Annotated in this window: 110 protein-coding genes and 2 tRNA genes (2 of these 112 only partly in view); 56 read left to right on the plus strand and 56 right to left on the minus strand. The window is 52.9% G+C overall.

Translation table 11 applies throughout. The features are described from left to right. Positions 1–167, plus strand: partial view of a hypothetical protein gene (locus IPM28_03920; GenBank protein ID MBK9172140.1) — the 3' end only. 451 nt of this gene lie to the left of the window's left edge; 167 of the gene's 618 nt are visible here — the last part of the coding sequence; the start codon falls outside the window, past its left edge; it ends in the stop codon at positions 165–167. Positions 168–831: 664 nt separating this feature from the next. Here the strand turns inward: IPM28_03920 and IPM28_03925 are convergent. Beyond that, the gene (locus IPM28_03925; GenBank protein MBK9172141.1) at positions 832–1848 is read right to left on the minus strand and encodes a tetratricopeptide repeat protein; all 1017 of its coding nucleotides are present in this window, start codon (positions 1846–1848) and stop codon (positions 832–834) included. Positions 1849–1926: 78 nt separating this feature from the next. On the opposite strand from IPM28_03925, the gene IPM28_03930 reads away from it, so the two are divergent. Continuing rightward, positions 1927–2121 carry a hypothetical protein gene (locus IPM28_03930; GenBank protein MBK9172142.1) on the plus strand — a complete coding sequence of 65 codons (195 nt, stop codon included), beginning with the start codon at positions 1927–1929 and terminating at the stop codon, positions 2119–2121. Positions 2122–2123: 2 nt separating this feature from the next. Here the strand turns inward: IPM28_03930 and IPM28_03935 are convergent, their stop codons facing one another. Beyond that, positions 2124–3608: a B12-binding domain-containing radical SAM protein gene (locus tag IPM28_03935; protein ID MBK9172143.1), complete on the minus strand. Its 1485-nt coding sequence runs from the start codon at positions 3606–3608 to the stop codon at positions 2124–2126. Positions 3609–3804: 196 nt separating this feature from the next. Between IPM28_03935 and IPM28_03940 the strand changes: the two genes are divergently transcribed. Then, positions 3805–4758 (plus strand): formimidoylglutamase, encoded by a 954-nt coding sequence (locus tag IPM28_03940; GenBank protein MBK9172144.1) that lies wholly within the window; start codon positions 3805–3807, stop codon positions 4756–4758. Between the two features lie 57 nt (positions 4759–4815). Here IPM28_03940 and IPM28_03945 read toward each other — a convergent pair whose 3' ends face one another. Then, on the minus strand, positions 4816–5094 hold the full coding sequence (locus IPM28_03945) for a GlsB/YeaQ/YmgE family stress response membrane protein (GenBank protein ID MBK9172145.1): 279 nt from the start codon (positions 5092–5094) through the stop codon (positions 4816–4818). Between the two features lie 260 nt (positions 5095–5354). On the opposite strand from IPM28_03945, the gene IPM28_03950 reads away from it, so the two are divergent. The 6 genes from IPM28_03950 to rplT all read left to right on the plus strand — a co-directional run bounded on the left by IPM28_03950 (position 5355) and on the right by rplT (position 9978). Next, positions 5355–5429, plus strand: a tRNA-Val gene (locus IPM28_03950). 276 nt (positions 5430–5705) lie between these two features. Further along, positions 5706–7661, plus strand: a complete 1956-nt coding sequence (thrS, locus tag IPM28_03955) for a threonine--tRNA ligase (protein MBK9172146.1) — start codon at positions 5706–5708, stop codon at positions 7659–7661. Positions 7662–7687: 26 nt separating this feature from the next. Beyond that, positions 7688–8380, plus strand: coding sequence for a translation initiation factor IF-3 (locus tag IPM28_03960; GenBank protein MBK9172147.1), 693 nt, complete (start codon positions 7688–7690; stop codon positions 8378–8380). Between the two features lie 69 nt (positions 8381–8449). Then, on the plus strand, positions 8450–9292 hold the full coding sequence (locus tag IPM28_03965) for a M28 family peptidase (GenBank protein ID MBK9172148.1): 843 nt from the start codon (positions 8450–8452) through the stop codon (positions 9290–9292). Between the two features lie 15 nt (positions 9293–9307). Then, positions 9308–9511, plus strand: coding sequence for a 50S ribosomal protein L35 (gene rpmI, locus IPM28_03970; protein ID MBK9172149.1), 204 nt, complete (start codon positions 9308–9310; stop codon positions 9509–9511). Between the two features lie 89 nt (positions 9512–9600). Then, a complete protein-coding gene (gene rplT, locus IPM28_03975; GenBank protein ID MBK9172150.1) occupies positions 9601–9978 on the plus strand; it encodes a 50S ribosomal protein L20 in 378 nt (125 codons plus the stop codon). A gap of 116 nt (positions 9979–10094) precedes the next feature. Here rplT and IPM28_03980 read toward each other — a convergent pair whose 3' ends face one another. The 4 genes from IPM28_03980 to tdh are packed head-to-tail and all read right to left on the minus strand — an operon-like array spanning position 10095 to position 13122. Further along, positions 10095–11300, minus strand: coding sequence for a glycine C-acetyltransferase (locus tag IPM28_03980; GenBank protein ID MBK9172151.1), 1206 nt, complete (start codon positions 11298–11300; stop codon positions 10095–10097). 12 nt (positions 11301–11312) lie between these two features. Beyond that, complete coding sequence (locus tag IPM28_03985; protein MBK9172152.1) at positions 11313–11711, minus strand: hypothetical protein; 399 nt, start codon at positions 11709–11711, stop codon at positions 11313–11315. Between the two features lie 19 nt (positions 11712–11730). Further along, complete coding sequence (locus tag IPM28_03990; protein ID MBK9172153.1) at positions 11731–12069, minus strand: hypothetical protein; 339 nt, start codon at positions 12067–12069, stop codon at positions 11731–11733. Between the two features lie 18 nt (positions 12070–12087). Further along, the gene (gene tdh / locus IPM28_03995; GenBank protein ID MBK9172154.1) at positions 12088–13122 is read right to left on the minus strand and encodes an L-threonine 3-dehydrogenase; all 1035 of its coding nucleotides are present in this window, start codon (positions 13120–13122) and stop codon (positions 12088–12090) included. A gap of 215 nt (positions 13123–13337) precedes the next feature. Between tdh and pheS the strand changes: the two genes are divergently transcribed. The 4 genes from pheS (at position 13338) to IPM28_04015 (ending at position 17248) form a co-directional block, all read left to right on the plus strand. Beyond that, entirely contained in the window at positions 13338–14342 is a 1005-nt protein-coding gene (gene pheS, locus IPM28_04000; GenBank protein MBK9172155.1) for a phenylalanine--tRNA ligase subunit alpha, read from the plus strand. A gap of 66 nt (positions 14343–14408) precedes the next feature. Next, positions 14409–16511, plus strand: a complete 2103-nt coding sequence (locus IPM28_04005; protein MBK9172156.1) for a phenylalanine--tRNA ligase subunit beta — start codon at positions 14409–14411, stop codon at positions 16509–16511. A gap of 92 nt (positions 16512–16603) precedes the next feature. Beyond that, positions 16604–16891: a hypothetical protein gene (locus tag IPM28_04010; GenBank protein MBK9172157.1), complete on the plus strand. Its 288-nt coding sequence runs from the start codon at positions 16604–16606 to the stop codon at positions 16889–16891. Beyond that, on the plus strand, positions 16892–17248 hold the full coding sequence (locus IPM28_04015) for a cell division protein ZapA (protein MBK9172158.1): 357 nt from the start codon (positions 16892–16894) through the stop codon (positions 17246–17248). A gap of 354 nt (positions 17249–17602) precedes the next feature. On the opposite strand, the gene IPM28_04020 is transcribed toward IPM28_04015, so the two are convergent. Continuing rightward, positions 17603–18379, minus strand: coding sequence for a hypothetical protein (locus tag IPM28_04020; GenBank protein MBK9172159.1), 777 nt, complete (start codon positions 18377–18379; stop codon positions 17603–17605). 118 nt (positions 18380–18497) lie between these two features. Here IPM28_04020 and IPM28_04025 point away from each other — a divergent pair, with 118 nt between their 5' ends. After that, positions 18498–19451 (plus strand): hypothetical protein, encoded by a 954-nt coding sequence (locus tag IPM28_04025; GenBank protein ID MBK9172160.1) that lies wholly within the window; start codon positions 18498–18500, stop codon positions 19449–19451. A gap of 6 nt (positions 19452–19457) precedes the next feature. Here the strand turns inward: IPM28_04025 and IPM28_04030 are convergent, their stop codons facing one another. The 3 genes from IPM28_04030 to IPM28_04040 all read right to left on the minus strand — a co-directional run bounded on the left by IPM28_04030 (position 19458) and on the right by IPM28_04040 (position 21834). Next, complete coding sequence (locus tag IPM28_04030; GenBank protein MBK9172161.1) at positions 19458–19907, minus strand: LITAF-like zinc ribbon domain-containing protein; 450 nt, start codon at positions 19905–19907, stop codon at positions 19458–19460. Between the two features lie 84 nt (positions 19908–19991). After that, positions 19992–20960 (minus strand): Gfo/Idh/MocA family oxidoreductase, encoded by a 969-nt coding sequence (locus tag IPM28_04035; protein ID MBK9172162.1) that lies wholly within the window; start codon positions 20958–20960, stop codon positions 19992–19994. Between the two features lie 25 nt (positions 20961–20985). Further along, positions 20986–21834, minus strand: coding sequence for a sugar phosphate isomerase/epimerase (locus IPM28_04040; protein MBK9172163.1), 849 nt, complete (start codon positions 21832–21834; stop codon positions 20986–20988). 151 nt (positions 21835–21985) lie between these two features. Here IPM28_04040 and IPM28_04045 point away from each other — a divergent pair, with 151 nt between their 5' ends. After that, positions 21986–23035, plus strand: coding sequence for a tetratricopeptide repeat protein (locus IPM28_04045; GenBank protein MBK9172164.1), 1050 nt, complete (start codon positions 21986–21988; stop codon positions 23033–23035). Further along, positions 22998–23360, plus strand: a complete 363-nt coding sequence (locus IPM28_04050; protein ID MBK9172165.1) for a transglycosylase SLT domain-containing protein — start codon at positions 22998–23000, stop codon at positions 23358–23360. Before IPM28_04045 ends, IPM28_04050 begins: the two co-directional genes overlap by 38 nt. A 3-nt stretch (positions 23361–23363) precedes the next feature. Here the strand turns inward: IPM28_04050 and IPM28_04055 are convergent, their stop codons facing one another. Further along, positions 23364–24590, minus strand: a complete 1227-nt coding sequence (locus tag IPM28_04055; GenBank protein ID MBK9172166.1) for a threonine ammonia-lyase — start codon at positions 24588–24590, stop codon at positions 23364–23366. A gap of 511 nt (positions 24591–25101) precedes the next feature. Between IPM28_04055 and IPM28_04060 the strand changes: the two genes are divergently transcribed. The 8 genes from IPM28_04060 (at position 25102) to IPM28_04095 (ending at position 30588) form a co-directional block, all read left to right on the plus strand. After that, positions 25102–26118: an SPFH/Band 7/PHB domain protein gene (locus IPM28_04060; protein ID MBK9172167.1), complete on the plus strand. Its 1017-nt coding sequence runs from the start codon at positions 25102–25104 to the stop codon at positions 26116–26118. Positions 26119–26207: 89 nt separating this feature from the next. Beyond that, a complete protein-coding gene (locus IPM28_04065; protein ID MBK9172168.1) occupies positions 26208–26771 on the plus strand; it encodes a glutathione peroxidase in 564 nt (187 codons plus the stop codon). Between the two features lie 131 nt (positions 26772–26902). Next, the gene (mltG, locus tag IPM28_04070; GenBank protein MBK9172169.1) at positions 26903–27973 is read left to right on the plus strand and encodes an endolytic transglycosylase MltG; all 1071 of its coding nucleotides are present in this window, start codon (positions 26903–26905) and stop codon (positions 27971–27973) included. Then, positions 27970–28836 carry an HAD family phosphatase gene (locus tag IPM28_04075; protein MBK9172170.1) on the plus strand — a complete coding sequence of 289 codons (867 nt, stop codon included), beginning with the start codon at positions 27970–27972 and terminating at the stop codon, positions 28834–28836. Before mltG ends, IPM28_04075 begins: the two co-directional genes overlap by 4 nt. An 80-nt stretch (positions 28837–28916) precedes the next feature. Next, positions 28917–29411, plus strand: coding sequence for a peptidylprolyl isomerase (locus tag IPM28_04080; GenBank protein MBK9172171.1), 495 nt, complete (start codon positions 28917–28919; stop codon positions 29409–29411). Next, the gene (locus tag IPM28_04085; protein ID MBK9172172.1) at positions 29411–29860 is read left to right on the plus strand and encodes a D-tyrosyl-tRNA(Tyr) deacylase; all 450 of its coding nucleotides are present in this window, start codon (positions 29411–29413) and stop codon (positions 29858–29860) included. The genes IPM28_04080 and IPM28_04085 overlap by 1 nt, the downstream gene beginning before the upstream one ends. A gap of 8 nt (positions 29861–29868) precedes the next feature. Then, the gene (locus IPM28_04090; protein ID MBK9172173.1) at positions 29869–30492 is read left to right on the plus strand and encodes a peptidylprolyl isomerase; all 624 of its coding nucleotides are present in this window, start codon (positions 29869–29871) and stop codon (positions 30490–30492) included. Positions 30493–30512: 20 nt separating this feature from the next. Then, positions 30513–30588: transfer RNA gene (locus tag IPM28_04095), tRNA-Arg, on the plus strand. A 58-nt stretch (positions 30589–30646) separates the two neighbouring features. Here the strand turns inward: IPM28_04095 and IPM28_04100 are convergent. From IPM28_04100 to IPM28_04110, 3 genes are all read right to left on the minus strand, one after another. Beyond that, positions 30647–33256, minus strand: coding sequence for a hypothetical protein (locus tag IPM28_04100; GenBank protein MBK9172174.1), 2610 nt, complete (start codon positions 33254–33256; stop codon positions 30647–30649). A 244-nt stretch (positions 33257–33500) separates the two neighbouring features. After that, positions 33501–36392, minus strand: a complete 2892-nt coding sequence (locus tag IPM28_04105; GenBank protein MBK9172175.1) for an aconitate hydratase — start codon at positions 36390–36392, stop codon at positions 33501–33503. A 152-nt stretch (positions 36393–36544) separates the two neighbouring features. Then, positions 36545–37627 carry a hypothetical protein gene (locus tag IPM28_04110; GenBank protein MBK9172176.1) on the minus strand — a complete coding sequence of 361 codons (1083 nt, stop codon included), beginning with the start codon at positions 37625–37627 and terminating at the stop codon, positions 36545–36547. Positions 37628–37766: 139 nt separating this feature from the next. Between IPM28_04110 and IPM28_04115 the strand changes: the two genes are divergently transcribed. The 4 genes from IPM28_04115 to IPM28_04130 all read left to right on the plus strand — a co-directional run bounded on the left by IPM28_04115 (position 37767) and on the right by IPM28_04130 (position 39881). Continuing rightward, complete coding sequence (locus tag IPM28_04115) at positions 37767–38138, plus strand: hypothetical protein (GenBank protein ID MBK9172177.1); 372 nt, start codon at positions 37767–37769, stop codon at positions 38136–38138. Between the two features lie 62 nt (positions 38139–38200). Continuing rightward, positions 38201–38671: a hypothetical protein gene (locus tag IPM28_04120; protein ID MBK9172178.1), complete on the plus strand. Its 471-nt coding sequence runs from the start codon at positions 38201–38203 to the stop codon at positions 38669–38671. Between the two features lie 97 nt (positions 38672–38768). Beyond that, positions 38769–39329: a zinc ribbon domain-containing protein gene (locus IPM28_04125; GenBank protein MBK9172179.1), complete on the plus strand. Its 561-nt coding sequence runs from the start codon at positions 38769–38771 to the stop codon at positions 39327–39329. Further along, positions 39330–39881: a zinc ribbon domain-containing protein gene (locus IPM28_04130; GenBank protein ID MBK9172180.1), complete on the plus strand. Its 552-nt coding sequence runs from the start codon at positions 39330–39332 to the stop codon at positions 39879–39881. On the opposite strand, the gene ggt is transcribed toward IPM28_04130, so the two are convergent. Continuing rightward, positions 39875–41611, minus strand: a complete 1737-nt coding sequence (ggt, locus tag IPM28_04135) for a gamma-glutamyltransferase (GenBank protein MBK9172181.1) — start codon at positions 41609–41611, stop codon at positions 39875–39877. The genes IPM28_04130 and ggt overlap by 7 nt on opposite strands. Before the next feature lie 243 nt (positions 41612–41854). Here ggt and IPM28_04140 point away from each other — a divergent pair, with 243 nt between their 5' ends. Further along, a complete protein-coding gene (locus IPM28_04140; GenBank protein ID MBK9172182.1) occupies positions 41855–43132 on the plus strand; it encodes a divalent metal cation transporter in 1278 nt (425 codons plus the stop codon). A gap of 13 nt (positions 43133–43145) precedes the next feature. Further along, positions 43146–44660 carry a mechanosensitive ion channel family protein gene (locus tag IPM28_04145; GenBank protein ID MBK9172183.1) on the plus strand — a complete coding sequence of 505 codons (1515 nt, stop codon included), beginning with the start codon at positions 43146–43148 and terminating at the stop codon, positions 44658–44660. A gap of 21 nt (positions 44661–44681) precedes the next feature. On the opposite strand, the gene IPM28_04150 is transcribed toward IPM28_04145, so the two are convergent. From IPM28_04150 to IPM28_04170, 5 genes are all read right to left on the minus strand, one after another. Continuing rightward, positions 44682–45539, minus strand: coding sequence for a hypothetical protein (locus IPM28_04150; GenBank protein ID MBK9172184.1), 858 nt, complete (start codon positions 45537–45539; stop codon positions 44682–44684). A 24-nt stretch (positions 45540–45563) separates the two neighbouring features. Continuing rightward, complete coding sequence (locus IPM28_04155; GenBank protein ID MBK9172185.1) at positions 45564–46226, minus strand: hypothetical protein; 663 nt, start codon at positions 46224–46226, stop codon at positions 45564–45566. A gap of 9 nt (positions 46227–46235) precedes the next feature. After that, the gene (locus IPM28_04160) at positions 46236–46757 is read right to left on the minus strand and encodes a transcriptional repressor (protein ID MBK9172186.1); all 522 of its coding nucleotides are present in this window, start codon (positions 46755–46757) and stop codon (positions 46236–46238) included. Between the two features lie 19 nt (positions 46758–46776). Next, complete coding sequence (locus tag IPM28_04165; GenBank protein MBK9172187.1) at positions 46777–47655, minus strand: DUF2520 domain-containing protein; 879 nt, start codon at positions 47653–47655, stop codon at positions 46777–46779. Between the two features lie 78 nt (positions 47656–47733). Further along, on the minus strand, positions 47734–51288 hold the full coding sequence (locus tag IPM28_04170) for a hypothetical protein (protein MBK9172188.1): 3555 nt from the start codon (positions 51286–51288) through the stop codon (positions 47734–47736). Between the two features lie 289 nt (positions 51289–51577). Between IPM28_04170 and IPM28_04175 the strand changes: the two genes are divergently transcribed. Then, entirely contained in the window at positions 51578–52750 is a 1173-nt protein-coding gene (locus IPM28_04175; protein MBK9172189.1) for a M48 family metalloprotease, read from the plus strand. Positions 52751–52820: 70 nt separating this feature from the next. Here IPM28_04175 and IPM28_04180 read toward each other — a convergent pair whose 3' ends face one another. The 11 genes from IPM28_04180 to def all read right to left on the minus strand — a co-directional run bounded on the left by IPM28_04180 (position 52821) and on the right by def (position 64511). Continuing rightward, a complete protein-coding gene (locus tag IPM28_04180; GenBank protein ID MBK9172190.1) occupies positions 52821–54962 on the minus strand; it encodes a tetratricopeptide repeat protein in 2142 nt (713 codons plus the stop codon). A gap of 148 nt (positions 54963–55110) precedes the next feature. Continuing rightward, entirely contained in the window at positions 55111–56613 is a 1503-nt protein-coding gene (gene bamD / locus IPM28_04185; GenBank protein MBK9172191.1) for an outer membrane protein assembly factor BamD, read from the minus strand. Positions 56614–56666: 53 nt separating this feature from the next. Further along, entirely contained in the window at positions 56667–57329 is a 663-nt protein-coding gene (gene rpe, locus IPM28_04190; GenBank protein MBK9172192.1) for a ribulose-phosphate 3-epimerase, read from the minus strand. 54 nt (positions 57330–57383) lie between these two features. Continuing rightward, a complete protein-coding gene (locus IPM28_04195) occupies positions 57384–58070 on the minus strand; it encodes a PASTA domain-containing protein (GenBank protein ID MBK9172193.1) in 687 nt (228 codons plus the stop codon). 70 nt (positions 58071–58140) lie between these two features. After that, positions 58141–59478, minus strand: a complete 1338-nt coding sequence (rsmB, locus tag IPM28_04200; protein MBK9172194.1) for a 16S rRNA (cytosine(967)-C(5))-methyltransferase RsmB — start codon at positions 59476–59478, stop codon at positions 58141–58143. Further along, the gene (locus IPM28_04205) at positions 59475–60242 is read right to left on the minus strand and encodes a hypothetical protein (protein ID MBK9172195.1); all 768 of its coding nucleotides are present in this window, start codon (positions 60240–60242) and stop codon (positions 59475–59477) included. The genes rsmB and IPM28_04205 overlap by 4 nt, the downstream gene beginning before the upstream one ends. 15 nt (positions 60243–60257) lie before the next feature. Beyond that, positions 60258–61199 (minus strand): methionyl-tRNA formyltransferase, encoded by a 942-nt coding sequence (locus IPM28_04210; protein MBK9172196.1) that lies wholly within the window; start codon positions 61197–61199, stop codon positions 60258–60260. A gap of 76 nt (positions 61200–61275) precedes the next feature. After that, positions 61276–62205, minus strand: a complete 930-nt coding sequence (locus tag IPM28_04215) for a hypothetical protein (protein ID MBK9172197.1) — start codon at positions 62203–62205, stop codon at positions 61276–61278. Next, a complete protein-coding gene (gene pruA / locus IPM28_04220; protein MBK9172198.1) occupies positions 62202–63770 on the minus strand; it encodes an L-glutamate gamma-semialdehyde dehydrogenase in 1569 nt (522 codons plus the stop codon). Before pruA ends, IPM28_04215 begins: the two co-directional genes overlap by 4 nt. Positions 63771–63774: 4 nt before the next feature. Continuing rightward, on the minus strand, positions 63775–63999 hold the full coding sequence (locus tag IPM28_04225; protein MBK9172199.1) for a hypothetical protein: 225 nt from the start codon (positions 63997–63999) through the stop codon (positions 63775–63777). Next, a complete protein-coding gene (gene def, locus IPM28_04230) occupies positions 63996–64511 on the minus strand; it encodes a peptide deformylase (protein MBK9172200.1) in 516 nt (171 codons plus the stop codon). The genes IPM28_04225 and def overlap by 4 nt, the downstream gene beginning before the upstream one ends. Positions 64512–64646: 135 nt before the next feature. Here def and IPM28_04235 point away from each other — a divergent pair, with 135 nt between their 5' ends. From IPM28_04235 to IPM28_04265, 7 genes are all read left to right on the plus strand, one after another. After that, the gene (locus IPM28_04235) at positions 64647–65489 is read left to right on the plus strand and encodes a sterol desaturase family protein (protein MBK9172201.1); all 843 of its coding nucleotides are present in this window, start codon (positions 64647–64649) and stop codon (positions 65487–65489) included. A 51-nt stretch (positions 65490–65540) separates the two neighbouring features. After that, on the plus strand, positions 65541–65945 hold the full coding sequence (locus IPM28_04240) for a cobalamin B12-binding domain-containing protein (GenBank protein ID MBK9172202.1): 405 nt from the start codon (positions 65541–65543) through the stop codon (positions 65943–65945). 60 nt (positions 65946–66005) lie between these two features. Next, positions 66006–66317, plus strand: a complete 312-nt coding sequence (locus IPM28_04245) for a hypothetical protein (protein MBK9172203.1) — start codon at positions 66006–66008, stop codon at positions 66315–66317. Positions 66318–66430: 113 nt separating this feature from the next. After that, positions 66431–67798, plus strand: a complete 1368-nt coding sequence (locus IPM28_04250; GenBank protein ID MBK9172204.1) for a DUF1446 domain-containing protein — start codon at positions 66431–66433, stop codon at positions 67796–67798. 10 nt (positions 67799–67808) lie between these two features. Beyond that, positions 67809–68639, plus strand: coding sequence for a hypothetical protein (locus tag IPM28_04255; protein MBK9172205.1), 831 nt, complete (start codon positions 67809–67811; stop codon positions 68637–68639). Between the two features lie 351 nt (positions 68640–68990). Then, positions 68991–69203, plus strand: a complete 213-nt coding sequence (locus IPM28_04260; GenBank protein ID MBK9172206.1) for a type II toxin-antitoxin system HicB family antitoxin — start codon at positions 68991–68993, stop codon at positions 69201–69203. Beyond that, positions 69200–69385, plus strand: a complete 186-nt coding sequence (locus IPM28_04265) for a type II toxin-antitoxin system HicA family toxin (protein ID MBK9172207.1) — start codon at positions 69200–69202, stop codon at positions 69383–69385. Before IPM28_04260 ends, IPM28_04265 begins: the two co-directional genes overlap by 4 nt. Positions 69386–69477: 92 nt before the next feature. On the opposite strand, the gene IPM28_04270 is transcribed toward IPM28_04265, so the two are convergent. The 3 genes from IPM28_04270 to IPM28_04280 form a co-directional block, all read right to left on the minus strand. Further along, complete coding sequence (locus IPM28_04270) at positions 69478–70284, minus strand: hypothetical protein (GenBank protein ID MBK9172208.1); 807 nt, start codon at positions 70282–70284, stop codon at positions 69478–69480. Positions 70285–70290: 6 nt separating this feature from the next. After that, a complete protein-coding gene (locus IPM28_04275; GenBank protein ID MBK9172209.1) occupies positions 70291–71046 on the minus strand; it encodes an enoyl-CoA hydratase/isomerase family protein in 756 nt (251 codons plus the stop codon). A gap of 81 nt (positions 71047–71127) precedes the next feature. Further along, positions 71128–71454: a hypothetical protein gene (locus IPM28_04280; protein MBK9172210.1), complete on the minus strand. Its 327-nt coding sequence runs from the start codon at positions 71452–71454 to the stop codon at positions 71128–71130. A 97-nt stretch (positions 71455–71551) separates the two neighbouring features. Here IPM28_04280 and IPM28_04285 point away from each other — a divergent pair, with 97 nt between their 5' ends. Further along, complete coding sequence (locus IPM28_04285) at positions 71552–72499, plus strand: hypothetical protein (protein MBK9172211.1); 948 nt, start codon at positions 71552–71554, stop codon at positions 72497–72499. On the opposite strand, the gene IPM28_04290 is transcribed toward IPM28_04285, so the two are convergent. The 8 genes from IPM28_04290 to IPM28_04325 form a co-directional block, all read right to left on the minus strand. Further along, complete coding sequence (locus IPM28_04290; protein ID MBK9172212.1) at positions 72492–73073, minus strand: enoyl-CoA hydratase/isomerase family protein; 582 nt, start codon at positions 73071–73073, stop codon at positions 72492–72494. The genes IPM28_04285 and IPM28_04290 overlap by 8 nt on opposite strands. An 88-nt stretch (positions 73074–73161) precedes the next feature. After that, positions 73162–73482 (minus strand): cupin domain-containing protein, encoded by a 321-nt coding sequence (locus tag IPM28_04295; protein ID MBK9172213.1) that lies wholly within the window; start codon positions 73480–73482, stop codon positions 73162–73164. A gap of 29 nt (positions 73483–73511) precedes the next feature. Further along, positions 73512–74039 (minus strand): DinB family protein, encoded by a 528-nt coding sequence (locus tag IPM28_04300; GenBank protein MBK9172214.1) that lies wholly within the window; start codon positions 74037–74039, stop codon positions 73512–73514. A 607-nt stretch (positions 74040–74646) separates the two neighbouring features. After that, positions 74647–76269 (minus strand): acyl-CoA carboxylase subunit beta, encoded by a 1623-nt coding sequence (locus IPM28_04305; GenBank protein ID MBK9172215.1) that lies wholly within the window; start codon positions 76267–76269, stop codon positions 74647–74649. Positions 76270–76275: 6 nt separating this feature from the next. Beyond that, entirely contained in the window at positions 76276–77742 is a 1467-nt protein-coding gene (locus IPM28_04310; GenBank protein ID MBK9172216.1) for a hypothetical protein, read from the minus strand. Positions 77743–77915: 173 nt separating this feature from the next. Beyond that, positions 77916–79265 (minus strand): hypothetical protein, encoded by a 1350-nt coding sequence (locus IPM28_04315; GenBank protein MBK9172217.1) that lies wholly within the window; start codon positions 79263–79265, stop codon positions 77916–77918. A gap of 42 nt (positions 79266–79307) precedes the next feature. Further along, complete coding sequence (locus tag IPM28_04320; protein MBK9172218.1) at positions 79308–79706, minus strand: EVE domain-containing protein; 399 nt, start codon at positions 79704–79706, stop codon at positions 79308–79310. 11 nt (positions 79707–79717) lie between these two features. Further along, entirely contained in the window at positions 79718–80308 is a 591-nt protein-coding gene (locus IPM28_04325; protein ID MBK9172219.1) for a hypothetical protein, read from the minus strand. Between the two features lie 181 nt (positions 80309–80489). On the opposite strand from IPM28_04325, the gene IPM28_04330 reads away from it, so the two are divergent. Then, complete coding sequence (locus tag IPM28_04330; GenBank protein MBK9172220.1) at positions 80490–81332, plus strand: UDP-3-O-acyl-N-acetylglucosamine deacetylase; 843 nt, start codon at positions 80490–80492, stop codon at positions 81330–81332. Positions 81333–81337: 5 nt separating this feature from the next. Here the strand turns inward: IPM28_04330 and IPM28_04335 are convergent, their stop codons facing one another. Next, a complete protein-coding gene (locus IPM28_04335) occupies positions 81338–81817 on the minus strand; it encodes a hypothetical protein (GenBank protein ID MBK9172221.1) in 480 nt (159 codons plus the stop codon). Positions 81818–81838: 21 nt separating this feature from the next. Further along, on the minus strand, positions 81839–83248 hold the full coding sequence (gene gndA, locus IPM28_04340; protein MBK9172222.1) for an NADP-dependent phosphogluconate dehydrogenase: 1410 nt from the start codon (positions 83246–83248) through the stop codon (positions 81839–81841). Positions 83249–83680: 432 nt separating this feature from the next. On the opposite strand from gndA, the gene IPM28_04345 reads away from it, so the two are divergent. After that, entirely contained in the window at positions 83681–84616 is a 936-nt protein-coding gene (locus IPM28_04345) for a threonine/serine dehydratase (GenBank protein MBK9172223.1), read from the plus strand. Here IPM28_04345 and IPM28_04350 read toward each other — a convergent pair. From IPM28_04350 to IPM28_04360, 3 genes are read right to left on the minus strand one after another with little or no spacing between them, the layout of a single operon-like run. Next, on the minus strand, positions 84590–85291 hold the full coding sequence (locus IPM28_04350; GenBank protein ID MBK9172224.1) for a hypothetical protein: 702 nt from the start codon (positions 85289–85291) through the stop codon (positions 84590–84592). The two genes, IPM28_04345 and IPM28_04350, sit on opposite strands and share 27 nt — an antisense overlap. Positions 85292–85294: 3 nt before the next feature. Next, positions 85295–86974, minus strand: coding sequence for a type II/IV secretion system protein (locus IPM28_04355; GenBank protein MBK9172225.1), 1680 nt, complete (start codon positions 86972–86974; stop codon positions 85295–85297). Positions 86975–86992: 18 nt separating this feature from the next. Continuing rightward, the gene (locus IPM28_04360; protein ID MBK9172226.1) at positions 86993–88231 is read right to left on the minus strand and encodes a type II secretion system F family protein; all 1239 of its coding nucleotides are present in this window, start codon (positions 88229–88231) and stop codon (positions 86993–86995) included. A 243-nt stretch (positions 88232–88474) separates the two neighbouring features. Between IPM28_04360 and IPM28_04365 the strand changes: the two genes are divergently transcribed. Together IPM28_04365 and IPM28_04370 are read left to right on the plus strand one after the other, a co-directional pair. Continuing rightward, a complete protein-coding gene (locus IPM28_04365; GenBank protein ID MBK9172227.1) occupies positions 88475–89470 on the plus strand; it encodes a VWA domain-containing protein in 996 nt (331 codons plus the stop codon). An 18-nt stretch (positions 89471–89488) separates the two neighbouring features. Then, positions 89489–90574: a VWA domain-containing protein gene (locus IPM28_04370; GenBank protein ID MBK9172228.1), complete on the plus strand. Its 1086-nt coding sequence runs from the start codon at positions 89489–89491 to the stop codon at positions 90572–90574. Positions 90575–90664: 90 nt separating this feature from the next. Here IPM28_04370 and IPM28_04375 read toward each other — a convergent pair whose 3' ends face one another. The 5 genes from IPM28_04375 to IPM28_04395 all read right to left on the minus strand — a co-directional run bounded on the left by IPM28_04375 (position 90665) and on the right by IPM28_04395 (position 94405). Beyond that, positions 90665–90982: a BMC domain-containing protein gene (locus IPM28_04375; protein ID MBK9172229.1), complete on the minus strand. Its 318-nt coding sequence runs from the start codon at positions 90980–90982 to the stop codon at positions 90665–90667. A 134-nt stretch (positions 90983–91116) separates the two neighbouring features. Continuing rightward, positions 91117–91527, minus strand: a complete 411-nt coding sequence (locus IPM28_04380; GenBank protein MBK9172230.1) for a zinc ribbon domain-containing protein — start codon at positions 91525–91527, stop codon at positions 91117–91119. 5 nt (positions 91528–91532) lie between these two features. After that, entirely contained in the window at positions 91533–92219 is a 687-nt protein-coding gene (locus IPM28_04385) for a VWA domain-containing protein (GenBank protein MBK9172231.1), read from the minus strand. Beyond that, a complete protein-coding gene (locus tag IPM28_04390; protein MBK9172232.1) occupies positions 92206–93939 on the minus strand; it encodes an aldehyde dehydrogenase family protein in 1734 nt (577 codons plus the stop codon). Before IPM28_04390 ends, IPM28_04385 begins: the two co-directional genes overlap by 14 nt. A 70-nt stretch (positions 93940–94009) precedes the next feature. Further along, on the minus strand, positions 94010–94405 hold the full coding sequence (locus tag IPM28_04395; protein ID MBK9172233.1) for a BMC domain-containing protein: 396 nt from the start codon (positions 94403–94405) through the stop codon (positions 94010–94012). 210 nt (positions 94406–94615) lie between these two features. On the opposite strand from IPM28_04395, the gene IPM28_04400 reads away from it, so the two are divergent. Further along, a complete protein-coding gene (locus IPM28_04400; GenBank protein MBK9172234.1) occupies positions 94616–95665 on the plus strand; it encodes a helix-turn-helix domain-containing protein in 1050 nt (349 codons plus the stop codon). 162 nt (positions 95666–95827) lie between these two features. Further along, the gene (guaB, locus tag IPM28_04405) at positions 95828–97297 is read left to right on the plus strand and encodes an IMP dehydrogenase (GenBank protein MBK9172235.1); all 1470 of its coding nucleotides are present in this window, start codon (positions 95828–95830) and stop codon (positions 97295–97297) included. A gap of 69 nt (positions 97298–97366) precedes the next feature. Here the strand turns inward: guaB and IPM28_04410 are convergent, their stop codons facing one another. Continuing rightward, positions 97367–98068 carry a hypothetical protein gene (locus tag IPM28_04410; protein MBK9172236.1) on the minus strand — a complete coding sequence of 234 codons (702 nt, stop codon included), beginning with the start codon at positions 98066–98068 and terminating at the stop codon, positions 97367–97369. Between the two features lie 277 nt (positions 98069–98345). Then, a complete protein-coding gene (locus tag IPM28_04415) occupies positions 98346–98642 on the minus strand; it encodes a hypothetical protein (GenBank protein MBK9172237.1) in 297 nt (98 codons plus the stop codon). A 508-nt stretch (positions 98643–99150) separates the two neighbouring features. On the opposite strand from IPM28_04415, the gene IPM28_04420 reads away from it, so the two are divergent. From IPM28_04420 to IPM28_04455, 8 genes are all read left to right on the plus strand, one after another. Next, complete coding sequence (locus tag IPM28_04420) at positions 99151–100269, plus strand: VCBS repeat-containing protein (protein ID MBK9172238.1); 1119 nt, start codon at positions 99151–99153, stop codon at positions 100267–100269. A gap of 274 nt (positions 100270–100543) precedes the next feature. Beyond that, entirely contained in the window at positions 100544–102925 is a 2382-nt protein-coding gene (locus tag IPM28_04425) for a hypothetical protein (GenBank protein ID MBK9172239.1), read from the plus strand. Next, positions 102844–106155 carry a DUF2380 domain-containing protein gene (locus IPM28_04430; protein ID MBK9172240.1) on the plus strand — a complete coding sequence of 1104 codons (3312 nt, stop codon included), beginning with the start codon at positions 102844–102846 and terminating at the stop codon, positions 106153–106155. The genes IPM28_04425 and IPM28_04430 overlap by 82 nt, the downstream gene beginning before the upstream one ends. A 17-nt stretch (positions 106156–106172) precedes the next feature. Beyond that, positions 106173–106442, plus strand: coding sequence for a hypothetical protein (locus IPM28_04435; protein ID MBK9172241.1), 270 nt, complete (start codon positions 106173–106175; stop codon positions 106440–106442). A gap of 78 nt (positions 106443–106520) precedes the next feature. Continuing rightward, a complete protein-coding gene (locus IPM28_04440) occupies positions 106521–108326 on the plus strand; it encodes a hypothetical protein (protein ID MBK9172242.1) in 1806 nt (601 codons plus the stop codon). A gap of 3 nt (positions 108327–108329) precedes the next feature. Next, positions 108330–108665, plus strand: a complete 336-nt coding sequence (locus IPM28_04445; protein ID MBK9172243.1) for a hypothetical protein — start codon at positions 108330–108332, stop codon at positions 108663–108665. A gap of 2 nt (positions 108666–108667) precedes the next feature. Continuing rightward, on the plus strand, positions 108668–110365 hold the full coding sequence (locus IPM28_04450; GenBank protein MBK9172244.1) for an RHS repeat-associated core domain-containing protein: 1698 nt from the start codon (positions 108668–108670) through the stop codon (positions 110363–110365). 3 nt (positions 110366–110368) lie between these two features. Beyond that, the gene (locus IPM28_04455; GenBank protein MBK9172245.1) at positions 110369–111043 is read left to right on the plus strand and encodes a hypothetical protein; all 675 of its coding nucleotides are present in this window, start codon (positions 110369–110371) and stop codon (positions 111041–111043) included. A 4-nt stretch (positions 111044–111047) separates the two neighbouring features. Here the strand turns inward: IPM28_04455 and IPM28_04460 are convergent, their stop codons facing one another. Next, the gene (locus IPM28_04460) at positions 111048–111422 is read right to left on the minus strand and encodes a hypothetical protein (protein MBK9172246.1); all 375 of its coding nucleotides are present in this window, start codon (positions 111420–111422) and stop codon (positions 111048–111050) included. A gap of 207 nt (positions 111423–111629) precedes the next feature. Here IPM28_04460 and IPM28_04465 point away from each other — a divergent pair, with 207 nt between their 5' ends. The 3 genes from IPM28_04465 to IPM28_04475 all read left to right on the plus strand — a co-directional run. Next, the gene (locus IPM28_04465; GenBank protein ID MBK9172247.1) at positions 111630–112040 is read left to right on the plus strand and encodes a hypothetical protein; all 411 of its coding nucleotides are present in this window, start codon (positions 111630–111632) and stop codon (positions 112038–112040) included. A 12-nt stretch (positions 112041–112052) separates the two neighbouring features. Continuing rightward, positions 112053–114938, plus strand: a complete 2886-nt coding sequence (locus IPM28_04470; protein ID MBK9172248.1) for an RHS repeat protein — start codon at positions 112053–112055, stop codon at positions 114936–114938. A 198-nt stretch (positions 114939–115136) separates the two neighbouring features. Then, on the plus strand, positions 115137–115343 hold the 5' portion of the coding sequence (locus IPM28_04475) for an ankyrin repeat domain-containing protein (protein ID MBK9172249.1). Its footprint extends 162 nt past the window's final position; only the first 207 of its 369 coding nucleotides appear in the window; the start codon lies at positions 115137–115139; its stop codon lies beyond the right edge, outside the window.

Consider the following 115343-nt stretch of genomic DNA (forward strand, 5'->3'; position numbering starts at 1 on the left):
TCGAGGATTGTTTCATCATCCATCCTGAGAATGCGGTTTTGGTGGGCGAATTATTTAATAAGATTGAGTTTGAGGCAATGCTCGAAGGATTTGTAGGAGACGGAATTGATCTATCGAAACTCACGAACGCCGACAGATCCGCAGTGCAAAAGGACCCGGGCGATTAGTTTTTCGAAAATTCAGGCCTGAATGAGGTTCTGTTTCGTTGGGGTCGTCGTGGCGAAGCGTTCGGCGGAATGCGGCGTCGGTTATCGGTTCCGCTAGGAGCCAAACGTTTGCAGAAAGGCCGCCAAGAATATTCTGCCGAGCCCAGTTAGGGGCGGCACGAACCCGTGAGAAGCGATAATATTCCGCTCCTACGGACTTCGGTTCGCGTTCTGTGTTCGCATTTATAAGCATCACGCTCCAAACGGAGTGAGAAGCCGTGACCAGAATCTGCAAACAGTAGTGGCGGAGTCTCGGGCCGATCTGTGCGCTTCGGTCTCGGCTCTGTGGTTTCTGCGGTTCTGAAGCTCCGCTTTGAAGCGAGCGCAGAATTCACAGACGAGGATCTTGTTCTCTACTTTTCTTCTTTCGTGGTTTGAAAAGTTTCTGGCGAGCGGCGTACCACCGAATCAGATGGTTCAATTCTTTTGGCGGTCGCGACCGACATCTTACGATGTGGGCTGGGTCAATTCCGTCGTCTTTGACGACTCGCAAGGGCCGGCTAACGCGGGGACTCAAAACTCAAAGGCGTTTCACGCATTTCACTTGTATCAAGAATTTCATTTCATTCATTCGAATCACGGCGTTTCAGAAACGTGTGGCTTTCGGAAAAATGAAACACGCACCTTAAGGATTCTCACTAATGAACTTTTCGAACTTCTTTTTGTCGGGATGTTCGGGAACTTTTGCGAGAAACTTTTTGTATTCCTCGGCGGCAAGGTGATTCGTCTTGGCGAGCTGGTAAAGATGCGCGAGCTGAAGGTGAAGTTCGGCCATGCCCTTCGGGTCGAGCTGAATGGCCTTGTTAAGGGCCTCGGCCCCGAGCGAGCCTTGCTTCGAAAGCAGATAAGCTTCGCCAAGAAGCTGGTAAACGCGTGCGGATTCGGGTTCGAGAGTCGCCGCGTGTTTGAAGACCTCGACCGCGGCTTCGTGGTTCTTCAGGGCCATCCTGATCTGTCCGGCAACGATCCACGCGGGCGTATATTCGGCTTTGAGTTCGAGCGAACGGCGGATGGCGGCCTCGGCTTCCGTAAACTGCTTTTGCTCGAAGTAAAGCGTCCCGAGCTTCGTCCAGGCGATGAAATCCTTCGCGTCTTCGGCGGTCGCTTCCCGGATGTACTTAATCGCCTGCCCTATGTCCTTCCTTGTTTCGGCATCGGCGGCTTTTCTCAGAAGTTCGGTAGCTTTCTCGCCGCGTGAATATGGAAACTTTCCTGATGACAGCGGCGGCGATTGGGGGTCTGGTGCATCGGCCGAGATCTCGAAATCCTCGCGGATCTGTGCCGTCCCGAACCCCGAAACGCCTCGGCGTGCAACCTCGATCCCGTCGACGTCAACGACCAGTGTCGCACCGCTTGAACCGCCGGTCCGGCGAAAGCAGTAGTTCCCTCTCTGCCCGACCGTTATCCGCTGTGCGGCCTGCTCGCGCTCGATCAGGACGATCGAGATCTTCGGCAGCTTTGCGTTCGCTTGAGCCCCCCGATACGTCACGCGCCCATAAACGAACGGAGCACTCAATCGCGGCCCTTCGAGCGTCGGCATCGCGCCGAACTCGCTGCAAAAGTCATCGACCTGAGCCCTTGCCGTTCCCGCGGCGACTAACACCGCGGCCAACGATATGAAAACCAACTTAGAAACTTTCATAGCAGCACCGGAACGAAAAAGTCTATCATAGCCGTGAATTTGACATCGATCGATACAAAACAGGAGGAGCCAGCAATTATGAATCAAGACGCAACGATCGTTTTCAACGGCTTTCTGCAGCTTCCGAATCTCGAAAAGCTGGCGGTCGTCGAGGCGATCAATGACTACTTCGATTCCAACGATCGCGAGCCGATCCGGGCCGCCGCCGACGAACGCTTTTCGCAGATCGATACCAGTTCGGCAGATTTTCACTGCAAATGCTGCGGCCGATGATGTCAATCGCAGTATTTCGCGGTGATCTGCCGAAAATGATAACCCATCGCCGCAAGCGTCAGCCCATGGGCAATGTCCCGCGGATAGAACCTGATGAGGTCGAAGCAATACTTCCAGAAGGCCGCACGTTCCGGATCGCGTACGCCAAGGGTAGCGATGATCTTAAGCAATGCCCTGACGTCGGCAAAGACGGTCGACTTGCGCGGTTCGATGCGATCGGCGTGAAACCGCGAAAGACAGTCAAGAGCCCGATGGTAATACTCCTTAGGGCTATATATGTTGCGAAGGAGATTTTTATATCCCTCAACAAGAACGGCCATGTCCATCTTAGGCAGAAAATTGATCGAGCAGTCGGTGTTATTCCCGGTGCTGACGTCGAGAAGCCGTCCTTCTTTCTCGAGCCTTCTCCAGAGCTGTGTATCGGGCAATGCGGTCAACAATCCGACCATCGCCAATGGGATGCCGCTTTCGTGTATGAAATCCATCTGGCGGTCAAAGATGTCGTCAGGATCGTTATCAAAGCCGACAATGAAGCCGGCCATCACCTCCATACCATACGACTGGATCTTGTGTATCGATCCCAGCAGGTCGCGACGCATATTCTGGCCCTTATGAGCTTCTTTCAGGCTTTCTTCGACCGGCGTTTCAATGCCCAGAAAGACACGGCGAAAACCGGCATCTTCCATCTGCTGAAGTAATGCATCGTCTTCGGCAAGGTTTACGCTTGCTTCAGTAATGTACGAGAACGGGTAACCGTTGTTACGCGACCAGGAAATAAGATCGGGCAAGAACTGCCGGACGTTCTTTTTGTTACCGATAAAATTGTCGTCAACGATGAAAACCAGGCCGCGCCAACCAGCGGCATTCAATTGATCCAATTCGGTAAGCATTTGCTCGTTCGATTTGGTCCGAGGCACGCGGCCGTAGATCTCAATGATGTCGCAGAATTCACAACTGAACGGGCATCCTCGCGAATACTGGACATTCATCGCGCTGTACTGGTTCATATCGATCAGCGAAAAGTCCGGCGGCGGGGTCGTGACGAGTGAAGGCCGCTCGGAAGACTGATAGACCCTTTGGGGTACGCCAAGTTCCAGGTCCCGTAAAAACTCGGGGATTGTCGCTTCGGCTTCGCCGATGAATATGTGATCGGCATCCGGCAGGCGCTCACTGCTCGTTGATACATACGGGCCGCCAACCACAACCTTCTTGCCTTTCGAGCGGCAAAGCCTTACAACCTCGCCGAGCGATAGATTTTGCACGATCATGGCGGAAACGAAGACCATATCGGCCCATTCGACGTCGTCAGGCTCAAGCGATCGGACGTTCATATCGACCAACCTGAGTTCCCAGTCATCCGGAAGCATGGAGGCCACCGTTAGAAGGCCGAGAGGCGGAAACGCTGCGCGTTTACCTTCGATCTTAAGAGCGTGGCGAAAACTCCAGTAGGTATCCGGAAATTCGGGGTAAACAAGCAGTACTTTCATGATTTGCCTAGAATACTCTTCAGAGATGCCGTAAACAAGACTTTTCTGAGGCGATTACAAAACAATTACGGAGGGCCTGCAGCATATATGTTCCACTTGTCGGAATGCCTAAAAGAATCGAATTTCGGGTTTAATGGTTTATCGGTTATCATTGCCATAAACCGGCGTTTCGATCCACTTTTAGTAATAACTTACAATGAGCGATATCTTTAGTCTGACGACCCGTCCGAACCGTGACCTGTTCTTCACGAACGACGACCGGAATGACCCGAGAATGGGATCGCTGGTCGCGACGGCCCCAAGCGATTATGCCGCAGCTGAGATCGTTATTCTCGGCTGCCCGCAGGACGAAGGCATCCGACGCGCAAAAGGCCGCCCCGGTGCGGCGTCAGCGCCCGATGCCATCCGGGAACAGTTCTATCAACTCTCAACACTTAACATCAAAAAGCGTGTGTTCGATTTGGGCGATACGCAGATCGGCGAGACGCTCGAAGCGACACATAGAGATCACGCGGCGGTCCTTGAGGCCGTCTTGCGTGACGGTAAACGCCTGATAGTACTTGGCGGAGGAAACGACATCGCGTATCCCGCAGGAGTGGCGATGTCAGCAATTTATCATCCTGAGTGGTGGATAGGTGTTCACGTTGATTCACGTCTCGATGTCAGAATAGCAAAGGAACGTGACGCTGGTACGCAGTATAGGCAGCTCTTGGACGAAAGGCTCCTTTTGCCTGAGAATTTTTTTGAAGTCGGTTTTCAATCGCATTTCTGTTCTCCGGCCTACTACAACTACATTCGGGATCTCGGTGTTCACCGGATCAGCCTGGAATTACTACGTTCTCGGGCCGATGTCGATCGCGAACTGAAGGACGCTATCCGACTCGAGTTCATCAAACATAGCGCATCGGTCAATACCTATTTCGGCTTCGATATGGGTGCGGTCCGGTCTGCTGATGCACCTGGCACAACGTCACCTTCGCCTCTCGGGCTAAGGGCGGGCGAGTTCATAACGCTTGTAAAATACGCAGCCTCGCTGGCGAACACACGCATGATCGAATTCTCGGAAGCGAACCCCGACTATGACCAGGATCACCGTACAATGAAGCTAGTCGCGATCGCAATGCACCGGTTTTGTTCGGGCGTGCAATAAAATGACCGACCCGAACGCATCGTTCAGATCGGTCATTTAATGAATATGAAGGTCTGATCAGAGTACGTTTCGACCCGAAAGTAAACGAAATATCGCGAGGACGACGATCGCTCCAATTATCGACGAAATGAAACTCGGGATCGAACTGCCGATATTGTCGAAACTGCTGATCATCGGGTAACCGATGAATGTCCCTATATATCCGCCAACTACGGCGCCGACGATCCCAAGTATCGTCGTCAGGATCAAACCGCCGCCGTCCGACCCTGGAAGGATCATTTTTGCTATGTAACCCGCCAAAAAACCAAGAATCAGCCAGATAATCAACGAAACCATATTATTCCATCTCCATGCCCGGTTCGGATGATAGATCACGACCGGGCAATTTTTGTCCGGATCGGCCCTCGAGACGAATTCTGCGATTTGAGCCGATACGAATACCTATAGGTGACGCGTTAACGTATGACTGTATTATAGCACCGCTAAATGCATTAGCCGTTTTTATTTTGGTGTCATAGCCAGATCACTCGTCACTTGACACACTTACCGGCGTTTGGCATCCTTTAGGTTCGCTTTTTATTGGGCGAACTGGACCTAGGCACTTAGCTCAGTGGTAGAGCACTACCTTGACACGGTAGGGGTCAGCAGTTCAACTCTGCTAGTGCCTACCATTAATATTTCGATAAGATGCTTTCGAAGAACTTTGCTGTTTCAACAACTACTACGACCAGCCTCTAATGGCTGGATCATAGCGGTGTCAAACTTGATACCGCGAGGCAAAGTCGCTCTTATCGGATCTGATCTAATTTAGTAGTAGTGACACGAGTTGATCGTGGATTCTAAATAGCGGTAGTGGAAACGAAAGGCGACCAACACGTTGGCCTTTGTTTTTCGGGCAAGTACTTGATCGCATTGATTCAGGTTCCACCTCTGGCTGTTTACGAATTATGAGCGAATTGAACATACAATTTGGCGGTATTCAAAAGACCATCCCGGCGCCGGCAACCGTTGCCGACGCGATCAAGGCATTTGACCGCGACATTCTAAAGAGATCGATCGCGGCGCGTGTCAACGGCGAAGAGAGCGATCTCAGCCGAGAGCTCTTCGTCACCGACGAAGTTCTTTCTATCGAGCCTATAACGATCGAAAGCGGCGAGGGACTTGAGGTGATTCGGCATTCGACAGCGCACCTATTGGCCGCAGCTCTGCTGAACATGTTTCCGGGAACAAAGCTCGGTGTCGGACCGGCGTTGATGGACGATCCGCGGTATGGTTTTTTCTACGACGTCATAGCTCCACGCAACCTCACCGAAGAAGATCTTCCGTTGATCGAAAAGACGATGCGGGCGATGGTCAAACAGAATCTCCGTTATCGGCGCGAAGATATCGATAAAGCAAGCATTCTCGAGATCTTTGGAAATCGTGACGAACCGCTCAAATGCGAACTTATCGATGAAAAGGTCGAGGGCAGCGCAAGCGTTTATTACATCGACGATTCGCCCTTCATCGACTTTTGTCTCGGACCGCACGTTCCGCACACCGGTAAGCTGCAGGCATTCAAGTTGCTCGCGATCTCAGGGGCTTATTGGAAGGGCGACTCCGAACGCGAACAGATGCAGCGCATCTATGGAATTGCCTTCGCAACGCAACAGGAACTTGACGCATGGTTGAAACAACGCGAAGAGGCGGAAAAACGCGATCACCGGAAATTGGGCAGACAGCTGGATCTTTTCTCGATCGATGACGATTACGGCCAGGGGCTGATCCTGTGGCACCCTAAAGGCGGTATCATCCGCAATGAAATGGAACGGCTGCTGCGCGAAGAGCTTGAGCGGCGCGGATACAGTTTCGTTTACACGCCGCATATTGCCAAGAAGGACCTGTGGGTAACGAGCGGTCACGAAGAGAATTACGCCGACGGCATGTATTCTCCAACGAGCATCGAGGACGAAGAGTATCGTCTGAAGCCGATGAACTGCCCGTTTCATATCGGGATCTATAAGAGCTCGCCGAGATCGTACCGAGACCTTCCGCAGCGTTACTCGGAAATGGGCACCGTCTATCGGGCCGAGCTTTCGGGAACGCTCCATGGCTTGATGCGCGTTCGGGGATTTTCTGTTGATGATGCGCATCTATTTGTTCGTCAGGATCAGATACATTCCGAAGTCTCAGATTGTCTCGATTTCGCGATCAAGGTCTTTGAGACCTATGGTTTCGACGATGTTCGGTTCGAGCTTTCGGTTCGCGGCGAGGCCGAGAACAAAGGCTATCTCGGTTCAGATGCGGACTGGGCCGCAGCCGAAGAACAGCTCGCAAGTGCGCTGGACGAACGCAACATCAGCTACGAACGCATCGAAGGTGAGGCAGCCTTTTACGGTCCGAAGATAGATATCAAGATCGCGGACGCGATAGGCCGGATCTGGCAGCTGGGCACGATACAGCTTGATTTCAATCTCCCGGAGCGATTCGCTCTTGAGTACACCGGGGACGACAATCAGAAACACCGGCCATTCATGATCCATCGTGCATTGTTTGGCTCGATCGAAAGGTTCTTCGGCGTGCTGATCGAACATTACGCGGGGGCATTTCCGCTTTGGCTCGCTCCCGTGCAGGTCGCGGTGTTGCCGATAACCGATCGGATCAACGATTATGCCGATTCGGTCGCGTCTGAACTCAAGAACGCCGGCTTTCGTGTTGAATCTAATACGCGTTCTGATAAGATCGGAGCGAAGATCAGAGACGCTCAACTGCAAAAGGTTCCGTTTATGTTGGTCCTTGGCGACAAGGAGTTCGAAGAAAAGTCGGTCGCGGTTCGCGAACGCAAGCAGGGAGACATCGGCGCGATGTCTCTGGATGAGTTCATAGAGATGATCCGCAGACAAAAAGAACTGCGAAGTCTCTAGAACGTTTCACACATCAGGAGGTCTGTATCGCTAGAAGATTTGGTGGAAGGAGTCAGAGGCCGCGATTTCGCGAGCCGCTTCACCGTACGAACGAACGAATTAGGGTTCCTTCGGTGCGGGTCGTGACGGAAGATGGCGAAGCATTTGGCGTGATGGATACGCGTGACGCTATCCAAAAGGCACGTGAAATGGGACTTGATCTTGTAGAGATCGCCCCGAATGCGAAACCGCCGGTATGTAAGATCATCGATTACGGTAAGTTTCTTTACGAACAAAAGAAAAAGGCCCATGAAGCGAAGAAAAAACAGGTAACTGTTCAGGTCAAAGAGATCAAATTTCGCCCGGGCACCGACGATCACGATTACGACTACCGGATGAAGCATGCTCGGGAATGGCTTGAGGGCGGCGACAAGGTGAGAGCAGCCATCGCATTTCGCGGACGTGAAATGACACACCGCGAGCTTGGAGCAAAGATACTGAAAAAGCTGACCGAGGACCTTATCGACCTTGCCGAGGTTGAGGTCTTTCCGAAGATGGAAGGCTATCAGATGTTCACGATCTTTGTACCCAAGAAAACGAAGGTCGCAGAAAAGAAACCGTCTGCCGATAAGGCGGCGAAGAAGGATGAAAAGCCTGCGAAACCCGAAAGGAGCTCTGATAAGCCGGCGACGGCTGAGGTCCAATCGGAAGTTGCCAAGGACGACGACGAGATTTTCTAAAAACGGACCAACCGTACTATGTTCGTGAGATTCGCCAAAACCCTAATTCTAATCGCTGTAGTTGCAGTCGTGTCCTTCGGTCAGGCGGCCGGTGTAAAGTCTGGCTTTGATGCAAAGGACTATACCGCGCTGATCGAACGCATAGCATCCGGTGCAAACTCTGAAGAGCGCGGTGCGGCGATAAAGGCCGAGCTATCAGCAATCAAGGTCCGCGTCTCAACCGAGGGATTCTCACGAAAAACGCGTGACGGTGCAACCGTCCGAGGAAACAATATCTTCGGTGAAGTCTCAAATCCGCGTGCGAAACGGACAGTGATGATCGGTGCACATTACGACCGCGTTGCCGCCGGAAAAGGTGCGGTCGACAACGCCTCGGGATCGGCTGCTGTCCTGATGCTTTTACGGGCATTCCGGGATAGTCCGTTAAAGGACACCAATTTGCAGGCGGCATTTTGGGATCACGAGGAACAGGGGCTTCACGGTTCAAGGATATTCGTTGAAAACAGAAAAGATGCCGGGCTGCCGGCCGTTTACATAAATTTCGATGTTTATGGTTACGGAGATACGCTTTGGCTATGGTCGGAAGGCGAACCATCAGCCTTCGTCCGGTCTTTATTGGATTCGTCAGCCGCATCAAAATTCAATGCCGTCCATGGAAGCGTATATCCCCCGAGCGACCATTTGAGTTTTAAGGCCGGTGGTGTTGAAACCTATTCATTCAGCCTGCTTTCGGCCGACGAAGTAAGCGGGATCGTTCAACTCTTAGGTGGTGAAGCTCCGGCACCCGGAAAAATGCCAAAAGCGCTTACCACCATACACACTGAAAGCGACACGCTCGATAAGATCGATGCCGCGGCGGTGGTCCGATCGCTGCCGATCGTTGAGGCCGCAATAAGAATATTAGATAAGTAACTTTAGGAGAAAGTCATGCCAAAACTGAAAACACACAAAGGTGCCGCGAAGCGATTTCGCTCGACTGCGTCTGGCAAGTTCAAACGCGGGCATTCGCATGCGCGTCACATCTTGACCAAAAAGACCAACAAACGAAAACGCAATCTTGATATCGATACATTGGTATCCGAAGGCGATCAGAAACGCGTCGAAAAGATGCTGCCGTACGGAAGAGATTAATTGAGAATTGAAACCTGAAAATTGAGAGTTCGTGACGATTTAACATTGTCCATTTTCCATTCTCAATTTCACGACGGAGGAGTGAATAAATGCCAAGAGCAAAACGTGGGAATAAGCGTCTCGAGAAACGCAAAAAGATATTAGCCTTAGCCAAAGGCTATCGTGGAACAAAGTCGAAGCTGTACCGTTCGGCTAAAGAATCGGTCGAACGTGCGTTGAATTTCGCATACACCGGCCGGAAGCTGAAGAAGCGTGATTTTCGCAAACTGTGGATCGTCCGCATCAACGCAGCATGCCGCTTGAATGACATGAAGTATTCACAGTTCATTCATGGATTGAGCCTTGCCGGTATCGAACTCGATCGCAAATCGCTTGCCGATATCGCTGTAAAACAGCCGGAGACGTTCGCGTTGATCGCTGGACAGGCCAAAGACGCGATCAGCAAGCAACAGCAGGCAGCGGCTTAAAACAATTATAAATTGCCACTTACTCCAGCTAGTGGTCAGCTTTTAACAGAAAGATAGGCTTTAGCCGAAACTCCGAGTTCTTGGCTAAAGCCTATTTCTTTATTGAATCATGTCCCCTAGCTTAAGCTAGTTGCAATTGATGTAAGTCCTAATTCCGCTTTCGCCTCGGCAAACTTCTCAACCGCAAAATCCAGATCTTCCTTTGAATGTGCTGCGGAAACCTGCGTTCTGATCCGAGCCTTGCCTTTCGGTACCACCGGGAAAGAGAACGGGATGACATACACGCCCTTTTCGAGCAACGCCTCTGCCATCTTCACAGCCGGCCCGGCCTCGCCAAACATCACGGGCACTATCGGATGTTCGCCCGGCAGAACTTCGAGCCCGACTTCCTGGATCTTTTCGCGGAAGTATCGGGTGTTGTCCATCAGCTTGTCGCGGAGTTCGGTCGACCCGGTGAGCAGGTCGATCGCGGCGATCGATGCGGCGACGATCGGCGGGGCGACGGAGTTTGAGAACAGATACGGACGCGAACGCTGACGCAGCAGTTCGATCATCTCTTTTTTGCCGCTCGTGTAGCCGCCGCTGGCTCCACCAAGCGCTTTGCCGAGCGTTCCGGTGATAACGTCGACGCGGTCCATCACATTGTGATGTTCGTGGACGCCTCGGCCGGTCTTGCCCATAAAGCCGACCGCGTGCGAATCATCGACCATTACAAGAGCGTCGTATTTTTCGGCGAGGTCGCAGATCTCATCGAGCTTCGCGATGTAACCATCCATCGAGAACACGCCGTCGGTGGCGATCATCTTAAATCTGGCGGACTTCGCCTCCTCAAGCTTCGCCTCCAGGTCGGTCATGTCGCTGTTCTTGTAGCGGAATCGCTGAGCTTTGCATAAACGCACGCCGTCGATGATGCTCGCGTGGTTGAGTTCGTCGGAAATTATCGCGTCCTCTTCGCCAAGCAGCGTCTCGAAAAGGCCTCCGTTGGCGTCAAAACAGCTCGTGTAAAGGATCGTGTCCTCGGTACCGAGAAATTCGCTGATCTTCCTCTCAAGCTCTTTATGTATCGCCTGCGTTCCGCAGATAAATCGCACACTCGAAAGCCCATAGCCCCATTCATCAAGCGATCGCCTCGCCGCATCAACTATCGCCGGATGATCGCTCAGCCCGAGATAGTTGTTCGCGCACATGTTGAGGACCTCACGCCCATTCACATCAATATGCGCATCCTGCGGGCCGTCGATGACGCGTTCGGATTTGTAGAGTCCTGCATCGCGGATCTCGTCAATGGTATTTTCTAAGTATTCTTTGAATTTGGCGTACATATCGTTCGTACCCTAGTTACAGAATTCTAAAAGCCATTTGGCGTACTTATGGTGCGGAAAGTCTGGCGAGTTCAGAAGCTCTTCTAGCTTAGCTCGACACGCGGCGGGTTCCAGCCCGGCAATTTCGGTCAAGAAATGAGCAAGGCTGTCGTTGTCATGCCCGTCCTGATAATTCCTATCCAGGGCGTCAAATAGTTCCGGAAGGCACTCTGAACCGCCCAGATAAGCTATTGGCTCAGCGAGCAATTCTCGCGTCCAGAAATCATTCTTTTCAGATTTTAGAGCATCGAGAAGCATAGACAAATCTTCTTTGGTAGCAAACGCCTTTAGCCGCTCATGAGCGTCGAGCACGATACTAACATCTGTTTCAGACCAAATTATCTCAAGTTCATCTTGCAGCGACGTTGGCATTATCGATAGTTTCACGGTTTTAGACGTCAGCCTCAAATTGTGCAAAGCGGGCTGGGGTCAACGAAAATCCCGCGACCGAAAGTTTGCGACGGACATCTAATTGAACTCTTGCGAGATCAATATCCGAGATTTCAATATCGGAAACTCCTTCATGCCCTAACGCAGCAAGCTGCCGACCAACGTAAAGGAGATAATATTCACCACCATCCACATCGAAGTTGCCCCAAACAGTTTGAAGACGGGCCTTTTTTGCGGCCTTCAACAGCGGGTGAGTGCCGGTTCCAAGCTGCGATATCTCGGATTCGTCGGAAACCTGATACCGCACTCCGTAGAACAAGTATGTCGAATCGGCTCCCATCTTCAGCTACACAGCAGGTCAAATCGATTCAAAATCCAGGACCACCTTTCCGCAGTTCCCTTCCTTGATCGCCTCGAATCCCTGCTCGAAATCCCTATACGAATACCGATGCGTGACTACGGGCGAGATGTCGACTCCGGCGTCGAGGAGGTTGGACATTTGGTACCAGGTTTCGTACATCTGGCGGCCGTAGATGCCTTTGATGGTGATCATGTTAAAGATGACGGTCTTCCAGTCGATGGCGAACTGCTCGGCCGGGATGCCGAGGAAGGCAATCTTGCCGCCGTGGAACATATTGGCAAGCATATCTTTGAACGCGACGGGAACGCCAGACATTTCCATGCCGACGTCGAAACCTTCCTTCATGCCGAGTTCTTTCTGGACGTCCTTGATCGACGTCTTGCTGACATCGACGGCGCGGGTAACGTGCCCCATTTTCTCGGCAAGCTGGAGCCGGAACGGGTTTACGTCCGTGATCACAATGTTGCGTGCTCCGGCGTGCTTGGCGACCGCGGCCGCCATTATGCCGATCGGGCCGGCTCCGGTGATGAGCACGTCTTCGCCGAACACTTCAAACTCGAGTGCGGTATGGACGGCATTGCCAAAGGGGTCAAAGATCGCCGCGACGTCGAGGTCGATGCCCGGCTTGTGCTTCCAGATGTTCGTGTGCGGCACGGCGATGAACTCCGCAAACCCGCCGTCCATGTTGACGCCTACACCGCGTGTGTTTGCACAAAGGGCACGCTTGCCTGCCATGCAGTTTCGGCAGCGTCCGCAGACGAGATGGCCCTCGACGCTGACGACATCGCTCGCCTTGAAATCGACCACGTTCGACCCGACATCGACGATCTCGCCGACGAACTCATGGCCGATCGTGGTCGGCACATTGATCGTGGCCTGTGCCCAGGCGTCCCAATTGTAAATGTGGAGATCCGTGCCGCAAATGCCGCCGCGCTTTACGCGGATCATCACGTCGTTTATTCCCATTTCGGGCTCAGCGACATCCTCTATCCAAAGGCCCGGTTCTGCTCTGCTTTTTACGATTGCTTTCATTCGGTTGACCGTCGATCTCGAGTTCCAACGGCTCATGATATCAGAGCTCTGTCCCTCGTGCGAAACGGCCGATAAAATTGCAGGCGAAATTGTATTTCCGACCCCTAAATCGGTTATCCTTAGTGTTTATGTCTGAGGCCCTCGCAAAAATAGAGCAACTTCGAAGCGAAGCATTCAGTGAGATCGGCCACCTCGCTAATGTCTCTGTCGATGGAATGTTACTCGCCGACGCCGAATCGCAGCTCCGTGACCTTCTGGATATTCGAATACGGCTTACCGGAAAGAGATCGAGGCTGGTCGAGCTGAAAAAGTCGATAGGACAGATCGACGAATCTGACCGGTCCGCATTCGCTCAAGCCGTCCAGGCCCTTGAGCGCGACATCGTTTCGGCATTGGAAACCGGTGAAGCTCGCTTGACCGAACGAATCAATGAATTGAAGATCGAGCGCGAACGCCTCGATGTTACCATTCCGGGCCGGCGTCCGCGGACCGGTCATCTGCACCCGATCACGATCCTGCGGCAAAAGATCGAGGACATTTTCGTTTCGATGGGCTACGCGATCGAAGACGACCGCGAGATCGAGACCGACTATTACAATTTCGACGCCCTGAACATTCCCGATGGCCATCCGGCCCGCGAATCGCAGGACACGTTCTATACGACAGACGGATTTGCACTTCGTTCGCAAACATCGACCGTGCAGATCCGGGCGATGGAACGCCGCGGCGTGCCGCTGCGTGTGATCGCCCCGGGCCGCGTGTTCCGCCGCGATACGCCGGATATGACGCACGTGCCGATGTTCCATCAGATCGAAGGCCTTTGTGTAGATAAAGGAATCACGATGGCTCACCTAAAAGGAACGGTGACCGAATGGCTCAAACGGCTCTTCGGTGAGGACACCGTCACGCGTTTCCGCCCGTCGTACTTCCCTTTCACGGAGCCTTCGGCTGAGTTCGATTTCTCGTGCTTCGTTTGTCACGGTTCGGGCACATCGAACGGCGACCGCTGCCGTCCGTGCAAGGGCTCGGGCTGGATCGAGCTTGGAGGTTCGGGAATGGTCCATCCGAACGTGCTGCGCGCCGTCGGTGTCGATCCGACCGTCTACTCGGGATTCGCATTCGGCTTCGGCCTCGAACGGATGGCCGCCCTGATGTACAACATCGACGACATCCGCCATATGTTCGAAAACGATGTGAGGTTCTTGAAGCAGTTTAAATAACGGAACGCCGGCAGCTTGCCGGCCAGTAAACTTTCCAGATTCGCCGGCATGGTGTCGGCGCTCCATATGAACATCAGTTACAACTGGCTCAAGGAGCTTATTGATATAGACCTTTCGCCCGAGGAGACGGCGGCGGCATTGACCCGTGTTGGGTTGGCGGTTGAGGGCATTCACCAGCATAAGGATGATTTCGTGCTCGACATCGACCTGACGTCGAACCGGCCGGACTGCCTGTCGCATCTCGGCGTTGCGCGCGAGCTTTTGGCAGGATTCGGCAAAGCCATAGGCTCGGTCGAAAGCAGTTCCGATGATCCAGCCGATGCCGGCGCTATCCCGTTTCCCGCATTGCTTGCGCCTGAAATAGTAAACATACTCGCACCTGAGATCTGCCACCGATTCACTGCCCGTATCGTCCGCGGCGTCAAGGTCGGACCTTCGCCGCAATGGCTCGTCGATCGCCTTGAGTCTCTCGGCGAGCGGTCGATCAACAACATCGCCGACATAACAAACTATGTAATGCTCGAACTTGGCCAGCCAATGCACGCGTTCGACCTGGACAAACTGACCGAGGGCCGCATCGTCGTTCGCATGGCGCGTCAAGGTGAATCGATCACTACTCTCGATGACGTTGAGCGAACGCTTGACGCGAGTATGTTGGTCATTTGCGACGCCGAAAAACCCGTTGCGGTCGCAGGAGTCATGGGCGGATCGGCGAGCGGCATTACCGATACGACAACCAACGTTCTGATCGAGGTTGCCTACTTCATGCGCGACAGCGTCAGGCAGACATCGCGAAAACTGGATCTTGCGACCGAAGCAAGCTATCGATTCGAACGTGGCGTCGATATCGACAATCTGGTACGGGCGTCAGATCGCGCCGTCGAACTTATACGTGAATTAGCCGGCGGAGACGTTGCGGATATAGTTGACATTTTCCCAACGCGGCTTTCGGCAAAGGAGGTCGAATCACGCGACATCTCAGCGGCGGTAAAACGTCTGACCGGACTCAGCGTTTCTAACGACGAATGTTCTCATATTCTTTCATCGCTCGGCATTGATGCCGTGAGTTCGAGTGCGCTTTCAGCGATCTACCGCTCGCCGTCCTGGCGACATGACATTGCGATCGAAGAAGACCTTGTCGAAGAGATCGCCCGACACTTTGGGTATGAGAACATCGCTGACGAACTGCCGCCCGCATATGGTGCGGGTGAGTACCAAAGCAATGAGGAGCAGAAGAAGCGTGTTCGCAACTCTTTGGCAGCACTCGGCTGCATTGAAGCGATCGGCTACAGTTTCATCGATGCAGCAAACGATGGCCTATTTGAGACAGTTCCAGGCCTCGTCACACCGTCGCTTGATGAGCCATACGTGACCCTTCGCGATTCCGTTATCGAAGGCGCTGTACGGATGCGGGCGTCTCTGCTTCCCGGTCTTCTCGGGGCAGCAAAACTCAATTTCAACCATCAGAACCGCGACATCACTCTTTTTGAGTTAGGCAAAGCCTTTGCAGCCGAGAGTTCCGCCGGCAGCCTGCCGCGAGAGCGCGAACTGTTCGGGCTGGTAATGACGGGCAGCGACGTTGGAGAGGGCCGGCTTATGCCGTCTCGAGAGTTGGATTTTTTCGATGTTAAGGGAGCTGTTGAACTGGTTCTAAATGCGGTCGGTATCTCCAATGCTGCTTTCATTCCCACCGACGCAAGGCATTTGAGACGCGGTCAAGCTGCAGCAGTGATCGTTGGAGGCGTCGAAGTCGGATCTGTTGGACGGATAAACGAGGAGATCGCCGGCAATTACAAGTTTAGACAACCTGTCTATGTTGCGGAGATCGATCTTCAGGCCATTTTGGCGCAGAAAACGGAACCGGTTCGTTATGAGCCTTTACCGAAATATCCTTCGGTCCTACGCGACGTTTCGCTACTGGTGAGGCGCGACCAACGGTTCGCGTCGATCCGTTCGGTTGTTGAGTCTCTCGCGATCCCGATCTGTCAAAGTGTTGGATTTGTCGACTCTTTTCAGGGCAAAGGACTTGCGGATAATGAGAGTTCGCTGACGATCCGATTAGAATACCGCAGTGACGAACGCACTCTGACAGAAGCGGAAGTGAACGAAACTCATGCCTCGATCTTAGCCGCGCTGGAGTCAGAATTGGGCGTTCGACCGCGAATTTAGGATTTAAATCGATGTTACTTGAAGTTTGCCGAGAAAATGCAGATAATTCTTTCCACAAGTTATTACACCACACAAATTTTGGAGACAGCTAGATGAACGGCCTTACGGGAATGGAGAAATTCTCGCATCTCGAGGATAAGATTTACCTTACGATCGAGTTTGCCAAGAAAATGCGTGAAGAGAACGAAAAGATCGAGAAAGAACTTCTTGACCTTCGTCGGAACGCCAGCGTATTGGAATCGGAAAAGGCCCGTTTGGAGGAAAAGGTCGAGGACCTGCTGACGGAACGCGATGCGATCCAGCTCAAGGTCGAAGCAATGCTTGACGCGATGACCATTATCGATTCAGAGGTGGCAGAAGCGGTTGGGAGACTTCAATAAATGGAAACCGGAAAGCCAAACCCGGAATCGGCCGAGCAGACGATCCGTGTAGAGATCTACAATCAAACGTATAGTATCCGCTCTGACGGTGACAATGAATATATTCATCGCCTCGCCGAATACGTCGACAGCAAAATGCGCGATATAGCCTCCGGAACGTTGACGGTCGATTCTTTGAAGGTTGCGATACTCGCCGCGCTGCACATCGCCGACGAGTTTCATCAGCAGAAAAACCATCAACTTCAGATCGATGCCCAACTGGCTTCGAGAAGCGCGGAATGTACAGAACTTCTTGACCGCGTTTTGAAGCACAAGGATGTGATCCCGCAGGAACTGGACACCGACCAATCGATGTAGCGGACACCAGATCCGGGCATGTAGGCGGCGGCGAACGGCCGCTTTTTTTGTCTGGAAACTCTTCCCATTCCCCGAGCGAAATGCTATAGTCCTGAATTAGGCGAAGGATTATTTCTGCTGGGTTTGTTACCTGACGCACCAATAATTGAGCCAACACTTGAATTGCGGGAGGCTAATGCCGAATTCGGTGCAGACCTCGATAGGGGTTTTCCGTAGAAGGAGGCTCAGATGTTTTTCGAAACAGAAGGCCACCCACCTGATAAACCAGGTTCAATTCAAGCGTTAGGAACGGCTTTAGCGGTTACCATCGCCGAAAATCACTTGCCAAAAATGGCCGGAATTACGTTCCGGCCTTTATTGTTTTTCCATCTCGAGTTCCAGCTCTGCCCTTATTTCATCTGTCATTTTCGCTTCCTCAAGCGCAAGCGGAAGTTCTTTTGAGCGTGCGGAGAGTTTCTTGAGCGCGAGTTCGGAATTCGCCAGGCCCGAACCACGAAGCGCTGCCGCCTCGATCATCTGCAGTCTCGATTCGGCTTCGATCAGCATTTGCTTTGCGTCGGTATTTATCGCAGACAGCTTTGCTACATCTTTCTCGATCTCGCCGAGAAACTTGTCGGCATTGCTGCTTCTAAGTGACTTTAATTTCGCCTCTCGCCGCTGCGAAGTCTGCAGCTCGCGCTTTGATGACTTGATTATCCGCGTTGCGGTAAGCCGCGATGCGAGCGTTTCACGATATGCGTCTGCAAGCAAAAGATCGGTTCGCGTCAGTTCCCTCAACACACGCTTTTCGTTCGGCTTCAGCTCGCGTTTGAACCAGTCGATCTCCTCGGCTTTTATGCCGTCCGCAGCGATCCGCTCCCTTGTCTCGTCAGACCATTTCGAATATTTATAGGCGAATATTCCGGACAGGATCAATCCCTTTATCAGCCCGATCAGGGTGATCACAAAACCTAGAAACAGGATCGTCGCAGCGACCGGAGGAGTCGCTCCAAATAGGACGAAAAGCACTAGCGAGACCACGGCCGGAACGACCGTTAGGACGACCGGAGATGCGAAAGCCGCGATCTTCAGGTTCCTACCGCGAGCAAGTTCGCGGCTGCTGATGTCATATTTCGTCGGTAATTCACTCATTCGTATCGATTTACTTTACAAACTGTGCGAACTTAATTCAAACTTTCGTCATCACAAACTTTTTGGGAACCGATCACTTGTATTACTATTTCGGGACCGGGTTTGGAGGCCGTAAGGTATGACGAAGGTCGTCGTTTTCTTTTTTGCAGCCGCAGTCTCGATCTCTGGATCATTTGCAGCACAGATCCGCGCGCAACCCCCAACAAATCAGAAGGTTCGGACGGTCTCGATCCCGATCTCGATATTTACCAAACAAGAATTGCGCGAAGGTCAGGCCGAAGAGCTTCTTCAGGTCGACCAATTAACGGTCAAGGAAAATCGTGAGGAAATGACGATCCTCTCGATCCGCAGCGTTGTCGACGCTCCTCTCGCTCTCGCCGTGCTGATCCAGGACGACCTGACATCGTCATTCAATCTTCAGATCCGCGACGTCGCACGGTTCATTCGGGGCTTGCCGAAGGGCTCACGGGTCATGGTCGGATATATCAGGGGCGGATCGGTTCAGATAAGGCAGCGGTTTACTAACGACCTTGAAAACGCTGCCTCTTCGCTGCGGATCGTCACTTCAAGCAGTGTTTCTTCGCCAAGAAATCCCTTCGACGGACTGGTAGACGCCCTTAATCGATTTGATGCTTTACCGGCTGGTCGCCGTGCCGTGCTTCTCGTGTCGGACGGACTCGATCTCTCGAGCGGCATTTCCGGTGCAAGTCCCGGCCAGAGCATCGACCTTGAGCGTTCCATTCAGCGCGCTCAGCGAAAGAACGTTGCTGTCTTCGCGTTTTACTCTCCCACGGTGTTGACCGATTCGGGGAACACGCAAAGAGTCCTCTTCGGCCAGGGTTCACTCGAACGTCTTGCCGACGAGACCGGAGGCCGTGCCTTTTTCCAAGGAACTATCGCCCCGATAAGTTTCGACCCGTTTTTTCGCGAGCTAGGCGTGTTGCTTACCAGACAGTTTTTGCTTACTTACCTGTCGACAAACATGAAACGCGGATATTACAGGGTTGAGGTCACTACAACAACGCCCGATGTGAAGATCGAACATCCGAAAGGCTATTATTACCGACGATGATCGGTCTCAGGCGACCTGACGTTTACAGATCGGGCAGATCGCCACGTTCTCCTTCAGAAGTAGACCGATCCAAAAGAAAACGACCGTAAACAGCATGAGCAGGCCAAAGGTTATCCAGCCGGCGGTTGAAACGCGCCGTTCCATCACGGGCAGGAAGTTTGTGTGGCAGAACGGACAACGGTAATTGCCCGAGAGGTCTTGCGGTCCGCGGTAGGTCAGCTGCTGCAACGATTGCATAACTGGTATGTTCGCCGGGGCCGGAAATGAACTCTGTACTTGTTCCGGCGCCGTGCGTGCCTCTGCAAGCGTTTGATATTCGTCGGTTTTCCAGGCGTACGGCCTCGGCGGCTTAAAGTCGTAGCTTTCCTGTCGGCGCTCTGCAAAACGCTGACCGCAGAACCGGCAGAAGTGGCTGTTATCCGAATTCGCTTGCCCGCAATTGGTGCATTGGGTCATAAAGGGTGCAGCGTCAATTATAACTCTCACGAACTCATAAACGGGTTTGCTACCGTTAAAGTTCCCAAATCACTGGATACGCGATCAGAATCTTACTCGATCGCCAGAGCTTATCGCGGCATAAACCGATTCGACAAGCTCGACCGACTTGAAACCATCATCAGCCGTTACGAGCGGCTTTGTTCCGTTCAAGATCGAATCGATGAACGCACGGTCCTCCTGAACGTAGCCCCAACGCTCTTCTTTTTCGGTCATGTGAAATGAGAGCGTTTCAAAGTTTGCGTCCATTCCGCGGGAATCGAGCAAGCGTTCCATCTCTTCGGTCATGATCGTGCGGTGATGACAGAAGACCTCGATGCGTTCAAAGGGAAAATGCCAGCTTGCGTCCGACGAAGAGGCAAACGTGCAATGAAAGCCGCTCTTGAACTTAAAAATGATCGAAAACTCATCGAGTTCCGGGTATTCGTGCTGTGAGCCGTACGCGACCAACTCTTCGATCTCACCGAACTGAAACCGCATCATATCAAAAAGGTGGATGGTGGTCTCATAAAGAAACCCGCCGGTAACGTTGACATCGCCGGTCCAGACCGGGTTTTTCAATTCACCGCGGTTCATCTTGATGTGGGCTGAATGGGCTTTGTCGTTCTCTAGAAGTTCCCTCAGCGTCGCGTAAACAGGTGCAAAGCGACGATTATGCCCGACCTGAAACACGCCCCTTCCCGCGTTTGCCGCATCGCGTAATTCTGCGGCATCTTCTATACCGATCGCGAAAGGCTTTTCACAGAAAACATGCTTGCCTTCGGCGATCGCGTGCAGGGCGATCTCCTTGTGTGTCTTATTTGGCGAACAGACGAGCACAGCATCACAGTTCTCCATCAATTCGTCCCGCGATGAACAAACCTTGCCGCCGATGCTCTTTGCGGTCCGCACTGCCCGCTCGGGGACGATGTCGTATAGCGCTGCGATCTCTGTACGCTCGTCACGCGAATATATCCGGCCGTGAACGTTTCCTATATAACCTGTGCCAACGATGCCTATTTTGACCTTGTCCATTCAGATTTATTGTCTTTAACTGACGCTACCAGCTTCCGCCCGCGGCATACTGACCCAATCCGAGAGCCTTTTCCGCTGCCTGCTTCGCTTCGGCTGCCACAACGAACGGATCACGTTCCCAATATTCCGGACGAAATATCTCGACGCTCGCCGGGCCATCATAGCCGATCGTGTCAAGCGTTTCCTTCATCCTCGCGATCGGCAACACGCCTTCGCCGGGATAAAGCCGCTTTGAATCGTTCAATTGATCTTTTGGCAGATCTTCGGCACCGTTTATGTGGAAGATGAATAGCTTCTTCGGATCAAGAGATTCAAGAGCTTCCCACGACGAGCTTCCCGCGTAAAAATGATATGTATCGATAACGTTCCCGACGCTCTCGCGGCCGACGAGGTCAACGATCTTGCTGCCAAGGTCGAGCGTCGTCACCGAGTTCCCTGCCTCGCCGAGAAACTCGAAACCGAGCTTTATGCCGTGCGGTTCGGCGATGTCTGCAAGCTCATTAAGAACGCGGACAGATTCCGTGATCGTCTCTTCTTCGGTCTTCGGGCCTTGCCGCAAAGCTCCGGGAACCGAAAGCACATACGGGCATCCGATCGCCGCTGAGATGGCCGAAAGCTTTTCACATTCTTCCTTGATCGCGGCGTAATCCTCATCCGAACGCCACGTTATGTGCTCGAGCGTGTTTATCGACAAGACACCGATCCCCGTTTCGGCGAGTAGTGCTTTCAGTTCATCGACCGAACGCGTTGCCAGATAATCATAAAGTTTGTTCGATCTGAATTCTACTAATTCAAATCCAGCCGCCGCGGCCGAACGAATGTCGGTTTCAAGATCGGCGGTCATTGTCGTCGCTCCATTGATCGCTAATTGCATAAGAGTCCCTCGTTTACCAACTAAAATCCGATTTTAACATCATCGCAATGTGTTTGCGTAACGAAGGAGCATTGCAACCCGACCTATTGCCCAAACGTCTAACAATCGGGTAATCTTTTGTAGTAAGTTCCGCCTGCCTGCATCAAATAACATGAAGAATCTAGTTCTCATATCTGTAATCGTTGGCATTTCGGCTTCCCTCGTCAACTCGCAGTCGTCAGATGCAGCGCTTCGTCGAGCGATCGAATCTGACAATGCAGCTCGGGTCGGATCACAGGGCAAGCTGCCGACATTGCCTGTTGCCGAACACCTTGCTCGAGCCGAGACCTACATGGCCAACCGAATGTTTCCTCAGGCCCGCGAACATTGGGCAAAGGTGATGGAAGCATATCCCGATGACATCGGAATTCCGAAGGCACTTTTCGGAACCGCGCGCTCCTACATGTGGGAACGCGAGTATCTGAAGGCGGTCGAGTGGTTCGATCGTCTGACAAAAGATCACCTTGACACGAAAGATGGCCGTGAGGGGCTCGCGTTCAAGGGTGCGAGCTACGTTCGTGCAGGCCGTAATCTGGAAGCTGCGCAGGTCTACGAACAGTACGTCGCGATGTTTCCGGAGGGCGAAAAGATCGAATCGGCTCATCTGAATATCATCGACGCATATCGCGAAGCCGGTGAATACGCAAAAGCGACCGATTGGGTGAACAAGACCGTTCTCGCCTTTACAGGAAAGCCGACCGAGGCCAATGCGTTGCAGGCTAAGGCCCGAATGGAGATCCATCGAGGCCAATGGGCCGAGGCGATCGCAGCGGCCGATTCTCTTCTTTCTCTTTCGTCCTTTCGCGGTTCGATGACGTCAGCCGAAGAGGCTCGATATCTAAAAGCGCTTGCCTTGGAAAAATCTGGCAAAAGGTCCGAAGCAAATGCGGCTTATGCATCGATCCCGAATACGCTCACCTCATATTATGGCGGCATTGCGGCCGAAAAGCTCGCCGGCGGCAAGGTCGAAAAGATAGCCGATGTTACGCCGCGTTTATACGCCGATTATCCCGTGATGTTCGGCCCCCAAGTACTCAGGCACTCGGCAAAACAAAATATCGATCCCCGGTTCGTACTCGCTATTATGAAGCAGGAAAGCTCGTTCAAAGCGAACGCTAAGTCTCCTGCAGGAGCTCGCGGGGCTCGTCCAACTCGTCTTTGATACGGCGATAAAGTACAAAGATGAGGCTCGTTACCCCAACCTCAAACCGGACGACCTGTATGACCCGGAGACAAATCTTGCGATCGGATCGATCTATATACGCGAATTGAAGAACGAGTTCGGCGGTATGTATGAAGTGATCGCCGCAAGCTACAATGCCGGTGAAGACAATGCTCTTAGGTGGCTAGCGCGTACCAAACCACGTGAATCGGGGGTATTTGCATCGGAGGTCGGATTTGCCGAAACCAAGAACTATGTATTCAAGGTGATGAACAACTACCGCGTCTATCGAGAGCTTTATGACGAAAAGCTCAACCGGCGATAGCGCTCAATCCCATGCCTCGCCGCCCCGCTCGACGTAGTATCCGGCGGCTTTCAGGCGCTCCTGCAGTTGCTGGCCGTGTTCCTCATCCCGGACCTCGAGGATCGTTTCGATCCCTACGCTTCCCAGCGGCGCCAGCCAGATAGCTCTCTGATGATAGACCTCGATCACGTTCGCGTGATTTTCAGCGACGATACGCAGCATTCCCGCAAGCGATCCCGGACGGTCCGGAACTAAAACTTTCAGAATGATATAACGCCCGTTGCGTACGAGCACCTGTTCGATGATGCGGGCAAGCAGATTGCCGTCGATATTTCCGCCGCATAGCACAGCGCAAACTCGATCTTCAGGTTTCAGCTTGACCTTTCCGGCGATCAAGGCGGCGACACCGGCCGCTCCGGCGCCTTCGACGACCAGGTGCGCGTTCTGCGCAAGGTGAAATATCGCGTCCGATATTTCCTCTTCGCTGACCTCGACCAGCTCATCGACCTTATCTTTGATGATGGCCAGAGTACGCTCAGCCGGACGCTTTATCGCGATCCCGTCAGCTATCGTCGGTTTGTAATCGATCTCGACCGGTTTTCCCGCCGCCAGCGATGCCTTTACAGGCGCAACATTCGCCGCCTGGACACCTATCACGCGGACGTTTGGTATCAATTCCTTCACGGCGATCGCAATACCTGAAATTATCCCGCCCCCGCCGATCGGAACGACAACGACCGTCACATCGCCTCGAGACTCGGCTATTTCAAGCCCGATAGTGCCCTGGCCGGCAATTATTTTGTCATCATCAAACGCATGGACATAAGTGAATCCATGTTCCTGCTGTAGGGAACGCGAGTGATCGACCGCTTCGTCGAAAGTGACGCCCTGCATTATCACTTCGGCACCGAGTGCCTTGGTGGCAACGATCTTTGTCAGCGGCGCAAATTCAGGCAGAACGATGGTCGCTTTGATGCCGTTGAGCTTTGCCGCAAGCGCAACGCCCTGCGCATGGTTCCCGGCGGAGGCCGTTATAACCCCTCGCGACTTCTCTTCATCCGATAACTGCGAGATCTTGTTAAACGCCCCGCGGATCTTGAAAGAACCGGCCCGCTGGAGGTTTTCGGCCTTCAAATAGATCCTCGAACCGATCGAATTCGTCAGCTTTTCGTCCTTGATGATCGGTGTTGTGTGTACGACCTCGCCGATCCTTTTTCGGGCGGAAATAATGTCTGTGATGCTAACCGTCATGTTGCGTTGAATTATAAGACAACTATCGCAAAATCATAATTGGAAATTCGGATTTGAGGTTTGCCGGGCAAGTTCGCGGCGGATGTTAATGGCGCTTTTTTCGAAAGCGATCTGGAACGGCGATTCGATAGATCTTAAGCGAGCCGGGTCGAAGCAGTCTGAGCGCAATAAGAACAGGACGCCCGGCCGGAACAAAGGTTAGATATATGAAGTAGACCTGAGGTTATGTACTGCGGAATTAGAAGAGAGATCTGTGCCCTGGCCGAGCGTCCTGTTCAGTTGTCAATTTGTATCTGTTGCTTCCTACGACACCATTGCGTTGGAAGTTCGATTTATTCCATCCTTTAACGCGACTTCCGATCGAATTTCGTATCATCCGCGGCCCAATCATTTAGACGCAGCCATCCGGAATTTACGGACATGCTCGTGTTGGTTTCGAAATCGACCGGAAGTCCTGCAAATTTTCCCGATAATCGGATATATTAGATTCAGCAAGAATACGGAGGACAATATGGAGATAATTGGCGGACTTGGAGCAATTTTTCTGCTTTTCCTGGGAATCGCACTTCTGACCATTGCGTGGAAGACGGTCAAGATCGTGCCCCAGTCAAGTGTCTTGTTGATCGAACGGCTAGGAAAGTTTCACCGTGTGGCGTCGAGCGGCCTGAATATCATTGTCCCGTTCTTTGAATCGCCGCGAGCGGTGTATTGGACGAACGTAAGGCCCGGGATCACGTCCATCGACCTTCGTGAACAGTATATCGACCTTCCGCCGCAACCGGTCATTACACGCGACAATGTCACGATCAACGTAGACTCGGTCGTCTATTGGATGATCACGGACCCGATCAAATCGGTTTACGAGATCAACGATCTGGTCGGTAGTCTGGTTCAATTGACGATCACCGGCATGCGATCGGTAATGGGCGAAATGGACCTCGACCACACCCTTTCGAATCGCGACGCGATAAACTCGAAGCTTCGGTTGATCCTCGATGAAGCAACCGACAAATGGGGTGTAAAGGTGACCCGCGTCGACGTCAAGAACATCAATCCTCCCGAAGATGTCCGCATCACGATGGAGAAGCAGATGACGGCCGAACGAAATCGCCGCGCTTTGATCCTTCAGGCCGAGGGCGATAAGCAGGCCGCAATTACGCGTGCCGAAGGCGAAAAGCAGGCCGCAGTTACTCGTTCAGAGGGCAACAAACAGTCTGCGATCCTCGACGCTGAAGGTGCTGCTCAAGCACGCCTCACGGCAGCTAATGCCGAGGCACAGGCTATCGCCCAGATCGCCAAGGCGATCGGCAGCGCCGAGCAGACCGCGCAATACCTTATAACCTCACGATACGTCGATTCGCTGCGTGATATGACGCGAACACAGAATTCGAAAGTGATCTTTATGCCGATGGAAACGTCCACAATGCTCTCGAGTATCGGAGCGATCAAGGAAGTACTCGCCGAAACGGGCGAGAAAAAGGAAGAACTGCCAGCTCCGCCTCGCAGCCCGCGAGAACTTAATCGGTAGTGGTAGTTTCGTGTAGGAGGCTTGATCTTGTGCGATCTACATTTGTAACCATGCTGAAGCTTTTAGGTATAGTGTTGAGTCTCGGTGTCATGGCTGTCCTGGTTGCAGCCTATTCCTACGGCTTTATTTTCAACCCGTCTCCGGCCGAACGGGTCAAGGAAAGTTCGATGTACGAATTCACGTTGAAGGATATTGACGGAAATGACGTCAAGCTCGATGCATACAAAGGCAAAGTGGTGATGCTGGTAAATACCGCCAGCCGGTGCGGACTTACCTCGCAATACGAAGGGCTGCAAGGCATCTTCGATAAATACAAGGAGAAGGGCTTTACTGTCCTCGGCTTCCCTGCCAACAACTTTCTTGGTCAGGAGCCCGGGACCGAGAAGGAGATAAAGGAATTTTGCACCCTCAATTACAAGGTCAGCTTTCCAATGTTCAGCAAGATCTCGGTAAAGGGTTCGGATCAGCATCCACTCTACCGCTTTCTTACCCATAAGGAAACCAATCCCGGCTTTGACGGCGACATCGCATGGAACTTCGAGAAGTTTCTTGCAGATAGGGACGGCAAGATCATCGCTCGTTTCAGCCCGAGCACGCTGCCTACCGATCCGGAGGTGGTAGCGAAGATCGAGTCGGCACTCGCGGCCAAGTAGACAGCCTGGCGTCTATTGCCGCCGGGCATTCGATCGAGATCCGGAGCGTCGTCCAGCTGCCGGGTCTTTTTCGTTTTTTGCAGCCATCGGTTCTGATATCGGCATCTGATAAACTGCTTCCTGACCATATTATGAAGTTGATCAAGATCGCTCTTTTTTTGATATTTCTTGCCCTGGCCACACTTGCCGGTTTTGGATATTGGCTGAACGCGACGTTGAAAACACCCCGCGAACATCAGCGAACGGGCGAGTTCATCACCATCGAGCGTGGCTCGACACCCGCTCAGATCATCGCCAAGCTCAATGGCGAAGGTATCGTCGGCGAACAGATGCCGCTGTTGCTTTACCTCAGGTTGTTTGGCGATGCGTCCAAATTGCAGGCCGGCGAGTACACCTTCCCGTCACCGATCACGCCGATCGATGCGCTGAAACTGCTCGAAAAAGGTTCTGTAAAAACAACGCGGCTGGTAATCCCTGAGGGCTTTACTCGGTTCGACATTGCAAAGCGGATCGAGCAGCAATTCCCTCAGGAACCGCCGATGACCGAAGATCAGATACTCTTGCTGATGGCGGACACCTCGTTGATCAAAGATCTGGCCCCCGAAGCACGTAATCTCGAGGGATATATCTATCCCGCGACATACGAGCTGCCGCCCGACGCAACGCCGGCCGACATCCTCCGAAAGGGCGTCGAGCAATTCAAGAAAGTCTGGAAGCCTGAATGGAACGAACGGGCACGCCAGCTTGGCCGGACGCCCCACGAGATAGTCACGATCGCATCTCTGATCGAGACCGAGTCGCCGGTCGAGAGCGAACGTCCCGTAGTCGCTTCGGTCATCTACAATCGTCTTGCAAAGAACATCCCGCTCGGCATTGACCAAACGGCCGTTTATATCGCCAAGATGGAAAAGCGGTGGGACGGCACGATCCACAAAAGCGATCTCGAATCAACATCGCCCTACAACACGCGGAAATACGGCGGCATTCCTCCCGGCCCGATCTCTAGCGTCTCTGAGAGTGCGATACAGGCCGCGTTGAATCCGGTCCAAACGGATTACATCTTCTATGTCCTGAACGTTGCAAAGAATGACGGGTCGCACCACTTCTATGCCTCCGCCGCCGAATTCGAACGCGGCAAAGCTGAATATCAGAAGTGGCTGGCGGAGCAGCGCAGGTTGAAACGCGAGGGCTCGGCCCAATGATAAAACTTCTCGCCCTCGACCTGGACGGAACAGTACTTGATTCGCGTGGCAACATCCCCGCAGCGAACATGGAGGCTATCCGCGCGGCCGAAGACAACGGCGTGCTGGTCACAATTGCGACCGGTCGGAGGTTTCGCGATGCACGCCCGATAGGCCAGCGTCTGGCGCTGAATGCTCCTCTGATCACACACAACGGAGCTCTTCTCAAGTTTGCCGATAGTCTCGAGACCGTCGATTTTTCGCTGCTTCCGGCATCGATCTCGACCGAGATAATACGTGTAGGTAAGAAGTTTGGCGGCGATGCTTTGCTCAGTGCGGATCCCCATGGAAAAGGAATTCTTCTGTACGACCGTATCTCGGACGACAACGTCCCGCTGCAAAAATATGTTCAATGGTCAAAGACGATGCACGGCAGTGAAGCGGAAGAATCCGTTCACCACGTTCATCTGCTCGAAGATGTGATCGCAGACCACGAAGTGATACATATCTCATTCTCAGGCGGCTGCGAGCGAATGGCTGAAATGCAATCCATTTTGGCGGGCGAGCTTGGCGACACGGTCACATTGTTGGCTACCGTTTACCCGCGGCTTGATTTCACGCTTCTCGATATTCTGCCGGACAACGCATCCAAGGGAACCGGGGTTGCCAAACTTGCCGAACGCCACGGCATAGCCCGTGACGAGGTGATGGCGATCGGTGATAACTTTAACGACGTCGAAATGCTCGAATTCGCCGGAACCGCGGTCGTGATGGGAAACGCCGATCCGAGTCTGCTTGAACGAGACGATCTTTTAGCAACGCTCAGCAATGACGAGAATGGAGTTGCCGCCGCTATTGACCGATTTATATTCGGAAAGTCGTAGGCCGAAATCCCGAATTAGCCTTTCGGTCCCAATCGTGCTAACTTTTTTGTTTTGTAACAAACCTATTTTAGGAGCAAGTAATGAGCAATCGAACTGCAGTAATTGAGACCAACAAAGGAACGATAAAGTTTGAACTATTGGAACAGGACGCACCGAAAACGACCGAGAATTTTCGCCTCTTGTCCGAACGCAATTATTACGACGGCGTGATTTTTCATCGGGTCATCAAGAACTTCATGATCCAGGGCGGCGACCCGCTTGGCGAGGGCTACGGCGGCGAATCGGCCTGGGGCGGAAGATTTGATGACGAGATCGACCGAGGTTCCGATCTTTATTCGGGCGTCTACGAAAAAGGGACCGTTGCAATGGCTAATGCCGGGCCGAATACCAACGGATCGCAGTTTTTCATAATGCATATCGATTACCCTCTGCCCCCGAGCTACACAAAGTTTGGCAAAGTGATCGAGGGCCAGTCCGTCGTCGATGCGATCGCTGAGGTTGCAACGCATCCCGGCGATAAACCGGTCGAACAGATCGTTATGAACCGCGTCTATATTGAGGAACCCGCCAGTTAATGCGGGCGGTTCTCCAACGTGTCTCTCGAGCCAGAGTAATAGTCGATGACGAGACTACCGGCGAGATCCGGCGCGGTTTACTGATTCTGCTCGGCGTCTCGGTAAACGACACCGAGCGGGAAGCAGATACGCTGGTTGAAAAGATCTTGAACCTTCGGATATTCGAAGACTCCGATGGCAAAATGAATCTCTCGTTGATCGACACAAACGGCGGATTACTTGTCGTTTCTCAATTTACGCTTTATGCCGATTCGCGAAAGGGGCGCAGGCCGTCGTTCATTGATGCGGCTCGGCCCGAGGACGCGAATCGGCTGTATGAATACTTCATTGCGAAAGCTCGAGAGCGGACCGAAAATGTCCGAACCGGCCGTTTTCAGGCAATGATGGAGGTCGAGCTCGTGAACGATGGGCCTGTGACCATTATCCTCGACACCGATCAGCTAAAATGAAAAGTCTTATGAGAATAGCAGCTTTCTCCTTCTTTGCCATCGTTTTGATTTCTTTGACCGCATGCGACCCCAAACCTGCGGCAAACAGCAGTTCGACATCTGAGGTCAAGAAAGGTGTTGCCCCGGTCGCCGATAACGAGATCGCGGTGATCGAAATGGAAAATACCCCGGCATATGGCACGATCAAGATCGAACTCTACTCGAACATCGCGCCGAAGATGGTCGCACGGTTCAAAGAGCTCGCCCGTGAAGGTTTTTATGACGGCGTCACATTTCACCGCATCAACCAGTCGGTGATCCAAAGCGGTGATCCAAATTCAAAGGACAATGACCCGACCAACGACGGACAGGGCGGTTCGCCAAAGCCCAACGTTCCGGCGGAATTCTCGGATATACCGTATAACACCGCGATCGTAGGCGCTGCTCGCGGCACAGACGTCAATTCGGCAAACTCCCAGTTTTTTATCACCTTGAAACGTGAGTCCGGATTTGATAACCGTTATACGGTCTTCGGTAAGGTCATTGAAGGCATGAACAATGTTCGTACCATCTCGGGCGTTCAGCCACGCGAAGGTGAACGGCCGGTCGAAGCGGTGAAGATAAAAACGATCCGTATTGAACCAAAGAGCTGAAACACGTAAAATACGCGTAGGCTCGCGTAGCTCAGTGGATAGAGCGCTTCCCTCCGGAGGAAGAAGTCGCAGGTTCGACTCCTGCCGCGAGTACCAGTATCACGAAAAAAGGGCGTCCATTGCGGACGCCCTTTTCTTTGATCGTCTGAATTGATCAACGGACCTTCAGCATCGGGTCGCCGATCAGCGTCCACGAAAGCCGAACATCGATTCCGCCGGGGATCGTTGATTTGGCATCCCTGATCAGATCGCCCATTCGCGGGATATTGCCGGCACCGAGCTGGTTGTAGAACCGCTGTGCCATGACCTCCTGTACGTCCGGCGTCGTGAGCCCCGTTGATGCCCACGCTGCAACACCTCCTCCGTTGTTCGAGAAGAGAAGCGTTTCAGCAAGACTGTCATTATCGATGCTTATAAAGAAACCATTGAGACAGGTCAGCATCGTGTAAACAGCTTCATTGCCCGGGTTATTGACGCACTGCGTTTGGCCGTTCGTGCAGGTCACGTTGAATATCGAAAAGAACGACAATGCCGCCCAACCGCCGGTGGTGCCATGCCCTGCATAGTTCACAAAGAACTTGCCCGAATTGATCGCCGAAACAAGTGTTGCCTGCGAATTTTGCTGGCCGCGGCCAACCATTGTCGCCGGTGCACCGGCAGGGAGTTGGTTTCTGATCCGGTTGCTCATGCCCTCAAAATCGTAACCGTCCGGCAGGTCGTAGGCAAAGAGGGTGCCGCGATCGAGCGGATTAACGAGAGCTGCTTCCCAATTGGTCACTTTTGCAAGCGTACTAGTGACCGTTTGCCCGCTCCGCACCGGGATGCGGCCGACTGCGATCTCGGCAAGGCCGTCGCTGTTAAAGTCCGCCAGATATTCGTCGCTCGGGGTTTCGGTAAATATCGTGTTTACCGATCTGGTCGGGATATAATTGTGATAGCCGAAACCGCGGTAGTTTCGAGGATCAAAGAATGCGTCGCCAACGATCAGGGCGTACTGCGGCTGAACCTGCCAGGACGTATAGGCGTACTGAAGGAACAACTTCACAGCATCAGAGCTTAGAACGCCGTAGTTAAACTCGTCATAGATCTCATCTACATTAACGGTCTTGACCGTGATGCCCTGTCCGCGCCGATAGTTGGCCCAAGCTTCAGCCTCGGCCATCCAATTCTTATAAGAAATGATGACGAGGCTTGCCGCTTCGTTGGGAACGCCGATCAACACCGGATCGAACGGAACTATCGAAACCGGTGAAAGCATCGATGACGTGGTTGTAGCATGCAGCACACGGCCGCGAGCAGCCGGAAGATTGACGAAGAATGTTCCGCCGTCAACCTCGATCGGCAAATTGATCAGTTCGGTCGGTGTGCTCTCGGCGCCGATATCGAGAATACGAATATCCGAACTTGCAAAGCCTGATACTTTTGCCGAACGGTTGTTCTGAGTGAAGAAGTAGATCTTGTTTTGCTCGGTCTCGTGACGTCGGTTGAAAGAGATCTCAAGCGAGTCGAAGAAGCTTGAGTCGCCTGTCGGCCCGGCGGACCGGAGCAGCAGGCTGTTGGCGCCCTCCCGCAGATACGATGTCGGGACTGTCAAGGTCGTCGAATACGGTGCCTGGCCGGCACTCGCTGCCGGAGTAAGAACCTCTCCGTTAAGGGTCATTGCCATGCTGTGAACGCCCTGCGAAAAACCCTGGAAGGCGACCTTAATCGTTGACTCGGGACGCGAAAAGTCGACGCCGGTCAGCGTGAAATTGACGGTAGAACCGCTCGAGGTCACTATCCTGCCCCAGAAATTCTCGGCGTGTCCATTGCGAATATTATTCGTAAAATTCGTCCGTTCCCGAAGCTTGAATGTCTGCGGGTAGCTTTGGGCAACCACATTTGAGGTGCCCGGTCGGACAACCCGTGTTCCGATCCTCTTTCCCGGTGTCGCTGCGTTTATCAAAAAGTAAGCCCGTGTATCGCTGTCGGGCGTGTCGACACCGCGACCGAAGAACTCAATGTAATCGCCGTTCGGGCCGACAATTATCGATTGTTCGACGCCATGATCGTACAACTGCCAAAGCGCCGGATCGGCATTGACATTAAAGCCGCCGCTTTGCAGTTCAGCACGCGTCACCCGATAAAAACCCTCTTTTCTGACCCCTATCCGAACTCCGTTTTGTGAAATGACCCAACGATGCATGTCAGGATCAGGTACAAGCGAGTTCTCAGCCACTTCTGTTTGCAGTTCTTTGGTCAAGGCGAGATCCGCACCAAAAACGTTTCGATTCTGGTCAGCGGTCGTTTTGCGGGAATTCCAATCGTTTACGAGAGCGCTTGCCAGCCCCGATTCGACAACGGGAGTTCCATTGGTGCGCAACCGTCGGCCGTCCATTCCAATGCTCTCTATGAAGTAGATCGATTCGCTGGTTCCCTCTGGGTCGTAAACCGAGTATCTGAGCCCTCTCACCGCTTGTTGACCATAAAGCAGGGCCGAACCACCGACCGGTTCATCGGTGATACGAGCCTTACCGCGGCCATCAACACGGAAGACGTCGAAGCCGAGGTTATCCCGTTCGACCGACATCTGCCATCGGACAAAAATGCCCCGACCGTCCGTCATCGCTTCGACGCTTTCAAATCCCGTCATGTCCAAAGTGGTCGTGGTTGCGGCCTGACGGCTCTTTGGCTCGCCTCCGCGGACAACGCGCTGGGCTGAAAGATCAAGAACTCCGGCGAGCGTCAATGTAAAAATGATCGAGATCGAAAATGCTTTTCTCATGTCTAAAACCCCTTTGGAAGATCCGGAAACAACGCTTTGAATTGGTTATTTCGATTAAATTACTACTTCTGGCCGCAAAAGGGAATATTTTTTGCGGCCGCTATCAGTATTATGAAGGAATCGTTGCTGACAGCCGGTACAAACCTGGGCCTATTACATAATTCCGATTCCTCGAGATTTTATTCCGGCCAAAACCGTGCACCTGCCTACCTATCGGTCTTCACTTGCTTTGACTTCCTTAGGATCAGGCGGCCGCATTGGCATTCTGGGTTATCAACTGCCGAAGAACGTACTGGAGTATTCCCCCGTTCATATAATACTCAAGCTCTATCGGCGTATCGATCCTCAATATTACCTCGATCTCCTGTTTGGTCCCGTCGGCCCGATTTATCGTAAGCTTGACATTCTGCATCGGGCGGACGTTCGAACCCTCGAGCCCGGTCAGATCGAACGTCTCAGTCCCATCCAGACCGAAGGATGCTGCCGAATCGCCGGGCTTGAACTGCAGAGGCAAAACACCCATTCCGACAAGGTTCGAACGGTGTATCCGCTCGAACGACTGGGCGATAACCGCATTTACACCCATCAATCGGGTGCCCTTCGCTGCCCAATCCCTTGAGCTGCCGGTGCCGTACTCCTGGCCTGCAAATATCATCAGCGGTGCGCCTTCTTCTCGGTACCGCATGGCCGCATCATAGATCGTCATCTCGTCTCCCGATGGATAGTGCTTTGTAAAACCACCCTCGATCGGAGTGACCATCGTATTCTTGATGCGAACATTTGCGAACGTCCCGCGAAGCATCACCCGGTCATTTCCTCGGCGCGATCCGTACGAGTTGAAATCCTGAGGCTCGACGCCATTTTCCTGCAGATACTTGCCCGCCGGCGAATTCGCCTTGATCGCACCGGCCGGAGAAATATGATCTGTCGTGACCGAATCGCCAAAGATCGCTAACGCTCTTGCACCATGAAAGTCCGAAAAACGGCCCGATTCCATCGAAAAATCCTCAAAGAACGGAGGTTCCTGAATGTAGGTCGAGTTTGCGTCCCACTCATATAAAGTGCCCGTTGTCGATCGGACGTCATTCCAAAGCGGATTTTGCTCAGCAAACTCGGTGTAGAGCCGCTTGTAGGTTTCGGGATCATACGCTGTTTGCAGCATTTCGCGCACCTCATCTAGCGAGGCCCAGATGTCTTTTAGGTAGACCTCATTGCCATCTTTGTCCAAACCGATCGGATCAAGGTTCACGTCCTTCAGCACCGTGCCGGCCAACGCATAAGCTACGACCAAAGGCGGCGACATCAGGAAATTTGCCTTGATATTCTGATGGACACGAGCTTCGAAATTGCGATTGCCCGAAAGGACCGAGGCCGCGATTATGTCATTTTCAACGATCTCTTCTTCGATCGCCGGATCGAGCGGACCCGAATTACCGATGCAGGTCGTACAACCGTAACCGACGAGATTGAAACCGATCTCGTTCAAGTACTTTTGAAGGCCCGCCTTTTCAAGATATTCGGTGACGACCCTCGAACCGGGTGCAAGCGACGTTTTGACATATGCAGGGACCTTCATCCCGCGTTCGGCTGCCTTTTTTGCGACGATCCCTGCGGCGATCATCACCGAAGGATTCGAGGTGTTCGTGCATGACGTGATGGCCGCGATCAAAACATCACCGTTACCGATATTCGTTTGCGCAGGCGGACAATCTGCTCCATCCGGATCGACCCGATTCGGTGTAGGACGATTGTTCATCATCTCGACCTCGGATCGAACGTTTGTGTCTGCCGTACTGTCATTCCCGGACTGCACGACAGGTGACGACCTTTGGCTTTGGTCGCCGCCGCCGGAGACAAAGCCGTCCGAAGTCTCACACATCGTGACGACAAATCTCTGTTCAAGGTCCTCGGCCGATTTGCCGTAACCGCCATCCGCAACCGAAAGCGAAAAGAGCTCCTTGAACCGGTCGTCAAGATTCGACAGTTCGATCCGATCCTGTGGGCGCTTTGGCCCGGCGACTGCAGGATTGATGGTCCCAAGATCGAGATCGATGACCGTTGAATAGTCGACATCGCCGTCGCGCGGGATACCAAACATTCCTTGTGCCGTGTAGTACGACCGGATCGTATCTATCTGCTCTTGAGGGCGACCGGTTGCCGCAAAATAATCAAGTGTCTTGTCGTCGACGCCAAAGAAACCCATCGTCGCTCCATATTCCGGAGCCATATTGGCAATGGTCGCACGGTCGGTGGCGTTCAATGCCGCCGCGCCGTCACCAAAAAACTCGACGAACTTACCGACCACATTCGCCTTCCGCAGCATCTCGGTTATCCGAAGTACGAGATCGGTAGCGGTTGACCCCTGTGATAACTCGCCGGACAAGTGAACGCCGACAACGTCGGGCGTTAGAAAATACACCGGCTGTCCGAGCATCCCCGCTTCCGCTTCGATTCCGCCGACCCCCCAACCGACGATCCCAAGGCCGTTGATCATCGTCGTGTGCGAATCGGTTCCGACCAGTGTATCCGGGAAATAGACCCCGTCTTTCTCGAAAACACCTTTCGCCAGATATTCGAGGTTGACCTGATGCACAATGCCGATTCCGGGCGGGATAACAGAGAATCCTTTGAACGCCTGTGTTCCCCACTTCAAGAAGCGGTATCGCTGTTCGTTCCGGCGAAACTCCATTTCCATGTTCTGCTGATACGCCGATTCGCTGCCCGCGTAATCGACCTGAACGGAATGGTCGATGACAAGATCGACCGGTACAAGCGGTTCAATGATCCCGACATTCTTACCCATTCGGCTGACAGCAGATCGCATCGCGGCAAGATCGACCAAAAGCGGAACGCCCGTGAAATCCTGCAGTATGACTCTCGCGACGACGAAGGGTATCTCAGCCGTGCGCTCCGAATTGGGAAGCCAACCGGCCAAAGCTCTTACGTTGTCCTCAGACACTTTCTTTCCGCCGTCAAAATTGCGAAGCACCGATTCGAGGACTATTCGGATCGAGACCGGCAGGCGCGAAATGTTGCCAATACCGGCTTCTTCAAGCTTCGGAAGCGAATAAAAAAACGCGTCCGAACCGTAACCGGTCTTAAAAACCTGTTTTGAATCAAAAAGTGAGTTCGTCATAGAAATAAATTCGCAGTGCTTAGGGTTGAAATGCTTCTTCGGTGTATGAAAACTCGCTACGCTCGCAGGCGCAGCGACCGCACGAGAACCTTTTATTTTAGCATATCCTCAAACGGTGCTCGACGTCGCCGGTTATCCGCGACAGAACCGTCTCACGATATCCGCTTACCATCCCTTCCGCTTCTGATCCTGTTCAGCCAGTTAAGCCATCGGTATTTGTAGGGTCTCGGCGCTATCATCTCACTCAGACCGATCGTTTTTCGAGCGACGCCGTCGCGCAGGGTCAACGTCATCTCGCTCAAGAACGCAAGTTGATCGAAACTCGATTCGATGACCTTTATCGGCTTTATTCTCAGACGCACATTATCCTCGGCCAAAAAGGTCTGACGTTTGGGAAATCGGATGCCATATCGTGCGCGGGTTAGATTCTGCGCTTCGAACGACGAGCTTCGAATTTCGGCCTTTCCATCGCGAACGACCATCATCACACTTTCAGTTTCTGAAGTATTGCGGTCGCGAAGGCTGCAGAAAACCGCCGTCGAATCGTCAAAGTGCACTCTGCCCCAATGCAGTTCGTCGACCGATTCACAGATAGGGCGAATATCCGACCGGTGATCATGATATCCGGTTCCTCTGAAGTGACGGACCTCGGTCGCTCTTCCGCTTCGATCTTTGACGGTAATGCGGCCCGTAACGTCTGAACGCGGAGCCACGACATTCCAGCAAATACGGTCCGAGACCGAACTGGAAATAGCGAGCAGATCGGCCTCTATCGAAAGCCACTCGAAATGTGCCTCGATAGAGCTTCCGCCACTCAATGGTAGTTCGACCGCTACGAAGTATCCGGAACCGTATTCCGCGGTCTGAAACTTAAAGGACGATCTCTCGATCCTGCATTCCGGTATCGATCTGCCGGCGCTAAAGTCGGCGCTCGGAAACATGGCCGAGCTGTGATACCTTGCGGCCCCATTTTCTACGTATGTGAAGCCGACCGACGGCAATACTGGTGGGACGCCGGGCCCGAGCGATTCCAATTCGCGTTTTTGGGCCGACGACGGAAAGACGAAGTTGCTGTGAAAGCTGATCCGAACCGCCTCGGTCCCGTCATCGGAAAGCGCGTCAAAGTACCACCAATCATAAGCACTTCCTCCGGCGGTCGGGTGCCAGATGTCATGCTCTATGCTGGACCCCAACGAGACCCTGACCGGCGCGGAGCTTTCGAGGTCGTTTTTCATTGGATCGCTTGAGCGCGTCAACTAAAGAAGAACCGGTAAAAGAATCGCAGAATCGCAAAAATATGGCAAACTTTTCGGTGTAATTTGAATCTCTCTTGCGGTGATCTCGAACACTAAACTTCAGCCTAAAGGAGCGATCATGTTATTCAAAACCAAAGTAGTTCTCATTGCCGCGGTCACGGCCGTTGCCGTCTTTTCCGCCGCGTGCCCGAAACGGGTCAGTATCGCTGACATAAATGCCGATCCGTCAAAATATAATAACAAGGAGATCGCGGTTGCGGGCATTGTCCGAAACAGCTACGGTGTCAATATACCCGGAACACCGGTCCGCGGCGGTGCCTACGAGATCGACGACGGTACGGGCAAGATCTGGATCGTGACTGACGATGCTGTGCCGAACAAGGGCGCCGAGATAGGTGTCAGCGGCAGGATCGCCAGCGGTATCAGTTGGGGAGGCCGGAACTACGGACTTGGGATGTACGAGAAAGACCGTCGGTTTCGCCGAAAGTAAAGTTTTAAGTGGCCTGAATGAGGCCTCACGGTCAGCCGTCGACACGGTTGGACAAGATACAAATGGACCCGATCAAAGCTGCACTCGATTCACAATTCGTCAGGCTTGATCTTGATCGGCGTATTCTGTTGGCAGACGCCCGCGAGACCGACCTTTTTCCGCACTCAGTTGATCATGAGATCGCGGATGGCCGACTCTCATTCGGTGAGCTTTTGCTTCGGTCAGCGGCGGCCGTCGAACAGTCGTCCGGTGGAATAACTACGCGCCTTTGGGACGATCCTTTCGAATGGACGCTGCAGGAGACCTTGCATTCAAAGGATCGGATGTTTGCTTACTTCGACGAGGTAGAAAATGCCCGAGTAAGGGCCTTTAATGCCATTGGTGATGCGGATCTCGAAAAACTGATCCCGGCTCCGGAAGAGTTTCGGTCGATCTTACAAGTACTTCTCAGGACTCTGTCTGCGTCATCGCTTTATCTCGGTGCGGCAAAGGCAGCATTCAATAGCGTGAATTCGCAAAGCGGTTCGCCGTGACGTCCGTGTCCCCGGCATTTCGTTGGTGTTGTCATTCGAACAATTTCGTGCAAGAATTCGTTAGTTTGCGGGAATACTTGTCGGTTCGGAGTCGATAATGCACTGTCCTAGATGTGGTCAACAACAGCTCTCAAGCGAAACAAAGTTCTGCTCCCGGTGCGGATTCCAGCTCGGCCTTGTCGCAGAGGTCCTCGCAAATGGCGGATACCTTCCTCAGTTGAACGAGCTTTACAACAAGAAGACCGGATGGCTGACGCGTAAGAATGGGGTGATCTTCAGCGTATTTTGGTTTCTGCTTTTTCTGTTTATCTTTACACCCATCTTTGGCATTGCAAATGTCGATGAACTTGCAGGAGTCAGCGCGATACTCGGCGTCTTTGGCGGACTCATTCTGCTGATCGGTTCGCTGGTCTTGTTGAAGCCGCATCGGCCGGCCCCGACCTATGCTGTTCCGGAGAATATCGTCTCGCAGCCCGTCGGATTGTACGGAAATCCTGCAAACGCCGCCCTTCCGCCGATGCAAAGTCAGCCGGCGACGACGTACGCTCCGCCGGCAGCAGGCGCCTGGCGTGCTCCGGATACAGGTGAATTTGCCCGGCCCCCAAGCGTTATCGAAAACACAACAAAACTACTCCAAAAAGACGAGGACAAGCGCTAGATGCATTGCCCAAAATGCGGACAGGCTCAGATCAGCGACGAAACACGATTTTGCTCAAAATGCGGGTTCCTATTGACCGGCGTTGCGCAGATCGTTGCCAAAGACGGACTTCTTGAGATCGAACCAGGAGCCTCTTCGACCACACCGCGCAGGCGGGGTATTTATCAAGGGGTATTTATCTTCCTGCTTTCTTTTCTTGTTGTACCGCTTGTCGTGATGGCGACGATCGCGGCAAATATCGAACCGTATTTTGTTGTCGTCAGTGCCGTGCTTTTGACCGTAGGCGGGCTGCTCCGGATCGTTTACGCATTGATGTTCGAGTCAGGAGAGGTCGGCGGCAAGACACTCGAGCAAAGCGTTATCGAGATGTCGAAAAAGGTCGTCGGCTCGAGCGGCGACGTCCCAGCGCTGCCTCCGCAGCGGTCCACGCCGGCCTCATCCTACGCTCCGCCCGCCGCGGGTGCATGGAAAGATACCAATGAACTCGAGAAAACGCCGAATAGTGTGACCGAAACAACGACGAAATTGCTTGAGCGCGACAGCGGTCAGTAACCAATAGCGGCCCCGTCACTCCGCGGGTCGATCGCACCCATCCGAGTTCCTCTTTCATCGACCATTATCCCCGTCGCAGACGCAATATAGCCTGGCCGGTCCACAAATTTATGGCCATAGCTTTCGAGGATCTTTCTGGTGTCGGGCGATATCCCGTTCCGCTCGTAAAACAATTCGTCAGGAAACCACTGATGGTGAAAACGTGGAGCGTCGATTGCCTCCTGAATATTCATATCGTGATCGATGATGTTTATCACGATCTGCATCACTGCCGATATGATGCGTGGGCCGCCGCGACCGCCGACCGCGAACCAAAGCGACCCGTCCTTTCGCAATACGATCGTTGGTGTCATCGATGAAAGCGGGCGCTTTCCGGGCTCGACCTTGTTTCGCTCGCCCTGTATCAGACCGAACAGGTTCGGCTTCCCCGGGCGGGCTGCAAAATCATCCATTTCGTTGTTTAGCAGCACACCGGTTCCCTTTGCCGTCACCGCCGAGCCATAGAGGTCATTTATCGTGTAAGTGTTTGAAACCACATCGCCAGCCGGGCCGACGACCGTATAGTGGGTAGTTTCCATCGGTTCAGAACCCGAGACCGTGCCATGACCGACGGTATTGCTCGGCGATGTCTTCGTTGGGGAAAAATTCTCTATTCGCTTCTTTGCATAGTCCTTGCTGATGAGAGCGTCAGTCGGCACTTGCGCAAAATCCGGATCGGCCATGAACTCCGCCCGATCGGCAAATGCCCGCCGCGATGCTTCGGTATACAAGTGGATCTTCGCAGCAGAACCGGCGCCCATTCCTCGGACATCAAACCCTTCAAGCACATTCAGAAGTTGAAGCATCACGATCCCGCCTGAGCTCGGCGGCGGCATCGTGATGATCTCATAGCCGCGATAATTGCCCTTCAAAGGTGTTCGCTCGACGGCCCGATAGTTCTTGAGGTCATCGAGGGTGATCAAACCGTTGTTCGCCCTCATATCGGCAGCTATCAATTCGGCGGTCCGCCCCGTATAAAAGCCATCCGCACCCCGTTCAGCGATTCGGCCGAGTGTTGCCGCGAGATCGGTCTGAACATGACGGTCGCCGGCTTCGAAGTATTTTCCGTTGTTCAAAAAGATCCGGTTGCTGTCCGGATATTTCGAAAGATTGTTCTTATATGCCTTGAACAGCTCGGCAAGCCGGTACGACAGTACAAAACCATCCTGTGCCAAAAGGCGCGCCGGCTCGACCAGTTCGCTCCATTTCACTTTTCCCGAACCGTGCCTCTTGAACGCAAGTTCGAAGCCGGCGACAACGCCAGGCACACCCGAAGCTCTGTAACCAAGAGTTGAAGACCCCTCACCGCGAATGAGGTTCCCGTCCTTATCGATGAAAATGTCCCGATGTGCCGCAGCTGGAGCCTTTTCACGATAATCGATCGCTGCGGTCTCACCATTCGCTTTGCGGATCATCATGAATCCGCCGCCGCCGATGTTTCCGGCTTCGGGATACACAACGGCCAATGCAAAGCCGACCGCGATCGCCGCGTCAACGGCATTACCGCCGCGACGCATTATATCGGCACCGATCTTAGATGCGAGCTCGTGCTGCGAAGCGACCATCGCCGACCTTGCACGCGACACATCGGGAAACGCCGCCGAGGCGGTTCGTGAGGCTGGGATCCCGCTAAAAACAACGATCGCTAAAAGCGAAAGGACGAAAATCCGATTGAGTCGAAAGGCTTTCATACGCAAACTTTAACAGAGTTGATTTTCACGGACAAATTCCCGGTTTTTGGCGTCCGAGCTACATCGAGCCATGCGAAACTGCCGAACAAAGGTATGAAAACACCCATCGGCTTTTCAACCAATACCAAAAGCGATATAGTCGTTGTTCGACAGATCCGACAAACGGCCCGCTGCGGCCACCTATCACGATGATCGAAGGCGACAGTTGCATCAATGTTCTTAACGCGGCTTTCACCAAAACGAATGGTGCAGGAACTCGGGCGAATACGTTCGCGTGCACGGCGTGGCCTGTCTGATTATCGATTCTATGCCTACCTCGCGATCCTCGGCCCCGGGATGATCGCGGCAAATGCGGGAAATGATGCCAGCGGCATTGCCACCTATTCTTCGGTCGGCGCCGGCTACGGCTATTCGCTGCTCTGGGTCTTTATCCCGATGGTTCTCAGCCTCGTCGTCGTCCAGGAGATGTGCGTCCGGATGGGTGTGGTCACGGGGCAAGGCCTTGCCGACCTTATCCGCGAACAGTTCGGCGTCCGCTGGACCGCGGTGGTGATGTTGGCACTATTTGTCGCCAACACTGGCGTTATCATCTCAGAGTTCGTCGGCATCGCCCAAGCTTCTGAGCTCCTTGGAGTTTCAAGGTTCGTTTCGATACCGCTGACGTCCGCCCTGATCTGGTGGCTGGTCGTTAAAGGAACTCAGAAACGGGTGGAACGAGTGTTTCTTGCGATGTCGCTGGTGTTCCTGTGCTACGTAATTTCGGCTTTCCTGTCCGGACCCGATTGGGCCGCGGTGGGTTCGGGATTCGTTAGTCCGGCGTTTAGCCTCGACGCGGTCTATCTATTCACTATCATGGCGTTGATCGGCACAACTATCACGCCGTTCATGCAGGTCTACGTGCAGTCATCGGTCGTCGAAAAAGGACTCGATAAAGACGACCTGTCGCTCGCACGGTCAGATGTAATCGTCGGAACTACATTTGCGGTCATCATCGCAGCATTTATCGTTATATCAGCAGGATCTACACTTCACAAGGTCGGTATAACCGAGATCGATTCAGCGGCAACGGCCGCGGCCGCTCTTGCTCCGGCCGCCGGAATTTACGCAAAGTACATGTTCGCCGTAGGCCTGTTCGGAGCCGCGATGCTGGCGATGGGTGTTCTTCCGCTCGCTACCGCGTATTCGATCAGCGAGGCTCTCGGCTTTGAAAAAGGCATTTCACGGTCGTTTCGTGAGGCACCGATATTCCTCGGTATATTTACATCCTTGATCGTCATCGGATCCGTCGTCGCCCTGATCCCCGGAATTCCACAGATCAAGCTTCTCATCTTCACTCAATGCGTCAACGGATTGCTTCTGCCTGTCGTCCTCGTGGCGATAGTCAAGCTTGCCAATAATCGCGAGATCATGGGTGAACACGCCAACACCCGTGTTTTTAACGTATTCGCGATTTTGATCACGGCCGTCGTTTCAGCTCTCTCTCTACTATTGATTGGGCGAACGATTGCTGATATGTTCTAGCTCTTGTGCGGATATGCCGTCCCAAAATGTCAAGCGAAAGACCCTTTTCTTTTTAGCCGCTACGGCGATCCTGGCGATCGTCCTGTTCACGCTTCCGTTCGTTGAAGGCCTCATCCTCGGATACCTCAATACAGCCTTCGGCATTTCGATCTCAACGGACGGTAAGGTCGTTAATACTGACGGCACCTCGCTTGCAATGATGGTCTCGACGTCGATCGAGCTGATAGTTACCGTCTTTCACATCATAAAGATCGTTCTCTGGATGGCCCTGGTCATCGTCATTGTGCGGTTCTTCAGCTTTCTGATCTTTAAGACCGCGTTTCGCGGAGCCAGCCAGGCCGAGATCTCGTCGCTTATCAGAACCGTCCTGTCGATCATCATCTACATTGTAGCTTTCTTCATAATCTTTCAGTCGCAGTACCCTAACGTCCAGCTTGCGCCTCTCTTTACGGGTTCGACCATTCTCGGGATCGTCGTCGGTCTCGCCTTGCAGGATACGCTCGGAAACTTGTTTGCCGGCATCGCCCTGCAGGCGGATCAACCATTTCAGGTCGGTGACGTCGTAAAGATCGCAAATCGGGGTGAGGGCGTGGTAGAAAGCGTTTCCTGGCGTGGCGTGAAGATACGCACGTTTCAGAACAAACTTTTGATGATCAGCAATGCGGTTCTCGGGAAAGAGACGATCGAGGTCGCACCGCGCAACAATCTCAATGCCCGACTCGTGTACTTCAACACCATATACAGCAATTATCCGACCCGAACCGCTCAGGTCGTCCGCGAGGCCGTACGTCAGGTCGAGAACGTCTCGCAGAAGATAAGGCCGATCGTTCGCATCCGCGATCTTGGCGAAAGCGGCATCGAGTGGGAGGTCAAATACTGGTGCGAGGACTATCGGCGTTTTAACGAGACCGACGCTTTGATCAGACAGCGGATCTGGTATGTCTTCAATCGTGAAAAGATACATTTCGCGTTCCCGACACGAACGGTTCATATGGAACCGACGCCGGAAAAGGTCGATCCGGAAGAATACATCGATGCGGCGTCAGAACATATAGCCAACGTTGCCATCTTTGCTCCGCTTTCGATCGACGAGATCGAACAACTCGCCAAAACGTCTAATAGCCGGATATTCGCGCCCGGCGAGGTGATCGTTCGCGAAGGCCAGGAAGGCAATTCGATGTATCTGATAGTACGAGGCTCGGCGATAGTTCAGATAGACGACAACGGCCAAAAACGCACGATCAACAAACTCAAGACCAACGACTTTTTTGGCGAGATGAGCCTCTTAACGGGCGAACCAAGATCGGCCTCGGTGGTCACGGAGGAGGAGACCCAGGTCCTTGAGATACGAAAGTCGGCGATCAAGCCGATCTTTGACGCAAACCCGAAATTGTTGAGTGCAGTAGGCTCGATGATCGAAGAAAGACGTGCATTGCTGGGACCCGTCGAAAAACCTGACAGCGGATCGGTTCCTGCGGAAGAACGCAATGTGATCGCGTCACTCCGGAAATTCTTTGGACTAAAGTAAAAGCTAGAGGTAGATCAGGGCTTACTGAACGTTCTTGTCGTAAATGTCGTGGAGCACTTCAGATATCGGCTTACGTTCGGAAAATCGCTCGGTTCGCGTTTTCCTCGATCTGGTCCTGTTCTCGGATGATCGTGTACCGTTGATCGTCGGATCGAGGGTACGGTCAGGTTCTTGGCCCAAGCCATTTTCCTCAGTAACAAAGACCGGCATTCGCTCATCGTCCTCAGGTGCCGGAGGTGGCGTGTCCAAAATGTACTGATTCGACGGCGAGGGAACTCCATTTGCAAATTTCGTTCTGCTTTCTTCGAGCAGGACCCTGCCTCTGAGTCTCCGTGTCCGCTCAAGAGCACGAACTGCGGCTGAGGTTAACGGAGCGTCCGCCGGTTCGCGTTCGATCTTTCGCAACACCTTTACGTAGCTGCGCAGTTCAGGGGTCGGATACATGAAGGCCCGCTCGTCCGAACTTTCTTTTTCGAGAACGCCCGATAGATAATTCACGGCAGCTTTATGATCTCCGGCTTTGTTGTACAGGGCACCGAGCGTAAAACTCACCAGCGGCGGAACCACGCTCATTCTCTGCACAAGTCCTTCGCCGCGGCTTATCGTCTCGCTTATCTCAAAGCCAAACCACCGCCGGTCGTCATTTCGAAGGATCTCATTCGCCGAAAGGTAGAACTCGAATATCTCGCGGGTCTCGCTTTTAGAGCCTGACGAGAGCATCTTGACGACCAGATACGCGAACACCCCAAAGAAAAAGATCACGAATATCGGGATATTTGCGACGACCAACATCGATGCAATTACCCCAAATGCCAATAGATATTGGCTTTTCTCTTTGATCGAGGCGGGGATTCGTTTTTGAAGTGAAGTGTTACTCACAACATCAAAAGCCGGACGCTCGAATCAGCTGGACATCTCCGATTCGTGATCGCCTGCGGACCTGTGCCGCCGCTTGCTGCTTGCGGTCTTCGACTTGGAACTGGCGGTGTCATTGACCGTTTCATCACCCTTTTTATGTTCGCTGGGCCTTTTTGCTTTTTTCGCCTCTTCGTCCATCGCAAAGCCGAATCCTGCCAGAACGTCCATCAATTTGTCTGCGATCGTATACGGTGAATTTGCAATGTAGGCCAGCGTATCTCCGAGCGCCATCGCTTCGAGCTGCACTAGATTTGAGATCTTTTTGTCTAACGGAAGTTCCGCGAATTTCTTTCGATATTCATCGTCGATGTCACTTTGCGGTTCTGCGGCTTCTTCGGCCGTCTTCTTTTCCTTTGTCATAACTACAACATCTCCGGATCTTTCGATCTTTGTCTGACACGCCAGCCGGTCGATCGGATCGGCGGAGGCTTCATTCAGGAACTTAGCTTCGGTCTTTGTTTTCGGCGACAATAATTCCGCCCCGGACGTAATGCTGATCAAGCAATCATGGTCATTATTCTCGAGGTCACATGTGCCGACATTTCTTATTCCGAGCCGTCGTGCGGAATCTGACAGATACGACCCAACGGCAACCACGCCGTCGATGTTTTCCCGCTCAAACCTCACATCGCATTCCTGTGTCTTCATATCTTGCGGCTAACCACCGGCGAGCGACCTGACACGCACTCGCGGTTGCGCACCCGACGCCGCCGAGGCCGTCATTGTGTCCTTCGCGCTGCACTCCGAACATGACCCCCACATTCGCAGACTATGATGCGAAAGGCGAAAGCCGAATTTGTCTGCCATTTGTTCCTGTAAAGACTCGATCTCCGGCGAAAAGAACTCTATGACCTTGCCGCATTGGGTGCAGATCATATGGTCGTGATGTTCGTGGTCGTAATGATGTTCGTAGTAGGTCTTGTTGTCCCCGAAGCGTACTTCCCTGGCAAGTCCGGCTTCCGTTAACAGCTTGAGTGTGCGATAGACCGTCGTGTGCCCGACCGACGGATCCTTCTTTTGCACGATCCAGTAAAGGTCTTCGCTGGTCACGTGATCCTCGGTCTTCAGGAAAGTTTCAAGTATCAGGTCGCGTTGCCCGGTGCGCCGCAAGCCGGCCTTCTGGATATGCTCCAGAAAGATCTCTTTTTCTTTAACGAACTGCTGCGCCTTCCCTTTCATGACTATGCATCGAATTTTATCATTTAACGATACTTTTCTCCATTTTTATTCGCGCACGCATCATCATTAGTTTCGCCGGATCGGCGCCGCCGGCTTCTGCCAGTTCGAGCGAACGCTCTCCGAGCAGAAGGAAGATCTCGAGAACGTCTGCAGGTACGGCACGCTTCATAATTTCTATGTGGCGATCGAGAGCTTCGACGTCGGCCCGGGCGAAACTTCCCGTTATCGCCGAACTCGGTTTCGAACTCCGAAGGTTATTCACGGTGCTGGCAAGCAATGGCAACAGCAGTTCCTTTGCTCGCTCGGCATCGAGCCCGCAGGCGGTCAGCATTTCGATGGACACATCAAACAATGCAGTGACATGGCCCGCCGACGTCACGGCCGCCGCATGGTAAAGCGGCTTGAACTCCTTTGCGATCGCAAACGGTCTGGCACCAAGAGCCGCAGCGATATCCGTCGCTGCCGCCACCGCCGCCTTATCGCCTTCGATGCAAAAATGGGCGTCATGGAACTGATTCGATCCGGTTACAGGATCGCTTATCGAAACCAGCGGATGCATCGACCCGACCGAGCAGCCGTGTGATGCGAGCTGCATTAATTCATCTGAATCCAGAGAACCGCTTGTGTGCAATGCCACCGAGTCGGTTTTCATGCGTTCCGCGATCGAGCGTGCCGCGGCGCCTATTTCGGGGTCTCCGGTAGCTATGATCACGATCGAAGACGGGATCTCGGCCACGTCGTCCAATTTCGCGACCGTTGCCGGCAGTTCGGAAAGATATGACGCGGCATTCGCCGGATCGCGGACGATCAGGTAGTCAAGCCGGTAACCGACGCGACCAAGCGCAATAGCCAACGCCCCGCCCATCCGGCCCATGCCGACGATGCTGACACTTTGCATTGAATTACGATACTACCGAACGGGTTAAACGGAAAATTACGAGCAGCGGTACGTTTTCTGCGAGCGCCGATCCGGGCCTTACATTTCGATCAGAACAATATCCTCGTTAAAAACGTCTTTGCTGGCAACGAGATAGTTTGGGTCGACATCGCCGTCGCCGGCCTCGTCGATCTCGGCAAGATCGTTCGTCGAGACCATTCCCTTTGAGCTTATCGAGCCGAGTACGTGCCCAAGAACATCAAGCTGTAACCGTGATAGCTTTGGAATGCCCGTCCCCGAAGCAAAGATCTTAAGCAGTTCATTAGCAGCGGCGCCCGCCTCGGGATCGGCTTCCGACTTTGCGAATCGCTGCAGGCCTTCGACGATCAGGTCTTTTCTCTCGTTCATTTTGGCCCGCACTTCTGTCAGCCCGGAAGAAACCGACGCCCACAACTCGGCCGGCAATTCCTGCCAGTTTTCCATCTCAGACAATCGGAAGGAACAAATGCACGTCGGGCTTATCGTCAATGCCTTGCTGACATCGAACGTGCAGTTCAGCTGCTCCAACTGCCGTTTGAGTGTTCTGGCTTTTTGCCATGCCCGCCCGCGGAGCATCGGAACGTTCGAAAGGCTCTCAAATTCGAACCAGATATCGGTTCGTCGGATATCGTCATACTTTTCCTGGAGATCATGAGAGCGCATGATCAGATTGTGCTGCGTTGAGAAGTATTCAGAAAACTCCTTCTGAAATCGCTCCCACAGGTAGCCGACCTCACGATTACGGCCCTCTGCAGGATTCAGGATTGCCTGATCGCTTGCAGCTAATAGAGCTTCGCGGGTCATCTCGATCGAGTCTACCGCCGTGAGTTCGGCAGCGGAAACGTAGGTCGCGATCATGTTGCGCTGTTCGCAGGCATCGAGGAAGCTGGTCAGGATCTTCAACGATTCAGAGCTTCGTTCGATCTCTTCATCCAGATCAGCGAAGATCGCGATCGCCCGATAAAGGACGTCCTCGACCGTCGAGCTTCCATCCACTGCGTTTCGCATTTCCGCCGACAACGCTCCGAAAGTTGACTTGACGCGGGCAGCATGCGTCCACATCCGGGTATTGATGTGCGTGTCGGAAACGCTTTCAAATCGGGCTACCGCGTTCGATCTGTCCCAATCTTCTAGCCATTTGCCGAAGGTCTGTCTGAGCCTTTCCTTTTCGGCCTTATCCGAGATCGACGTAAAACTGTCGTCGCCAGTTATCAGTTTTGCCCAACGCAGCAGTCCCTTGGACGAGACGGCGTGTTCCTTCGTCTTCGCGATACCGGCGATCTCGTCCCAGATTATCCGCAGATCGAGCGATCTGGAATTTATACGGTCGCCGCCCGAGGTTACAAACTCGATCCGTCGATCGGCAACGAGCGACGCAAGGATGAGATGTTGAGCCTCGCGGACGAGGCCCCGCGGTGCTTTCTTCAATTCTCCGTATACTTGCCGAAGCGGCACATCGTCTTCTACGGTGTCGACCAGATTCAGCACCAGGGCGGCCGCAGGTATCGAATCCAAGGCGTCGCCCGTTACCGGAACAAATACACTCCCTTCTTCCCGCACCAACCCAAGAGGCACGCCGTAGGTCCTGGCGAGCTGTTGAATCTCAGCGAGGTTCTGCCTCGATCCGCTGTAAAGGTCGCTGACAAGACGGCTGACCTCCGACATGCCAAGGGGTTCGGCGAAATACGGATGCTCGGGATACCTCGTCTCAAAGAGCGGTTCGAGCATTATCGAAAAAAGATCCGTCAGGCTGGTCGAACCTCGAGCTTCTTCCGTGAAATTATAGTCAAATCCGTCGATGACCAGCTTGCCGTTCTCGAGCATTATCCGATCGAGGATCTTTTCACAGGCGATCCGGTGCGCGTGGAGCGACGCCCTGACATTCTCCCCAAATTGTTCACTGATGGAAATGTCGTTTTGAAGGACGTGATGCCTCAGGATCGTGTCGATCTCTTCGACGCGGAGGTCATCGGGTTTCCAAACAACTCGCGATGTTCCATCGTCAGGCTCAGGCGCAGACATCGCCGTCAGAAAATTAACGACAACTTCCCAATCCAAAGCGTCGGGCATTCCTTCGCTTTGCGCTTCAAAGCCGCCCGATTCTTCGCCATCGCGCCATGTCACCCGTCCGCGCCGATAGCCGCCGCGCCAAAGCGTGACGCATTCCATGGTCGAACGCTCGTCCGCGACAGGGTCGATCGGCAGCGTGAAATCGCCGAAGCGTTCCTGCATCAAACGGCGGATCGCGCTTCTTACAACGCTGCTGTCTAATTTTGAGGCACCTTCCTGCAGCGCCGAATTAAGATCGTCTTTACTGCTGACGCGAAAGCTGTAATACGTGTCGCCCCCCGATACGGTTTGTATCGAAATATCGTCGGGCAATGCCGTCGAGAACATCTCGATGATGCCGCGTACGGTCGATGCTGCCTTTTCGGGCTCCGCTTCGTCGAATATCAGCATCGAGGCGCAGATGTCTTCGGCGGTCGCGCCGCGGCCATCCAGCGAAAGCAGCAGCAATGCTTTGAGCACCAGCTTTGCCTGAAGCCGCTGCATCACCGGCACCTTGCTCACCACTTCGGAATTCAACTTGTCGTAAGCAACGAACGCCTCTTTGAGGTCGTCGATCTTGCGAAGATTGTTCTCAGCCTTGTCAAAGACCTCGTCCAGGGCTATAAGCGAATTTGCCGGCCTGCCGAGGATCCTTTCGCCTGCCTCGGCCGCAAAACTCAGCAAGGCAAAATCGTGAACGAAAAGGCGCACATATGGCGCGATCTCCAAGATGCCCGGATGGAGCGGATAGAGCGAAGAAAAACGCTGTGCACTCCATCGGAAATTGGGCACAACGCTCTTGAAGAAATCGTAGATCTCGGATATTACCGGAGTTACGTTGTGGTTCTTGGGGAAAATGTGTAGATCGACGACCTTGTAAAGGTGTTCCTGATCTAGGAAATCGATCTGAAAGGTCCTGGAGATCGCTGAATTGGTGCCGTCAGCACCTGCGATATCATCGTCAAGCGCAGCGCAAACCACGACATTCGACGATTTAGCGACCTCGGCAAGCTCGCCCAGAGCCGGACCATCATCGCGGGCGACCCTGGTCGCTCTATCCATTGCCGTATCGACGATGACGACCAGCGGAATATCCGCCCATTTCGACGCACCGGACCTGAGAACCGACCCTATCGAGTCGCCCTCGATCGCGGTTTCCGGCCCAAATGCCGCCTTCACGCCGTCAATGACCTCTTCGAGAAGCGTCGCCTTCGAACCGCGCCACACCCTCACCACCGGATAATGACGCCGCATCAGCGTCTGAGCGGAGGCTGACACGTGGCCGTCGGCCAATTTCGAGCGCAACTCTGGTTTCGAAACGATCGCGCCGAAAGCCGCCAGAAAGTGACTCTTTCCAACGCCTCGATATCCCGCAAGCGCCAACGCGATCCCGTTTTCGAACGACACCCTCGAAACGGCATCGAGCCAGTTCGCCATCAGGGTCGATGTTCCGTCAGTGAACCGATAGTTCTCGAGCGTAGCCTCAGAATCAGAGTAAAGATCGGGTAAAGGCGCAAAGGAACGTACTTGTACGAGATCTTTGACTTTTTCCTGGATTCGTTTCATTCGAAATGAACGTTTTGACCTGGTTCAGAGGTTGTCGGGACCTGATGTGAGATCGTTTTGGGCGTCTGCGGTATCTATGTGAGTCTCGAACGGCGTTCGATACATCAATAATTGTAGCAATATTCCGCATCTTTTTAAAGACTTTTAGTTTTTGCGATAAGGCCGTGCCGCTGAGCCACATTTTTTGAGAACGCGCAACTTTCCTTCACAGTCCTGCATCAAAGAATCATTGATTTAGGTCTCAATTGCCTTTAGTATTACTGTCAAGGGATTTTTCTGGAGAAAACTTATGAGAATCGGTCCATTTCAGCGTTTTGCATCAGCGTTTCTCGTCTTGACGATCGGTCTCGGTTCGATCGCATTCTTCCCGGTTGCGGCATCCGCTCAAACCGATGGTGCTAAGAAATCAAGCAAGAAGTCGAACGCCGGCAAAGACGACCTCGTCCAAACAAAAGCGAACGGCACGAAGCCGCTTACGCCCAACGAGGATCCGAGCCAGATCGGAAAACGAAAGATCAATAAAGGCACCGATAAATTTTTCGGGTGGCTTGGCGGTTCGCAGGAAAAAGAGATCGCTCTGGGACGCCAGCTTGCGATGGAGGTCGAACAATCGGCCAAAATGGTCGACGATCCCCTTATCACCGAGTATATCAACCGTGTCGGCCAGAATATCGTTCTTCATTCCGACGCCAAGATCCCTTTCACGATAAAGGTCATCGATAGCGACGAAGTAAATGCGTTCGCGTTGCCGGGCGGATATTTCTTTGTCAACAGAGGTCTGATACTGGCGGCTGACAATGAGGCCGAGCTCGCCGGCGTCATGGCCCACGAGATCGCTCATGTGGCGGCCCGACATGCAATGGAGAATCAGGGTAAGCTGCAGGCCATCAATTACGGACTGCTTGCGACGATCATCTTCGGCGGAGGTATCGCCAGCACGATCGCCCAAAATGCCGGCGGCTTCACCCAATTATTGAGTTTTCTGAAATTTAGCCGTAATGCCGAATTTGAGGCCGACACACTCGGCGTCCAGTACTTGTATGCTTCGGGTTATGACCCGACCGGCATGGCAACGATGTTCGAAAAGCTCAACGAAAAGAACAAGAAGAAACCTGGTACGCTCGCTAAGATCTTTGCCTCGCATCCGCAGTCGCTTGACCGCCGCGATAACAGCCTTGCCCTCGTCGCTCGGTTTCCGGAGAAAGAAGAATATGTCATCAGCACTTCGGAGTTTCAGCGAGTAAAGGCACATCTGCTAAAACTCACGAATGCGAAAGCCGGTGTGATCAGTGATATGGAAGATGGGGACGCAGGCAAGCCGACCCTCAAACGGCGTCAACCCGAGCAGAGTGATCCGGGAGCCAGCGATTCCGACAGCAGTTCGAGCAGCTCTTCAGAAGCACCGCCGAAGCTCAAGAGAAAGGGCGATGAACCGGCACCCACACCGACGCCGAAGCCTTAGGTTGTTCATACCAAACAAGAAAAGCAGCCCTGCGGCTGCTTTTCTTTTACATCCTGACCTTTTCCAGTTTTCACTTCGAACCCAGTTTTTGTCGCAAACGTTTGAGATCGGCCGGGTCGGACGCAAGCCTGAGGGCACGCTCCCATGCTGATCTTGCCAGGTCGCGCTTGTTCTGCTTCAAATAGACATCTCCAAGATGCTCCTGGATCGCTGCGGAACTTGAATCAAAACGAGCCGCTTCGCGTAAATACCGCTCGGCCTCGGTATAGTTGCCGAGCTTGTAATATGCCCAACCGAGGCTGTCGAGATATGAAGGATTTGTCGGATCGATCTTTACGGCCTGCTCGATCATCTGCTTTGCCTCTTCGAACCGAACGTCTCTTTCGAGTAGAAAGTATCCGAGGTTGTTCAGAGCGATCGGATTACCCGGCGAACGCTTCAGGATCTCACGCAAGGTCGCCTCGGCAGCATCATGTTGACCGGCAAGGTTTTGGGCCGTTGCGAGCGTGAGCATCGCAATCTGCTTTCGCTCTGTTCCCTGAGCGATCTCGTGCGCCTTGTTCGCGGCAATGACCGCATCGCTTCCGCGGCCCGCCTGCGTATAGAGATTTGAGATGAAGAGATAGTTCGAAAACTCGTCCTGCATCGGAACTCCGACGCTGACCGAAGAACCGCTCGAATTGACGGTGCCCTGAGCTGTCGAAGACTTGACAGACATTGTTCGGCGTATCAGAGCGACCGCGTCGTCGACCTTCCCGTTCTCGGTGAGCAGCGTCGCCTCCAGCCTGACGAACCCAAGATCGTCAGGCACGCGGCTGCGAACCGCCTTTACGGCTTCCAGCGCTTCGCGCTTTCTGCCCGACTCGCGGTAAAAGGCTATAAGCTGCCGATCGGCGAAGAGATCGTCCTTGCCAAAAAGTGTCCGGGCACGGTTCACTGCTGCTGCGACCGCTCTCGAGTCGTCGGCCGACTTGTGCACCCGGATCATCTTCTCAAAAACCTGCATCGCAAACTCGCGATCGTCGTTTTCAAGGCCGTTAGGGCTCGATATATCCCTGAGCTCGAGAGCCTTATCATACGCCGCTGACGCACGGCTGTTTTCGCCTCGATCGGCAAGCAGATCACCAAGGGCGATCTGCATCGCGGCCGCCGAATCGGGGTCGGATTCAACCAATCGAGCAGAGGATGTTTCGAAGAGTTTGATCGCTTCCGCGGTTCTGCCGGCTTGCGAGAACACGCGCGAAAGCAGATTGACAAGTTGGATGTTGTCGGGATTTGCAAAGACGGCTTGTTGAAGCGAATCAATTGCGACGACCGCCGCGTCGCCTTCAGCGGAATCAACTGCATCTCGCAGCATTTCGACCGCGGTCACATTTTCGGGATCCTCGGCAACGAGCAAACTGAGCGTTTCGATCGCTTCGCGGGTCCTGCCCGCCTTGAGCAATGCAGGGCCGAGTTTCATCGACGCATTTTCCGGCGATAGATTCTCCTGTGGCCCCATTACCAGCCGATAGAACTGCGTGTCGATGGGCGATGCCGACGATAACCATTTTCGAAGCGCTTCGATACGCTCGTCGTCATTTCCAAGACGCCCGTAAAGGGCCGCGAGGAATGCCCATCCTTCTGCGTTGCGTGGGTCGGTCTTTACAACCTCCTTCCATTCCGCGACCGCCCTTTTTGCATGATCTTCGATAAATCGTTCACCGCCAACGCGGCTTTTGTAAGAATAAAGCCGGGCGAGCAGACGCCGGGCGCCAAAACTGTCGCTTTTCACTTTGATCGCCAGGCCGGCAAGAGCTATCGCTTCATCAACCTCGGCCTCGCCCTGACGCTGACTTAACTCCAGCTCGGCAAGTGCGGTGTACCCTTCGGAAAGTGACGGGTCGAGCTCAACCGCAGCCTGGAACGACTGCTTCGCCAACCTGATGGCATTCGCTGCTCGCGTCCGGTTTTGGGTGCGGCTGGCGATCCAGTTGTATCGCTGGCCCTCCATCAACTTTGCAAAGGCGGCCTCTCGGTTTGCCCGTTCCGTCGCTGCGGAAGAACCAGCGTCCGTTAGCCGTTTGGCAAGTAATTCCGAAGTTCGTGGCGTCGGGGCGGTTATTGGTGTGGGAAGCGGTCTCGGCGGGTTTACGGTGTTCGTTTGTGCACCGACTCCGCACACAAAAGCGGCAATGGCCACGATCAAGACCTTGGGATCTGACAGTTTCATAAAAGCGACCTCAATTAAATCCTAAACTATTTGGTGAACGCGAAACAACGCTTTCGAAGATCGAAGATGCCGGATAAAAAAAGCGGCCCACTCGGAGCCGCATACATCGTTCTTCAAGTTCAAACCCGACTCATCTCTACACGACGAATTATGGTTGAACCTGAACCGGTGCCTGAGCCGGTGCCTGCCGCTGCGAGATAACGGTCGTCAGCGCCTGCGGGATCTGGTTCGTTAAGATATCGCCCTGGTTCTCGATCACCTGATCGATGAGTTCGAATTTCTCGCGATCAAATTCCTTGGTCATCAATACGCCGTTCTTATCGATCGTCATCGGGTAGATGCCAAAGAACTGATTGCGGAAATTCGCAAAGAACGAAACGTCCTCGGGCGGCATCACGTTCATTCGGTCAGGGTTGGGCATCGGAACCGTAGCTCCGATAAGTTCGAGCTGATCCTTCGATTTCTCGACATACGTACTGTTCGGATAATCCGCAACGATCCGTTGAAAGTAACGCGCCGCCTGATCCGTTTCTTCCTCGACCAGATACGTCACCGCAAGCTTGTAAAGCACTTCGTCCATGTATCCAAAGTTGGGATATTTGTCGAGTATCTCGCGGTAGCGCGATTGAGCTCCTTTGAGCCCGCCCTTTTTCTGGTCGACAGACTGGATGTAGTAATAATTCGCAATTATCAGGTTGTGTGACCCGAGATTGTTCTGCACCTCGACGAGCCGCTTTTCGGCTTCGGGCTTGAGGATCGAATTCGGATAATTTGCCATCAATGCTTTTAGCCGGACCTCGGCGCGGCGTGCTCGTGTGGCATCACGATCCGGAAGACCGATCTGCCGCATCTCAGACTCCGCGATCTTCAGGACAACGCGGTCAGCAAGCGGGTGCGTCGGGAAAAAGGTCAGCCAATCCTGATAAGCCGCGATCGCCTGGATCAAAGCGCTTGTCGACCCCTCGAGAAAGAACGAGTCCGCAACAGCAAGCTTCGACATCGGAAGATACGGCGAGTCGGGATAGGTCGTAATGATCGTTTGAAACAGCAGTCGGCCGACGTCGAAATTCTTCTTTCTTATCTCGCGAGTCGCTACAATGAAAAGTTCGCGGTCTCGCCCGGGCGAGACGCCCCCGATCAATTCGTCAAACTCATCATTGCCGCCGCCGCCAAAAATGCCGAGAAACTTCTTCTTTTTTTTGACCTCCCGTGGTTTACCGACGTTCGATTCCGGATTTGCCCGTGCGGTCGCAGTTTCTACCAGGACGACATCAGCCCGCCTTTGAAGATCGGTCACAGCTGTTTCGAGCTGATCGACCTCTGACATTTCGTATTTTTCTGACCGGTCAAGCTTGCCGCGCAGGCCATTGACCTCATTTTGGAGTGAGGAGGCTTCCTTCTCGATCGACCGAAGACGCGAGATGGCCGAATCGGGCGCGTCCTTATCGTCTTTGGTGTCTTTGCCCTCCTCTTTAAGGACCGAAGCTGAACTCGTCGCCGATCTACGGATCGTTTCGAGCTTCTGCTTCATTACTTCAAGTCGCTGGGAAGGGGTGCCGTCACCCGGCTTCGTCTGGGCATTGGCTGTCGCCGCGAGTGACAAAAGCACGCTGATGCCCAACATCGAGATCAAAAAGTACATTCTTCTCATAATCAGTTTAATTCTTCCGCCAACGCTCGGTAATTAACGTCGTCGTGATCGGACTATACCCAAACCGTCCCGCTGTCGAGCAAGCCTCTGACCGCATCCGCTGGTGCTCCGCCGTCGAAAACGGCCGAACCGGCAACAATTATCTCGGCTCCGGCCTCAACGACCTCGGCGATGTTTTCGGCATCGATACCGCCGTCGATCTCGATCCGCGTTTCAAGCGATCGCTCGGCGATCATTTGTTTAAGCCGTCGGACCTTTTCAAGCGACGACGGGATGAATCTCTGACCGCCAAAGCCGGGGTTGACCGACATCACCAAAACAAAATCGGCGTAGCCGAGAGCTTCGTCAAGCGTGCTTAGCGACGTTGCCGGGTTTATCGCGATCCCCGCTTTTGCACCCGCATCGCGAATGGACGTCAACGTCCGATGAATGTGGGCATCGGCCTCAATGTGAACCGAAACCATGTCGGCTCCGGCATCAACGAACTGAACCGCATATCGCCCGGGTTCTTCGATCATCAGATGCGTATCGATCGACATTCGAGTCGCCTTTCGCAAAGAACGAACTACCGGAAGTCCGATCGTGATGTTCGGAACGAAATGCCCGTCCATTACGTCGACATGCAGCACCTTTGCCCCGCCGGCTTCGACCGACTCAATTGCATCGGCAAGCCGCGTAAAATCTGCTGAAAGTATCGACGGTGCTATCTCAAACATTCTTACGATTCTCTACTTTGTTGCATGACCTAGGCGCAGCGTTGTATTCACTGCTTATGGCCTCTGCGAGGACCGCGGTCTCGTGTCACCTGACCGATTCACCGTAGGTGAAGCCTGCGGCTTCGGTGTCGGCCCTGTCTGTTGCGGTCTGTCGTTTCGATCGCCCGGATTTGTACCCGGCTCGCGCTTATTTCCGTCTTCCGGGCGTACCTGCGTATTCGCGCCGGCCGAATTTCCGGCCGTCGATGTATTGCTAAGCACGTCGCGCGTCGTATCGGCTTTCTTTCGATTGGTGTTCGAATTCGCGTTCGAATTCGAATTTGACCTCGATTTCTTCGGCTTGTCCGAGATCATCTCTTCGATCTTCTCGGTGTCATCTTCCTCAATGTCCTTGATCAGAGACTTCGGCGTCTCCGCGCCGTCGGCTCCGGCCCGGCTGACGACCACAAGGATCATCTGCCCCGTCTTGACCGTCTCACCCGGTCTCGGCAGTTGTTCGAGCACCGTGTTCATTTTCTCCGCACTGACGCGGTCGGCCCGTTTCTTGATCTTAAGACCAAGAGCCGCGAGTTCTTTCTCGCTTTCAACAAAGTCTTTACCGACGATCTCCGGCACCTTTATTTCAGAGCCCGAGAGCGACATAAAAACAACGCCGGCCATTCCGGCCAGGAACGCGATCAGCAAAAAGCCGAGCATAAACAGCTTGCCTATCGCTGAAAACCCAGTTTTTATTACGCCCATCGGATAAAGCCCCCAAAAAACCTAAAGCAAAATCTTAACATTTTTAGAGAGATCGACAAATTGCGCGGGCTCAACCTTTTCGAAAGACAGCGAGAAAGAAGCCATCCGTTCCGTCGACGTGCGGAAATGTCCGGGCATACCCGCGTCCGGTCAGAAAACGTTCCTGAACGTCCGGGCGAATTCGTGCAAATTCCGTCTGGTTTCCCACAAAAGCCTCTGCTACTTGCTCGTCCTCTTCAGTTTCGATCGAACATGTCGAATAAGTAAGCGTTCCTCCGGGCCTGACGACCCTTGACGATTCTTTCAGGATACTCAATTGCTTGGATGCCATCTCGCGGATATCGGTTTCTTTCAAACGGTAACGGATCTCAGGATTATTTCGAATCGTACCGGTACCGGAACACGGGGCATCCACCAAAACGTGGTCAAACGTTGCGTTCCCGAAAGGCAACGACGTGAGAGCATCGTACCTCAGTGTCGCGACCGATTCGCAGCCTTGGCGATCGGCATTTTCCCGGAGGAGCTTCACTCGATTTTCATGCAGGTCGCCCGAAACGATACTTGATGATAGATCTCCCGTATTTGCCGCGATGAGCGTCGTCTTGCCGCCAGGAGCAGCGCACACATCGAGCATTCGATCGCCCTTTTTTAACGAGATCGACGATGCCACCAACTGTGACGCCTCGTCCTGAAAATAGATCATCCCGCCGTTGGCAAGTTCGCGAAGCCGCGGACTGATGCGATCGGCCACATATCCACCGGCAACGATCGTCGACCCCGCTATTTTTTCGCGGTCGTCAATGCCAAGCAGAGTTTCCAATTCCTCCGGCGGCGGAGATCGCTTCCGAAATCGGACATCAAACTTGCGTGTAAGCCTGAACGACGCATTTCCCGGCTTGTTGTTCGCCTCGCATAAACGAGCTGCGTTCTCGAAACCAAGATCGTGGACCCACTTTTCGACCAACCACCTTGGATGAGAGGTTTTTGTGACCAACCGGTCTGTCTGATCGATGCAGCCTGGCTCCCACCTGTTGCGCAAAAAGCTTCGCAGTATCGCATTTACAAATCCCTTTGCCGATCTCTTTCGTGCTCGGGCAACGAGTTCGACGCTTTCGTTGATGGCCGAATGAGCGGGAATTCTGTCCAAAAAGATGATCTGGAACAAGGCCATTTGAATGGCGATCGAAACCGCCGGATCGAGTTTTTTATTCGATGCAAAATGACCGATTATCAGGTCAAGATAAAGCTTGTGTCTCAAAACGCCGTAGGTCACCTCATAGCAAAGTCCCCGATCCGCTTCAGAAAGTCCGGCAGAATGGTAAGGCAGGAGAACCGATGAGAATGCTTCTTCGCGGTCTATCTTGAATAGGACATCGAATGCGGCTTTCCTTGAGGGCGAAATGTTCATTCAGATCCCCGCTGTGAGTCGGATACCGATGCTGACGTTTTGCCGGGCTTTAATTCGTTGTCCACGGTTCGGCGATCGTCGAAGACGAAACACTCGCCTTCCCACATCGATTCGTCAGACGGCACGGTTTCGATGTATTTCAATATCCCGCCCTCGAGTTGAAATACCTCGCGAAAACCGAGTTCGACCAGATACGGTGCGAACTTCTCGCAGCGAATGCCGCCGGTGCAAAATACGGCGATCTTTTGATTGACCGCCGGGTCGAGATTTTTCTCAACGAAACTCGGCAGATCGCTGAATTTCTCGGTTCCCGGGTTTATCGCCCGTCTGAACGTGCCCTCTTTGAACTCATAATCATTTCGGGTATCAAGAACGATGGTCGCCGGATCGGATATCACATCGTTCCATTTGCTCGGAGGAACGTGGGTGCCTATTCCCGCTTTCAGGTCGACCCGTCTCTTCAGCGTCACGATCTCGGGTTTTATCTTCACGTCGATCTTTCTGAAAGGTGCCGTTGCATGGAATGAACTCTTGTATACAATTTCGGAACCAAGTGCCGCACCAGCCTCCGAGACGAACGACTCTATCGCTTCGGGGCGACCGCAAACGGTCGAGTTGAATCCTTCCTCGGCGAGTATGATCGTTCCTTTGATCTCATTTGCCGCCATGATGGCCTTGAGCTTGTCCTGTAAGCCGGTCAAATCGCCGACGTTTTTCATCGGCTTGAATTCGTAAAATGTGATTATTTGAAACGCTTCGTTCATTGCAACATGTCCGCCTCATTCCGAAGCGAGGATCTCGCCGACAGCGGGCCGTGATCCATTGATAAAATCCGCAGCGGTCATTCGCCTTTTCCCTTCCGGCTGAAGTTCAGTCATCTCGATGATGCTGCCGTCGCCGCACACGACCTTCAATGCTTCGCCAGCTGCCTCACATATCGTCCCGGCCGCAGATCCCGCGAGCGGCGGCGCGGCGTTCGACGCGCGCGCCTTCCAGACGGTCAATCGCTGGTTCCGGAAGGTCGTGAACGACGTCGGAAAAGGCTGAAAGCCACGAATACGATCGACGATCTTTGCTGCAGGCATTGTCCAGTCGATCCGGCCGTCCTCTTTGTGCAGCAAAGGGGCGTAGGTGGCCATTGAGTCGTCCTGCGGCCTCGGCACGATCGAATCGATGCCGTCGAGCGTCTCGATAAGCAATTCGGCACCCAGATGCGAAAGCCTGTCCATTAACTCTACTGCATTTTCATCCGAATCGATCGCGGTTTCGCTTTGGAGGAGAATGTCGCCGGTGTCCAGCCCCGCATCCATTTTCATTGTCGTCACACCGCTGACCTTGTCGCCATTCACGATCGCCCAGTTTACCGGGGCCGCACCGCGATATTTTGGCAGAAGAGAGAAATGCAGATTGATCGCACCCTTTGGATACATCTCCAGAAACGCTGTGGGCAAGATCCGTCCATAAGCGACCACGATCGCCGCCTCTGCTCCATGCGAGCGAAAGGTCTCCAGTGCTTCCGGTGTCTTGATCTTGAGCGGCTGAATGACCGATAGCCCCCGGCCCAACGCATACTCCTTTACGGCCGGCATTGATATCCTCTTGCCTCTTCCTGAGGGGCGATCAGGCTGTGTGTAGACCGCAGCGATGTCGTGACCGGCAGAGATCAGCCGCTCGAGCGAGGGGACTGCTGCCGCCGGTGTACCCATGAATACGATCCTCATAAAATGAAAGGTCTAATTAAAAACGGCCCGGCCGCAGAGTTCCGCCCGAGCCATGTTTTCTGTTGTAAGTTCAACCCTAGTAACCGCAATGATAGTTCGACACTTCATAGACCTTCGCCCAATTACCGTCGGTGCGTTTGTAGGCGTAAAAACTTGCTCCCTCGAATGCCTGTACATACGTGAAGATCTCGCTTATGCCGTCGCCATCATAGTCAAAGACGTCGAGCAGCAGCTCGTGATAAACACCTTCGTCGACCGCTGAGATCTCGCCGCTCATCACCTCGTCTTCCTTGATCGTCCGAAGATCGGAGTAAACGATCGAGAGCTTTCCGTCAGTTCCCTTTTCGGCAATAAAGAACAAAAGCGTCCGTGATTTGGGCTCATTCTCGGCCCAGAAACTTCCCACCAGTTCGGGCTTCTTGTCGCCATTGACATCAAGCGCGGTCAGGTTGTGATAGTCGATCTTTTTTGTATCCACCGAGTTGGTGGTGAATTCAGCCTTTACCAGCAGATCGATCTCGTTCCTCTCCGGCCAGTTTGGAAGTCGGCGAACTCCGCTCCCCTGCTTCTTAACGGCAACGTTGGTCGCCAGGGCCATGACCTTGCCTCTCAGGTTGAGGTTTGGACGCGTAGCCGCTACATTGACCTGCGCCATGTTCGGAGCACATTCCATTTTCGAATTACCGGGCTTGATCGAGACCGTGCCGGCATTCGCTCCGCCAAATATCAACCGGTAGCTCGCTTTCGCACCAAAGTACGCCTTTGTGAATTGCTCGACAACAGCGCTTTCATCGCTTCCGTTAACGGTCTCTGAAAGCTTGCCTTTTTCGACGTGAGCGATCGGTTCGATCATCTGTCCGTCATTCAATACGGCGAATATGATCGGTTTCGGCACGCTGACCGCAGTTGAGCGAGCCTTTTGGGCATTGACGCTCGTATTCAACAAAGCAAGGCCGACCGATCCGACGAATAGGAAAAAACTCAACTTTGATCTCATAACGCTCATATCTTACGGGCGATCGACTTGCCCTGCATGAATTGCAGCAAATATTCGCGCCCGCCTGCCTTCGAATCGGTGCCGCTCATGTTGAATCCGCCGAACGGATGCACCCCGACAAGGGCTCCGGTACACTTGCGGTTCAAATATAGATTCCCAACGTGAAAATCTCGACGCGCCCGTTCGAGGCGTTCCTCGGACGCGGAATAAACGGCGCCCGTCAGACCAAACTCCGTTCCGTTAGCGATCTCCAAAGCATGGTCAAAATCGCGTGCTTTGATCACGGCCAGGACCGGTGCGAATATCTCTTCCTGTTCGATGATGTCACCCGGTTTCACATTATCGATCACCGTCGGTTCAATGAAATAGCCGCTCGTTTCGTCTCCATTGCCTCCGGCAACAACATAGCCGCCCTCGCCTATTCCTTCCTGAATGTAGCCAAGCGTCTTGTCAAAGGCCTTTTTATTGATGACGGCCGCAACGTTCGTGTCAACTTCGGTCGGTTGGCCGACCTTGAGCGCTTTGGTCAGGGCGATCACTTTTTCAAGCAGCTCGTCGTGCACCTTTTCGTCAACTATCAATCGTGAACACGCCGAACATTTCTGCCCCTGAAATCCGAAAGCAGCCTGTACGACACCCGTCGCAGCTGATTCAAGATCGGCATCATCAGCGACGATGATCGCGTCCTTTCCGCCCATTTCGGCAATGACCCGTTTGATCCAGATCTGGCCCGGACGTGCTTTCGCCGCCTCCTCGTTGATATGGAGCCCAACGCCCTTCGATCCGGTAAACGAAATGAACCGCGTATTCGGGCTCGTCACCATCGCTTCGCCGGTGCCGGCGCTGCCGGTTATAAAATTGACGACGCCCGCCGGAACGCCGGCTTCCTTGACGATCTCGATGAACTTGGCCGCGATGGTGGGCGAATCGGACGATGGTTTGAGCACGACCGTATTTCCTGCGACTATAGCCGCCATCGTCATACCGGACATTATCGCGAGCGGGAAGTTCCACGGTGGAATGATCGCGCCGACACCGAGCGGAATGTATTCAAGGCTGTTGTCTTCGCCCGGAACCTTCGTGATCGGCTGCTCCTGCGCCCACCTCAACATCTCGCGCCCGTAAAACTCGGCGAAATCGATCGCCTCGGCGGTGTCGCCATCAGCTTCAGCCCAGGTTTTCGAGACTTCGAAGACCATCCAGGCCGACAATTCGTGCTTTCTCTGACGCATCAGTTCGGCGATCTTAAATATGTATTCGGCTCGCTCGGCCGCAGGCACATTGCGCCACGTTTTGAAAGCCTCGGTCGCAGCATCAATGCCCTTTTCGACCAGAGATATATCGGTATCGCCCTCTGAAAAGACGCCGACGACCTCATCTTTCTTCGCCGGATTAAAACTCTGAAATTTGCTTTCCAAAACGATCTTTTCGCCGTTGATCAGACACGGGTATTCGCGGCCGAGTTCGCCGCGGACCTTTTCGATCGCCGCACGCATCGCATCGGCATTTTCCGGGACCGAAAAATCTGTAAATGGCTCGTTCTTAAATTCGTCCAAAACTCTCTGTGTTTGCATATCTTTACCTATATCGCTGTCGTTCGATCTCGTTTCGTTCCCATTCGTCCAAAAGTTCGGGTATCACCGGTTCATCATCTGTCTGCCAGGCGATCACGAACCTCGGATGCTGGGTATCGTTGCTGTGTTCTACATAAGTCTGGATGAGCTTCCATCCTGAAACGAGGAAGGCGTTCAGTTCCCGGATAGTCCCGACCTCGCCGGCGAGTCTTGTGTCTTCGATACTCATTCCCATTTCCCCGTTTTCTGGAGTCTCTTGATTTTACGCTTTGCCATTTCTCGTTTCAAGACGGTCATGCGATCGAGAAAGACAATGCCGTCACAATGGTCAGTTTCGTGCAGAATGCAGCGCGCCGCGAGGTCGTCGACATCGAGTTCGAAGCGTTCGCCTCTGGCATCCTGTGCCCGAACGATAACCCGCATTTCGCGCCTGATCGTTTGATACAACCCCGGAAACGAAAGGCAGCCTTCATCGCCGATCTGCTCGCCCTCGACATGGACGACCTCAGGATTAAACAGCGCATGTTTCTGCGACGGGCCATTTTCCGACGGAGTGTCCATCACAAAAAGACGCCTCGAGATCCCGACCTGCGGTGCTGCAAGCCCAACGCCGCCGGCATCGTACATCGTCGCGAACATATCGCTGACAAGCTTTTCGAGCTCCGGCCCAAACTCTTCGTCGGAAAACGGCTTGCCGACAGTTAATAAGATCGGATCGGGGTAATGGACAACCTTGAGCATATTTCGCCGAAAACCTCATTTTATCACGAGACCTGACCCGGCTGCTAAAGAACCTTTATCGGATCTTCAGGAACATAAATATCAGTATTCCTTTCGCTCACCCGGAGAAAGTATTAAAATTAGCAAAGCTGCAAAATGCTAAATCCGACCGTCATCGCAATCCCATTTTTCGCACTAATGATCGGTGTCGAGGCCTGGTATGCGCACCGAAAGCGAAAGGACGTCTACGAGACGAAAGACGCTCTGAACAATATCTTCATCGGTTTTGTCAGTGTCGGGTTCGGACTGCTTTTCGGAGTGTTTATCGGGTCAATATACCTTTTTGCTTATGAACTGTCTCCATTCAAGTTTCCGGCCGATGCATGGTGGTCTTGGGCAATTTTGTTTTTTATAGATGATTTCGCTTATTACTGGTTTCATCGCATCAGCCATGAATCGCGGCTGTTTTGGAATTTCCACGTCGTCCACCATTCAAGCGAATTCTATAATCTGAGCGTTGCCGTTCGCCAGAGCTGGTTCAGCGGTCTTCTGCATTGGGTCTTTTACGCCCCGATAATGCTCCTCGGTTTCGCTCCCTGGATGTTCGCCGTCATGCACGGCTTCAACCTCATCTACCAGTTTTGGATTCACACCCGCTTGATCGATCGGCTCGGGCCGCTCGAATACGTCCTCAACACGCCGTCTCATCATCGCGTTCATCACGGTGTCAATAATCCGTATCTGGACAGGAATTACGCCGGCGTATTGATAATCTGGGACCGTATGTTCGGGACGTTCGTTGAAGAGACCGAAGAACCGCGCTACGGCATTATCAAGCCAATTCGCAGTTACAATCCGCTTTGGGTGAATCTGCACGGATGGTTCGAGATGATCGAGGCGATGAGGTCCAAAAAGACATTGCCTGGGAAGCTGAAGTGCATTTTTGCTTCGCCGAACATGGACTTCGATGACCGCCCGAAAGTCAATGCAGCCGCTTAATTTACGTCATCGCTTGCCCGAAACTCGTACGACCGAATATACTTCGTACTTATGGATCAACGAAAGATTCGGGTTCTGGTCGCCAAACCGGGCCTCGACGGACATGATCGCGGAGCTAAGGTGATCGCTCGTGCACTTCGTGATGCCGGAATGGAAGTCATCTATACCGGTTTGCGTCAAACACCTGAGATGATCGCCACCGCGGCCCTTCAGGAAGACGTCGACGCCGTTGGAATCTCGATCCTCAGCGGCGCTCATAAGACGCTTTGTCCGAGGATAGTTGACCTGATGCGGGCAAACGGGATGGACGACACCCTGATCCTCGTCGGCGGTATTGTGCCGGCTGAGGACATTGCGGATCTAAAGGCGAATGGCGTCTCCGAGGTGTTTTTGCCCGGCACATCGACCGAGGACATAGTGTCGTTTATCCGAAACCACGTGCACATTGAGGCGTAAGGCGAATTTTGCTTGATGCCGTTTTCAATTTTTGAGTCGAACAAGGGGAGAGTTTTTATAATGAAAAAGTTCACAACTATATTCTTTGCATTTGCGTTGTTGCTCTCGGCAACATTCATCAGCGGCTCGATCTCGTCCGTTACCGGCGGGGGCGATTCGTTTTCAGCCCAGGCTCAAACCTCGGTCAAGCGCAAACGGAAGGTCGGATTTACTCGTCGGGTCTATCGCGGCGGCAAATGGGTCGGCACACAGGTATGGACCGGCACAAAATGGGTTTCAAAGAAAACCTGGCAGGGCATGAAATGGACGGGCAAGACGACTTACAAAACAGGCCGAAAGGTCGTCAGCCGCACGAAAAAGGTGGTCTACTAGGCCTCAGCTTAGGGATATAATTTCAGAAAAGGCACCTTACGGGGTGCCTTTTTGTTTGCATCGATACGGCTCTCCTTTGACCGACCGTCGTTTTTGATCTCTAATACTAAGCAATGAAAGAGACCGTAAGAGTTGCGTCGGGACAGGGTTTTTGGGGCGATCTGTTGACCGCACCGGTCGATCAGGTGCGAAACGGCCCGATCGATTATCTGATGCTCGATTACCTTGCCGAAGTAACGATGAGCATCGTTCAGAAACAGCGGCAGCGTGACCCGAATGCCGGCTATGCACGCGACTTCATTTCGCTGATGCACGAGATACTTCCCGATTGCGTCGAAAAGGACATCAAGGTCCTCTCGAATGCCGGCGGCGTGAATGTTCACGGCTGCGCCGACGCGATAAAGGCGACCGCGAAGGACCTCGGCCTCGGCGGAAGGGTGAAGATCGGCGTAATAACGGGCGACGACATTCTGCCGCGTCTCAGCGAGTTCATCGACAACGGCGTTGAGATCAACAATATGGAGACCGGCGAACCGCTGGCCGACATACTCGACCGGGTTCAGGCGGCGAACGTCTATCTCGGGGCGGGCGGATTGGTCGAGGCCCTTGGCCGAGGTGCACAGATCGTCGTCGGTGGGCGGCTCACCGATACCGGACTGACGCTTGCGCCGTTGATGCACGAATTCGGTTGGACGTTCGACGATTGGGATCGTATCTCTGCCGGCACCATCGCGGGCCACATCATCGAATGCGGAGCACAGGCCAGCGGCGGCAACTGTCAGTACGATTGGAAAAATATCCCCGATCTCGCGAACGTCGGTTTTCCGATCGTCGAGGCCTCGCCGGACGGCACTTTTGTCGTCACCAAACACGACGGTACCGGCGGCCGCGTCAATGTCCAGTCGGTCAAAGAACAGCTGCTCTATGAAATGGGCGATCCGAAGGCCTATATTACGCCCGACGTCGTCGCCGATTTTTCGTCGATACAATTAGAGGACGCCGGCCCGGACCGCGTTCGTGTATTCGGCATCAAAGGTTCGCCGAAGACCGATCTCTATAAGGTCTCGATCGCTTATTCCGCAGGATGGAAATCGGTCGGCACGCTTGTTTACGCGTGGCCCGAAGCATATGAAAAAGCCCGGGCCGCCGACAAGATTCTTCGCGAAAGGCTCGAACGCCTTGGCCTGCGATTCGACGTGATCCTGACCGAATACGTCGGCGTCAACGCCACTCACGGCCATCTCGCAGGCGAGCCTTCGCCCGATATTCCTGAAGTTCAGTTGCGTATTGGGGTTCGTGGCCAAAACAAAGCCGACGTCGAACGCTTTACCAAAGAGATCGCCCCGCTCATCCTCACCGGCCCGCCCGCCGTCACAGGCTTCGCCGGCGGCCGCCCCAAAGTCGAAGAGATCATGGCCTACTTCCCCGCCTTGATACCGAAAACGCTCATCACCCCAAAAGTCGAGATCATCGAGGCGTAAGATCAAGCAAATGTTGATTCGTGGTAATGGCAAAGAGACATATTTACTTCTTCACGGTCTTCGTGTGAAACGGTCGATCAAGCTTGGCGATGGACTAACCGTAATGCCTGCAAAAGCCTCGATTCTGCAAGCGTATATTATTGATGCGGCGAGTCGTGGACTTGAGCATACCGTAGCCAAGATTTTCCTACCGATTGTCCATAGTCAACTTCATGTGGTAGCGGCCGATCCAAAGTCGGTCGCCGTAAAGGCGTGGAATGCTATATGGGATGGGATGCTCCTAGGAGCATTGTTTGATTGTGGAGTTGAATGCAATCTGCAATCCAGCGCTCCAGTAGAAGAACTCAAAAAGGGTGATTCACTCCTGGTCACAAACTATAATTTGCGCGGGTTTTCACTGAACATACCAAAGATCTTGACGGACAAGGAAACGGAGTGGGTTGAGACGCATTACAGCTTTGCGAGGAATCTTCTCGATGATTGGCGATTTCAGAACGCTGTTCTGGCACTTTCCTCCTACCGATGGCACACTCATCCGCGTCCCCGACTCGCAATTCTTTGGTCGGGGATCGAGGGATTGTTCGAAGTAGACAGTGAAATTGTATTTAGACTGAGCCTATACATATCGCGGTTTTTAGAGCCTCAAAGTAAGAAGCGCCGAATGGAAGTTTTTGATCACTGTAAAAAGCTTTATGGACATAGGTCGAAAGCGGTTCATGGAGCGAAGCATAAAGGCGATACAACGCAAATGGTTGAAGACTCCGCTAAGCTACTACTCCGAATCATTCGGAAATGCGTTACGAGTCGTTCTGTTCCCGATTCCAAAAGTCTCATCCACTAATCTCTGTCCTCAACAAACGATAGTCCCATCACAACTCCGTTGGGTGACTCCTCAGCGACGTTGGATGCCCGCACAGGAACATTGCACAGCCCAACAAGAACGTCGCACGCTCGTACAGGAACGTTGTAAGGCTGTACAAGAGCGTTGTGCGGGTCTGCGGGAATGTATTTTCTCTTTACAGAAAGCCATTTTGGTCTTACAGTGTTCTCCTCAAGCAGTACAACAATACATTTTGGAGGAACTTGCGATTGGCAGACGCTAAAACACGCCCGTTGTCGCCCCCAAACAGCAAGCGCCGCCGGCGGCCAGAAAGTCTAGACTAAGCAAAGCTTCTCGATATACAATCTTGGTATGAAAAACGAATACACGGCTGTCGTGAAACACGACGGTGATTGGTGGATCGGTTGGATCGAGGAAGTGCCGGGCGTCAATTGTCAGGAAGCCACTCGTGAAGAACTGTTGGAAACTCTCCGCGTAACGCTTGCCGAGGCGATCGAATTCAATCGCGAAGATGCTCGCAGGATGGCCGGTGTGGGCTTCGAAGAAGCTTTGATCGCTGCATGAAGCTCCGCGACCTCGAGAAACATCTCAACGACAACGGATGTCAGTTCCTACGCGAAGGTGGTCGCCATTCTTGGTGGATCAATGTCGAGCAAAACCGACGAACAGCAGTACCACGCCATCGCGAGATCAATGACAAACTAGTTCTCAAGATCTGCAAAGATCTCGGCATACCAAAACCATAGTTCGACGACAGATCAAACGAGATCCAAGCCCTCGGCCTCAAGAAAAAGAGCGAATATTAGTCACCCTCGAAGAATAAGACACCTTAAGCGTGTTACGAATTCACTTTGTCGGATTTGTAGTCGATGCGGTTGGAAGGTTCGACAGGGAGGCATTCTAGCTCCGGGTTAGAAATAACGCTGGCGATGAATGTCTCCGAACCGCCGATAAGTGTAAACGTTAGATCCCAATCTGTACAAACGAGCCATTTATTATCGTCAGGCCACCAATACGTTGGTGTTCCGCTAACATCTTCAAGCTTAGGCGTGTCGAAAACACTTTTGAGCGACCCTTTGTATAACAAATCCGATTCGTAGTTTGTTGTAGCAATAAGATCGTATAGGAAAAAGCACTGCTGAGACAGATCGAAATCGGAAGTTGCCAGTGCGATTGATCGCACGATTTCCTTACAAGTTAAATTGTCCAGCATACCTTCGTCCGGCCCGATTAGATAGCGCGGCCAGCTTCGGGTCGGAAAGTTTCGGCTAAACGAATCGACATTCAACTCAGGATGAAACTGCAAACCGTACCTTGCCGCCAATTCCGACCAACGAATACGTTTTAGGTTGTTGGGATCAAACTCGCCACCATAAACCATGGTCGCGTCATGAAGAAGCTTTTCGACGGGATCGTCTAAATCTGCCGATTCTCTTTTACTAATCTCATCCCAAGTGATTGAGTGATCAGCAACCGACAAATCCTCGTAAATGTTGTGAAATACCTTGCAATACGATTCAAAAAGATTTGGAATGCAATGCGTCACGTAGTTGCCACTACGACTCTCGAAGTTATCTGTCGAGTCAATATTCTTGCGAATCCAATCCGCTGCCGAGAGATCATTAATTCGCTCAAGTGCATCCACTGATTTCTACTTCTCCAAAAACTTAGCAATTCCCTTCTGGCAATCTTCTGTCATACGGGCTTCGGCGTTTACTTTGGCACCTTGGTCGATAGCCGAGGCAAAATTCTGTCCATCGATGTCGTAGAGCAGGCGTTTGGTCATTTGGACGGCGGAGGCACTGAGTTTTTCGTACTGTTTGGCGATCGCGATGATCTCGGCGTCGAAGTCTTCGCCTTGGATGACAGCTTCGACGATGCCGCGATCCCGAAGTTCGGCGGCGGTGATCTCGTTCCCTAACGTGAGAGTCGCAAATGCGTCTTTCTCCGTCATGTTCCTACGCAAAATGGCCGCGACCATAGCCGGCACGAATCCGATCTTGACCTCGGGAAATCCAAACCGGGCTTCGTCGTGCGCAAAGATCACATCACACGCCAGCGCCAGCCCGAAACCACCCGCCAAAGCCCTGCCCTTTACCGCAGCAATAACAGGCTGACGAACGCGGCGGATCAGTTTGTACAATTCCCCAAGCGACCGCGCGTCCTCAAGATTCTCTTCATGCGATGCACTGGCGATCTTCTGCAACGCCGAAAGATCAGCACCTGAACAAAAGTCTTTGCCTGCACCGCGAATAACGATCGCCCGCACCGATTCATCGGCGTCCGCCGCGATCAAAGCGTCTTTCAGTTCCGCGATCAACGCATCATTCAACGCATTACGCTTGTCAGGACGGTCGAGCGTGATGATGCGGATAGTATCTTGAGATTCGATAAGGATAGCGGACATAAAAATTGAACCACGAAATAGCACGAAACCACACCAAATTAAGAACAACTCTCTTTGGTGTTCTTTGGTGTAATTTCGTGGTTAAACTGCTTCTGGCACTTCAATATACATCCGCAGCAACGCTGTCGAGAACGTCTTGCCTTGAGCGTCGGTCATCAGACTAAGCGTTCCGCCGCCGCCGAGGCTGCCGTGGAGGAGGAAGTTCAGGGCACCGAGATTTGGCAGTTCGAAACGCTCGACCTCGCCTTTGACCATTGCACCGAAATGCTGTTTGACGGCTTCGGCAGTGACGTGTTCGACGAGTAGCGGATAATACTCGGGTTTGAGGGCGATGATGCCGACGTTCGCCGTGTCGCCTTTGTCGCCTGAACGCGCGTGAGCGATCTCTCTAAGCTGTATTGATCTCATAAATGATTGTGGCTTGATCTCGCGGCGATCAAATATCCAACGCCAAAATACCAAATATATGATTCAATAGAAAGGTCGCGTCTGATCTGTGAAATTGATGTTAAAACTCCGCATTACGATAATCGTTATCTCGCTCGCACTATGCCTTTCGGCGTCAGCGATCGGGCAGGAACCCGCAAAGGTCGAATTCATCATCGCCGAGGCCGCAAAGCGTTCGACCGAATATATCGAGGCGTTCCGAAATCTCCTCGCGGTTGAGACCAAGACCTTTGAGGTGTTCGACAAATCAGGCGCCGTCAGAAAGCGCCGCATCGTTACTTCAAACTTTATCGCCTATCAACTCAGCAAAAGCGACGGCGAGATCGTCGAATACAGACACGTCATCGCGGTCGATGGCCGGCCGCTCGAAAATGCCGAAGCACGCGCTCAGGATTTTTTTGAGAAGATCGTCGACAGCGAATCGTCCGCTAAGGAATTGGAACGAATACGAAAGGAAAGCCTGCGTTTTGACGACGAGATACAGATAAATGGCCTGACGCTTTATCAGGCCGTACCGCTGCAGCCGAGCGTCCGCGATTCGCTGGAGATCGGTCTCGACCGAATCGAGGGGTATGCCGGACGTCGCGTCTATATCATTTCGTATCGCCAGAAAGAGCCCAGCCCTGCGATCCGCGTCAATCAAAACGACAATGTGATGCGGAGCCGGGCCGCACTCGACTACGAACTTGGCATCTCTTCAAAAAAGCCGCTCAACGCGCGTATCCGCGGAACATTTTGGATCGATACCGAAACATTTCAGATCTGGCGCGAGGTCCGCGAGCTGACCGTCAGGCCCGACGAATTCGTCGATGACGTTGTTGCCGAAAGGACCGAGTTCACCTATCGCTCGAGCGAATTCAGCGTTCTTACGCCTTCGAGCATCGTTCATACCTCGTACCGCATCGACCGCAGATCCAGGTCGTCCGTAAAGGATGTGACCGCTACCTTCGAATATTCCAAATTCACCAAGCCCGACGTCGAGGTACGATCAGCCGACGTCAAATGACCGAACCGACTTCGAGAGCGGCCAGGACCGGATCAGCCGCGATCTCATCGACCAGGCCGATCCGCAGTGCTTCGGTCGCCGAAATGGGCGACGCGGTTAAGAACATCTCCAACGCGTTCGCCTCGCCGATAAGCCGCGGCAGCCGCTGTGTTCCGCCCCAGCCTGTGATGATCCCGAGTCGTGCACCCGGATGACAGAACGTCGCCTCGGGTGAGGCGATCCTGCGCTCGCATGCAAGCGCAAGGTCAAGAGCTCCGCCGAAACAAAAACCGTTGATCGCAGCCGTTGTCTCACGCTCGGTCGTTGCGATGCGGTTCATCAACTTTTGACCGCGTAGTGCAAAATCCCGGGCCGTCCCCTTCGTTAATGCCGAAATCTCACGAAGATCGGCGCCCGATGCGAATACATCGCCAACGCCCGTGAAGACCAATCTCTTCACTTCATCACCCAACCTGTCGATAAGCCTCTCGATCGCGTCGAGCACGGCGACCGATAACGGGCTTCGGATCTCGGGACGAGCAAATCTGATGATGACGCTTGTTCCGCAGTTTTCGATCTCGATGAGTTCAGTCACAATTCACTTCAATTCAGCCTGATCGTCCTCTTTGGCCTTGCTTCACCGCATGCGGATCGCATTGGCGCTCGGCTTGGCGGGTCTGCGATCAGAAGAATATCGCCCATGTCGCAAAGTCATCAGAGAAGTTCTCGAACCGGTGATCGACACCCGCGTCTACAAAAAATACATCTCCGGCCGTGCAATTTAGTCGATCATCGCCGATCACGATCTCGCCTGACCCGCGCGCAATAAAGTAAAATTCGTCCTCGTCGTGCGCGGTCTGATGATCGGTTCCGCGAGGAGCAAAAAAGACCAGCCGGACCCCTTTCTTCTCAAAGGGTTCAAGATCCCAAACGCCGTCTTTCCATTTGGCGTTCGCAGGAAGCGGCAATCTCGACAAAAGTTCTTCTATCGTGAATTTCATCATCTGCCTCGTGCTCTAGATCTATCGGCGATCTATCTGAGTATCGAAAGGTATTCCTTCCAGGGCCCGACCTCGCGATCGTAACGTTTCGCCATCGATGCTGCGATCTGTTTGATGTGGTTGAGGTCGTGAACTGCCCACGTCGAGATCAGTTGTCGAAGCGTCGTCGGACCGAGTGCCGGGTGCATCCCGACAAGATCGAACTGCTCTTCGCCAAGCTCCCATGAGCTGAGCAGGCGGAGATTTTCGCTGCGCAGCCGCTCAAATTCGTCCAACAGTTCTTCGAGGGTCTTTCCGCGCGAATGTTCAAATTGCGCTAACCGGTCGAAGGGCTCAAACGTTCTATTTTCGCCCTGTTCAAGGACGATGCGTGCACGCGAGATCCAATCGGTTCTTTCGCCGTGGATCAGGTGCCCTACCACATCGAATGGTCTCCAGTCGTTCTCGTCGCCACTCGATGCCGTCCAGACGTCCGGCAGTCCGCCAAGCCAGGCTTTCAAGGTTCCGGGCGTTACCGCTAAAATAGCGATCGCTTCCTCTATCTCAAATACTGTATTCATAAGCCTCTAGAGGTGATCTGCGGATACGATCCGAGAGCTACTCCCGACATTCCGCGGATCGCCGAAATTGGGTCATTCTCAGCTCATAGATTCTACGATATTTGTACGCCATAGCGCAGAGAACCGCGCCATCCGTCGCGATTGCCCGAAGAACTTCGGGATCGTCCCTATATTGTAAGATGTATGCACGTGCGGTTGCGATGGACGCTGCCGACGATAGATACGACGAGGCTGATCGTCGACCGGATCGGCTGGCGGCCTTAGCGGCGACGAAGGCAGGCGACAAACACCATTGCCGACAGCCTCGAACGGCCATTACCCGCCGCGGTGACCCAACGGAATTGTGCCTACACGTGACTGCCGGCGAATACGCCCGATGGACCCACGATGGGCGTTTACAAACAGGCTCCTCAGTTCGTCACCATTTTCTCGAATGCCTGTAAACACAGGGCCATAACGCGATCGGGCAACAGAAATTCATTGACAAGTTGTCTTATTGATGATACACTGTTTCGGCTTTTGGGCAGGATATTGGCAAGAAAGCAGTTTCAAAATTGGGCAAAACTACTTTTCTCCAAGGCACAGCCCGAACCGATGAAAATAGGCTTCAACACGAACCCGGAAGAACGAACGCACCGATGTGAGGTTCAGACGTGTTCAGGCAGGTCTCTAGTGCCAATATCAGCGATGAGCGGAGGTTTTCGGGCGTGACGATCGCATCGACAAGCCCGCGGGCCGCAGCGTGCTTGGCATCAAGTTCCTTGTCATACGTTTCGCGGACCTTTTGCATTTCAGCTTCGAGTTCGGGCGACGGCGATCCTCCCGCAGCTCTGAGCTTTTCGAGTTGTGTGCCAAAGATCGCCTGAACGGCCGAATCGCCTTCCATCACACCCATCCGGCCCGTCGGCAGCGAGAAGATGAAGTCCGGGTCGAAGCCCTGTCCGGCCATCGCGTAATAACCGGCCCCCGAGGCATGATTAACGGTCAAAACGAGCTTCGGCACCTTTGCGGTCGCCATTGCCTCAACGAATCGTGCACCGGCTCGAATGATGCCGCTATGCTCGGCTTCGGCTCCGACCATGAAACCCGAAACGTCCTGAACAAACAGCAGCGGGGTCGAATGGCGGTCGCAGTTCTCAATGAAATATGCGGTCTTTTCGGCCGATTCGGTATAAACGATACCGCCGAAACGGGGCGGTGCTCCCTGTTTGCCTTTTGACATCCCGCGTGAATTTGCGATGACGCCAACAAGGATGCCGCCGATACGGGCCGTACCGCAGATCATCTCTTTCGCAAAATCAGCCTGGAATTCGTCGAGCGTATTGGCATCCAAAAAGCAGTCGAGCACCTTTCGCATATCGTATGGTGCTTTATGATCTTCGGGCAAAATGCCGTACAGCTCCGCGAATGAGCTCTTGCTTTCGATCGGGCCTGTAACGCTGACGCGGGTCGTCTCCTTCGCGGGCAGTCCTGAGATCAGCTCGCGGATCTTTGATAAACACTCACTCTCGTCTTTCGTGCGGTAATGCGCAACGCCCGAGATCGCATTGTGAGTCATCGCTCCGCCGAGGGTTTCATTGTCGATGGTCTGTCCGGTCGCACCTTTCACGAGGTTCGCTCCGCCGAGGCCCATGAACGATGTTCCTTCGACCATCAGGATCACGTCAGAAAGCGCGGGTAGATACGCACCACCGGCGACGCACATTCCCATCACTGCCGATATCTGCGGGACCTTTAGGTAACGCCGCATTATCGAGTTGTAATAAAAAATGCGTGCCGCCCCGTATTGACCCGGAAAAACGCCGCCCTGATAGGGCAGATTGACCCCGGCCGAATCTACCAAATAGACGATCGGGACGCGATTTCGCATCGCGATCTCTTGAGCACGAAGGATCTTTCTTATCGTTTCCGGATACCATGCGCCGGCCTTGATCGTTGCATCGTTCGCCACGATCACGCATTCTCGGCCGTGGACCTTCCCAACGACCGTTACGACCGCGGCAGCCGGGGCCTGACCGTTGTATTCGTCGTAAGCGACGAGCAGGCCGATCTCTTGCGAGAACGAATCTATGTCGAGCAGAAGGTCGATCCTTTCCCGGGCGGTGAGTTTCCCCTGGCTGTGGATCTTTTCGATCTTGTCAGGGCCGCCTCCGACCTTTAGCTTTTTCTCGAGGCGCTCGAATTCTTCGGTGAGAGAGGCAAGCCGGCCGGTGCTTTTCTTAAGGGGCATTCTTTATCAGCGAATATAGATATTAAAGTTGCTCGAATCGGTAACGTGCGGTGCCGCTACACTCGCGATCCGAATCCGGGCCCGACGCGTCGTACGGCCCGAAACGATGATCGGTTCGCTCCCGTCGTTGGGCGTGCCGGCAACGATCGTTTGCCAGCTAAGGCCCTCATCCCGCGAAACCTGGATGTTGACATTCCCGGCGATGTTATCCGATGTCCATTGAAGGGTGCGGCGGATACCTCTTGGGATCTCCGCCCGAAAACCGTTCAGGTTCGTCATTTGAATGCTCGAACCGCTATAGCGATAGTTTGCCATATTATCGGCGGTCTCGTTAAGCGATCGGGCGTTGTCGCGTGCGTTAAAGATGCCTGTTGCGAATCCGTTGTAATAGACATCGGGGTTCGAGAAATAGGGTCGGCGCGTGCAGCCGCTCGGGCAGGGATTGGTATAGGACATCACGGTTCTGAATACGCCGTTAACATAATGTCCGTAGCTGTAAGGAGCAAAACCGCCTGAACCGTTCTCGGGGTTGTGCTGGCTGCCCATATTATGGCCGAGTTCGTGGGCGAAACTGAGGTTGCCGACAGCACACGATCTCGCCGTTATCGTATATCCAAACTCCGAGCCGCCTGGCGTGCCTGAAAGATAGCCGATGCCGCAAACGTCCGATACTTCCCCGATCATTGCTACCAGGTCTGCGTTGTGAGTATTTCGCAGCGCCTGGACCGTGGCGTTATTACGAAGGGTTGAAAGGTCCGCACTGGAGTTACCGGTTTCTACAAAAACGTATTCCGTCGCATGAACCATCCGCAGACGCTGCCGAACGCCGCTGTTTATGTATGCCGTGTTCGACGCATCGATCGCCTGTTGGGCAAGCGTCTGTGCCTGAGCGTCGCCGCCGACAGCATTCTTGGTTGCGGTCGTGTAAACCACCATGACGTCGATACGATCGCCCGAATCGATCGTTGCCTGCGGAGCGGCCTCTTGTTTCATCTCGTCCGCGGGTACTCGCACCTCACCTCCGCATTCCGGAAACAGAGCCTGATCGAGCTCAACAAGTATTTGCCTTGAGCCTCTCGCAATGATCTCGTAAACCGCTTCGGGTGAATAGATTAAGCCCGACACATAACCCTTTCGAAAGGTCAGAATAACATCACCTGTGAACGATTTCGCTTCGATCGAACCGCGCCATGTGTAATCGTCGATGGCCCGTATCTCAACGTCCGTGCGACGGGCCTCATAGGCCTTTCCGTCGAATAGCAATATTTCGATCCGCTCTCGGCCACTTTCAGCTAAACTCGCAGGCCCAAAAGAAATATCGGCCTCGCGAACCGATGCGAGAGAGGACCTTTCTTTCGCAGGCGCAGCCGTCGAACTGATCTCAAAAAGACGTTGCGGAGCTTGTGCTCCCGCTGCAGTTGCGAGAACAAGCAGAAAAGTAGCTAAGGTGAGTGAATATGAAAGTTTCGACATCTGAAAACTCCCGGTGAATGACAGTAGCGACGCAGCTACGCGCCGCCCAATATTTAAAAAACGGACGATCGGTCCGTTTTCTCAATAATTACACAATTTCTGCTTGAATCGAAAGACTTTTCGATAGAGAAACTCGTGATTATCGATGCATTTAGCCGAAGTGACCCGAGAGTCTAACCAAGAATGAAAGTGGGAACCATCCCGCCGCCGCTTGATACGTTTGCCAATTCGCTCGATGAAAGCCGAGTAAAAGCCGAACCAACGACGCCGTTGAAGAGCAGCGGATCGAGATCGACCAACTGTTCGACCATCCCCCATTTACCGCGCTCATCGAATAACATCGGGAACGATTCTCTGGCCGTCACGACCTTTTCCTGCACAAGGTAATCTCCATTCGCCAGGGCCGTTTCGATCGCACGATCCCATTCAGTGGAATCAAGGCTCCAGCCAATGAATATACCGTGGCCGCCGTAGTCGTCATTGGGCTTAAGGACCAATTTCGCGGAATTTGACCTTGTCCATTCCACAAGGTCGATCTCTTCGCTGCGATTGAACGTCCTTTCCTGCCGAAACTTCCGCGTCCAAGGGACATGCGATCTTATCGCAGCGAGTTCGCGGTCAGTGAATAAATGCGCGTACCTTTCGTTGGTGAGAACAGCAAAAATTGCCTTTTTATGTACGAGCTTTCCGCGAAAACTATTGACCATGCAGATGGCTCCCGCACGATAAGCATCAAGAAGGGCCGGATACTCGTTCATTATCGGCAAATACTCGTTAACAAGCAGACGTTTATACACGATATCGATCGCGACCCCATTGCAGTAAAGGCGGTTGCCGTCCCATTCAAGATCCTGCGGTGCGCATATCAGCGAGGAGTATCCCGAAAACTCGAAAAAGTCCTTGAAAAGCTCGAATTCCTTTTGCGTCGGAAGGTCCCGCAGATCGACGATCGCTATAACTGGAGGCTCTTCCGGCATCTTTCCGAGATATTCGGCGTGACATGATAAAAGAACCGAAAGCAGTTTAGAACTTCCCTCAAGTGGTCGGATCGGGAATCGTTCCGCGAATTTCTGCATCACCGGCAGCGATTCGAAGATCTCGGAGGCGGAGTCGGAATAAGCGATCCCGGCCGGACTTTCACCGTTCAGCTCAACGAAACTGTACGCCTGCTCTGTAAGAAACGAATCCAGCCGGGCGGTTGGGGAAACCTGTTTGTAACCCGGGTCGATCTTTACAAGTTCGCGTTCGATCTCGGTGATGCCAAGTTCATCGAGCAGTTCATCGTCGGCAACGGCTGCGTCTTTCACCTTTTGAAGAGTGCTCCAAATGGTCTCACAGGCATTTTTCGCGATCGACCATTCATCTGCCGTGATAAAGTGCGGCCGAAGATAAGGAGACAGGCGCCGACCACCAAAGATCAAGCGGGCCGATTCGAGACCACGGTCGAGTGCTTCGACCGACTCGCGCGCGAGCACTTCGTCCTCGAGGAGTTTATGGTAATAGTCGACAGCTTCTTTGATCATTTGAGCAATCCCATTATGTGGAACATATCTGACGAATGAGGATCAACGAGCCATGCTGAGTATTTCTTCGAACTCGTCCTTGGTAAGCGAAATTACTGAAAGCTGCGATTGACGAAGCAGGCCGATATTGGCGAGGGCGATATTCGCCTTGATCTGGGCAAGTCCGACCGGCTTTTTAAGAGGCTTTAGCGGCGAAAGTTCCACTGCAACCCATTTTTCATCGGTCGGATCGGGGAATTCCGGCTTTGTCACCTTCGCAATGCCGACAACCTCTTTCCCCACATTTGAATGATAAAAAAGGACCTTGTCGCCTTTTTTCATCGCTCGGAGATTGTTTCGAGCCTGGAAGTTTCTGACTCCTGTCCAGTCGGTCTTGCCGTCCTTAACGAAATCATCCCACGAGTAAGAATCGGGCTCTTGTTTGACCATCCAATAGTTCATATTTCTCTTTCTTACGATTTCTTTTGCGAAGCCGCGGCCTTCTTGTTTAGCCATTTTGCCCAACGTTCAAGGATCGGGCGAAACGGCTTGAATATCTTCGCACGAATACTGTTCTTGTTCTGCAGATCGCTCCAAGATTTGAGATTTTTCTCGGCATACTGACGAATTTGCGGTTCGAGGCTCTGTTTCTTTACTGAATGGCGCAAAGTCAAATAATAATGCTGGCCGACGAGCGAAAAAATGAGCCCTGCAAGATTTGCCTTAAACGACGACTTGGCCATCCAACGCTTCGCAAAACCCTCGGTCGGCTGTAATAACGCACCCATCGACATTTCGAGCCACGCACCTTGGTTCTGCACCTTCGGATGATAAAGTCCGGGCAGGTCGCCCTTCATCGGCACATCCAGATTCTTGAGCCTCGGGTCATTGATGAAATCGACGAGTTTTACACGCTCGAGGCCACGTAAATGCTCAAACGGCAGATGATCCAAGACCTTCTGAATATGCTGTTCGGCGTCGTTCGGAAGATCGATGGTCGCCTGGTTCTCGATCTTTAACCTGGTTGATTTTGCGGTCTTTTGTCCCGCAGTCTGAATTGCCATACTTTGAACAAATTGTAAATGGTTAGGATTGAATAGTAAATTGGAGGCCAACGTTGTTGCTTTTTTGCATCTGCAATTGCGGAAAAGCGACGCATCCGCGAATCTTGTCCTCGATTTCTTCGGTTTTTTCGCGTTTTTGACGCGGCACAGCAATTGTATCCTGCTTATGGATTAGCTCGAGATGAAACAAACAACGCTTGCAAAACCGATCGAGATCTCCGGCGTTGGACTGCACACCGGCGTCGACGTTAACGTCACGCTCCGATCCGCGCCCGCGAATACTGGATACATCTTTGTTCGAACGGATCTCGACAACTTCGAGATCCCGGCATCGGTCGAGTACGTTGGACATTGCAGTTACGCGACCACGCTCGTCCGAAAGGGCGTCGTGCTTTCGACCTGTGAACATCTTTTGTCGGCATTGCGCGGCTCAGGAATAGATAATTGCTTTGTAGAGCTCGATAACATCGAAATACCGATCCTGGACGGCTCTAGCGAAAATTTCATAGATTTGATCAGGAATGCAGGCATCGTTGAGCAGGACGCCCCGCGTCGCTTCCTTAAGGTGCTAGAGAGAGTCGATTACGAGCACAGCGACCGCAAGATGTCTATCGAACCGTCAGACCATTTCGAGATCGAATGCGTGATCGATTTTCAACATCCTTTCATCAACCGTCAGAAATTTACGTTCGTGGCGAATAACGGTTCCTATGGCCGCGAGATCGCGTCGGCGCGAACATTCGGGTTCGCGCACGAGATCGAAATGCTGCGTAAGGCCAATCTAGCCCTCGGCGGTTCGCTCGAAAATGCCATTGTTCTTACCCCAGATGGCATGCTGAACGAAACCCCGCTGCGCTTTGACGATGAATTCGTTCGGCACAAGATACTCGACATTATCGGAGACGTCGCACTTCTTGGCATTCCTGTCCTTGGCAAGATCACTGCCGAAAAAAGCGGTCACGCCGTCCATGCCGCGCTGATGAGCAAACTTTTGAAAACAGATGGCGCCTGGGAGATCATTTGACTTCTTCAGTCGGTCACTTCATCGCTTTTCGACAGCCCGACCAACAAAACGACCGCGAAAAGGATCATCCACCCAAGGCGGATCAGACTTAGAAATTCCCAACGTGCAGCACGAGCCGTTAATCCAGGGTCCATCGTTGATAAATATTCCGACCGTGTCAAAGACATGAGTTCCGGGACAAAATACGTAAAGGTCACGGCAAGAACGATGATGTAGGCAACAATTGTTGCCATAACCGGGCTCCTGCGATCCGTACGCCAATTCAACAAAAGAGCAAGCAAAAGCAGTGAGATCGTGACAGGATGAATCGGGATCCAGAAACGAGCAGGAACGATGGCGTACTCTCCCTGATACATCGCCAACGAAGCTGGGACGGCCGAAGTCCAAACCGGAACTATCGCCGTATGTTCATATACTGCGCCTCCGATCACCACAACATAACTGATCGACGCAAAAACCAAGATCATTGTCCTCAAGAGTTTCATAGCGTGCATTTCGGACCACAATTACCAGTCATTCGTGTGAAACGTCCCTTCTTTATCAACCCGCTTGTAAGAGTGTGCTCCGAAAAAATCGCGTTGAGCCTGAATTAGGCTCGCAGGCAGCCGTTCGCTCGAAAGAGCTTCGAGATAATTGAGCGATGAGGCCGCAGCCATGCAAGGGATACCCAAAGATGAAGTCAAACGAACAAACTCGGACAGTTTCTTGTATTCCCGTTGGATCACCGGCAGCGAACTGGGAGCAAAAAGAAGATTCGAGAGGTTCGGGTCGTCAGCAAAAGCGACGCGAATTTCCTCGAGCATCGAGGCTCGAATGATGCATCCACCCCGCCAGATCTTGGAGATCTCTGCCATGTCGAGGTTATATCCTTTTTCATGCGAAGCGGTACTGAGCAGCGACATGCCTTGAGCAAAGGCCGTTAGAAAGCCGAGGCGAAGGGTTGCTCGCGCAAATTCAACGGCTTCTTTCGGCCTCGCATCTGCGGTTTTAACCGGCTTTGAGATTTTCCACGCCTCGGCTGCTGCCGCACGCTCAGCTTTCAGGGCCGAGATCTGCCGCATCGATACTGCAGAATCTATCGTCGGGATCGGCACCCCGAGGTCCATCGCCGTCTGTGAGGTCCATTTTCCGGTTCCTTTCTGCCCGGCGGTATCAAGGATCATCGAAACCAGCGAATTGCCCGTCTCATCGTCTTTCTTCTTAAGAACCGAGGCGGTGATCTCGATGAGAAAGGAACTCAGGTCGCCTTCGCTCCACTCTGCGAAGATTCCGGCTATCTCATCATCGGTCATCGCGTTGCCGCGAATGAACAGATCGTAAACCTCAGCAATTAGCTGCATCATTGCGTATTCAATACCGTTGTGGACCATCTTAACGAAATGCCCGGCCGAACCATTTCCAACATGAGCTGCGCAGGGCTCGCCGTTGACCTTTGCTGATGCCGCCTCGAATATTGCACGCACGCGGTCGTATACCTCAGGCTTGCCGCCGACCATGATGCTAGCCCCATTGCGCGCCCCTTCCTCGCCGCCGGAAACGCCAACGCCCATGAATTCAAAGCCTTTCTCGTTAAGTCGAGTTTCTCGACGTTCGGTATCAGAGAAATGCGAATTCCCTCCGTCTACGACAACGTCGCCTGAATTGAGATGGGGAATTAGGTCTTCGATCACAGAATCAACGATCGGCCCGGCCGGGACGAGCAGCATTAGCTTTCGCGGTGTTTCGAGCGATGCCAGAAACTCCGGCAGATCCGCCGCTGCGTGGATATTTAACGACGATCCCTCGCTGAGCAGCATGTCGCGTTTGGCTGGGTCGATGTCGTAACCGGCACAAGTAACTCCCTGCTCAGCGACATTGAGCAAGAAGTTGCGGCCCATCGTGCCGAGTCCTATCATTCCGAATTCAGGTTTATTCATTGCCTTCAGTGACCTAAGTGCTTGAGGTAAGCTTGCTTCAGAGTCTTTTCAATTTTGCCACGAAGTGCAAGTGCCATAAGCTTTCGCCTTTAAGGCCCTCATAACGTCGTTCGCGCACTCACTGCACAGGTAAAGCTATTAAGAATCCATGCACCCGAAAGATGAAGCATTGAGCGAGAGGGCATACTTATTCTTAAACTTCAGGACATTTATCACACCCCCGCAACCTGTGCAACCGTTGACATCATGAAGCCATCGGGATCGGATCGCTGGCCCGAATTGCATTTTAGCCTGCTGGAAGATCAATTCAAGAAGCTCGGCGATCTCTTTGTCATTCTTAGACACAAGATTAAATAAAAAAGAGCGCTGCCTGCAGAAAAGGACCCGCGCTTGCCCCTTTCGGGAGTCAACTATAAACTTCGTTCAGGAATTATGCTATCACTGAAAGAAGTCATTCGCCCGACGACATTCATTGTTTCGTCAAAGCTCCGAGACCGACTTGGACTCGATATTACGATCGCGACCGAATCCTTCCAGCACACCGGAAGCTTCAAGTTCCGGGCCGCCTACAACCTCGCGGCCAATGTCGAGAACAATGCGTTGTTAACAGCATCTTCGGGTAACTTTGGGCAGGCTCTCGCCTACGCATGCAGGCTAATGGGCAAGAAATGCACCGTCGTGATGCCGCAGACGTCAGCTCAGGTCAAGATAGATGCTGTCCGAGGATTTGGCGCCACGGTCGATCTGATAGACACGACGAAGGTCGCGCGAAAGAAACGGGTTTCTCAACTCGCAGAACAGATACCGGATGCCTATTTGGCTAGCGCTTACGATGACAAATTGGTCATCGAGGGCAATGCCACACTCGGTGATGAACTTTCAGGAAACGGCTTTGATACGATCATCGTGCCTGTCGGCGGAGGCGGACTGATCGCGGGCATCGTACAAGGGCTATGCCGGAACGGCGATTCCGCCACGGTCTTTGGCGCGGAGCCCCTGTTAGGCAACGATGCGGCCAGATCATTTCGCGCCGGGAAGATCATCCCGAACGAATCAGAGCCGGAGACGATCGCTGATGGTGCCCGTACAGTGTCAATCGGTGATCTGAACTGGCCGATAATCCGCGATGGAGTAAAGGGCTTTATTGAAGTTCCTGAAACTGCGATCAGCGAAGCGGTCAGACATTATTTTGAATTAGCAAACTTAAAATCAGAGCCGACTGGAGCTTTGTCGCTAGGGGCGCTGCTCATCGATCCTCAACGATTCGTCGGAAAAAGGGTCTGCGTTATCGTCAGTGGTGGCAACGTAGACACTGAGCTCTACACCAAAATAATTGACCGATCAGCGAACGCCTCTTTTGTCAAATAAACGGCGGTAAACGCCAGAAAATGTCACGTTCATGCCGCCGCACTGCAAGTTGTCAGCAACGACGAGAAAGCCGCCCACAAGGCGCATCGTAGCTCTGCAATCGAACTCGTCCTCACCATCTGAGAAAAGAAGCGATCCGTTTCGCGGTTCGACGCGACCGTCGAGTTCGCCAACATGGACATTGTCACCGACGCCCTTCCAAACCGCGCTTCCGGTCACGTTCAGCCAGCCAGCTAGTTTGTTATTGGTAAAGTTGATGGTGTTTTCGCCATACGTCCACTCGCCAAGCCATGCCGTAAGGCCGACTTTCGCAACAGAGGCCTCGATAGTGAGATCTTCGCTTCGCATCCAGCCAACCGTAGGAGAACCCTTGGCCGGTGTGTACCATACGCACATCGAATTCCCGCGCACACGGTTCGCCACCACCTTGTCGCCCGGGATCAAATAGGTTTTAAGGCGGCAGCCGGCCGATTCCGGACATTTTTGGCTTTCCGAATCGTCAGAATAAAAGTACTTGCGACTTCCCTTGGCCCCTTCGACGGTTGCGATCTTAAAATCATCGGAGTCACGCGTAAAGAACCCCTCGCGACACCAGTTTTCCGGATTACCTGACAATTGTCCGAGGGTCGCCGACGAAAAGCTCACGAGTGCGATCGAAATCAAGACGAACTTCATAGGTTATCTGACCTCTTCAACAAATGTTACGCGGTTGATCTCGTGCAAAGTCGTATGCCCGCCAAAGACCTTTTTTACGGCCGATTCGCGAAGGCTCGAAAGCCCTTCTTTTTCAGCCTGTCGACGGATCTCTGATCCTGGCCGTCTTTCAATTATCATTTCTCTGATGGCATCCGACATATCCAGAAGTTCATGGATCGCAGTTCGACCGCGATAACCGGTATGATTACAAGCGTCACAACCGACGTTACGGAATAAGACGCGATCCGAATGCTCTTCCGGACGCAAGCCCGATTCGAGAAGCTCTTGTTCCGTCGGCTCAAACGGCCGCTTACAGGTCGCACAAAGCAATCGGACGAGACGCTGAGCGAGTACACAGTTGAGCGACGACACGAAATTGTAGGGCTCGACACCCATATTGAGAAATCGACCGATCACATCGATAACGTTATTTGCGTGAACTGTTGTGAAAACGAGATGCCCGGTCAATGCCGACTGAATAGCGATCTGTGCTGTCTCTTCATCGCGTATCTCGCCGACCATGATCTTGTCCGGGTCGTGACGCAATATCGAACGAAGTCCACGTGCGAACGTGAGCCCTTTCTTTTCGTTCACCGGTATTTGCATTATTCCCTGCAACTGATACTCGACCGGGTCTTCGATCGTGATTATCTTGTCCTCGTCGTTTCTGATCTCGTTCAGTGCACCGTAGAGCGTCGTCGTTTTACCTGAGCCGGTCGGGCCGGTGACCAGGACCATACCGTAAGGTTCTTTGATGTAGATGCGAAACCTTCGAAGGTCGTCTTCATCGAACCCGACGACATCGAGGCTTAGATTCTTGAATTCCTCCGAGATCTGCTCCTTATCCAGAATACGAATTACGCAGTTCTCGCCGAAGGCCGAGGGCAGTATCGAAACACGAAAATCGACAGTCCGGCCTTTATATCTAACGCGGAACCGACCGTCCTGCGGTATTCGGCGTTCGGCAATATCAAGCTCGGACATCACCTTGATTCTCGATATAAGGGTCTGGTGATAGGCCATATCGATCGGGTCGACCTTGGCATAGAGTGCACCGTCGATCCTGAACTTGACCCGAACATCGCGGTCGCCTGCTTCGATATGAATGTCCGATGCTCTCGACTCCATCGCGTTGTAAACAATGGTGTCGACGAGTTTGATGATCGGCGACATATCGGCGTCAGTTGCAAGACGATCTAGGTCAAGAACTTCCTCGCCATGTTCCGTCTCTTTTACAAGTGATATCTTGAATCCGGATGCAGCTTCCTGAAGAACACGCTGTGTCGCATCGCCTTTCTTCAACACAACATCGATCGCTCCCTGAGTCGCGATGTACGGGACGATGCGAACATTCAGCGCATTCTCCATTTCATCGAGACGTTCGAGATTGGTCGGGTCGGCCATAGCCGCATGCAGGTTGCGGCCGTCACGCTTCAGCGGCACGAAATGATTCCGAAGCATCATTTCGACCGGTATCTTCGCAAGCTCTTCGTAATCGATGGGCGAAGGCTGATCGGGTGGCAGAAGATCAATGTATGGAAGTCTATAGCGTTTCGCGAGTTGTTTAGCCTCGACAACCTCGGGCGGCTCATTTTCCAGGAAATCGGATAATTCGATCTTAGGCGACGAAGTATTCGTGATTGTTTCAGTTTGCTGGTTCATTTTGAATCAAAGGTAACTTCATCGACGGCCCCCGCTCGGCCCGGACGATATAGTGTCGATGATCGGAAGATATATGGCTAGCAGAATTACTACGACTACGATCGCCATGAAAACGAGGATCAGAGGTTCCATCAGGGTCGTGAGTTGCTCGAGTTTGACCTCCGCCTCACCATCGTAAAATGACGCGACTTCGTCGAGCATCTCCCGAAGGCTGCCGGAGCGTTCTCCTATGCCGATCATATCCAGGCCAAGCTCAGGGATCCAATTTGCTTGCTCCAACGCCGCTGTGAACCCGTAGCCCTCTCGTATCAGATGGTGGACAGATTGACTGCGGCGGCGAAGCTCAAGATTGTTGATCGCCTGAGCCGCGATTTCCCAAGAATCCGGAACCGTAATGCCGCCTGACAACAATGTTGAGAGAGACCGCGCCAGTTGAGCTGTCGTCATCTGCCGTATCAGCGTGCCTGCTATAGGTATCTTGAGCAGTAATCTGTGAAGCAACAGTCGCCCGCTTTCGGTCCGTAGCCAAACTACCAGCGACAATATTATGATAAGGATCAACGGCAATAACCACCAAATATTTGCGGCCACAGCATTCGAGATCGCGAGTACGATGACTGTAACGGTCGGCAACCCACGATTCGCACTGAGTCCTTTGAACAGGTCCGACATCCTCGGAACTATGTAAAGCGTCAGAAACGCAACCATAAAACCCGACGCGGCAAGCAGAAACGCAGGGTAAGCAAGTGCGCCCCTGAGCTTTCGCGTCAGGTTCACATTTCGCCTCAGATAATCGACAAATCGAAGCAAAACGTCATCAAGGGCTCCGCTTTTTTCACCAGATAAGATCGATGCCGTATAGATCTTTGGAAATATTCCCTGAGCCTCAAATGCATCAGAAAGCGAAACACCGCTCTTGATCTTGTCCTCAACGCTTGCCAGTACTTCTCGCAGCGTTGCCGAAGCAGACCGGTTCTTCAGAAGTGAGATCGCCTGGAGGACCGGGATACCAGCACGCAGCAATGCGGAAAGCTGTTGGTTAAATAGTAAGAAGTCAGCTTGTCTGACCCTGGATTTCCCCCCGGATCGTCCAAATCGGAACGCCGACGCGATCCCTCCATCTGCTGGAGAAACAGTAAAGACCTTGTAGCCCTCATGTTCCAACTGGATCTTTGCGTCAGCCGCACCGGACGCCTCGACTATCCGTGTAACTATCTCACCGGAAGGCGTTCCCATCCGGCAAATGAATTCAGACATAAGAATAGATCATGCCCGTCCCAGGACGACGAGTTAGACTGCATTTAGACAAAGACACATGTTATGCAAAGGCAATAAGCCAATTCTATCACGCGTTTATCACGAAAAGGTTGCAATGGAATCTGTGAGAAATGTGAATCCACCCGGAACAACCTTCCGAAACATAGTTACATCTTAAGAATTATCTTGCGGAAGTTGTAGCTGTTACCTAAAATAAAAGAGTTCTTATAAACGGAGATACCTATGGGTCTGGCTGGTTTAGAGTTTCCGAACCGACACCTCGCATTGTCAGGTTTGAAAGCTGTTTTGATTTCGGCTGTCCTTTTTGTAGTTTCGATCTCTGCCCAGCAGCCCGAGGCGACACCGCCTATCGATGATGACCCGTCAAAACCCGTAACGATCAAGACCGATCTTGTAACCTTAACACTGACCGTTACGGATCTCTATGGTCGTTACGTATCTGGTTTGACGCGAAGTGCCTTTACCGTCATCGATAACAACAAGGAGCAGCAAGTCTCGTTTTTCAGCGATAGCGACGCCCCGGTCTCGGTCGGCATCCTTTTCGATGTCTCAGGCTCAATGAGCGGCGGCAAGATCGCGAAAGCGCGGACGGCGCTGCGCAGATTCATCAATTCGAGCCATCCGAACGACGAATACTTCCTGATCGCCTTCAACAGCCGAGCACAGTTGCTTCTCGACAGAACCCGCGATGGTGATGCCGTCCTGCAGAAGCTCACTCTTGTGAACCCGCGACAGAACACCGCTCTTTACGATGCGGTTTATCTTGGCATTGAACGTGTGACGCGAGGTTCCCATCAGAAGAAAGCTCTTTTGATCATTAGTGATGGTCAGGACAATTCATCCCGTTATAACTTCAATGAGGTCAGACGACTAATGAAGGAGTCTGACGTTGTGACATACGGGGTTGGGATCGTTGACAGCGGTGACATTGTGAGTTCGATAGGAATGCAGGGACAAGCGTTTCTAGATGAACTTGCTGCTGTAACTGGCGGAAAATCGTTCTACCCGAATACCGCGATCGAAATGGACGAGATCTTCGAACGGATCGCCTTAGAGCTCCGTCACCAGTATTCGATCGGGTACACCCCCACCGATTTCGAGCCTGACGGAAAATGGAGAAAGGTGAGAGTTAAGGTCAAACCCCCAAGGGGATTACCGCGTCTAACCGTTCGAAGCCGCGAAGGCTATTACGCGACGCCGGCTTCGACTTATCGTTAAAGAGCTGGTTCAAACTGAATGAAACGCCTGTTTTTTGCAATCTTCGCCGCTACCCTCATCGGCACTGCGGCATTCGAGGCCGAGATAACGAGTTCTACGGCTCAAACCATCGCGCGGGATCGCGTACTTAACGGGTCAGCGACCCCAACGCCAACACCCGCAGCCAAACCGTCCCCAACGCCGGAAGAGGACGAGGTGATCAAGGTCGAGACCGAGCTTGTAAACCTCAACGTCCGAGTCATAGACCGGACGAATCGGCCGATCAATAACCTCAAGCAATCCGAGTTCACGATCTTCGAAGATAACGTGCCGCAGCGGATCGAATTCTTTTCTCAATCAGAGGTGCCGACGAATTATTCGCTTGTTATCGACAATTCCGGTTCGCTCAGGCCCCAGATAAATGAAGTGATCGAGGCGAGCAAGATCATTGTCGGTACAAACCGCCCTGCAGACGAAACAAGCATAATTCGTTTTGTAAGCTCGGAAAAGATCGAAATAATGCAGGATTTTACTGCTAACAAGCAGGATCTAACGGATGCCCTTGAGAATCTGTATGTTGAAGGCGGTCGCACTGCGATCATCGACGCGGTTTATCTCGCACTTCAGCGTGTATCGAGCTACAAACAGTCCTCGGATAAGGACGATCGGAAACGGCGCGCGCTCATATTAGTGTCCGACGGCGATGACGTTAACAGCTATTATACGCAAAAACAGCTGTTCGACCTTCTTAGAGAGTCGGACGTCCAGATATACGCGGTCGGATTCGTGAAAGATCTCGACAGCAAAGACGGATTCGTTTCGAAAAGCACTCAATCGAAGGCAAGAGCCTTTTTGGAACGACTTGCTACGGAATCCGGCGGAAAGGCATATTTTCCCGGAGAAGTCTCGGAACTTAGGGGAATCGCGCAAGACATTGCGGGCGAGATGCGAACTCAGTATTCGATCGGCTATATTCCGACCAACGACCGCGAAGACGGAACCTTTCGCAACATAAAGGTCGTTGTCAACGATGGGCCAAATAAGCAGAAGCGTATCGCGATAACCCGATCAGGGCGCACGGCGGATGGGCCAGACGGCGCCCCGACGCTCCAAAGATCGAATTGAGACCAACCGCAAAATAGACTTTCATTATGGGAAAAAGACCGGCAGGCACAAATTAAGCCGGTCTTTTCGTCACTCGAGCGTAAGCCAAGCCTATTCGGGAACCGATCCCGAGATCTTTTTTCTTGTTGTTTCGCCCGTCACAACGACCGGGATGCCGGTCTCAACTTCTGAGTGCGGTCGCGGTATTACATGGACAGCCGTTACCGTACCTATCTTTCGTGCAGCTGCGGCACCGGCATCGACAGCCGCCTTCACGGCGCCGACCTCACCGCGAACAATCGCGGTCACGAGCCCTGCGTCGACCTTTTCGTAGCCAACGAGTTCAACGTTGGCCGCCTTTACCATCGCGTCCGAAGCTTCGATCATTGCAACGAGGCCCATACATTCGATCATTCCGAGTGCTTGCATAAAATTGGATCAACTCGATCTGCGCCGGCCCTTCAAGGCCTTATAAAAAAAAATCGCAAGAGCCAAAAGGATCGCTCCGCCAATAACGGCCCCAAAGAAAATTGCGACAACGATCTCCATTCAACGATTATATATTATCGCAAATACAATGCTGCGGTAATTATCAATAACGCGAGAAAAGCAAACAAAATACTGCCGATCATGAACGACAATGAAACGCCGCGTTTTGGCTGCCATTCGACAACGATCGGCTTTGCGGGTTCGCGTCTCGAGCGCCGACGGATCGCTGCCGCTGGTCGCATCGGCATTTCTGCCGGCGCAGCTGCTTCACCATTGTCACTCATAAGCCTCATATCCGCTTCTGACAAGTTATCGTTTGCAACGCTTTTGTCAGACGCCTTTTCAGCTTCGATCGGTATAGGCGTTTCGACTTCGTCGGCCGCGGCTTTCACACTTGTGCCGCAACCGTAACAGAACAAAGCCGCTTCTCGGATCTCGGCACCGCATTTCGTACAACTCAGTTCTTTGACTTCCGTCTTCGACATTAGGTCTATTTGCTTTGGGCGCGTCTGATCTCTTTCGCGATCTCTGCCGAAACACTCTTGAAATCCTCGGTCGTTTTTGGATAAACGGCCTTTCCGTCGGTTTCGCGCGCCAGCCGGTCAACTTGTTTCGATGTTTGCTTTGCGGCGGAAATGACAATGAAATGGAGTCGGATCTTGTTTGCCTTAGCTTTGATGATCAAATCATCGGGCCTGATCGCAGCATCCCGTTCTTCACCATCAGTGACAATGATCAACGACTTTAACAGAGCCGCACCCGAGCCCTCGGCTTCGACCATGAACGCCAACGATGCATTGATCGCATCAAGATAGGATCCGCGTCCGACCTCAGCGTAAACGTTTTCGACGGAATCGACCATTTCCGCCCGATTCGACGTAAGCTCCTGACGAACCACGATGTTGCCAGCGTCTGAGAATGTCATCAAAAAGGCCTGATCGCCTTCCTCGTTTTTCCGGACAACATCTGCAACGATCCGCACAGCTCGTTCGAGCATCAAACGAAACGCACCGGAATTGTCGAGTACGATGCCATATCGGACAACGTCTGTGGCGGGTTTCTCTGACCTCTCGTTATCTAAGGCGGATTGGCCATAAGTCGCATAAAGACACGATGCCGTAAGGATCAAGGCATAGAATAATCGAAAGATCTGCGTTCGTAGATCAGGTGCGAGCAAATATCTCCTTTTCTTCCCCGAGGTCGCGGGCTGATGGGGTCAAGATCGTTTTTGCGTGAATGAAGATCTTCTCACCCTTTTCCATCGCCGCCCTTACATCGTTCTCACTCACGAAATCGACCGGAGTCTTTTCTGACCCATTTTCGGTCAATGACTGCGGCCTCAGTTCGTGTATTATCGTTTTGACCGGCGATGGTTCGGCTTCGGCAAGTACGGATTTTGCAGTGGTTGATTCCGGCTTTGTATTGCCGATCCTCGAACTCAAAAACTTGTCGACGATCGACGCGATCTCTTCGCGTTTGACCGTGCGACGAACCGAGCCCCTGGGCATCTCTAAGTGGTCAAATGAAACTGGATCGTTCTTAAGTGGCCGATTGACCGGTTTTGTTTCAAATGCCACACGCTTGATATCCATCAGATGTATCGGCGATACGTTGTCGGACGTGACGTTTCCACCCCATGATCCGCAGCCGAGCGTCATTGAAGGAGCAAGATCCGTCGTGAGGCCGATCGCACCGTGAGTTGTGGGTGAATTTATTATCACCCGCGATGCCGGCATCTTTTCGCCAAATCGTATCGCAGCATCACGATCGTTCGTATGCATCCCCGCAGTATGTCCCATTCCGCCGAATTGGAGGATCTCTTGACACCGTTCGGCACCCGCTGTGACACCTTCGGCAACGAAGAATGCAAGCGTTGGCGAGAGCTTCTCGATCGACCACGGAAAGTCGCGTCCTACCCCAACGCAGTCGGCTATCAGACACCTTGTGCCGGGTGGGATCGTTATGCCGGAAAGGCCCGCAATATGCTCGGCCGACCTGCCAACAATTGCAGGATTCAGCGTACGCTGGTCGGTCAAAAGCACCCTTGCGACGCTGTCGGCCTCTGTCGGTGAAAGAAAGTGGCCGCCTTGCGAGCGAAACGCATCGCGAACCGCCTGTTCGATCGGGCGGTCGACAACGACAGACTGTTCGGAAGCGCAGATCGTGCCATTATCAAAACAGGTCCCGGTCAGAATATCGGCCACAGCCTTTGAAACGTTCGCAGACCGTTCTATGAAAACCGGTACGTTGCCGGGCCCAACGCCGAATGCGGGTTTACCTGAGGAGTATGCCGCGCGAACGAGTCCGATACCGCCTGTTGCCAGAATAACGGCGGTCTTGCGGTGTTTCATCAACGCTTCGGTGCCTTCGATCGTCGGATTCTCGATACAGTAGATCGCGTCAGCCGGCAAACCGTGCTTTATCGCGGCATCGCGCATCACCCTCGTGGTTTCACGAATGCAACTGGCGGCGGACGGATGGGGAGAAAGGACTATAGTGTTTCGCGATTTGATCGCGATGATGATCTTGAAGATCGCGGTCGATGTCGGGTTCGTTGATGGAATGATGGCGGCAACGACACCGCGAGGCGAAGCTATCTCGACTATGTTCGCATCGTTACGAATTACACCTACGGTTTTGAGAGTACGAAAATGATTCCAGACATCTTCGGCGGCAAAACGATTCTTTTCGCGTTTATCCTCAGCGTTTCCGAATCCGGTCTCTTCATGAGCCAGACGGCCGAGCCTTCCCCCATCTGCAAGCGCTGCGCCCGCCATCGCGCCGCAGATCTCGTCTATCTTTTCCTGGCCGAAATTTCCAACAATCGCAAAAGCACGATGGGCGGCCTCGACCGCATCGCGTGCTTCCTGCTGTGCAATTAGATCTTTGTCGCCCATCGATGGCAGCTATCTGTAGTCGGGTTGTGCGGCGGAACCTGTGAAGTTCGGTGAAACCCGGTATTAGCGGTTACTTTTGCCGGGACCTGCTTTTGTCGTCTGCCGCGATCGCTCCGCTTCCTTCGCCGGACGCCAACTGCTTACCGCCGCCGCCCCGAAGTGCCTTTTCGTCAGGACTGTAGCCGACCGCCCCGCCTTTCGGCAGGACTCGTTCGACCTCGTTGTGCGGCCTCGGGATGACATGAACGCTGATCAGCTCGCCCACGCGACGCGCCGCTGCCGCTCCGGCATCGGTCGCGGCTTTGACGGCACCGACGTCGCCACGCACAAAGATCGTCACGTAGCCCGCACCGATGTACTCTTTGCCGACCAGCTGTACGTTCGCTGCTTTGACCATGGCATCAGCGGCCTCGACCGCGCCAACGAACCCCTTGGTTTCGACCATTCCGAGTGCCTCTAAACTCATTAAAGAATCCTCTCTTATGCTTGTGAATGAAAACTTGATTGTCCGACCAGATTTAACCCTAAACGTAACACGCAGCAGACCATTTAATCAAGCCTGCTGCCTTTTTCAAATCGGAATCGAGTCGATTGACTTTTTGCACGTTCAAACGCTATATTTCAAGTTTACAGACTTTACGTCTCGTGGTCACTTTCGGCGCCGGTTCACGATCAAATGTCATTATCACTCGGTGAAAAATTGCGACAAGCTCGCGAGGAGCGGGGTATATCCATCAGTGAGGTGGCCGAGCAAACGCGTATCTCGTCGCTTTACCTCGAATCCATCGAGAACGATGACTACAAACCGCTGCCGGGCGGTATTTTCAATAAGGGTTTCGTAAAGTCGTACGCAAAATTCATTGGCTTGGATGAGCACGAGGCCCTTCAGGACTACGCCAAGATCCTTGCAAAAGGTGAAGGGGTCAGCGATGAACTTCGAATATACAAACCTGAGGTATTGACCGACGATCGGGCGACCCATTCGATGGTCCCGACTATCATTTTTGCCGGTATCATCCTGGCTTTGATGACCGGCGGAGTGCTTTTTCTCGTAAACTACATCCAGAATCAGCCTGATTCGCCGACGCCGTCACCAGAGAACGCCCGAGGCAACAGCAACGCCGTAAGTAATTCGCAGGCGACGGGAACGAACAGCACACCGGCCGTTAACGTTCCCGCAATGGAAACGCTTAAGGTCGAATTTCGTGCGGTCGCCGATCCCGTATCGTTGACGTCCGTGACCGACGGCAGAAACAACTCGACCCTTGTTAATTCTGCTGCACCGGTGACCTTCGAACCGAAGCAGTCTCTGAAGCTGAGTTACTCGAAAGCGTTGGCTGAATCGGCCCAGCTTCTCATCAACGGCAGGCTTATCGGATTGCCGAAGTCTCCGGCCAATCCGCGGCGTGCGGCGATCGAATTCGAGATCAACAAGGACAACATCGCGCAGATCTGGCAATCGGGTGCGATCACATTCGAGGTTCCCGAGGTCCCGGGCGCGACCCCGGAAGCGACACCCGATGCTACGACCGTGACGCCGCCGGTTTCGACGCCGCCCGTTATAAATCGGGCCGTTCAAACCCCGACGCCGTCAACGACTCCGACGCCGTCAGCGAATTCGGCCACGGCGCCGGCAAGGACGCCGGCCGTGCCGGTCCGTACGCCGACCCCGGCAGCAAGGCCAGCCGCGACGGCAACGCCCGCAGCTACACCGGAAAGGCGATGAAACGACACGTTGAACCGATTATTGCGACTTGAAAACAGATGATGCTCCGGGTGCCTGCAGATACAATGCGGGCTTTTTTGTAAGAATTGACCGATGGTGGCGGTATCACTTGCCGGCGTAACGCAGGTGGCCCGGATCAGTCGGCCGACCAGATAATTGATTATGCAAATCGAAGAGATCCGCGAAGGGCTTACCTTCGACGACGTTCTGCTTACTCCGGCCTATTCCGACGTGCTGCCGGGCGAGGTCGACACGAGGACGAGATTCTCGCGCGGGATCGAGCTAAATATCCCGCTATGTTCTTCGGCGATGGACACCGTCACCGAGGCCTCGCTTGCGATCGCGCTCGCGCAACAGGGCGGGATCGGGGTCATCCATAAGAATTACGGGATCGAAGAGCAGGCCGAAGAGGTCGATAAGGTCAAACGCAGCGAATCGGGGATGATCGTCGATCCGGTAACGATCCACGCCTCGGCTCTTGTTTCGGAAGCTCTGAACATCATGGAGCGCTACAAGATCAGCGGCGTTCCCGTGATCGACGACGCCGGTTTGCTCGTCGGCATCATCACCAATCGCGACCTGCGGTTCGAGACGCGTTTCGATATCGCCGTTTCTGAGGTGATGACGCCGCAGCCGCTCGTGACGGTTCCGGTCGGAACGACGCTTGACGAGGCCAAAGTAAAGCTGCAGAAGCACCGCATCGAGAAGCTGCTTGTCGTTGATGACGACGGCCATCTCAAGGGCCTGATCACGGTCAAGGACATTCAAAAGGCGATACGGTTCCCGCACGCGGCAAAGGACGGGCTCGGGCGTCTCAGATGTGCCGCGGCGATCGGCGCGACCGGCGATTTTCTGGAAAGGGCCGGAGCCTTGATCGCCTCGCGAGCCGACGCGATCGTTATCGACACCGCCCACGGCCATAGTTCGCGTGTGATCGATGCCGTGAAAGCGATCAAAGCCAGGTTCCCCGACGTCGAACTCGTTGCCGGCAACGTCGCCACCGCCGAAGCGACGAAAGCTCTGATCTCAGCCGGCGTCGACGCGGTCAAGATCGGTATCGGGCCCGGATCGATCTGCACTACGCGCGTCGTCACCGGTGCGGGCGTTCCGCAGATAATGGCGATCTTTGACGCGGTCGGTGCCGCACGCGGGTCGAATGTGCCGATCATCGCCGATGGCGGAGTAAAATTTTCGGGCGACGTTGCCAAGGCGATCGCCGCCGGTGCCGATTGCGTAATGATCGGGTCGCTTTTCGCCGGGACCGAAGAAGCTCCGGGCGAAGTGATACTTTTCCAGGGGCGGAACTTCAAGACCTATCGCGGCATGGGTTCGATAGGCGCAATGAAGAAAGGCTCCAGCGACCGCTACGCCCAGGAAGGCACGACCGCCGATTCGAAGTTCGTCCCCGAGGGCATTGAGGGCCGCGTCGCATACAAAGGCTCGGTCGCCGACATGGTCACCCAGCTGATCGGCGGGCTCAGGGCCGGAATGGGTTACACCGGCTGTCGCAACATCAACGAACTTCAGAATAACGCCCGATTTGTCAGGATAACCTCGGCCGGGCTTCGCGAATCGCACGTCCACGACGTGATCATCACAAAAGAAGCGCCGAATTACCGGATCGAATCGTAAGATGGGCTTAAAGGCTACCGCGATCGCGATAGCCGAAATTGCGGAAAGGCCAGCATCGGACGCCGATGTTCAGGGCGTGGTCACGACGTTGACCGTGTCAGACAGCAGGCCGACCGGTGTGTTGTCCTGCAGATAACGGGCTCGGATCTGGACGGCACGCGGCAGGTTGCCCGGGCTCGCGGCAATTGTCAGCTGGGCGGGCGATTTGAAAAAGCTGCCGGCCGTGGACCACGCCGCGTCGTTATCGACCTTGGTCTCGATAGCTATGCCTTGCGTCTTGCCGCGGACAAATTCGACCATCACGACATTTGCCGGCATCGCCTTTGCCTTTAGCGAAGGCTGTAGATCATCGGGCGCGATGCTCGAACTCGCCGCCGGAATGATGCCGAGCAGTTCGCCCTCTTCAGGCGAATAATTTGGCGCGACGCGGATGCGTTCGACCAGGGCGATGAGCCGCTCGAATATTCCCGGATCGACCGTCGGTACAAGCGCAAATACGGGCGGAGCGGGCACGACGGCGGCCGGTTCGCCGATGTCACCCTCGGTTATCAACTTTCGATATGCAGTCATTCCCTGCGAGAACGATTCGACCGTGACGGCCGTTGCCGCAAGCCATTGAAACGCCGAATTGTCGTCGTCCACCGCCGTCACATCGGCAGGCGCAAACCCGAGCCCGGCCGCCAGCGCCGAAAACTGATCGCGAAAATTCTGAAACCACGCTGCACGGTCCTGCAGCGTCGTCGGAAACCATCCTTTTGACGGAATTCCCATAAACTTGCTCCTTAGATTTTTGATTTGATCCGCCCGAAAGGCCCGCGACCCTGGGCCGCCAAAGATGGGGGCTGCGGCCTTGGGCCCGCCGAGCGATGCTCAAATGCAGTTGTGTAAATGAGCGGGAGCGAGGTGCAGAAAATGCCAAAAGCAGGGTTCTAAGCTGGCGTTCGGCACTCCACGCGAAACGCAACCGTCATCTAGAACCCTGCTTTGAGAATCAGAATTATATAAACAAACTATTTCTGACTGCAAGCGGTTTTTTTCAGCCTGTGACTTACGCCGTTCGAGTCTGCGCTTCCGCATTGCTGCGATCGGTTTCTTGTGCGGAGATCGGCATTTCCGCATCGCCGATCGCCATTTCTTGCATAGAAATGCCGGTTTCTTGCGTGGAAATGCCGGTTTCCTGCGTGGAAATGCCGGTTTCTTGCGAAGAAATGCAGGTTTCCTGCGTGGAAATGCCAATTTCCTGCGTGGAAACGCGGATTTCTTGCGTGGAAACGCCGGTTTCTTGCGTGGAAATGCCGGTCTCTCGCGTGGAAATGCCGACCGTACCGCGATAAACGCCGACCATTCCTCGCTATTTGCTCGCTTTTCCGCCCATCGAAATTCATCTTTCCGCAGTAAACACGGGCGTTTGCGATGTTTCCGCACCGCTGGCCGGCGCTCGAGAAGACAGATCAAGACAGAAATTTCGCGTGATCGCATGCGTGACGGCGATTTTCTGAAAGTGATTTCCAGCCTCAATGGAAAAAAAATAATCAAAATCGCATTTGTCTCAAAAATTAACGCAAAAGCCCATTTTGATTCCGTCCCTTAACGTTAAGGACAAAAAGTGGTTTCAACTTACTGGATCGGCGCCGATGGTTATTCCGAATCGATGCGGTCTCCCGATCGAGGATTCAGGCACTACAGTTGAAGCGTTTGGTTTATCCGTTTTGGCGATAGACAAGAGAGGTCGTTGGTCTCGTAAATGCCCTCTCCGTAAGCAGTGCACGATCCGTTACTTCAGCGAACAGGAGAATGATGCGTTCCGTCATTTGTTCACTGAATTTTTTGCACCCAAGCAAAAGGAGTCAATCATGTCTCATTCTTCGTTTCGAATGCCGAACCCTCACCGAAAGCTGCTTTTCGGTGGGAGTGTGGTCGTAGCCTTCGCTTTTGTTGCTCTGGGCATTTTCGCCAGCAACGGATGGCTCCCCCGAACAGACCCATTAAGCGGTGAAAAGACCGGCTGGTTTGGGCGCAAGCTACCTCGCAACTCGTCGAGCAGTTGGAACCTGTTTTCCGTCCCCACCCCTACTCCTACGCCCCAGCTCTCGAAAGAATATATCTATGCCGGTTCCAGGCTGTTGGCGGTCGAGGACGACAACGCGAACGCCGCACCGCCTGCCGATCTGGCCGTCTGGCGGCCATCGACCGGGGTCTGGTGGGTTCTTGGCGGGCCTGGTTCACAGCAGACCACTTTCTCGTGGGGAACCTCCGGCGACATACCCGTGCCCGGCGATTTCGACGGCGATGGTAAAACGGACTTTTCGGTATTCCGGCCGGCCGAGAACGAATGGTGGATCTACCTTTCGAGCAGCAGCACCTACTACAGCGTCGAATTCGGGGCAGCGAACGATATAACGGCTCCGGCGGACTACGACGGCGACGGAAAGACGGATGCCGCGGTATTTAGGCCTTCTAACGGAACCTGGTATATCACGCGAAGCTCTGATAGCGGCACCACGATAATTCAGTTCGGGCTTTCGACCGACGTGCCCGCACCGGCCGATCACGACGGCGACGGCCGTGCCGACATCGCTGTTTGGCGCTCGTCCAATCAGACGTTCTATTCGGTCAACAGCAGTAACGGCGTGCTGCAATCGCCATCCTTCGGCAGCAGCACCGCGGTTCCCGTCCCGGCCGATTACGACGGCGACGGAAAGGCAAACTACGCACTCAGGAACGGCAACAGTTGGGTCATTCTCAACGCCGCTTTCACCGGCACCTCATCGGTAACGTGGCAGGAAGCGGGCGACATCGCCGTCCAGAACGATTACGACGGCGACGGCATCGTCGACATCGCCGTCTGGCGGCCCTCCAACGGAACGTGGTACATCCGCCAATCAAGCAGACTCGGCCAACAGGACGAACTCCGCCAGGTTCAATGGGGAATGACCGGCGACATACCAGTACCATCGTTTTACAGGAGATAATTAATTCAATCTAAGGTGATACATTCGATCTAAAGGCAATGAAGACAACACTTCCGGCTTTTCACACATTGAGACATCGAGGGCATTGATATGAAGATCAAGATTTTTACCAACAACAGCGACGGCAAACGATCACTGGTAAATATTAGCATATTTGTTCTTTTCGGTTTGTTTGCATTAAGTCCCGATTTATTGGGTCAAAATACCCAAACCACCAGAAACAAGGCCGACCAGAATCTGAAGTCATCGGCGGGTAAATCCTGTCACTTTTGCGATGGAGTTTTCTTTACCATTTGGCAACTATCAGGGGAGAAACGGCAATTCAACGCCTTTTGTCTTGAATTACTCTTCGAAAGTTTGGGAATCCGAGATGTTCAATTTCCGAAGAGAGATATATTCAGTTCCTGCAAACGGAGTCTATAATTATGAGGAATTGCAAAGCTATGATATTACCTTCGAGTTCGCCAGAAAAACGATAGCAGGCTGGACAAGTAGTTTACAAAGTGTCGCGATAATACTCGAAGAAGAGACTTATGACCAGTATGGGGATAAGTACAGGCAGGGTCTTACCCAGGTAGTTGAAGAATCTTGTCAAGATCCAGTTTTCGAAGACTGGATATGTGAGGTCTATTCAGTTTGGATAGCAGAGATAGGCACTGAAGTGTGCTCCTCGGGCCGTGCTTTCTTTATTTCATGGTTGTGTTTCAATCCACATACTGAACAGCCGGAGTTCCTTTATGTTGATCATAGTTGTATGCCGTCACCAGTGCCGACGCCCGAACCGACACCCGAGCCCACGCCGTGGCCAACCCCAACCCCAACGCCCCCTTTGCCGGAACCGCCCCCGCACATTCCGGACGTTCCTCATCTTGTTGGGAGGCTTAGACTGCAAATGCCGAACGGTTCCACAGTTGAGTTTCGTCACAGTGACGAGGTTTGTGATCTTTCAGGGAACTCTGGACAATGCGATTGGGCCACGTCAAATACCTATCTTGCCGTTGATGGTTCAGGAATGCGTTTCCAAAAGAACGAAATTCAGCCAAATAATGAGACACGAAGTGTGCTTTATTTTCCTAATGGAAGTAAGTATTTGTTTCCAGTAGGTGGAACACCGCCTGGACAATACTACGAAACGGCAAACATCGTTGTGGATCGGAACGGTAACAAATCTACATATGACAATTCTAATAACACATGGACTGATACCCTTGGGCGAACAGTTAGAGATCCATTATATAACCCTCTAAATCTTGAAAGACCAGTAAGTGGAGTTCAATCTTTTGATCTAACGGGAATTGACGGGAGTCAGGTTTCATACTCGCTCGTGTGGAAGCGACTCCAAGACGCATTTGAGGACCCTCTAAATTCTCAAATCAAGTATCTCGGGGAGGACAAATGTACATGGCTGCAGAATAGTCCGGTAAGCGGGACTTTCCTATTTCAAAACCAGGAAATGGGACCGCTTGATGACCAAATTTTGAATGGAGTCCGTTATATTCGCAGACAAAGAGGCTGTGCGTCTATGTTTGGTGGAGAAAACCCGCCGCTTTTCAATCCTGTGGTTCTGTCAGAGATTATTATGGCCGACGGATCAAAGTACGAATTTCTCTACAATGAGTATGCAGAGATAACCTTGATTCGCCATCCGACAGGAGCGTATGAAAAATTTGAATATGGTAAGGTTCGTGCGATAGGTGTGACTGCTTTGGAGGTCTATACTCAGACAAATCGCGGAGTTTTACGACATATTATTAGCGAGGACGGGACCGCGAATTCGGAGATCGAGTATTTGTACAGAGAGATAGATACTTCTTTAGGAAGCGCTCATGCAGTTTTCAACCCTGATGGGAGTAAAACGGAACGAGTGCTATACGAGTCTGCCGGTTCGAGCTTTGGCTTTGAAGACCCGCGTAATGGGATGGCGAAAGAAGAACGTACTCGCGACGCCAACGGACATTTAATCTCAAGAAGACTTAATGATTGGGAAGTGTTAGGGCCTCAAGGACCTAACGCCTACCAACACGCTGCACGCGATCCACGGGTAAAACGCAACGTCACAATTGTATTCGAGGCCGGGTCGAACAGCGCGTTGGCGACGATGACGGTCAATGAGTTTGATGACGCAGGCAGCAGTGACCCTGAGCATTTTTCGCATCTGAACGTTAAACGGACAATCAACTATCACTACAAAGTTCTGAACAAGGCGGATATCGATGATGAGCAATTGTCATGGGCGACCATTGAAAGTGAAAACTGGTTCAGTAATGTGCCGATAGCCTCGATCACAGAGACGGATTACTCCTATGATCCCGACTACAAGGCTCGGGGGATAACGAGCAGGCCGGTTGAGACGCGGGTTTTGAATCCGGCGAATCCGAACGATGTGCTGGCCAAGACGCAATTCGTATACGACGAAGCGGCCTATTTTGATAACAATTACACGACTACGAACTGGGTAGATCCAAACTCGACGCTTCGTGGGAATGTGACGACCACGCGAACCTGGAACAAAGACACCGATACCTGGCTCGAATCCCACACGATGTACGACAACTTCGGCAACGTCCGTAAGGTTTGGGATGCATCGGGGACGCGACGAAGTTCGCCGAGACCCAGTACGATCCGCTCTACAAATACGCCTATCCGACGAAGGTGATCACGCCGGCGCCTGATCCGACGAACACGCATGGGACGAATCAGGCTTCGACGGCCGAGACGACCTATGATTTCTCGACCGGACTGCCGTTGACGGTGAAGGATGATTTCGGGCAGATCACGCGGACCGAATATGACGCCCAGCTTCGGCCTTGGCGAGTCTTTGCGGAGAACTTTACTGCGCCTGAAACGCAAACCATTTACGGGGTTCCGGACGCTAATGGGCAGCTTCCTACGAACCAGCGGTTCGTAAAGGTCCGGAAGCAGATCGACGCGAACAACTGGGACGAGGCCACGACCTGGATGGACGGGCTTGGCCGGACGATAAAGACGCAGGCCGCGGACAGTCAGGGCGATGTCTTTGTAGAGACCTTTTACGATCAGTTCGGCCGAGTCGAGCGGGTGACCAACCCCTACCGGCAGGGCGACGCGGTTTATTGGTCAAAAACGCGATACGACGCCGCCGGGCGGGCCGTTGAGACCTTCGCACCGGCAACGCTGGCAGATATAACTGCAAACAATCTGACCAGCCGTGGGACGACCGCGTTCGATATTTCAATCGTTAACGACGCTTCGGGCAATTTTGTCGGCACTGTCGTAACGACAACCGACGCAAGCGGCAGGAAAGGCCGCTCGATCACGAACGCTCTCGGGCAGCTTCTCCGAGTCGACGAACCGAACGCAATCGGCGGCACCGAAGAAGCCGACCTAGGCACTCTTGCGCTTCCCCACCAACCGACATCCTACCGGTATGACCATTACGGCAAAATGGTCGAGGTTACACAGGGCGTGCAGAAGCGGTGGTTCAAGTATGACTCGCTTGGGCGGCTTATACGCGTACGGCAGCCTGAGCACGAAGTGAATACGGCGTTGGACCTTCCCGATACCTACAATACCTCGGGCCAGTGGACCGCCGGTTTTACTTACGACGTGATGGGCAACGTCCTGACGGCGACGGACGCCAACGGCGTGACGATCACAAATACCTATGACCGAGTTGGCCGGGTAAAGACAAGAAGCTATTCAGGTGAGCCGCAAGGACAAACCACGCCCGCGGTCAGCTTCTATTATGACGGCAAGGGGCTCGCGCAGCTGCAAACTCCGCACAATTTTGCCAAGGGCAAGTTGACGAAGGTAGACAACACGGTCTCCGAGACACAGTATCAGGTCTTTGACAATCTCGGTCGGATAACACAGATGGCCCAGATCACCGACGGCCAGACCTACACCTCGAAATACACCTACAACTTCTCGGGAGCGTTGATCGAGGAAGAGTATCCCTCGGGCCGCAAGGTGAAGAACGAGTTTGAGTCAGACGGCGACATCGCTCGAATATACGGAAAGGCAACGCCGACTGCGACCGAAAGAACGTATGCAAATTCGTTCAGCTACATGCCTGACGGCAGGATCGAAAAGCTGAAGCTGGGCAATGGGCTTTGGGAGGCTGCGAAGTTCAATACCCGTTTGCAGGTGACGGAATTTGCGCTTGGCCATGGGCCGGAATCGGGCAACCTGTGGAAGCTGCAGAAGGAATACGGTGAGCTTCAGTCGAATGGCACTGTTGACGCAAGTAAGAACACAGGGAACATCGCCCGGCAGACGCTTTCGTTTGATGGCCTCCCGCAGCCCTTCGTAACAGGGTACGAATACGACTCACTTTACCGGCTCGTCAACGCGAAGGAGACGCAGAACGGCACGCGGACGTGGGAACAAGGGTTTACCTATGACCGTTATGGCAATCGGCTGAGCCACGACAAATTCATTGGTGCGTCGCAGATCGCTCAGACGAACCTTTCCCACCCGACGATCGATGCGGACACGAACCGCTTTACAGCCGGGCAGGGCTACGCCTTTGACAAGAACGGCAATCTGGTCACGGACCCGGCCGATTCGGGGCGGAGCTTTGTCTTCAATGGCGACAACAAGCAGGCGGAGGTCCGCGGGCCGAGCAATGAGCTGATCGGCGAGTATTTCTACGACGGCGAGGGCAGACGCGTCAAGAAGCACCGCTACGTCGGCGGGGTTCTGACCGAGGTGACGGTCTTTGTTTACTCGGCCGGGAAGCTCGCCGCTGAGTATTCGACCGCACCGCCCGAACAGAATCCGACGACGAAATGGACTGTCACGGACCAGTTAGGCTCGCCGAGGGTTTTGGTTGATACCCTCGGGCAAGTCGTCTCCCGCCGCGACTTCATGCCCTTTGGCGAGGAGATCACGCCCGACGGAACTCACCGCACAACAGACCTGAAATATAACTTCGGCGACAACGTCCGCCAGAAATTCACCGGCTATCAAAAAGACGAAGAAACCCAACTAGACTTCGCCGAAGCCCGAATGTACGAGAACCGCCACGCGAGATTCACCGCCGTCGATCCTCTCCTTGCTTCTGGTAAGAATGCCAATCCCCAAACATTCAATCGTTACGTGTACGTCTTAAACAATCCGTTAATTTTTACTGATCCGACAGGACTGCAGACTACGACCGTTCCAGGGCGATGGTTCAACCCTAATCAACCCAACAAGCGATTTGAATACATTAAGAACGGAGCCACAGTACCCGAAGGATATACTGAAGTTACGACTACGAATAAGAGGGGTGAGTTGATCGCACCCGGCATGGGCATAGAGGAATGGGAGGTTATTCGATTTAATCCGAATGGCCCGTTTGATGGACGCTTTCTCGATATCGATGATTGGCTCTGGATGTCACAATATGAATACTCTGGCTGGGATGTAATTAGAAATGATGTCGCGCAAGATGCATTCATGAGATCGGGCGCGGTTCAGGACGTTAGTGTAGAATTATTCACATTCGGAATGCCAGTGGCTCGTGGAGCTGGTGCGGTTCTCCGCTCAGGTGCCGGGAGTCGACTTACGGCCCAGCAGTTCGCAGACGATGCTTTCGTCGATATCTATCAACCACGGCTTTTGGAATCACCGACCACAGTTAAGCATCACATCTTTAATGTGTTTCGGGGGAACTCTCCAAAATCTGATTTTTATAGACAATTCTTCAAAACTCACGGGATTGACGTCGAAAAATATGGTGTGGAAATACCCGAAGCTATGCATAAAAAATTCATTCATGGGGCTGGTAATAATTGGACGACAAGATGGAAGCAGTGGATCGATGCAAATCCAAATGCAACAACAAAAGAGGTCTATCAGTTTGCGGGACAACTAATGGATGAGTATGGTTTGAGCGGATTACCGATAATTCCGTTACGCTAATATCAAATTTTGACGTTATGAATATTTTGGTTACAAAGGAATTGGAGAGCATTTTTGCCATGATTCTCCTTGAAGATAAATCAGAGAATGAATGGGCCGAAATTGAATCCGACGATATGTTCCAGTCCAAACATTTTTGTGGTGGCTTTGATGCTACCGAACGCGCTTTTTGTTTTAGTTATTATGACGATGACGGAATAGAGTATTGGTTTCAATTATCCTTGTCAGAGATTTTGGTAATTGTCGAACAAGGTAGCGGAGTAATAAAAGCACGGCCTGCGGGTTAAAAGAACCTATTGATACCTAAATATGATCCAGATGCGGCTTGGGATGGGCGATGGGAAACCGCGAAGTTCAACAATCGGATGCAGGTAACCGAATTGGGTCTTGGGAATTCTGCGACGGATGCGAGCGTTTGGAAGACTGATTATGAATACGGCGAGCTGGACGAAAACGGAAACGTTGTAACGGCGAAGAACACGGGAAATATTGCCAAGCAAACGCTGACTGTTCCCGGAACTAGCTTCACTCAGAGTTACAAATATGATTCGCTGTATCGGCTGACCGAGGCGGCAGAGAAGACCGGAACGGAAACGAATTGGTCGCAGGTTTTCAACTATGATTGTTACGGTAACCGCACTTTCTTAAATCAGTTTATCGGCTCGCTTAACCTAAACACGACACCCGCGATCAGCGAAAGCTCGAATCGTTTCACGAGCACGGATTTTGGCTATGACAAAAATGGAAATGTCATTGCCGACATCGATCAGATCAGCAATCTCCCGCGCCAGTTCATCTTCAACGGCGACAACAAACAATCGGAAGTAAAACGCGACGGCGTGACCATCGGCCGTTACTATTACGACGGCGAAGGCCGCAGGGTCAAGAAAGTTACCGACACCGAGACGACCGTTTTCGTCTATTCCGCCGGGAAGCTCGTTGCGGAGTATTCGACGCAGGTTTCCCAGTCGCCGAGCGTCGCCTACACGACGACGGATCATCTGGGCACGCCGCGGGTGATCACGGACCAGTTCGGGCAGGTGAAGGCCCGCCGGGACTTCATGCCCTTTGGCGAGGAGCTTTACACGGGCGTCGGCGGCCGGACGGGCGACACCGGCCTCAAATACTCCTCCAACCAGGACGACATCCGCCAGAAATTCACCGGTTACCAAAAAGACGAAGAGACCCAACTCGACTTCGCCGAAGCCAGAATGTACGAGAACCGCTTCGGAAGATTCACAGCCGTGGATCCACTTCTTGCAAGTGGAAAGTCGTCAAACCCACAAACGTTTAATCGATTCGTCTATGTTGGAAACAATCCGCTGTTCTGGGTCGATCCGACCGGGTTGATTTGGGGCATCAATGACAGGAATCAGGTTAAGTGGTTCGATAAGAAGCTTGGAAAGGGCTTCAAAGAATTTACTCCTGAACACTGGCAGTACGTCGGGGCTAACAATCGAATCACCCAACTCGATCCGAACAGCTCTTATTGGTCCTATGTGTTCCCCGTAAATGTCGTAGCCCCGCAGAACCAAAATCTGGATTTCCTCCTCGGATTCAAACGCGGTTACGATGACTCGATCTCCGGAGCAAGAAAAGGGGCGGAGAATTTTGCTTATGGCATTGTCAATACAGTCACAGACGAGTTGACGGGAGGCAGCATTCGTGAGCGGCTTGGCTTTCAGAATCCCCTTCAAATCGAAAGACAGCAGTATAATAGTCTAACCGAAGCGAAGTTCGGATTTGGGACCGAGTTCGGTCTCGCGGTAGGAACGCTTAAAGGTGGGAGTGTCCTTTCCGCTGGGCGCGGGTCTTCGATATCAGTTGTTCCTGAAATTAGTCCCGCAAAGCGCAATTTGATTCAGGATCTTTTACAAATGCAGAGAATGAAGGGAGATGTTGACATCGCACCGGGAACCGCATTTGAGGCAACAAAGCTGGGGAGGGCATGGGTAAACAAAGCAAATGTTCGACCTATGACTATAAAAGACGGAATTGGCTGGACGGACGGCATAAGAAGTTTTCGGTTGCAGTTCAAGCCAAAAAGCAATGAATGGAAGGCGAACTTTCAAGAAAACACCCAGATTTTTAGTTCGATTCGAAACAGCAGCCAGACCATTCAAATAAAGAATGTTCATATGACAATAAAAAACATGCGGCCGTTGAGGTGACCTATGACGAGAACTAAGTTCAATGTCGATGAACTGAATATTATTAGTTTAGAACAGGGGAATAATGAGAGCGATTTCTATGCGCAAGTGCATTGTGAAATTTCAGAAGTCGGAAAACCTGGTGGCGAAGCGATACTTGTATATGTTGCTGGTGTAGAAAGAACCCCACATTTGTTTGCGTCAGACAGCAACGTACTTTGGCGCCCAGATCTATTGATTGTAAAGACGTTTGATACTCGCGAAATAATTGGAACTATTCAGCGACTGGTCGATAAAGGCCGACCTGAGAATTGGAACCAACTTCAGGAGCAACTTAGTCCCTATTTTTCTTGGATTTAAATTTGAGGCAATTAAAGCTGGTGTCTTGCGGATCGTGTAGATTTGCGGATGGCACGGTTGATGCAAGCAAGAACACCGGGAACATCGCCCGGCAGACGCTTTCGTTTGACGGGCTTCCACAGCCCTTCGTAACAGGGTACGAATACGACTCGCTTTACCGGCTCGTCAACGCGAAGGAGACGCAGAACGGCACGCGGACGTGGGAACAAGGGTTTACCTATGACCGTTATGGCAATCGGCTGAGCCACGACAAGTTCATCGGTGCGTCGCAGATCTCGCAGACGAATCTTACCCACCCGACGATCGACGCGAACACGAACCGCTTTACAGCCGGGCAGGGCTACGCCTTTGACAAGAACGGCAATCTGGTCACGGACCCGGCCGATTCGGGGCGGAGCTTTGTCTTTAATGGCGACAACAAGCAGAAGGAGGTCCGCGGGCCGAGCAATGAGCTGATCGGCGAGTATTTCTACGACGGCGAGGGCAGACGCGTCAAGAAGCACCGCTACGTCGGCGGGGTGCTGACCGAGGTGACGGTCTTTGTTTACTCGGCCGGGAAGCTCGCCGCTGAGTATTCGACCGCACCGCCCGAACAGAATCCGACGACGAAATGGACTGTCACGGACCAGTTAGGCTCGCCGCGGGTTTTGGTCGATAGCCTCGGGCAAGTCGTCTCCCGCCGCGACTTCATGCCGTTTGGTGAGGAGATTTTCCCTGACGGAGTTCACAGAACAACGAGTCTGAAATACACGTATGCCGATAATGTTCGTCAAAAGTTTACCGGCTACGAACGGGATAATGAATCTGGGCTGGACTTCGCTCAGGCCAGATACTTTGCTTACAACCACGGACGTTTTACCAGTCCAGACGATTTTTTCAACGACAGTCACGTCTCCAACCCTCAAAGCTGGAATCTTTATGCTTATGTGAGGAACAACCCTCTGTCGTTTATTGATCCGACCGGAATGATGACCGATTTTATCGATGTAGGAACAGGAGAAAGAAAACGTATCGAAGACGGAAAAGATCAAGTGATCGCGGCACAAAGCGAAGATATAAAACAGTTCCAAAAAGAATTTGCCTCTGATAGAGATGCCTACAATCACCGGCTAGGGGTTTTTGAGTCTTCAGCTAATAACCTACATATGACGAATGCTCAGTTTGATAACTTGGCAGGAGTCATTTACGCCGAGGCATCTAATAACGCTCCCTGGACAGAAGCGGCTGGTATTCACGGCGTCCTTAGAAACAGGGCTGCGGCTGACGGAACTTCAGTTTCAGACCAAGCTACGGTCGCCAATGGGATTTACGGGGCCGGAGAAGCAGAGAAGAAAAAAATATCTGACCCAAATGCCTCGACAGCTAAGAGAAACGCTGTATATAAAGGGCTAGCGCTTTCGATTGTAGCCTTTGCAGTAAACGGCTCTGATTTATCGGGCGGAGCATATTTCTGGCACGGCACCGATTTTAGACGGCCTACTGCTGGTTCAACAGCACACGAAAGTTTTTATCGATCTGGATTTCAGTTCACTTCTCCTTCTCATGACATTTGGAATCTTGGCAGCCGAAGGTCGGGAAACAGCCGCTATGACTATAAGTACCAGTCAACGGCAGCTTTCGGACAAACGACGTTCATGAAACTGACCGAGGCATGGATGAAAGCAAATGGCGCCAACACTTGGCGAGGAACAAGGAGGTAACCGATGCGCTTAATATCGATAAGTTTCTTATTTTCTATCCTTTGGGGATGCTCAAGTGGCGAATCGGCTCGTTTGATCGAACAAGGCCAAGCACATGATGTCGTTGGGAACAGCAGTCCGGCAAATACTGCTGTCAATGCACCAACACCGGGCGTCGTTAAAGGCGATGAAAAAGCCCTTGTCATTAAAGGCGGCGGTCAAACCTGCGAAGAATATCTTTTGAAAAAGATTGCAAAGGAAAAAGCTGGCGTCGGTCGAACGGTAAAACTAAAAGACTTCAACACCGACGACGAAACTCTTCCGCCTGAACTTAAAGAATGGCTTCAAACAAGCATACACATGGAGATGCTTGCTACGTTCGAGTTACGAACTAAAAAGAAGGAGGCTTTGATACTTCGTGCAAATATTGCAAGAGCTACAGGTATCGCAGCCAACTTTGCAAATTGGTTTATTCAGCTAGATAACCGTTCGATTAACTTTCGAAGTTTGTCTAAAAATCCTGAACTCATTTTTTGGGACAAAGATGGTTTGCTCAATTACTACTCGGTTGACTATGGAAGCATATTCCTGGAAAACAGAGATTGGGACAATGTCACCTTAGACTTGCAGCGATTCACGATAGACGCTGAGGGCAAATCTCAGTTAATAAGTGAAGAACAAAATGTAAAGTGTAAATAAGGCTTCACGCCTTTTGTTTTTGTGGGTTGGATTCGAGCATGTTGTCGAGGAATTGCAGGATGAAGTCCTGCTTTTTCTTTGGGAGGCGTTTTACTTCCTGAAATCTTCTTTCGAGCGGCGTAACTGGCCCGGGCTTTTTCTTGGTTGGTGTCGGCTCGTCATCGGCGCAAACATTTCCATGACCGTCGCAAGAAAGAAAACCTTGACGGAGATAAGCCAGGCGGGCGAACGAACAACCATTATTATTATCCGAAGAGGTTTTAATGATGTCGTCTAGTTGTTGGTTTTTCAGATTCGAAGGGGAGTTCCTTGACAATTCACCAATCAATTCAGACAAAGGCGTTTTCGGCAGTTGCTTGGTACCTGTTGAAGACTTCAACTTAGCCGAGGAGGCGTTTCTTCATGCGTTGGAAGCGAAGATGATAAGTCACATAGAAACCATTGAGTTTTTTCTTGTAAACGAAATCACAGTTGACGCTACAGATGAAGAAAACAGGTTCTGGATTGACTGGTATCATGAAACATTACTGCTTCAACATGTAAATTTCGATGAAATGTATTTTTACCCTAAAGGCGATCAATCGTGATGACTGAGGACAGAAGATATACTTTGGCCGTGATTAAGAATTTTGTGGTTCACGAAAAGCAAAATCGATTTATAGGATTTATTGAATCGAGGCGCGACGATCTATTGGACGAACTGTTTATTGACGAGCGTAATTTGAATCAGGAAACTTTGATTAAGGTTCCGAGCGGTAAATCGGCTTCGTTTGTGATCGATGAAATGAAAAAAATGGGGGCGACTGACCATGTTTACTTAATGAGCCACCATAGCGATCTCGATGGCAAGTTTACAAGTCTAGAGGACGCTATTGAATCCGTCTTTGGTCGGCATTTCGGTGCTTTGCTTTACTGCGTGAATAGCGGATTTGGCTATTATGAGGACGGCGAAACGTCGAGATACATACTTAGAGCTATATCAAAAGAACAGATGTGAAAGAAGACAGATTTGGCGGGTAAGTCGGATGAATTCAAGGTCGCGGTGCAGTTCTTTGATCAGCTAGGCCGGGTGCGGCTTGCTAAGACGCTTGAGGACGCCACGACCCAATCGGCCACGAACGAGACGGACGGCATCAAGGTCCAAACGCGGTACAAGACGGTTGCGGGTTATACGTATCAGTTATCGTCGAACCCGTACCGGGCCGCGACCGCCGTAACAGAGACCGACCCGACAATGGGCTGGACGCTCTCGACCGCCTGGAGCAGCGGAAGACGCTCGGAGGTCGAAACATTCTCCGGCTCCGCTCTGCCGGTCGCCTTCGGCGGCTCGAACCAAAACTCCACCGGCATCGCCCGCACCGACATTGACGCCAACCGCACGCTGGTCACCGATCAGGCCGGGAAGAGCCGGATCAGTAAGACGAATGCGCTTGGGCAATTGGAAGAGGTCTGGGAAATACTCGCGGCTAGCGAGCCGGGTTCGGAGAGCGTCGCGTTCCCGAACGCGACGGTCGCCCATGGCTTCAGGACCGTCTATGGCTATGACACGCTCAATAACCTGACGACCGTATCCCAAGGGGTTCAGACGCGGACCTTCAGCTACAGCAGCCTCTCGCGTCTGCTTTCGGCGGCGAATCCGGAATCGGGGACGATCGGTTACGAATATGATCCAAACGGCAATTTGACCGAGAAGACGGACGCGAGAAGTATTGTAACTACATACACTTACGACGAGCTGAACCGCGTAACGGCCCGAGATTACTCCGATACGACGCCCGATGTCGATTACACCTACGGCACGAGTGCTCCGAAAGTTGGTAAACTGGTGAAAGTGGAATCGAGCGTTTCGACAACCGAATACACGGGGTTTGACATCTTAGGACGTGTGACGGCCCACAAACAGACGACGGATGGACAGAGCTACACGACCGGTTATGTTTACAACCTGAGCGGAGCTTTGATCGAGCAGACGTATCCATCGGGGCGGGTGGTGAAGAACGTGTTGGACAATAACGGTGATCTGAGCCTTGTCCAGAGCAAGAAGAATTCCGCCTACGGGTTTTTCACCTACGCGAACTCGTTCACTTATAATCCGGCCGGTGCCGTGACGAGCATGCAACTGGGCAATGGAAGATGGGAATCTACGCAATTTAATTCAAGATTGCAGCCCACGCAGATCGCACTCGGTGTAACGCAGGGAGCGACGAACTTGCTCGATCTGGATTATTCGTACGGCACGACGGCGAATAACGGGAATTTGTTGTCGCAGACGATCACGGTTCCGACGGTGGGAACAAATACAGGCTTTTCGGCGGTGCAAACCTACAACTACGACAGCCTGAATCGTCTGAAGGACGCAACCGAGATGCTGACGCCGACCGGTGGTTCGGCAACACAGTCGTGGAAGCAGACGTTCGTATTTGACCGCTACGGAAACCGGAACTTTGACGAAGCGAACACCGCTTTCGCGGGCTTCGATAAGCTCTGCAACAATAATACGGAGTTATGTGCTGATCTCAGAAAGCGGCTGAATCCTTCGATCAACACATCTAACAACCGACTTAGCACTAGCGACGATTACGACTTCGACGCGAGCGGGAACACTACTTCCGACCCGGACGACAGGATGTTTATCTACGACGCTGAGAATAAGCAAGTGGAGGTCAAGGACTCGCTAAATGCCACTATTGGCCAGTATTTTTATGACGGAGATGGCCGTAGGGTGAAGAAGGTTGTGCCCGGTGGAGAGACTACGATATTCGTTTACGACGCCGGATCGAAGCTGATCGGGGAATACTCGACGGTCGTTCAAACCGGGAGCAACGCGAAGACGGTCTATACAACGAACGATCATCTGGGCAGCCCTCGAATAAACACAGACGGCACCGGCCAGGTCATCTCCCGCCACGACTACCACCCCTTCGGCGAGGAGATAGCCCGCACCGGCTACGGCTCCGACACCATCCGCAAACAGTTCACCGGCTATGAGAGAGACGGCGAGACCGGTCTGGATTTCGCTCAAGCTCGGTATCAAGCCTCAGTTCACGGGCGATTTACAACGGCGGACCCCTACATAATCCAATTCGAGATGAAGCGCGGAGACGATGCAGAAGAACGATCTGAGATGCTGCTTGAGTACTTGTCCGAGCCGCGAAATCACAATCGATATGTGTACGCGTTGAACAATCCAGTCAGGCATACAGATCCAAGTGGCATGCGTCCTCCAAACTATTGGGAACAGATGGCGCTGAACAAGCTCGATGAGTGGATTGCTGGGGCGACGAAGGCTGGCAATAAGGACCTTGCTACTGCTCTAACCAATGCCAAGGCGGAGATTGGCGCAATCATCGACAAATTAGGCAAAAAACAAAACAGTGTCGCGGTGGGCATCGCAGTCTATGCGATCCTGAGCGTTGGCACAGACGAGGGTAACAAATATGCCGACAGTACTGTTCTCGCAGCCCCCGGTCATACCTACGGGGCGGGCGAGAACAAATGCAATGTATTTGTGGCGATGGCACACATAAACGGAGGAGGAATACGACCCGGAAACTATCCATCGTTCGGCGGAAAATTTCCGGTGGCGAATTGGCTTGGCGATATCCGAGATTCCATGAAGCTCAAGAATCTGCCTGTACACTATGGAGCGGCCGGCGTGGGCGACGCGGTAGCTTGGCGAAATACTGATCCTAATCAACCAGGGCACAGCGGAGTATCAATTGGGGGTGGTGCGATGATTTACGCCGGTGGCTCGGGAGGAGGTCGTCCTAAAGTTGATACCATAAATAATATGAATCGTCACATGAATACCGAGGGGACTCGTGTACTCGGAATCACGATCATAGGACCGAGGCATGAACCGGGAGTTATCCGACGTTTTAATGGGAAACCGTAGTTATTTGGGAATGGAGATAGAAGTATGAATTCTTGTCTACGGTCGATTCTAGTCTTAGTTGGCGGCTTCATGCTTTTCGGAGTTCAATCATGCGATCAGTATCTCCGAAGTGGAGGGGCTCGGCCTCAACAGAAATGCGAGGCGAAATGGTACACGGACGATTCTCGGGATTCCTCTTGTTATGGACTCCAAAAGGAGTTGACTGAATCCGTCGTTCGAGGCGAACTTCAGAGCGTGGTGAGCGTCATCGAAAGCGGAGCTAATGTTAACGGCGGATTTGATCAAAGTATTCCGGTGCTCGAAGTAGCTGCCTCCTTCGGAAAAACAGAGGTTGTAAGACTATTGATCGAACGCGGTGCTGACGTCAATCGCACACGCTCCTTCGGCCAAACCGCCCTGAAGGCA

The sequence above is a fragment of the Chloracidobacterium sp. genome, assembly GCA_016716305.1.
Taxonomy (GTDB): Bacteria; Acidobacteriota; Blastocatellia; order Pyrinomonadales; family Pyrinomonadaceae; genus OLB17.

What these genes read in the sequence shown, in the direction of transcription:
- IPM28_03925 (MBK9172141.1), bottom strand. Translation starts at nt 1,848, where the DNA reads ATGAAAGTTTCTAAGTTGGTTTTCATATCGTTGGCCGCGGTGTTAGTC.
- IPM28_03930 (MBK9172142.1), top strand. Translation starts at nt 1,927, where the DNA reads ATGAATCAAGACGCAACGATCGTTTTCAACGGCTTTCTGCAGCTTCCG.
- IPM28_03935 (MBK9172143.1), bottom strand. Translation starts at nt 3,608, where the DNA reads ATGAAAGTACTGCTTGTTTACCCCGAATTTCCGGATACCTACTGGAGT.
- IPM28_03940 (MBK9172144.1), top strand. Translation starts at nt 3,805, where the DNA reads ATGAGCGATATCTTTAGTCTGACGACCCGTCCGAACCGTGACCTGTTC.
- IPM28_03945 (MBK9172145.1), bottom strand. Translation starts at nt 5,094, where the DNA reads ATGGTTTCGTTGATTATCTGGCTGATTCTTGGTTTTTTGGCGGGTTAC.
- thrS (MBK9172146.1), top strand. Translation starts at nt 5,706, where the DNA reads ATGAGCGAATTGAACATACAATTTGGCGGTATTCAAAAGACCATCCCG.
- rpmI (MBK9172149.1), top strand. Translation starts at nt 9,308, where the DNA reads ATGCCAAAACTGAAAACACACAAAGGTGCCGCGAAGCGATTTCGCTCG.
- rplT (MBK9172150.1), top strand. Translation starts at nt 9,601, where the DNA reads ATGCCAAGAGCAAAACGTGGGAATAAGCGTCTCGAGAAACGCAAAAAG.
- IPM28_03980 (MBK9172151.1), bottom strand. Translation starts at nt 11,300, where the DNA reads ATGTACGCCAAATTCAAAGAATACTTAGAAAATACCATTGACGAGATC.
- IPM28_03985 (MBK9172152.1), bottom strand. Translation starts at nt 11,711, where the DNA reads ATGCCAACGTCGCTGCAAGATGAACTTGAGATAATTTGGTCTGAAACA.
- IPM28_03990 (MBK9172153.1), bottom strand. Translation starts at nt 12,069, where the DNA reads ATGGGAGCCGATTCGACATACTTGTTCTACGGAGTGCGGTATCAGGTT.
- tdh (MBK9172154.1), bottom strand. Translation starts at nt 13,122, where the DNA reads ATGAAAGCAATCGTAAAAAGCAGAGCAGAACCGGGCCTTTGGATAGAG.
- pheS (MBK9172155.1), top strand. Translation starts at nt 13,338, where the DNA reads ATGTTACTCGCCGACGCCGAATCGCAGCTCCGTGACCTTCTGGATATT.
- IPM28_04005 (MBK9172156.1), top strand. Translation starts at nt 14,409, where the DNA reads ATGAACATCAGTTACAACTGGCTCAAGGAGCTTATTGATATAGACCTT.
- IPM28_04010 (MBK9172157.1), top strand. Translation starts at nt 16,604, where the DNA reads ATGAACGGCCTTACGGGAATGGAGAAATTCTCGCATCTCGAGGATAAG.
- IPM28_04015 (MBK9172158.1), top strand. Translation starts at nt 16,892, where the DNA reads ATGGAAACCGGAAAGCCAAACCCGGAATCGGCCGAGCAGACGATCCGT.
- IPM28_04020 (MBK9172159.1), bottom strand. Translation starts at nt 18,379, where the DNA reads ATGAGTGAATTACCGACGAAATATGACATCAGCAGCCGCGAACTTGCT.
- IPM28_04025 (MBK9172160.1), top strand. Translation starts at nt 18,498, where the DNA reads ATGACGAAGGTCGTCGTTTTCTTTTTTGCAGCCGCAGTCTCGATCTCT.
- IPM28_04030 (MBK9172161.1), bottom strand. Translation starts at nt 19,907, where the DNA reads ATGACCCAATGCACCAATTGCGGGCAAGCGAATTCGGATAACAGCCAC.
- IPM28_04035 (MBK9172162.1), bottom strand. Translation starts at nt 20,960, where the DNA reads ATGGACAAGGTCAAAATAGGCATCGTTGGCACAGGTTATATAGGAAAC.
- IPM28_04040 (MBK9172163.1), bottom strand. Translation starts at nt 21,834, where the DNA reads ATGCAATTAGCGATCAATGGAGCGACGACAATGACCGCCGATCTTGAA.
- IPM28_04045 (MBK9172164.1), top strand. Translation starts at nt 21,986, where the DNA reads ATGAAGAATCTAGTTCTCATATCTGTAATCGTTGGCATTTCGGCTTCC.
- IPM28_04055 (MBK9172166.1), bottom strand. Translation starts at nt 24,590, where the DNA reads ATGACGGTTAGCATCACAGACATTATTTCCGCCCGAAAAAGGATCGGC.
- IPM28_04060 (MBK9172167.1), top strand. Translation starts at nt 25,102, where the DNA reads ATGGAGATAATTGGCGGACTTGGAGCAATTTTTCTGCTTTTCCTGGGA.
- IPM28_04065 (MBK9172168.1), top strand. Translation starts at nt 26,208, where the DNA reads ATGGCTGTCCTGGTTGCAGCCTATTCCTACGGCTTTATTTTCAACCCG.
- mltG (MBK9172169.1), top strand. Translation starts at nt 26,903, where the DNA reads ATGAAGTTGATCAAGATCGCTCTTTTTTTGATATTTCTTGCCCTGGCC.
- IPM28_04075 (MBK9172170.1), top strand. Translation starts at nt 27,970, where the DNA reads ATGATAAAACTTCTCGCCCTCGACCTGGACGGAACAGTACTTGATTCG.
- IPM28_04080 (MBK9172171.1), top strand. Translation starts at nt 28,917, where the DNA reads ATGAGCAATCGAACTGCAGTAATTGAGACCAACAAAGGAACGATAAAG.
- IPM28_04085 (MBK9172172.1), top strand. Translation starts at nt 29,411, where the DNA reads ATGCGGGCGGTTCTCCAACGTGTCTCTCGAGCCAGAGTAATAGTCGAT.
- IPM28_04090 (MBK9172173.1), top strand. Translation starts at nt 29,869, where the DNA reads ATGAGAATAGCAGCTTTCTCCTTCTTTGCCATCGTTTTGATTTCTTTG.
- IPM28_04100 (MBK9172174.1), bottom strand. Translation starts at nt 33,256, where the DNA reads ATGAGAAAAGCATTTTCGATCTCGATCATTTTTACATTGACGCTCGCC.
- IPM28_04105 (MBK9172175.1), bottom strand. Translation starts at nt 36,392, where the DNA reads ATGACGAACTCACTTTTTGATTCAAAACAGGTTTTTAAGACCGGTTAC.
- IPM28_04110 (MBK9172176.1), bottom strand. Translation starts at nt 37,627, where the DNA reads ATGAAAAACGACCTCGAAAGCTCCGCGCCGGTCAGGGTCTCGTTGGGG.
- IPM28_04115 (MBK9172177.1), top strand. Translation starts at nt 37,767, where the DNA reads ATGTTATTCAAAACCAAAGTAGTTCTCATTGCCGCGGTCACGGCCGTT.
- IPM28_04120 (MBK9172178.1), top strand. Translation starts at nt 38,201, where the DNA reads ATGGACCCGATCAAAGCTGCACTCGATTCACAATTCGTCAGGCTTGAT.
- IPM28_04125 (MBK9172179.1), top strand. Translation starts at nt 38,769, where the DNA reads ATGCACTGTCCTAGATGTGGTCAACAACAGCTCTCAAGCGAAACAAAG.
- IPM28_04130 (MBK9172180.1), top strand. Translation starts at nt 39,330, where the DNA reads ATGCATTGCCCAAAATGCGGACAGGCTCAGATCAGCGACGAAACACGA.
- ggt (MBK9172181.1), bottom strand. Translation starts at nt 41,611, where the DNA reads ATGAAAGCCTTTCGACTCAATCGGATTTTCGTCCTTTCGCTTTTAGCG.
- IPM28_04140 (MBK9172182.1), top strand. Translation starts at nt 41,855, where the DNA reads ATGGTGCAGGAACTCGGGCGAATACGTTCGCGTGCACGGCGTGGCCTG.
- IPM28_04145 (MBK9172183.1), top strand. Translation starts at nt 43,146, where the DNA reads ATGCCGTCCCAAAATGTCAAGCGAAAGACCCTTTTCTTTTTAGCCGCT.
- IPM28_04155 (MBK9172185.1), bottom strand. Translation starts at nt 46,226, where the DNA reads ATGAAGACACAGGAATGCGATGTGAGGTTTGAGCGGGAAAACATCGAC.
- IPM28_04160 (MBK9172186.1), bottom strand. Translation starts at nt 46,757, where the DNA reads ATGAAAGGGAAGGCGCAGCAGTTCGTTAAAGAAAAAGAGATCTTTCTG.
- IPM28_04165 (MBK9172187.1), bottom strand. Translation starts at nt 47,655, where the DNA reads ATGCAAAGTGTCAGCATCGTCGGCATGGGCCGGATGGGCGGGGCGTTG.
- IPM28_04170 (MBK9172188.1), bottom strand. Translation starts at nt 51,288, where the DNA reads ATGAAACGAATCCAGGAAAAAGTCAAAGATCTCGTACAAGTACGTTCC.
- IPM28_04175 (MBK9172189.1), top strand. Translation starts at nt 51,578, where the DNA reads ATGAGAATCGGTCCATTTCAGCGTTTTGCATCAGCGTTTCTCGTCTTG.
- IPM28_04180 (MBK9172190.1), bottom strand. Translation starts at nt 54,962, where the DNA reads ATGAAACTGTCAGATCCCAAGGTCTTGATCGTGGCCATTGCCGCTTTT.
- bamD (MBK9172191.1), bottom strand. Translation starts at nt 56,613, where the DNA reads ATGAGAAGAATGTACTTTTTGATCTCGATGTTGGGCATCAGCGTGCTT.
- rpe (MBK9172192.1), bottom strand. Translation starts at nt 57,329, where the DNA reads ATGTTTGAGATAGCACCGTCGATACTTTCAGCAGATTTTACGCGGCTT.
- IPM28_04195 (MBK9172193.1), bottom strand. Translation starts at nt 58,070, where the DNA reads ATGGGCGTAATAAAAACTGGGTTTTCAGCGATAGGCAAGCTGTTTATG.
- rsmB (MBK9172194.1), bottom strand. Translation starts at nt 59,478, where the DNA reads ATGAACATTTCGCCCTCAAGGAAAGCCGCATTCGATGTCCTATTCAAG.
- IPM28_04205 (MBK9172195.1), bottom strand. Translation starts at nt 60,242, where the DNA reads ATGAACGAAGCGTTTCAAATAATCACATTTTACGAATTCAAGCCGATG.
- IPM28_04210 (MBK9172196.1), bottom strand. Translation starts at nt 61,199, where the DNA reads ATGAGGATCGTATTCATGGGTACACCGGCGGCAGCAGTCCCCTCGCTC.
- IPM28_04215 (MBK9172197.1), bottom strand. Translation starts at nt 62,205, where the DNA reads ATGAGCGTTATGAGATCAAAGTTGAGTTTTTTCCTATTCGTCGGATCG.
- pruA (MBK9172198.1), bottom strand. Translation starts at nt 63,770, where the DNA reads ATGCAAACACAGAGAGTTTTGGACGAATTTAAGAACGAGCCATTTACA.
- IPM28_04225 (MBK9172199.1), bottom strand. Translation starts at nt 63,999, where the DNA reads ATGAGTATCGAAGACACAAGACTCGCCGGCGAGGTCGGGACTATCCGG.
- def (MBK9172200.1), bottom strand. Translation starts at nt 64,511, where the DNA reads ATGCTCAAGGTTGTCCATTACCCCGATCCGATCTTATTAACTGTCGGC.
- IPM28_04235 (MBK9172201.1), top strand. Translation starts at nt 64,647, where the DNA reads ATGCTAAATCCGACCGTCATCGCAATCCCATTTTTCGCACTAATGATC.
- IPM28_04240 (MBK9172202.1), top strand. Translation starts at nt 65,541, where the DNA reads ATGGATCAACGAAAGATTCGGGTTCTGGTCGCCAAACCGGGCCTCGAC.
- IPM28_04245 (MBK9172203.1), top strand. Translation starts at nt 66,006, where the DNA reads ATGAAAAAGTTCACAACTATATTCTTTGCATTTGCGTTGTTGCTCTCG.
- IPM28_04250 (MBK9172204.1), top strand. Translation starts at nt 66,431, where the DNA reads ATGAAAGAGACCGTAAGAGTTGCGTCGGGACAGGGTTTTTGGGGCGAT.
- IPM28_04255 (MBK9172205.1), top strand. Translation starts at nt 67,809, where the DNA reads ATGTTGATTCGTGGTAATGGCAAAGAGACATATTTACTTCTTCACGGT.
- IPM28_04260 (MBK9172206.1), top strand. Translation starts at nt 68,991, where the DNA reads ATGAAAAACGAATACACGGCTGTCGTGAAACACGACGGTGATTGGTGG.
- IPM28_04265 (MBK9172207.1), top strand. Translation starts at nt 69,200, where the DNA reads ATGAAGCTCCGCGACCTCGAGAAACATCTCAACGACAACGGATGTCAG.
- IPM28_04275 (MBK9172209.1), bottom strand. Translation starts at nt 71,046, where the DNA reads ATGTCCGCTATCCTTATCGAATCTCAAGATACTATCCGCATCATCACG.
- IPM28_04280 (MBK9172210.1), bottom strand. Translation starts at nt 71,454, where the DNA reads ATGAGATCAATACAGCTTAGAGAGATCGCTCACGCGCGTTCAGGCGAC.
- IPM28_04285 (MBK9172211.1), top strand. Translation starts at nt 71,552, where the DNA reads ATGTTAAAACTCCGCATTACGATAATCGTTATCTCGCTCGCACTATGC.
- IPM28_04295 (MBK9172213.1), bottom strand. Translation starts at nt 73,482, where the DNA reads ATGATGAAATTCACGATAGAAGAACTTTTGTCGAGATTGCCGCTTCCT.
- IPM28_04300 (MBK9172214.1), bottom strand. Translation starts at nt 74,039, where the DNA reads ATGAATACAGTATTTGAGATAGAGGAAGCGATCGCTATTTTAGCGGTA.
- IPM28_04305 (MBK9172215.1), bottom strand. Translation starts at nt 76,269, where the DNA reads ATGCCCCTTAAGAAAAGCACCGGCCGGCTTGCCTCTCTCACCGAAGAA.
- IPM28_04310 (MBK9172216.1), bottom strand. Translation starts at nt 77,742, where the DNA reads ATGTCGAAACTTTCATATTCACTCACCTTAGCTACTTTTCTGCTTGTT.
- IPM28_04315 (MBK9172217.1), bottom strand. Translation starts at nt 79,265, where the DNA reads ATGATCAAAGAAGCTGTCGACTATTACCATAAACTCCTCGAGGACGAA.
- IPM28_04320 (MBK9172218.1), bottom strand. Translation starts at nt 79,706, where the DNA reads ATGAACTATTGGATGGTCAAACAAGAGCCCGATTCTTACTCGTGGGAT.
- IPM28_04325 (MBK9172219.1), bottom strand. Translation starts at nt 80,308, where the DNA reads ATGGCAATTCAGACTGCGGGACAAAAGACCGCAAAATCAACCAGGTTA.
- IPM28_04330 (MBK9172220.1), top strand. Translation starts at nt 80,490, where the DNA reads ATGAAACAAACAACGCTTGCAAAACCGATCGAGATCTCCGGCGTTGGA.
- IPM28_04335 (MBK9172221.1), bottom strand. Translation starts at nt 81,817, where the DNA reads ATGAAACTCTTGAGGACAATGATCTTGGTTTTTGCGTCGATCAGTTAT.
- gndA (MBK9172222.1), bottom strand. Translation starts at nt 83,248, where the DNA reads ATGAATAAACCTGAATTCGGAATGATAGGACTCGGCACGATGGGCCGC.
- IPM28_04345 (MBK9172223.1), top strand. Translation starts at nt 83,681, where the DNA reads ATGCTATCACTGAAAGAAGTCATTCGCCCGACGACATTCATTGTTTCG.
- IPM28_04350 (MBK9172224.1), bottom strand. Translation starts at nt 85,291, where the DNA reads ATGAAGTTCGTCTTGATTTCGATCGCACTCGTGAGCTTTTCGTCGGCG.
- IPM28_04355 (MBK9172225.1), bottom strand. Translation starts at nt 86,974, where the DNA reads ATGAACCAGCAAACTGAAACAATCACGAATACTTCGTCGCCTAAGATC.
- IPM28_04360 (MBK9172226.1), bottom strand. Translation starts at nt 88,231, where the DNA reads ATGTCTGAATTCATTTGCCGGATGGGAACGCCTTCCGGTGAGATAGTT.
- IPM28_04365 (MBK9172227.1), top strand. Translation starts at nt 88,475, where the DNA reads ATGGGTCTGGCTGGTTTAGAGTTTCCGAACCGACACCTCGCATTGTCA.
- IPM28_04370 (MBK9172228.1), top strand. Translation starts at nt 89,489, where the DNA reads ATGAAACGCCTGTTTTTTGCAATCTTCGCCGCTACCCTCATCGGCACT.
- IPM28_04375 (MBK9172229.1), bottom strand. Translation starts at nt 90,982, where the DNA reads ATGCAAGCACTCGGAATGATCGAATGTATGGGCCTCGTTGCAATGATC.
- IPM28_04380 (MBK9172230.1), bottom strand. Translation starts at nt 91,527, where the DNA reads ATGTCGAAGACGGAAGTCAAAGAACTGAGTTGTACGAAATGCGGTGCC.
- IPM28_04390 (MBK9172232.1), bottom strand. Translation starts at nt 93,939, where the DNA reads ATGGGCGACAAAGATCTAATTGCACAGCAGGAAGCACGCGATGCGGTC.
- IPM28_04395 (MBK9172233.1), bottom strand. Translation starts at nt 94,405, where the DNA reads ATGAGTTTAGAGGCACTCGGAATGGTCGAAACCAAGGGGTTCGTTGGC.
- IPM28_04400 (MBK9172234.1), top strand. Translation starts at nt 94,616, where the DNA reads ATGTCATTATCACTCGGTGAAAAATTGCGACAAGCTCGCGAGGAGCGG.
- guaB (MBK9172235.1), top strand. Translation starts at nt 95,828, where the DNA reads ATGCAAATCGAAGAGATCCGCGAAGGGCTTACCTTCGACGACGTTCTG.
- IPM28_04410 (MBK9172236.1), bottom strand. Translation starts at nt 98,068, where the DNA reads ATGGGAATTCCGTCAAAAGGATGGTTTCCGACGACGCTGCAGGACCGT.
- IPM28_04415 (MBK9172237.1), bottom strand. Translation starts at nt 98,642, where the DNA reads ATGGTCGGCGTTTATCGCGGTACGGTCGGCATTTCCACGCGAGAGACC.
- IPM28_04420 (MBK9172238.1), top strand. Translation starts at nt 99,151, where the DNA reads ATGTCTCATTCTTCGTTTCGAATGCCGAACCCTCACCGAAAGCTGCTT.
- IPM28_04425 (MBK9172239.1), top strand. Translation starts at nt 100,544, where the DNA reads ATGGAGTTTTCTTTACCATTTGGCAACTATCAGGGGAGAAACGGCAAT.
- IPM28_04435 (MBK9172241.1), top strand. Translation starts at nt 106,173, where the DNA reads ATGAATATTTTGGTTACAAAGGAATTGGAGAGCATTTTTGCCATGATT.
- IPM28_04440 (MBK9172242.1), top strand. Translation starts at nt 106,521, where the DNA reads ATGCAGGTAACCGAATTGGGTCTTGGGAATTCTGCGACGGATGCGAGC.
- IPM28_04445 (MBK9172243.1), top strand. Translation starts at nt 108,330, where the DNA reads ATGACGAGAACTAAGTTCAATGTCGATGAACTGAATATTATTAGTTTA.
- IPM28_04455 (MBK9172245.1), top strand. Translation starts at nt 110,369, where the DNA reads ATGCGCTTAATATCGATAAGTTTCTTATTTTCTATCCTTTGGGGATGC.
- IPM28_04465 (MBK9172247.1), top strand. Translation starts at nt 111,630, where the DNA reads ATGACTGAGGACAGAAGATATACTTTGGCCGTGATTAAGAATTTTGTG.